The organism is Robertmurraya kyonggiensis (genome assembly GCF_005116465.1).
GTDB classification, from domain to species: Bacteria; Bacillota; Bacilli; order Bacillales; family Cytobacillaceae; genus Robertmurraya; species Robertmurraya kyonggiensis.
Genome location: NZ_SWBM01000001.1, coordinates 692,058 through 807,400, shown reverse-complemented (window position 1 = coordinate 807,400; position 115,343 = coordinate 692,058). Strand labels below are relative to the sequence as shown.

The 115,343-nt window shown below is 38.5% G+C and carries 111 protein-coding genes and 1 pseudogene (2 of these 112 cut by a window edge); all 112 read right to left on the bottom strand.

Going from position 1 to position 115,343, the window contains the following annotated elements:
• Nucleotides 1-170: the beginning of a recombinase RecA gene (recA, locus tag FA727_RS04010; RefSeq protein ID WP_136829425.1), read on the bottom strand. 871 nt of this gene lie to the left of the window's left edge; the window shows 170 of its 1,041 coding nt (coding positions 1-170); the start codon lies at nt 168-170; its stop codon lies beyond the left edge, outside the window.
• A gap of 246 nt (nt 171-416) precedes the next feature.
• The gene (locus FA727_RS04005) at nt 417-1,670 is read right to left on the bottom strand and encodes a competence/damage-inducible protein A (RefSeq protein WP_136829424.1); all 1,254 of its coding nucleotides are present in this window, start codon (nt 1,668-1,670) and stop codon (nt 417-419) included.
• 46 nt (nt 1,671-1,716) lie between these two features.
• Nucleotides 1,717-2,295, bottom strand: a complete 579-nt coding sequence (pgsA, locus tag FA727_RS04000) for a CDP-diacylglycerol--glycerol-3-phosphate 3-phosphatidyltransferase (RefSeq protein ID WP_136829423.1) — start codon at nt 2,293-2,295, stop codon at nt 1,717-1,719.
• Between the two features lie 63 nt (nt 2,296-2,358).
• Nucleotides 2,359-3,276 carry a helix-turn-helix domain-containing protein gene (locus FA727_RS03995; protein ID WP_136829422.1) on the bottom strand — a complete coding sequence of 306 codons (918 nt, stop codon included), beginning with the start codon at nt 3,274-3,276 and terminating at the stop codon, nt 2,359-2,361.
• A gap of 136 nt (nt 3,277-3,412) precedes the next feature.
• A complete protein-coding gene (locus FA727_RS03990; protein WP_136829421.1) occupies nt 3,413-4,204 on the bottom strand; it encodes a DUF3388 domain-containing protein in 792 nt (263 codons plus the stop codon).
• Nucleotides 4,205-4,462: 258 nt separating this feature from the next.
• The gene (locus FA727_RS03985) at nt 4,463-4,723 is read right to left on the bottom strand and encodes a DUF3243 domain-containing protein (RefSeq protein WP_136829420.1); all 261 of its coding nucleotides are present in this window, start codon (nt 4,721-4,723) and stop codon (nt 4,463-4,465) included.
• Between the two features lie 69 nt (nt 4,724-4,792).
• On the bottom strand, nt 4,793-5,515 hold the full coding sequence (ymfI, locus tag FA727_RS03980) for an elongation factor P 5-aminopentanone reductase (protein WP_136829419.1): 723 nt from the start codon (nt 5,513-5,515) through the stop codon (nt 4,793-4,795).
• 80 nt (nt 5,516-5,595) lie between these two features.
• Entirely contained in the window at nt 5,596-6,894 is a 1,299-nt protein-coding gene (gene yfmH, locus FA727_RS03975; protein ID WP_136829418.1) for an EF-P 5-aminopentanol modification-associated protein YfmH, read from the bottom strand.
• Nucleotides 6,894-8,174, bottom strand: coding sequence for an EF-P 5-aminopentanol modification-associated protein YfmF (gene yfmF, locus FA727_RS03970; RefSeq protein WP_136829417.1), 1,281 nt, complete (start codon nt 8,172-8,174; stop codon nt 6,894-6,896). Before yfmF ends, yfmH begins: the two co-directional genes overlap by 1 nt.
• A 193-nt stretch (nt 8,175-8,367) precedes the next feature.
• Entirely contained in the window at nt 8,368-9,327 is a 960-nt protein-coding gene (locus FA727_RS03965; protein WP_136829416.1) for an ABC transporter permease, read from the bottom strand.
• 1 nt (nt 9,328) lies between these two features.
• Complete coding sequence (locus FA727_RS03960) at nt 9,329-10,387, bottom strand: ABC transporter permease (protein WP_136829415.1); 1,059 nt, start codon at nt 10,385-10,387, stop codon at nt 9,329-9,331.
• Complete coding sequence (locus FA727_RS03955) at nt 10,387-11,913, bottom strand: ABC transporter ATP-binding protein (RefSeq protein WP_136829414.1); 1,527 nt, start codon at nt 11,911-11,913, stop codon at nt 10,387-10,389. Before FA727_RS03955 ends, FA727_RS03960 begins: the two co-directional genes overlap by 1 nt.
• Nucleotides 11,914-12,230: 317 nt before the next feature.
• Nucleotides 12,231-13,331 (bottom strand): BMP family lipoprotein, encoded by a 1,101-nt coding sequence (locus FA727_RS03950; RefSeq protein WP_136829413.1) that lies wholly within the window; start codon nt 13,329-13,331, stop codon nt 12,231-12,233.
• A 52-nt stretch (nt 13,332-13,383) separates the two neighbouring features.
• Nucleotides 13,384-14,109, bottom strand: a complete 726-nt coding sequence (locus FA727_RS03945; protein ID WP_136829412.1) for a GntR family transcriptional regulator — start codon at nt 14,107-14,109, stop codon at nt 13,384-13,386.
• A 439-nt stretch (nt 14,110-14,548) separates the two neighbouring features.
• The gene (locus FA727_RS03940) at nt 14,549-16,897 is read right to left on the bottom strand and encodes a DNA translocase FtsK (RefSeq protein WP_136829411.1); all 2,349 of its coding nucleotides are present in this window, start codon (nt 16,895-16,897) and stop codon (nt 14,549-14,551) included.
• A 232-nt stretch (nt 16,898-17,129) separates the two neighbouring features.
• Nucleotides 17,130-17,342 carry a YlzJ-like family protein gene (locus FA727_RS03935; RefSeq protein WP_136829410.1) on the bottom strand — a complete coding sequence of 71 codons (213 nt, stop codon included), beginning with the start codon at nt 17,340-17,342 and terminating at the stop codon, nt 17,130-17,132.
• Nucleotides 17,339-18,097 carry a ClpP family protease gene (locus FA727_RS03930; protein WP_136829409.1) on the bottom strand — a complete coding sequence of 253 codons (759 nt, stop codon included), beginning with the start codon at nt 18,095-18,097 and terminating at the stop codon, nt 17,339-17,341. The genes FA727_RS03935 and FA727_RS03930 overlap by 4 nt, the downstream gene beginning before the upstream one ends.
• A 188-nt stretch (nt 18,098-18,285) precedes the next feature.
• Nucleotides 18,286-20,004 carry a ribonuclease J gene (locus FA727_RS03925; protein WP_213084011.1) on the bottom strand — a complete coding sequence of 573 codons (1,719 nt, stop codon included), beginning with the start codon at nt 20,002-20,004 and terminating at the stop codon, nt 18,286-18,288.
• A gap of 117 nt (nt 20,005-20,121) precedes the next feature.
• Entirely contained in the window at nt 20,122-20,997 is an 876-nt protein-coding gene (dapA, locus tag FA727_RS03920) for a 4-hydroxy-tetrahydrodipicolinate synthase (RefSeq protein ID WP_136829407.1), read from the bottom strand.
• 75 nt (nt 20,998-21,072) lie between these two features.
• On the bottom strand, nt 21,073-22,320 hold the full coding sequence (gene dapG, locus FA727_RS03915) for an aspartate kinase (RefSeq protein WP_136829406.1): 1,248 nt from the start codon (nt 22,318-22,320) through the stop codon (nt 21,073-21,075).
• Nucleotides 22,321-22,376: 56 nt separating this feature from the next.
• Entirely contained in the window at nt 22,377-23,426 is a 1,050-nt protein-coding gene (asd, locus tag FA727_RS03910) for an aspartate-semialdehyde dehydrogenase (RefSeq protein ID WP_136829405.1), read from the bottom strand.
• Nucleotides 23,427-23,639: 213 nt separating this feature from the next.
• A complete protein-coding gene (locus tag FA727_RS03905; protein ID WP_136829404.1) occupies nt 23,640-24,242 on the bottom strand; it encodes a dipicolinate synthase subunit B in 603 nt (200 codons plus the stop codon).
• A 5-nt stretch (nt 24,243-24,247) separates the two neighbouring features.
• Nucleotides 24,248-25,141: a dipicolinic acid synthetase subunit A gene (gene dpaA, locus FA727_RS03900; RefSeq protein ID WP_136829403.1), complete on the bottom strand. Its 894-nt coding sequence runs from the start codon at nt 25,139-25,141 to the stop codon at nt 24,248-24,250.
• A gap of 251 nt (nt 25,142-25,392) precedes the next feature.
• Nucleotides 25,393-25,638, bottom strand: a complete 246-nt coding sequence (locus FA727_RS03895) for a YlmC/YmxH family sporulation protein (RefSeq protein WP_126406066.1) — start codon at nt 25,636-25,638, stop codon at nt 25,393-25,395.
• Nucleotides 25,639-25,740: 102 nt separating this feature from the next.
• Nucleotides 25,741-26,979, bottom strand: coding sequence for a M16 family metallopeptidase (locus FA727_RS03890; protein WP_136829402.1), 1,239 nt, complete (start codon nt 26,977-26,979; stop codon nt 25,741-25,743).
• 123 nt (nt 26,980-27,102) lie between these two features.
• Entirely contained in the window at nt 27,103-28,041 is a 939-nt protein-coding gene (locus tag FA727_RS03885) for a polysaccharide deacetylase family protein (protein ID WP_136829401.1), read from the bottom strand.
• 204 nt (nt 28,042-28,245) lie between these two features.
• Complete coding sequence (pnp, locus tag FA727_RS03880; protein ID WP_136829400.1) at nt 28,246-30,363, bottom strand: polyribonucleotide nucleotidyltransferase; 2,118 nt, start codon at nt 30,361-30,363, stop codon at nt 28,246-28,248.
• A 382-nt stretch (nt 30,364-30,745) separates the two neighbouring features.
• Nucleotides 30,746-31,015 (bottom strand): 30S ribosomal protein S15, encoded by a 270-nt coding sequence (gene rpsO / locus FA727_RS03875; protein WP_126406054.1) that lies wholly within the window; start codon nt 31,013-31,015, stop codon nt 30,746-30,748.
• Nucleotides 31,016-31,209: 194 nt separating this feature from the next.
• On the bottom strand, nt 31,210-32,175 hold the full coding sequence (gene ribF / locus FA727_RS03870; protein ID WP_136829399.1) for a bifunctional riboflavin kinase/FAD synthetase: 966 nt from the start codon (nt 32,173-32,175) through the stop codon (nt 31,210-31,212).
• Nucleotides 32,176-32,244: 69 nt separating this feature from the next.
• Nucleotides 32,245-33,168: a tRNA pseudouridine(55) synthase TruB gene (truB, locus tag FA727_RS03865; RefSeq protein WP_136829398.1), complete on the bottom strand. Its 924-nt coding sequence runs from the start codon at nt 33,166-33,168 to the stop codon at nt 32,245-32,247.
• A 413-nt stretch (nt 33,169-33,581) separates the two neighbouring features.
• Nucleotides 33,582-33,953, bottom strand: coding sequence for a 30S ribosome-binding factor RbfA (gene rbfA, locus FA727_RS03860; protein ID WP_136829397.1), 372 nt, complete (start codon nt 33,951-33,953; stop codon nt 33,582-33,584).
• A 109-nt stretch (nt 33,954-34,062) separates the two neighbouring features.
• Nucleotides 34,063-34,344 carry a DUF503 domain-containing protein gene (locus FA727_RS03855; RefSeq protein ID WP_136829396.1) on the bottom strand — a complete coding sequence of 94 codons (282 nt, stop codon included), beginning with the start codon at nt 34,342-34,344 and terminating at the stop codon, nt 34,063-34,065.
• Nucleotides 34,344-36,581 carry a translation initiation factor IF-2 gene (gene infB, locus FA727_RS03850; RefSeq protein ID WP_136829395.1) on the bottom strand — a complete coding sequence of 746 codons (2,238 nt, stop codon included), beginning with the start codon at nt 36,579-36,581 and terminating at the stop codon, nt 34,344-34,346. Before infB ends, FA727_RS03855 begins: the two co-directional genes overlap by 1 nt.
• 19 nt (nt 36,582-36,600) lie before the next feature.
• Nucleotides 36,601-36,903 (bottom strand): YlxQ family RNA-binding protein, encoded by a 303-nt coding sequence (locus FA727_RS03845; protein ID WP_126406038.1) that lies wholly within the window; start codon nt 36,901-36,903, stop codon nt 36,601-36,603.
• On the bottom strand, nt 36,903-37,184 hold the full coding sequence (gene rnpM / locus FA727_RS03840) for an RNase P modulator RnpM (RefSeq protein WP_136829394.1): 282 nt from the start codon (nt 37,182-37,184) through the stop codon (nt 36,903-36,905). Before rnpM ends, FA727_RS03845 begins: the two co-directional genes overlap by 1 nt.
• Before the next feature lie 17 nt (nt 37,185-37,201).
• A complete protein-coding gene (nusA, locus tag FA727_RS03835) occupies nt 37,202-38,350 on the bottom strand; it encodes a transcription termination factor NusA (protein ID WP_136829393.1) in 1,149 nt (382 codons plus the stop codon).
• 68 nt (nt 38,351-38,418) lie between these two features.
• Nucleotides 38,419-38,889, bottom strand: a complete 471-nt coding sequence (gene rimP / locus FA727_RS03830) for a ribosome maturation factor RimP (RefSeq protein WP_136829392.1) — start codon at nt 38,887-38,889, stop codon at nt 38,419-38,421.
• Between the two features lie 300 nt (nt 38,890-39,189).
• A complete protein-coding gene (locus FA727_RS03825) occupies nt 39,190-43,509 on the bottom strand; it encodes a PolC-type DNA polymerase III (protein ID WP_136829391.1) in 4,320 nt (1,439 codons plus the stop codon).
• A gap of 523 nt (nt 43,510-44,032) precedes the next feature.
• Nucleotides 44,033-45,736, bottom strand: a complete 1,704-nt coding sequence (locus FA727_RS03820) for a proline--tRNA ligase (protein ID WP_136829390.1) — start codon at nt 45,734-45,736, stop codon at nt 44,033-44,035.
• A gap of 79 nt (nt 45,737-45,815) precedes the next feature.
• Nucleotides 45,816-47,078: an RIP metalloprotease RseP gene (gene rseP, locus FA727_RS03815; protein WP_136829389.1), complete on the bottom strand. Its 1,263-nt coding sequence runs from the start codon at nt 47,076-47,078 to the stop codon at nt 45,816-45,818.
• Between the two features lie 14 nt (nt 47,079-47,092).
• A complete protein-coding gene (locus FA727_RS03810) occupies nt 47,093-48,238 on the bottom strand; it encodes a 1-deoxy-D-xylulose-5-phosphate reductoisomerase (RefSeq protein WP_136829388.1) in 1,146 nt (381 codons plus the stop codon).
• A 209-nt stretch (nt 48,239-48,447) separates the two neighbouring features.
• Nucleotides 48,448-49,227 carry a phosphatidate cytidylyltransferase gene (locus FA727_RS03805; RefSeq protein ID WP_136829387.1) on the bottom strand — a complete coding sequence of 260 codons (780 nt, stop codon included), beginning with the start codon at nt 49,225-49,227 and terminating at the stop codon, nt 48,448-48,450.
• Nucleotides 49,228-49,249: 22 nt separating this feature from the next.
• A complete protein-coding gene (gene uppS / locus FA727_RS03800; protein ID WP_136829386.1) occupies nt 49,250-50,026 on the bottom strand; it encodes an undecaprenyl pyrophosphate synthase in 777 nt (258 codons plus the stop codon).
• Between the two features lie 350 nt (nt 50,027-50,376).
• Nucleotides 50,377-50,934 carry a ribosome recycling factor gene (frr, locus tag FA727_RS03795; RefSeq protein ID WP_136829385.1) on the bottom strand — a complete coding sequence of 186 codons (558 nt, stop codon included), beginning with the start codon at nt 50,932-50,934 and terminating at the stop codon, nt 50,377-50,379.
• Nucleotides 50,934-51,659, bottom strand: a complete 726-nt coding sequence (gene pyrH, locus FA727_RS03790; protein ID WP_126406008.1) for a UMP kinase — start codon at nt 51,657-51,659, stop codon at nt 50,934-50,936. The genes frr and pyrH overlap by 1 nt, the downstream gene beginning before the upstream one ends.
• Nucleotides 51,660-51,837: 178 nt before the next feature.
• Nucleotides 51,838-52,719 carry a translation elongation factor Ts gene (gene tsf / locus FA727_RS03785; protein ID WP_136829384.1) on the bottom strand — a complete coding sequence of 294 codons (882 nt, stop codon included), beginning with the start codon at nt 52,717-52,719 and terminating at the stop codon, nt 51,838-51,840.
• 270 nt (nt 52,720-52,989) lie between these two features.
• Nucleotides 52,990-53,691: a 30S ribosomal protein S2 gene (gene rpsB / locus FA727_RS03780; RefSeq protein ID WP_136829383.1), complete on the bottom strand. Its 702-nt coding sequence runs from the start codon at nt 53,689-53,691 to the stop codon at nt 52,990-52,992.
• Between the two features lie 150 nt (nt 53,692-53,841).
• Nucleotides 53,842-54,417, bottom strand: coding sequence for a hypothetical protein (locus FA727_RS03775; RefSeq protein WP_136829382.1), 576 nt, complete (start codon nt 54,415-54,417; stop codon nt 53,842-53,844).
• 9 nt (nt 54,418-54,426) lie between these two features.
• A complete protein-coding gene (locus FA727_RS03770) occupies nt 54,427-54,729 on the bottom strand; it encodes a hypothetical protein (RefSeq protein ID WP_136829381.1) in 303 nt (100 codons plus the stop codon).
• A 77-nt stretch (nt 54,730-54,806) separates the two neighbouring features.
• The gene (locus tag FA727_RS03765) at nt 54,807-56,162 is read right to left on the bottom strand and encodes a flagellar assembly protein A (RefSeq protein WP_136829380.1); all 1,356 of its coding nucleotides are present in this window, start codon (nt 56,160-56,162) and stop codon (nt 54,807-54,809) included.
• Nucleotides 56,163-56,211: 49 nt separating this feature from the next.
• Nucleotides 56,212-56,976: a FliA/WhiG family RNA polymerase sigma factor gene (locus FA727_RS03760; protein WP_136829379.1), complete on the bottom strand. Its 765-nt coding sequence runs from the start codon at nt 56,974-56,976 to the stop codon at nt 56,212-56,214.
• A 414-nt stretch (nt 56,977-57,390) separates the two neighbouring features.
• A complete protein-coding gene (locus tag FA727_RS03755; protein WP_136829378.1) occupies nt 57,391-57,888 on the bottom strand; it encodes a chemotaxis protein CheD in 498 nt (165 codons plus the stop codon).
• On the bottom strand, nt 57,881-58,522 hold the full coding sequence (locus tag FA727_RS03750) for a chemotaxis protein CheC (protein WP_136829377.1): 642 nt from the start codon (nt 58,520-58,522) through the stop codon (nt 57,881-57,883). The genes FA727_RS03755 and FA727_RS03750 overlap by 8 nt, the downstream gene beginning before the upstream one ends.
• 4 nt (nt 58,523-58,526) lie before the next feature.
• Nucleotides 58,527-58,997 (bottom strand): chemotaxis protein CheW, encoded by a 471-nt coding sequence (locus FA727_RS03745; RefSeq protein ID WP_136831008.1) that lies wholly within the window; start codon nt 58,995-58,997, stop codon nt 58,527-58,529.
• Between the two features lie 33 nt (nt 58,998-59,030).
• Nucleotides 59,031-61,076: a chemotaxis protein CheA gene (locus FA727_RS03740; protein WP_136829376.1), complete on the bottom strand. Its 2,046-nt coding sequence runs from the start codon at nt 61,074-61,076 to the stop codon at nt 59,031-59,033.
• A gap of 77 nt (nt 61,077-61,153) precedes the next feature.
• Nucleotides 61,154-62,248, bottom strand: a complete 1,095-nt coding sequence (locus tag FA727_RS03735; RefSeq protein ID WP_136829375.1) for a protein-glutamate methylesterase/protein-glutamine glutaminase — start codon at nt 62,246-62,248, stop codon at nt 61,154-61,156.
• A gap of 11 nt (nt 62,249-62,259) precedes the next feature.
• Nucleotides 62,260-63,126, bottom strand: coding sequence for a MinD/ParA family protein (locus tag FA727_RS03730; protein WP_136829374.1), 867 nt, complete (start codon nt 63,124-63,126; stop codon nt 62,260-62,262).
• Nucleotides 63,123-64,292 carry a flagellar biosynthesis GTPase FlhF gene (gene flhF / locus FA727_RS03725; RefSeq protein ID WP_136829373.1) on the bottom strand — a complete coding sequence of 390 codons (1,170 nt, stop codon included), beginning with the start codon at nt 64,290-64,292 and terminating at the stop codon, nt 63,123-63,125. Before flhF ends, FA727_RS03730 begins: the two co-directional genes overlap by 4 nt.
• Nucleotides 64,289-66,328, bottom strand: a pseudogene (gene flhA / locus FA727_RS03720) (flagellar biosynthesis protein FlhA). The gene flhF and the pseudogene flhA overlap by 4 nt, the downstream one beginning before the upstream one ends.
• A gap of 93 nt (nt 66,329-66,421) precedes the next feature.
• On the bottom strand, nt 66,422-67,504 hold the full coding sequence (gene flhB, locus FA727_RS03715) for a flagellar biosynthesis protein FlhB (RefSeq protein ID WP_136829372.1): 1,083 nt from the start codon (nt 67,502-67,504) through the stop codon (nt 66,422-66,424).
• On the bottom strand, nt 67,505-68,281 hold the full coding sequence (gene fliR, locus FA727_RS03710) for a flagellar biosynthetic protein FliR (RefSeq protein ID WP_136829371.1): 777 nt from the start codon (nt 68,279-68,281) through the stop codon (nt 67,505-67,507).
• A 4-nt stretch (nt 68,282-68,285) separates the two neighbouring features.
• Nucleotides 68,286-68,555 (bottom strand): flagellar biosynthesis protein FliQ, encoded by a 270-nt coding sequence (fliQ, locus tag FA727_RS03705; RefSeq protein WP_136829370.1) that lies wholly within the window; start codon nt 68,553-68,555, stop codon nt 68,286-68,288.
• Nucleotides 68,556-68,569: 14 nt separating this feature from the next.
• Nucleotides 68,570-69,235, bottom strand: a complete 666-nt coding sequence (fliP, locus tag FA727_RS03700) for a flagellar type III secretion system pore protein FliP (RefSeq protein ID WP_136829369.1) — start codon at nt 69,233-69,235, stop codon at nt 68,570-68,572.
• A complete protein-coding gene (locus tag FA727_RS03695) occupies nt 69,232-69,906 on the bottom strand; it encodes a flagellar biosynthetic protein FliO (protein WP_246041678.1) in 675 nt (224 codons plus the stop codon). The genes fliP and FA727_RS03695 overlap by 4 nt, the downstream gene beginning before the upstream one ends.
• An 81-nt stretch (nt 69,907-69,987) precedes the next feature.
• Nucleotides 69,988-70,350: a response regulator gene (locus FA727_RS03690; RefSeq protein ID WP_136829368.1), complete on the bottom strand. Its 363-nt coding sequence runs from the start codon at nt 70,348-70,350 to the stop codon at nt 69,988-69,990.
• 19 nt (nt 70,351-70,369) lie between these two features.
• Nucleotides 70,370-71,635, bottom strand: a complete 1,266-nt coding sequence (fliY, locus tag FA727_RS03685; protein ID WP_136829367.1) for a flagellar motor switch phosphatase FliY — start codon at nt 71,633-71,635, stop codon at nt 70,370-70,372.
• Entirely contained in the window at nt 71,625-72,623 is a 999-nt protein-coding gene (gene fliM, locus FA727_RS03680; RefSeq protein WP_136829366.1) for a flagellar motor switch protein FliM, read from the bottom strand. Before fliM ends, fliY begins: the two co-directional genes overlap by 11 nt.
• A 45-nt stretch (nt 72,624-72,668) precedes the next feature.
• Nucleotides 72,669-73,097: a flagellar basal body-associated protein FliL gene (fliL, locus tag FA727_RS03675; protein WP_136829365.1), complete on the bottom strand. Its 429-nt coding sequence runs from the start codon at nt 73,095-73,097 to the stop codon at nt 72,669-72,671.
• Complete coding sequence (locus tag FA727_RS03670; protein WP_136829364.1) at nt 73,087-73,308, bottom strand: flagellar FlbD family protein; 222 nt, start codon at nt 73,306-73,308, stop codon at nt 73,087-73,089. Before FA727_RS03670 ends, fliL begins: the two co-directional genes overlap by 11 nt.
• 52 nt (nt 73,309-73,360) lie before the next feature.
• Nucleotides 73,361-74,242 (bottom strand): flagellar basal body rod protein FlgG, encoded by an 882-nt coding sequence (flgG, locus tag FA727_RS03665; RefSeq protein ID WP_136829363.1) that lies wholly within the window; start codon nt 74,240-74,242, stop codon nt 73,361-73,363.
• An 84-nt stretch (nt 74,243-74,326) separates the two neighbouring features.
• Nucleotides 74,327-74,713, bottom strand: coding sequence for a TIGR02530 family flagellar biosynthesis protein (locus FA727_RS03660; protein ID WP_136829362.1), 387 nt, complete (start codon nt 74,711-74,713; stop codon nt 74,327-74,329).
• A gap of 14 nt (nt 74,714-74,727) precedes the next feature.
• Nucleotides 74,728-75,378 (bottom strand): flagellar hook assembly protein FlgD, encoded by a 651-nt coding sequence (gene flgD, locus FA727_RS03655; RefSeq protein ID WP_136829361.1) that lies wholly within the window; start codon nt 75,376-75,378, stop codon nt 74,728-74,730.
• 12 nt (nt 75,379-75,390) lie between these two features.
• Nucleotides 75,391-76,719 carry a flagellar hook-length control protein FliK gene (locus FA727_RS03650; protein WP_136829360.1) on the bottom strand — a complete coding sequence of 443 codons (1,329 nt, stop codon included), beginning with the start codon at nt 76,717-76,719 and terminating at the stop codon, nt 75,391-75,393.
• 28 nt (nt 76,720-76,747) lie between these two features.
• The gene (locus FA727_RS03645; protein WP_136829359.1) at nt 76,748-77,341 is read right to left on the bottom strand and encodes a MotE family protein; all 594 of its coding nucleotides are present in this window, start codon (nt 77,339-77,341) and stop codon (nt 76,748-76,750) included.
• A gap of 9 nt (nt 77,342-77,350) precedes the next feature.
• Nucleotides 77,351-77,794 (bottom strand): flagellar export protein FliJ, encoded by a 444-nt coding sequence (fliJ, locus tag FA727_RS03640; RefSeq protein WP_136829358.1) that lies wholly within the window; start codon nt 77,792-77,794, stop codon nt 77,351-77,353.
• A 6-nt stretch (nt 77,795-77,800) separates the two neighbouring features.
• Nucleotides 77,801-79,117 (bottom strand): flagellar protein export ATPase FliI, encoded by a 1,317-nt coding sequence (gene fliI / locus FA727_RS03635; RefSeq protein ID WP_136829357.1) that lies wholly within the window; start codon nt 79,115-79,117, stop codon nt 77,801-77,803.
• A 1-nt stretch (nt 79,118) separates the two neighbouring features.
• Complete coding sequence (gene fliH, locus FA727_RS03630) at nt 79,119-79,892, bottom strand: flagellar assembly protein FliH (protein ID WP_246041676.1); 774 nt, start codon at nt 79,890-79,892, stop codon at nt 79,119-79,121.
• Nucleotides 79,876-80,892 carry a flagellar motor switch protein FliG gene (fliG, locus tag FA727_RS03625; RefSeq protein ID WP_136829355.1) on the bottom strand — a complete coding sequence of 339 codons (1,017 nt, stop codon included), beginning with the start codon at nt 80,890-80,892 and terminating at the stop codon, nt 79,876-79,878. Before fliG ends, fliH begins: the two co-directional genes overlap by 17 nt.
• Before the next feature lie 12 nt (nt 80,893-80,904).
• Nucleotides 80,905-82,497 (bottom strand): flagellar basal-body MS-ring/collar protein FliF, encoded by a 1,593-nt coding sequence (gene fliF, locus FA727_RS03620; protein ID WP_136829354.1) that lies wholly within the window; start codon nt 82,495-82,497, stop codon nt 80,905-80,907.
• Nucleotides 82,498-82,709: 212 nt separating this feature from the next.
• Nucleotides 82,710-83,018 carry a flagellar hook-basal body complex protein FliE gene (fliE, locus tag FA727_RS03615; RefSeq protein ID WP_136829353.1) on the bottom strand — a complete coding sequence of 103 codons (309 nt, stop codon included), beginning with the start codon at nt 83,016-83,018 and terminating at the stop codon, nt 82,710-82,712.
• Nucleotides 83,019-83,032: 14 nt separating this feature from the next.
• Complete coding sequence (gene flgC / locus FA727_RS03610) at nt 83,033-83,482, bottom strand: flagellar basal body rod protein FlgC (RefSeq protein ID WP_438646601.1); 450 nt, start codon at nt 83,480-83,482, stop codon at nt 83,033-83,035.
• Nucleotides 83,483-83,484: 2 nt separating this feature from the next.
• Nucleotides 83,485-83,880, bottom strand: coding sequence for a flagellar basal body rod protein FlgB (gene flgB / locus FA727_RS03605; protein ID WP_136829352.1), 396 nt, complete (start codon nt 83,878-83,880; stop codon nt 83,485-83,487).
• Between the two features lie 524 nt (nt 83,881-84,404).
• The gene (gene codY, locus FA727_RS03600; protein ID WP_136829351.1) at nt 84,405-85,184 is read right to left on the bottom strand and encodes a GTP-sensing pleiotropic transcriptional regulator CodY; all 780 of its coding nucleotides are present in this window, start codon (nt 85,182-85,184) and stop codon (nt 84,405-84,407) included.
• An 81-nt stretch (nt 85,185-85,265) separates the two neighbouring features.
• On the bottom strand, nt 85,266-86,672 hold the full coding sequence (gene hslU / locus FA727_RS03595) for an ATP-dependent protease ATPase subunit HslU (protein ID WP_136829350.1): 1,407 nt from the start codon (nt 86,670-86,672) through the stop codon (nt 85,266-85,268).
• A 13-nt stretch (nt 86,673-86,685) separates the two neighbouring features.
• Nucleotides 86,686-87,228 (bottom strand): ATP-dependent protease subunit HslV, encoded by a 543-nt coding sequence (gene hslV / locus FA727_RS03590; protein WP_136829349.1) that lies wholly within the window; start codon nt 87,226-87,228, stop codon nt 86,686-86,688.
• Nucleotides 87,229-87,253: 25 nt separating this feature from the next.
• Nucleotides 87,254-88,177: a tyrosine recombinase XerC gene (gene xerC, locus FA727_RS03585; protein ID WP_194138503.1), complete on the bottom strand. Its 924-nt coding sequence runs from the start codon at nt 88,175-88,177 to the stop codon at nt 87,254-87,256.
• A 324-nt stretch (nt 88,178-88,501) separates the two neighbouring features.
• Complete coding sequence (topA, locus tag FA727_RS03580; RefSeq protein ID WP_136829347.1) at nt 88,502-90,577, bottom strand: type I DNA topoisomerase; 2,076 nt, start codon at nt 90,575-90,577, stop codon at nt 88,502-88,504.
• Nucleotides 90,578-90,960: 383 nt separating this feature from the next.
• The gene (gene dprA / locus FA727_RS03575; RefSeq protein ID WP_136829346.1) at nt 90,961-91,827 is read right to left on the bottom strand and encodes a DNA-processing protein DprA; all 867 of its coding nucleotides are present in this window, start codon (nt 91,825-91,827) and stop codon (nt 90,961-90,963) included.
• A gap of 68 nt (nt 91,828-91,895) precedes the next feature.
• Nucleotides 91,896-92,798, bottom strand: a complete 903-nt coding sequence (gene sucD / locus FA727_RS03570) for a succinate--CoA ligase subunit alpha (protein ID WP_136829345.1) — start codon at nt 92,796-92,798, stop codon at nt 91,896-91,898.
• 88 nt (nt 92,799-92,886) lie between these two features.
• The gene (sucC, locus tag FA727_RS03565; protein WP_136829344.1) at nt 92,887-94,047 is read right to left on the bottom strand and encodes an ADP-forming succinate--CoA ligase subunit beta; all 1,161 of its coding nucleotides are present in this window, start codon (nt 94,045-94,047) and stop codon (nt 92,887-92,889) included.
• A 451-nt stretch (nt 94,048-94,498) separates the two neighbouring features.
• A complete protein-coding gene (locus FA727_RS03560; protein ID WP_136829343.1) occupies nt 94,499-94,789 on the bottom strand; it encodes an EscU/YscU/HrcU family type III secretion system export apparatus switch protein in 291 nt (96 codons plus the stop codon).
• Nucleotides 94,786-96,501 (bottom strand): TP0910 N-terminal domain-containing protein, encoded by a 1,716-nt coding sequence (locus FA727_RS03555; RefSeq protein ID WP_136829342.1) that lies wholly within the window; start codon nt 96,499-96,501, stop codon nt 94,786-94,788. The genes FA727_RS03560 and FA727_RS03555 overlap by 4 nt, the downstream gene beginning before the upstream one ends.
• A gap of 10 nt (nt 96,502-96,511) precedes the next feature.
• The gene (gene rnhB, locus FA727_RS03550) at nt 96,512-97,282 is read right to left on the bottom strand and encodes a ribonuclease HII (RefSeq protein ID WP_136829341.1); all 771 of its coding nucleotides are present in this window, start codon (nt 97,280-97,282) and stop codon (nt 96,512-96,514) included.
• Nucleotides 97,283-97,384: 102 nt separating this feature from the next.
• Entirely contained in the window at nt 97,385-98,248 is an 864-nt protein-coding gene (ylqF, locus tag FA727_RS03545) for a ribosome biogenesis GTPase YlqF (protein WP_136829340.1), read from the bottom strand.
• Between the two features lie 25 nt (nt 98,249-98,273).
• Entirely contained in the window at nt 98,274-98,825 is a 552-nt protein-coding gene (lepB, locus tag FA727_RS03540; protein ID WP_136829339.1) for a signal peptidase I, read from the bottom strand.
• 318 nt (nt 98,826-99,143) lie between these two features.
• Nucleotides 99,144-99,488, bottom strand: a complete 345-nt coding sequence (rplS, locus tag FA727_RS03535; protein WP_136831005.1) for a 50S ribosomal protein L19 — start codon at nt 99,486-99,488, stop codon at nt 99,144-99,146.
• 136 nt (nt 99,489-99,624) lie between these two features.
• Nucleotides 99,625-100,365 (bottom strand): tRNA (guanosine(37)-N1)-methyltransferase TrmD, encoded by a 741-nt coding sequence (gene trmD, locus FA727_RS03530; RefSeq protein WP_170209260.1) that lies wholly within the window; start codon nt 100,363-100,365, stop codon nt 99,625-99,627.
• A complete protein-coding gene (gene rimM, locus FA727_RS03525) occupies nt 100,365-100,883 on the bottom strand; it encodes a ribosome maturation factor RimM (protein WP_136829337.1) in 519 nt (172 codons plus the stop codon). Before rimM ends, trmD begins: the two co-directional genes overlap by 1 nt.
• Before the next feature lie 12 nt (nt 100,884-100,895).
• Nucleotides 100,896-101,282: a YlqD family protein gene (locus FA727_RS03520; protein ID WP_136829336.1), complete on the bottom strand. Its 387-nt coding sequence runs from the start codon at nt 101,280-101,282 to the stop codon at nt 100,896-100,898.
• A 135-nt stretch (nt 101,283-101,417) separates the two neighbouring features.
• Nucleotides 101,418-101,648: a KH domain-containing protein gene (locus tag FA727_RS03515; protein WP_136829335.1), complete on the bottom strand. Its 231-nt coding sequence runs from the start codon at nt 101,646-101,648 to the stop codon at nt 101,418-101,420.
• Nucleotides 101,649-101,656: 8 nt separating this feature from the next.
• Complete coding sequence (rpsP, locus tag FA727_RS03510; RefSeq protein ID WP_136829334.1) at nt 101,657-101,929, bottom strand: 30S ribosomal protein S16; 273 nt, start codon at nt 101,927-101,929, stop codon at nt 101,657-101,659.
• Between the two features lie 117 nt (nt 101,930-102,046).
• Nucleotides 102,047-103,414 carry a signal recognition particle protein gene (ffh, locus tag FA727_RS03505; RefSeq protein ID WP_136829333.1) on the bottom strand — a complete coding sequence of 456 codons (1,368 nt, stop codon included), beginning with the start codon at nt 103,412-103,414 and terminating at the stop codon, nt 102,047-102,049.
• 11 nt (nt 103,415-103,425) lie between these two features.
• Nucleotides 103,426-103,758, bottom strand: coding sequence for a putative DNA-binding protein (locus tag FA727_RS03500; RefSeq protein ID WP_136829332.1), 333 nt, complete (start codon nt 103,756-103,758; stop codon nt 103,426-103,428).
• A gap of 615 nt (nt 103,759-104,373) precedes the next feature.
• Nucleotides 104,374-105,366 carry a signal recognition particle-docking protein FtsY gene (ftsY, locus tag FA727_RS03495; RefSeq protein ID WP_136829331.1) on the bottom strand — a complete coding sequence of 331 codons (993 nt, stop codon included), beginning with the start codon at nt 105,364-105,366 and terminating at the stop codon, nt 104,374-104,376.
• Nucleotides 105,367-105,397: 31 nt separating this feature from the next.
• Complete coding sequence (gene smc / locus FA727_RS03490) at nt 105,398-108,964, bottom strand: chromosome segregation protein SMC (RefSeq protein WP_136829330.1); 3,567 nt, start codon at nt 108,962-108,964, stop codon at nt 105,398-105,400.
• A 52-nt stretch (nt 108,965-109,016) separates the two neighbouring features.
• Nucleotides 109,017-109,757, bottom strand: a complete 741-nt coding sequence (gene rnc, locus FA727_RS03485) for a ribonuclease III (protein WP_136829329.1) — start codon at nt 109,755-109,757, stop codon at nt 109,017-109,019.
• A 148-nt stretch (nt 109,758-109,905) separates the two neighbouring features.
• Nucleotides 109,906-110,139, bottom strand: a complete 234-nt coding sequence (gene acpP / locus FA727_RS03480; protein ID WP_126405879.1) for an acyl carrier protein — start codon at nt 110,137-110,139, stop codon at nt 109,906-109,908.
• Nucleotides 110,140-110,461: 322 nt separating this feature from the next.
• Nucleotides 110,462-111,205 (bottom strand): 3-oxoacyl-[acyl-carrier-protein] reductase, encoded by a 744-nt coding sequence (gene fabG / locus FA727_RS03475; protein ID WP_136829328.1) that lies wholly within the window; start codon nt 111,203-111,205, stop codon nt 110,462-110,464.
• The gene (gene fabD / locus FA727_RS03470; RefSeq protein WP_136829327.1) at nt 111,202-112,149 is read right to left on the bottom strand and encodes an ACP S-malonyltransferase; all 948 of its coding nucleotides are present in this window, start codon (nt 112,147-112,149) and stop codon (nt 111,202-111,204) included. The genes fabG and fabD overlap by 4 nt, the downstream gene beginning before the upstream one ends.
• Before the next feature lie 21 nt (nt 112,150-112,170).
• Entirely contained in the window at nt 112,171-113,160 is a 990-nt protein-coding gene (plsX, locus tag FA727_RS03465; RefSeq protein ID WP_136829326.1) for a phosphate acyltransferase PlsX, read from the bottom strand.
• A gap of 60 nt (nt 113,161-113,220) precedes the next feature.
• On the bottom strand, nt 113,221-113,784 hold the full coding sequence (gene fapR / locus FA727_RS03460; RefSeq protein WP_136829325.1) for a transcription factor FapR: 564 nt from the start codon (nt 113,782-113,784) through the stop codon (nt 113,221-113,223).
• A 95-nt stretch (nt 113,785-113,879) separates the two neighbouring features.
• Nucleotides 113,880-115,343 carry the 3' portion of an ATP-dependent DNA helicase RecG gene (recG, locus tag FA727_RS03455; RefSeq protein ID WP_136829324.1) on the bottom strand. It continues 588 nt past the right edge of the window, so only the last 1,464 of its 2,052 coding nucleotides appear in the window; the start codon falls outside the window, past its right edge; its stop codon occupies nt 113,880-113,882.

The window sequence follows — 115,343 nt, the reverse complement described above, 5'->3', positions numbered from 1 at the left end:
CCCTTTGGATATCCCCCAATGCCAAGTGCAGCGTCCAATGCTAAAGAACCACTTGGTGAAACTGCTATTTGACGATCAGTTTGCTCCCCAAGTTTCATGATTGAACCTTTACCAAATTGCTTTTCTATTTGTTTTAACGCCATTTCTAAGGCTGCTTTACGATCACTCACAATAAATTCCTCCTTATTAAATAACACATATATCATTATTTAGCTTTCTTCTCAAAAACCTATCTCTACTATACCTGTTTTAAATTCGTTTGTCGAGAGAAAAATCGAACATCCATTCGATTTTTTTCAACCGAATTTTACTGATAAATCTTTCATCCCATTAAGCAAAACGTTCAATTCGAACAGAATTCCTACGCAGAAAGAACTTTTCAAGTCATTATCAGAAAAGAAAAATCACAGAATACATTAAATCGCATTCTGTGAATCCTTTAAACTATTTAGTAATAGAGCACACCCGTGCTTCACTGTTCGTACTCTGATTCCCGCTCTTGTTCCTGCAAGTTGAAGCTGAACAGCTTGAGTCTCTCGACCAGCAATAGATAAACCGACGAATACCATACCCACTGGTTTTCCTTCCTGTTCGGTTGGTCCAGCAACGCCTGTAAAACTAATCCCAATATCAGCCTGCAGTAGATCTCTGACATTTTCTGCGAGTTCGATAGCTGTGGCGCTACTGACAGCACCCTTAGTTTCTAAAGTTTCCTGCTTCACATGTAGCACTCTGTTTTTTATTTCAGTAGCATAGCAGACAACGCCACCTTTAAACACGTCTCCTGCTCCAGAAATCGAAGTGATTTCCTGCTGAAACAATCCACCGGTTAGGCTCTCAGCACAAGCCAGAGTTAAATCTCGTTTTTGTAGATCATTAAAAAGTTCCTGCATGAGAGAGGTAGAATCATAGCCATAAAAATATTGTCCGACACGGTCAAGAATTTTCTTTTCCGTTGCCTTTATCAATTGATTGGCAAGCTCTTCCGTTTTTTCCTTTGCTGTCAATCGAAGTGTAACCTCGCCATCAGCAGCAAGTGGGGCAATCGTCGGATTTTGCTGTTCATCGATTAGGTCTTCAATTTCAGTTTCTAATAGTGATTCACCGATACCGAAGAAACGAAGGACACGAGAAACAATTTTATCTTGTGGTTGAAGAAAATTTAGGATCGCCGTCTCTCCATACACTGTATACATCGGCTGCATTTCTTTGGGTGGTCCAGGCAGCAACATATAGGACCGTTCTTTTTCTTGTAAAATCATTCCTGGAGCCATGCCATGATCGTTTGGAAGCACCCGTGAGCCTTCAAGTACTAGGGCTTGTTTGCGATTATTTTCTGTCATCACTCTTTTTGTTGTGATGAAAAACTGTTCAATTGACTTTAAAGCATCTTCATCATGAATAAGGCCTCTGCCTAAATGAGAAGCGATCGTTTCTTTCGTTAAGTCATCTTTTGTAGGACCTAGCCCACCGGTAAAAATAATGAAGTCCGCACGACCTTCTGCAACCTCTAATGCCTTCTTTAGTCGACTCGAATTGTCCCCAACAACCGTATGATAAAATACGTTCACTCCAATATTAGCGAGCTGTTTTGATAGAAATTGAGCATTCGTATTGGCAATTTGTCCAAGTAAAAGCTCTGAACCAACTGCAATAATTTCCGCATTCATCAAAAGACCCCTCATCTGAGAAAATTTAAGGAACTACCTTACTATATTATTTTGAGTTGATAAAGACATGCTTATTTTTATTGAAGTAATCCCAACCGGACCAAATCGTGAAAATCATTGCAACCCAAAGGGCAATATCTGCAAACGGGAGTGAAATCATCTCAAAGATTGTATTGTGTAAAAGTAAAGCAGAGATCGCAACAATTTGTGCCCATGTTTTAATCTTCCCTAGCATATTAGCGGCAACAATTTCCCCTTCTCCAGCTAGGATTGCACGAAGTCCAGTCACAGCAAACTCACGACTAATGATTAGAATAACAATCCAAGAAGCCGCCATTCCTAATTGAACAAGAACAATTAACGCAGCCGACACTAGCAACTTATCCGCTAGTGGGTCCAAAAACTTCCCTAGATTCGTAACCATATTGTATTTGCGGGCATAATAGCCATCTACCCAGTCCGTTGTGGAAGCAAAAATAAAAATGAGTGCTCCAACAAAATGAGTGACAGGTAAATTAACTCCTAAAAATCTCATCTCTCCCCATGAAAAAGGAACAATCATCACAATCAGAAAGAGAGGTATGAGTAGGATTCTTGATATCGTTATTTTATTTGGTAAATTCATTATTGACCCTCCATTGTCTATTGCTGTAAATAAAAAGCAGAAAAATAGTCACCGAATCGATGACTATTGTGCTACTTTGGTGAAACGAATTGTAATATCTTGAGTAACATGGTCAGTAGGTGCGGCTGCATACTCCAATTTTACGTCATTTACATAGATTTCCGTATTGACGGCATTCCCAATTTTAAGCACCGCTTCCGTTTCATTCGTATAATCTACTAAATGGCTTTCTTCAGCGCTTCCTTTTTTCAGCATTCCTTGGAACAAGGACTTGCCATTACTGTTCTTCATATTAACCCAAGTTTCACCTGTTGAAACAAGCTTAACTTCAAATTTCTCTGCATTCTTGAGTTCATATACAGTATTTTTTCCTTTAGATTCTACTACAGCAATATCCTGAGCTGGAATTTCCGGTTCTTCTTCAGTCGTACCTTCAGTACCAGTCTCGCCTTCTGTAGTTTCCTCATCAACTGTTTCATCATCAGCAGGCTTTTCTTCCACTACATCTTCTTTAACTAAATTTTCTTTTTGTTCATATGAGGTTTCTTCATTATTTTTGTCTACTGGAGAATTGGACTGTTCATCCGCATTTTTTGAATAAAAATACCAAATTACTGCTAATGCACCAATCACAAAAGCAACAACTAATACCTTTGGGAGAATATCAAAAAACTTCGAACTACTTCCCGAAATATTCTTACGTGTTTGGACACGAGATATCTTTTCCGGAAGGTCATCATTAAAAGTATTCGGTATCTCAGACTTATACTCTTCAAATAATGCATCTGGATCTAACCCAACAGCTTCTGCATAATGCTTAATGAATGCGCGGACATAAAAAGGCCCTGGCATCATATTATAGTTGCCGTCTTCAATCCCCTGCAGATATCTTTTTTGGATTTTCGTTGCCGTCTGTAATTCGTCTAAGCTCATCCCTTTCTCAAGGCGAGCTTCTTTTAATCGATTTCCTATTTCAGTCAATTTGAAACACCTTCCAACTGCGTAACTTTTCTAAACGCTATTTTCGTATATGTAATAAGCAATAATAATTGCCTGCTAAATATCTGATTCGTTATATTTTGATTTAAATGCAACAAAGCTTGAGCAAAGTGATTAATTAAAAATCAAATCCGCCAAAATCAGAATCTGAAAACATACCGTTTTTCTCAACAATTTCATATGTAATTTCCTGTTCAGGATTGTCTCGAAGCTCAATAATATAGTCGAAGTCCTCTAACGTATATTCTGTATTTTGCACAAAAATATCCGGATGCTCGACCACCTTTACTGCTGGTAAGCGCATAATTTCCCTTACTAGCTGCCAATGGCGCTCATTCGCTCTTCTGGTAGAGACAATACCATCAATTATGAACAGATTATCCTCGTTGTACTCATCTTCTATTAATTTATTGCGAATCGTTTGTTTTAATAAAGTTGAGGACACAAAAAGCCATCTTTTATTGGCACAAACACTAGCTGCAACCACAGATTCGGTTTTTCCTACGCGAGGCATTCCTCTTATTCCGATTAGCTTATGGCCTTCCTTTTTATACAATTCTGCCATAAAATCTACTAATAAGCCAAGTTCATCGCGCACAAATCTGAAAGTCTTTTTGTCGTCTGCATCTCTTTGTATGTATCGGCCGTGACGAACTGCTAATCGATCCCTTAACTTCGGCTCGCGAAGTTTGATCACTTTTATTGTATCCATTGTATTTAAAATAGACTCAAGTCGTACGATTTGATCATAGTTTTTCGCTAAAATTAATAAACCTCTCCGACCTTCATCTACTCCATTAATCGTCACAATATTAATAGATAACATCCCTAATAAAGAAGAAATGTCACCAAGGAGTCCTGGACGGTTCTTTTGTATTTCATATTCTAAGTACCATTCTTTCTTTTCCATGGAAAACCTCCTTAGAAGTGAAATAGGAGAATGTTAAAGGGACAAGGACTTATCCAATAAATCCAGTATAAAGTATTCTCCAATTTTTTCTCTTTTTCGACAAAATCGCCAAAAAAAAGCAAATTCATCTAGCTTCTATAATAAAGGATTTTCTATGAATAGGGAAGGAAAAATCAAAAGATAAGTCTACAATCCCAAATACATTGAAAACAACGTGTAAAAAAGAGAGGCACGGCCTCTCTTTCAAATTCTGCTATCCTATTTTTGCGCTCCGTTGTTTTGTACTAATTTCACCATTACATTCGCGATTGCATGCTGCTCTTCTGGACTAGCAACAGACCATAGATCAGCTAAAGTTCTTTCCTGCTCGTTTTTCGGATCGACTTGCTTTGCCAAGTAATCCCCTACTTGATAAGCAACATCATTAATGACCTGTTGATTTATTCCTTGGCTCTCAGCTTGATTTAAGCGATCTCCTAAAAAGTCTTTCCACTGGTTCCAGTTATCAAGTACAGACATGAAATAACCTCCTTAATTGTATTACAAGGTTATTTTGCATATCGGAATCTGAAATTATTCATCAAGTTTTTATATATACCATCCACCATTAACCGGAATGGTTTGCCCTGTAATATATGCAGCTTTTTCCGAAAGCAAAAAGGAAACAACGTCTGCTACACTTTCTGGTGCTCCCAATTTCCCCATTGGAATTTCCTCTTGCATATTTTTTACGTCTTCCTCCGTAAAGGATGTCATCATCGGTGTTTGGATTGCTCCAGGGGCTACAGCATTAACTCTAATCCCATTTAAGGCAACCTCTTTGCTCAAAGCCTTCACAAATGAGAGTTGGGCCCCTTTAACCGTAGAGTAGGCGACTTCACACGCGGCTCCGGTCTGTCCCCAAATCGAGGAAATGACAAGGACATTTCCACTCTTTTTCGATAATAACTTGGGAAGTAGCTCCTTCGTCATTAACAAAGGACTTGTTACATGCGTCGTGATTAACTTCTCTGCTTCTTCCTGAGGTAAATCTACGAGTAGTCCGTAGTGTCCCATGCCACTATTATGAATAATCGAATCGATGGAAAATATATTTTTTACTATTTGCTTATACCCATCTGAAATTGATAAATCGGCTTGAATCGGAATGAACTCTCCTTCGTATCGAGAGAGCTCCTCCAATAATTGGCTCATCGCTTCTTTATTTTGATGATAGTGTAAATAGAGCGAGTAGCCTTCCTCTGCTAGCTTTAATGAAATGGCTCTCCCAATTCCCCCACTTGCCCCAGTTATTAATGCATATTTTTTCATACTCTCCAGCTCCCATTAGAAAAAGCGTCACTTAGGACGCTTTAAAAGCATTTACCTACAATTCAATCTGACACTTCAAATTATGAAGCTTCTTTTTTCTTCGGTACAACCTGACAAACGGAAAAACGTTCTTCTGAAATAAATTCCTGTGCCACCTTCTTGACATCATCAATAGTGATTTTCTCAAGCATTGGAACGACATCAAAAAGGTCCATCTCATTAAACGCATAGCGAGTAAATTGGTTTGCGATGAATTCAGGTGAATTGACAGCACGGAGAAATCCACCGATTTTCTTCTTTTTGGTTCGCTCTAAGCTTTCCTCTGTTAGACCCTGTTCTTTTCCTTCAAAGAGCATTCCCTTTAAAGTTTCCACAAGTTTTTCAGGGTCGCTTGTATCTCCACCGATCATCGCAAAGCCAAATCCTTTTTCCTGCGTATAATCATAGGAAAAAGTATCGTCAATTAACCCTTCATTGTACAATTTATCATAATTACTTGTACTTTTACCAAATAACATATCCAGGAGAATATTTGTTGCTAATTCATTTTTTAGCATCTCTTCCCCACTTTGTTCTACATGTAGGGCCTTAATACCAAGCAAGCATTTAGACGTTTGCACATTCATTTCAAGCACTTTTTTTGCTTCGTTTGTTTCTGGAATTTCAGCGTCAAACTGGCGCTTAACCTCAGGCTGGTCCTCGAAAGGCTTTTTCGCTTGATTATCCTTTATTTGCTTCATGATCTGTTCAACATCTACTGGCCCAACAACGAATAGAAGCATATTACTCGGATGATAAAAAGTATGGTAACACTCATAAAGCATATCCTTTGTAATATGAGAAATCGATTCAATCGTGCCAGCAATATCAATCTTAACCGGATGATTTTTATAAAGGTTCTCAATTAAACCGAAGTACAGACGCCAATCAGGATTGTCATCATACATTGTAATTTCTTGACCGATAATGCCTTTTTCTTTTTCTACTGTTTTTTCCGTAAAATACGGTTCCTGAACAAAATCCATTAACGTCTCAAGATTTAATTCCACATCTGATGTACTTGAAAATAAGTAGGCTGTTCTTGTAAAGGAAGTAAAGGCGTTTGCTGATGCCCCTTGTCTGCTAAATTGTTGAAACACATCGCCATCTTCTTTTTCAAACAGCTTATGCTCTAAGAAATGGGCAATACCATCTGGAACTTTCACAAAGTCATCCTTGCCCAGAGGAACGAAATGGTTATCAACGGAACCATATTTTGTTGTAAAAGTAGCATACGTTTTGTTAAATCCTTTTTTCGGTAAAATGTAAACGTCTAGTCCATTCGATAACTTTTCATAATAAAGCTCTTCCTGCAATTGTTCGAAAGTAATTTTCTCCATTACTCCGCCACCTCCTGTCCTGTTAAAAAGTAAATGGTATCTAATTGAATTTTCTCCGCAACTTTTACAATCTCTTCTTTCGTTGCTTTATCCATTTGCTCGATCCAATAATCCAACGTAATATCTTGATGTGAAACGACATTGTGGTATAGAACCTCGACAATACCTCTAGCAGTATCAATCGTTTCTAGCAATTGATTTTTTATCACTGCTTTCGTTTGAGTGAGCTCCTGCTCGGTGAAGTCTCCGTTTTTCATCGCCGTCATTTGCTCTTCGATAATCGAAACCGCCTGATCATAGTTCTTGTGATCAATCCCGGACATAACCATCATTAATCCTTTATGACTTTCAAGGCGACTTGCTGCATAATAAGCAAGACTTGCTTTTTCACGAACATTGATAAATAGCTTCGAATGAGAAAATCCACCATAGATTCCGTTTAGCACTTGAAGAGCATAGTAATCCTCATCGCCGTAGACTACATTTGTTCTAAAACCAATATTCAACTTACCTTGTTTGACATCCTGCACTTCATTGATTTTCTTAACTTCTCGTTGATTGGTGTCTTGCTCCAATTCAACGGATATTGGTTGACGAGGCGAGAATTGTAATCTTTCATTAGCTATCGATGTAATCTCATCTTCTGTTACATCTCCAACAATATACAAATCGAGTTCGTCCTCTGAAAAAGCCTTCTCATAGTAAGAAAATAAGCTTTCAGGAGTGATGGCATCAACAGCATCCATTTCACCATGGACATGAAGCGCGTATCTTTCTCCTTTACACATTTCCTCCACTAGTCGAGAGTTTGAGTACTTCATTTTATCGTCATAAACAGACTGTATTCTTTGTTTTAAGGTACGCTTTTCTTTTTCGATTGTTTCTTTGTCAAATGCATTACCCGTAACATTTGGGTTAGTTAAAACTCCTGAGAGAAAATCGAATGCTTTTTTTAATAAAGGGGTATGGTCGGACAGGAACTTTTCATTGGCAATCTCAAGAGCAAAACTAATGACATGATATTCACCCTTTTTTGATAAATCCACATAAAAGCTCGCTCCATATAATTCATCTAAGTACGTTCTTAGTTCTGTAGAGGTTGGATAGGCTTTGGAATTACTTTGCAAAACATAGGGAAGCAGGGCCCGTAATGTGACATCCTCATTATTCAAAGGGGCCTTCATTTTCCAAACTAAAGTGTTCGTTTTGAATTTCTCGGTTTTAACGATATGAAGCTTATAGCCATTCATATCCTTAACAGTTTCCGATATCACTGCCATTTAGTCATCCTCCTTAGTATCTTATTATATGTATATCTATCTCTGGTCTTTAATATCATACCCATTAACAGTTCTTTCATAGAACATCACAAATGGATATTTCTACTATACCCTTCATGTATTTTCCATTTCAAGTTCCGCCATCTAAAAATAAAAACCCGACAATTAAATTGCCGGGTTCTTGATGTACTCTTTACCTAGTACCTTTAATATACGGAACACCTGAAGCCTTCGGAGCTTCTGCACGTCCAACAAAGCCAGTAAGAGCTAAGATTGTTAAAATGTAAGGAGCCATAATTAAGAATACAGACGGGATATCCTGAAGGAATGGAATTTGCGCACCTGTAATTCCTAATGATTGTGCAAAACCAAAGAATAGTGCCGCTGCCATTGCTCCAACTGGATGCCATTTTCCAAAGATCATAGCTGCAATTGCTAAGAATCCTTGTCCTGCAATTGTATGTCCTGTAAAGTTTCCTGAAATTGAAAGTGCGTATACTGCACCACCAACTCCAGCGAAGACACCTGATAAAATAACTGCAATATATCGTGTGCGGTTTACATTGATACCCATTGTATCAGCTGCAGCTGGATGTTCACCAACTGATCTTAGACGCAACCCAAATGGGGTTTTATAAATGATATACCAAACTACGAATGCCATTGCAATTGCGATATAAGAAGTATAAGGAATTCCCGAAAAGAAAATATCGCCAATAACCGGGATATCTGAAAGAATCGGGAAATCTACCTTGTCAATACGGAAATCAACAAAATCTGTTTGTCCTTTATTGAAAATCTTTTTGATTAAAAATAAAGTTAAACCAACCGCTAACATATTGATCGCTACTCCCGTAACTGTTTGGTCAGCTCTTAGCGAAATAACAGCCACACCATAGATAAGAGAGAATATTCCTGAAGCGATAGCTGCAATCAAAATAGCTAGCCATGGTGTAATTTCACCCATATTTCCTTCAAGTAATAACGTTGTCAAAACACCAGAAAATGCTCCAAAAACCATTAAACCTTCTACTCCAAGTCCAATAACACCAGACTTCTCACTAAAGACCGCTCCTAAAGCTGTAAAAATAAGGGGGGCAGCTGTATAGAGTGCAGCTGGAATAATAATCGATAAAATGTCAAGAAAACTCATCTTATTTCCCCTCCTTGCTGAATCGTGTAAGAATGTAACGAATTAAATAACTAGCTGCTACAAAGAAAATAATTAATGCGATGATTACGTCAACTAATTCTTGTGGAACATTTGCATTAAAGTTCATTTGTGGAGCTGCAGTTGTTAGCCCACCAAATAGCAAGGCAGCTAAAATGATTCCAAACGGATTGTTAGCACCAAGCAATGCAACAGCAATACCATCAAATCCTGTTCCTGTAAACGCAGACATTACTGTCATATTTTGAAACGTTCCTAAAGCTTCCATAGAACCTGCAATTCCTGCAAACGCACCAGAAATTGTCATAGAAAGCGCGATATTCTTCTGAACATTCATCCCAGCGTACATAGATGCATGTTGATTATAACCAACTGCTTTTAACTCATAACCTGTAGTAGTCTTTTCTAAAATAAACCACATAAATACAGCCACAATAACTGCAACGACAATCCCCCAATGCAGTCGAGAACCGTTTGTCATGTCTGCAAGGAATGTAGAAGCTAAAGAAGCCGACTCTTTAATTGGGAATGATTTTTCATTTCCCGCATACAGATAGCGTTTAATGATATCTGCTGTTGAATAAAGAGCGATATAGTTCATCATAATGGTTACAATAACCTCGTGAACTTTAAATCTCGCTTTCAGTAGGCCAGGGATCATACCCCAAATTCCTCCAGCAATTGCCGCCGCTAAAATTGACACAGGTACATGTATGATTGCAGGTAAATCAAGAGCATATCCAACATAAACAGCCGCTAACCAACCGACTAATAATTGACCTTCGACCCCAATGTTAAAAAGACCTGTTTTAAAAGCAAATCCTACCGCTAACCCAGCTAAAATAAGAGGTGAAGCAGCACGAATCATTTCACCGATTGATTTAGGATTCCCAAACATTCCATTGAAAAGTGCACCATATCCAGTCACTGGGTCATACCCAGAAACCAACATAATGATAGCTCCAACTAGTATCCCAAGGATAATAGAGAAGAGTGGAACAACAATATTAAATAATCTTTGATTTTTCAACAGCTTTTGCATTATGAAACACCTACACTTTCTTTCTTACCACCAGCCATGAGTAACCCTAATTCTTGTTCTGTTGTTTCCTTAGGGTCAACAATTGCGACAATTTTGCCTTCATAAATAACAGCAATTCTGTCACTCAGGTTCATAACTTCATCAAGCTCAAATGATACAAGTAGTACCGCTCTTCCTTTATCTCGTTCTTCTATTAGCTTAGAATGGATAAATTCAATCGCCCCTACATCCAAACCACGAGTCGGCTGGGAAGCAATTAAGAGACTAGGACTACGGTCCACTTCTCTAGCAATAATTCCTTTTTGCTGATTACCACCTGATAGAGCTCTCGCCGGAGTAAACTCAGAAGGTGTTCTGACATCATACTCTTCTATAAGGCTCTTTGCCTTCTCATAAATCTTATTGTAATTTAAGACTCCGGAATTTGAATATGGCTTTTGATAGTAGGTCTGTAACACCATATTTTCTCCAATTGTATAATCAAGAACTAAGCCATGCTTATGGCGGTCTTCAGGGATATGCCCCACACCAGTTTCCGTAATTTTACGTGTTGATAGATGAGCCGTCTCTTTGCCATTAATCTTAACACTTCCAGACTTAATCTTTCTAAGTCCAGTAATTCCTTCGATCAATTCGGTTTGACCGTTTCCATCAACACCAGCGATACCTAGAATTTCTCCAGCTTTCACTTCTAAATTAAGTTCCTCTACTACAGGAATATTTCTCGAATCAATCACTACTAAATCTTTCACTTCCAACACTACGTCTGTAGGCTGCGCTTCTTGTTTATCGACTTTAAAGTGAACCTCGCGGCCAACCATTAATGCAGCAAGTTGATCAGGATCTGTTTCTGAAACCTCAACAGTCCCAATTCCTTTACCTTTACGAATAACTGTACAGCGATCACATACTTCCATAATCTCTTTAAGCTTATGGGTAATTAAGATAATCGATTTTCCTTCTGCCACTAGCTTACCCATGATTTGAATAAGCTCCTTAATCTCCTGAGGAGTAAGAACGGCTGTTGGCTCATCAAAGATTAAAATCTCTGCACCACGGTATAGCGTTTTTAAAATTTCAACACGTTGTTGCATCCCAACAGAAATATCTTCAATTTTTGCATAAGGATCAACAGATAAACCGTATCTCTTTGAAAGCTCTTCCACTTTTTTAGCGGCATCTTTTATATTAATTTTTCCGCCTTTTGTAGGTTCGCTACCTAAGATAATGTTTTCAGTTACGGTGAAATTATGGACCAACATAAAATGCTGATGCACCATCCCAATTCCTAATCGGTTTGCCACATTTGGATCCGTAATTTTAACCGGTTGTCCTTTTACTTTGATTTCCCCTTTTTCTGGTTGGTATAACCCAAAAAGAACATTCATCAAAGTTGATTTTCCTGCACCATTTTCCCCAAGCAACGCATGAATTTCCCCTTTTTTAACTTGCAAAGTTATGTTATCGTTTGCAACGATTCCCGGAAATTCCTTGCGAATGTTGTTCATTTCGATTACGTATTCCACTTAAAAATCACTCCCCATTTTCGCAATGGAAAAATATTATTCTTTAGACCCTATAAACCACCATGAATGAGTCAAATTTTCCTTTTGCTTCAAGTTTAAAACGAATTTTACCTTTACAGTAAATCAAGTAAAAAATCGTTTTTTACATTTGATATATGACTTGTACATTCGTTTAAGTTGTTTATTGGTTCAGTTATCCTTCAGCCTACCAAAGTTGTCAAAGTAGCCTTTCTGAAGAATAAATGAGCCAATAAATATCCATTAATCCAAAAGATAAGGCTAGCGCATGTTTCACAACTAGCCTTATCTTTCACTTATTATAGAGAAGCTTCGAAAGCCTCAAATTCTTCATCTGTTTTAGGAACTTCGATTTCGCCACTTAGAATCTTTTGCTTGTAATCTTCTACTAAGTCAAGAGCTTCTTGGCTAACGTTTTCAGTAGTTGGTGCAATACCTACACCCTCTTCTTTAAGACCGAAAACAGTTTCTTTACCACCAGGGAAGTTTCCATCTTTTGCCATTTTTGAAATTTCATAAACAGCATTGTCTACACGCTTAACCATTGAAGTTAAAGTAACGTTTTCCGGCATACCTTCTTCATGTTGGTCACGGTCAACACCAATTACCCAAACCTCTTCGCCATTAGCTTTACGGTTTTTCGCTTCAGTGAATACACCATTACCTGTTCCACCTGCAGCATGATAGATTATATCAGCGCCACCAGTGTACATTGTTGAAGCAATGCTAGTTCCGTTTTCTGGTTTGTTAAAGTCACCAGCATATTGTGATACGATTTCGATAGTAGGGTCAACTGATTTAACACCAGCTTTGAATCCATTTTCAAACTTCTTGATTAGTGGAGAATCTACTCCGCCAACAAAGCCAACTTTTTTAGTTTTTGTAGTCTTTGCAGCAATTACTCCAACTAAGAAAGAACCAGTGTGCTCATCAAATGTTACGTTAGAAACGTTGTCTAACCAAACTGTTTCTCCGTCTGCATTTGCTAATAAGCTATCAATTAATGCGAAGTTTGTACCAGTATTTTGTTCAGCAGCTGTTTGCACAGCATCTTCAAGTAAGAAACCTGCTGCAAAAGTAACATCAAAGCCACCATCAGCAAATTGACCTAGGTTCGGAATATAATCTGCTTCTTTTTCAGATTGTAGGTAACGATACCCTTCCCCTTCAGTAAGACCAAATTCTTCACCAAACTTCTTTAAACCTTCCCAAGCAGATTGGTTAAATGATTTATCATCTACGCCACCAGTGTCTGTAACAAGTCCTACTTTAATGTTTGCTTCTTCTTTAGAAGCTCCATCTCCGCCGCCTTGCTCTTCTTCTTTGTTTCCACAAGCACCTAAAATTGTTCCTGCTGCAAGTACGAGTGATAAAGCTAATCCAAATTTACGCTTTTTCAAGGTTTGTACCCCCTATAAATTTGATTTAGTAGAAAAAATCGGACTATTCAATTCACACTCTTTTTCTAAGTACGTGAAAACTGAATTTATCAGCCCTGAAGTAATTGACCGAGTATAGAATGGGCTCGTCCATTTCATCAAAGTGCATTTGCTTTAATACAAGCAAAGCTGTTTCTGGTTCACATTCTAGTATGGGTGAAATTCTTTCGTGATATCCAACAGGTTCAATTTCTGCAACTGCGTATGTAATTTTTCTTTGTGCTGTATCGGCCAAAATATTGAACATGGATTCCTCTTCGTGGGAAAAGGTATCTGGAAGATAGGCCTTTGGAACTTTATCAACACAATAGACAACTGGTTCCCCATTTGCAGTTCGTACCCTTTCAATCACGACGATTTCATCATCAATGGAACATGAGAAACGACGAACATCCTCCTCGGTAGCAGCTTCAGTGTCTGAGCTAAAGAAAATGGTCCCTGGCTTCATTCCAGCTTGAACAATCATATTCGTTACACTATTAAGTTGTTCAATTCCGGAAGAAAATAAAGGTTTTGCGTTCACAAAAGTCCCTACTCCGTGACGTCGGATGATTATATTTTCTTCTTCAAGAATACGAAGTGCTTCTCTAAGCGTGGCCCTGCTTACTCCTAAAAGTTTCGCAAGGTCAAATTCCGAGGGAAGCTGTTCTCTCTCTTTGTAGATACCCTCTTCGATATCTTGCTTAATCCGATCAATCACTTGTAAGTATAAGTGTCTATTATCTGCCTTGATGGACATTTTTGCTTCCTCCAACCAGTTTTCTCCAAGACATCAGACCTCTGATGTATAATCAATCCTACTAATCGAAAATACTATACCATTTTTCTAGGTATAAATAAATAGAGAAAGACAAAGTTCTACAAAAAATACGTCAGATTTATTTACAGCTTACGATTAGAACGCTTCCAATGACCTAACATTTCCCATTATTACTAAAAAAATATAGTAAGGGATTCCAATAGTATAACCTAATTGAAACATCCCTGTTCCAGATATTGCTAGAACTATCAGAAAAGAGAGACGATAAATATAATCTTGTCTTTATGTAAATAGTTTTAACACTTCTTTATGTTAAACTCCCTTAACTAAGTAATTTTTTCTCAGTCTATATTATAAAAACCGTAGAGCTACTCTAAATCCTTTGAGTCTCTCTACGGTCTGGTTTAAATTTTTTTATTTATGAACTTGCTTCTTCTGATGGCTTATCGATTAATACAGCTCTTGGTTTACTGCCTTCATATGGCCCGACAACACCTCGAAGTTCCATTTCATCTATAAGTCTTGCAGCTCTTGTATAACCAATTCTAAACCTCCTTTGAAGCATGGAAACAGATGCAGTTTGCATTTCAACGATTAAGTCTACTGCCTCATTGTAAAGCTCGTCTTCAACCTCTGTTGTGGTCTCAGGGATTTCATCTGGAATCATTTCTTCCTGATACTGGGCCTTTTGTTGACCTATAACAAAGTTTACTGTCTCTTCTACCTCTTCATCAGATAAAAAGGCCCCTTGAACACGGATAGGCTTAGATGCACCTACTGGAAGGAATAACATATCTCCTCGACCAAGTAGCTTTTCCGCTCCACCCATATCCAGAATTGTTCTAGAATCCGTCTGAGAAGATACAGCAAATGCAATTCGTGAAGGTATATTTGCTTTTATGACACCAGTAATAACATCAACCGAAGGTCGTTGTGTCGCAATAATCAAGTGGATTCCGGCTGCACGAGCCATTTGTGCTAAACGTGTAATGGCATCCTCAACATCATTCGAAGCAACCATCATCAAATCAGCAAGCTCGTCCACAATCACTACAATATATGGTAATAATGGTTGTTTTGCTTCTGAGTCTGCATTATGGCGATTGATAAATTCATTGTACCCTTCTATGTTTCTTGTTCCGGTATGGGAAAAGAGCTCATAACGCCGCTCCATTTCACTAACGACCTTTTGCAGTGCTTGTGAAGCTTTTTTAGCATTTGTTACAACTGGTGCAAGTAGATGCGGAATACCATTATAAACATTCAATTCTACCATTTTCGGGTCAATCATCATTAACTTCACTTCATGCGGCTTTGCACGCATTAAAATACTCGTAATGATCCCGTTAATACACACACTCTTTCCACTACCAGTAGCACCGGCTACCAGCAAATGGGGCATCTTATTCAATTCTGCTAAAACTGCTTCACCAGTTATATCTCTACCTAAACCAATCAGTAATTTGGAATCAGGCTTGTCATTTTGTTTCGATTCAAGTACTTCTCTTAGAGATACCATCGCGACCTCTGAATTTGGTACCTCAATCCCGATTGCAGATTTCCCTGGGATCGGTGCTTCAATCCGTATATCTTTTGCCGCTAATGCTAATGCTAAATCATCACTTAGGCTGACAATTTTACTTACCTTAACCCCAACATCAGGATGAACTTCGTATTTTGTAACAGCCGGTCCCAAATGTACCTGTGTTACCCGAGCCTTTACACCAAAACTTTGAAAGGTTCTTTCGAGCTTCGCTGCATTCGCATGAATTAATTCATATTCACCACTTTGGTCGGTATGACGCGGAAGCTTAAGTAGTTTAATCGGAGGAAGCTTGTAGTCGACGTTTTCTACTTCTGTAAATGTAATTGGAGGTGCACTTTCCTCTTCTACTTCATGATGCTCCTCTTCTTTTTTACCCTTATTCTGAACATCAGTGGGTACCTCTTTTTCAATGCGATCATAGGCTTTTTCAGCAAAGCTTGAAATAATCGGTTCCGGCTTAGAAACAGATCTATCTCTATTTACATCAACAGGAATGATAGCCGCCGGTTCTTCTTTAATTTCTTTATTTTGTTCTCGCTCTTGTCGCTCGGCACGAATAGCTTCTTGTCTTTCTCTTCTTTTTTGCTTGGAATGCTGAACATCACCTAAGAAGGCTTTCCATTGGTTCTTTATAAAGCCTCCAACAAATACAAATGGCTTTCCAACGGCCTCTCCAAAGGTTTTTCCGGTTAAAAGAATTAGTCCAATAATGATGAGCACAATAGATATTATTTTTGTACCTGCTCCCTCAAATAAGAAGTAGAACATGGCGTACATAATTGCACCAATCAATCCGCCACCTAAATCAGTCGTACTCGTCTCCCCATTAACTTCCATCCAAAAGAGTTCCCATGACTTTTTAATAACACTTGGGTCGTCAAACTTTTCATTATTTAGTAGATTCTCAAATAAAGTTACATGACTTAAAAGTAAGAGTGCAGCAACTATTAAGTAAATACCTATAAGTCTTTGGTGGAAATAGTTTGGAATTTCTCTTCTCCAAATGAAATATCCCCCTATCAAAACGAGGGCAAGTAAAAACAACATGTACCATTCACCAGTGAAGAAACGGAAAAAGAGGACGAACGCACCACCAACAGCACCTAAGTTCGCAATGGATATGGCTGCTAGAGCAACTAATATGAGCCCGATTAGTTCAAATCGAACAGTCCGTTTAAACTGATTATTTTTCTTTGCTTTTCTTCTTTTTTTCTTTACCATTCAATCACCTTAATTTAGTTAATATCGTAGACATGTCAATCATATATCAAGTGAAAAAAGAACATTTGAATAGATATGTAGTTAGAAAATTGTTCATTTTTTCATTATCTTGGTACATCGTGAAATTGACTCTCTTGAAGTATGTAAAAACGAAAGCAGCCTAAGTGGCTGCTCTCATGTGGTTTAAATTTATTATATCATAAGCTCGTACTGCAGTTCTATTTGTTCTTTCTTAAGAAAGAGAAATCTTTGCACCTGGTTGAAATCTTACATCTAAGAAGTGTTCTGGGTTTGTACTCAATACTTGAATTACACGATAAGCCTGATTCTCATCTTGCTCAACAATTAACGATATACCATCATAGTTAACCGTTTTGCGCTTTGCGAACTCACTTTCTTCAATTGGATATACGAGTTCTAAAGGCATCGTCGTATATAAAATCATTGCACCATCCCCTCATTTTCCTCTTTATTCAAATCGATTAGTTCATTCAGTTTTTTCATCGCTTGGCCAATTCCGCCAACTTCGTCTATTAGACCGTATTTAACCGCATCATTTCCAATCACATTCGTTCCAATATCACGCGTTAAATTCCCTTTATCAAACATCAATTCCTTAAACTTCTCTTCAGAAATATTGGAATGCTTCGTCACAAAACTTACAACTCTTTCCTGCATTTTATCTAAATACTCAAAGGTCTGCGGGACTCCTATCACTAGTCCTGTTAATCGTATTGGATGAATTGTCATCGTTGCCGTCTCAGCAATAAAAGAGTAGTCACAGGAAACAGCTATTGGCACTCCAATAGAATGACCACCACCTAGAACAAGTGAAACGGATGGCTTTGATAAGGAAGCCAACATCTCAGAAATCGCCAGGCCTGCCTCCACATCTCCACCAACAGTATTCAAAATAATGAGGAGACCTTCGATTTTTGGATTTTGTTCAATGGCCACAATTTGAGGAATAATATGTTCGTATTTTGTTGTTTTGTTTTGTGGCGGTAGCTGCATATGGCCTTCAATTTGTCCAACGATTGTCAAACAATGGATTTTTGAATCCTGTGAGAGTTGCGGGACGTTGGTTTGACCTAGTTGTTGGATTTTTTCCATCAGAGGTGATGGCTTATCTTCTTTTGGCGCCTCCGGCTCTTGTCCACCATCACCTTCGGCATTTTTCCATCTATATTCATGATCCATTAAAATCTTCTCCCTTCTTCGCATGCTATCTCTATTATTCAACCCTCGATTACATTTCATACAGGTATTTCCATTCAAATTAAAAACGATACACATGTATCGTTTTAGAATCAGCCTATAAGTTCAAGTGTTTTATAGTTATTAACTTTTTACTACAAAATAAAACGACAACTAGTGTCGTTTTAGAATTAGACCTCCATAATAATTGGTAATATCATCGGTCTACGTTTTGTTTTTTCATATAAATACTGATTCAAGCCATCTCTCATATCTTGCTTAATACTAGTCCAATCAAAAAATTCCTTCTGTAGATTCTTTTCTACGATTCCTCGGACTAGTTTCACCGAATCTTCCATGAGTTCCTCTGACTCTCGGACGTAAACAAAACCACGTGAAATGATTTCAGGACCAGCAGAAACCTTCTTCGCTGCTTTATTCAAAGTAACAACGACAATCAAAATGCCATCCTGTGATAATAGCTTTCTGTCTCGCAGAACGATATTTCCTACATCTCCAACGCCATTTCCATCGACAAGCACATTACCTGCAGCTACCTTGCTTGAAACCTTAATTTGGTCGCCCATGAGTTCGACTACTTCTCCCTTGTCAATGACAGCAATCCGATCATCCGTAAAGCCAATTTCCTTAGCGATCTTGCTGTGAGCACGAAGCATTCTATATTCTCCATGAACAGGAATAAAGAATTTAGGATTCATTAAGTTGAGCATGAATTTCAGCTCTTCTTGACTTCCGTGGCTCGATGTATTCACTAAGCGTCTACCTGAGATGACATTTGCTCCAGCTCGACTTAACATATCAATCGTTTTAAAAACGAACACTTCTCTCCCGCGAAGAGGAGAAGCAGCAATTAATACCGTGTCCCCTTTTTGAATATTAACTTGCTTATGTTGGCCCTTCGCCATCTTTTGTAAGGCCTCAATTGGCTCTCCTTGCATGCCTGTCGCTAAAATGACAATTTCATCATCAGCATAGTCTCTTATTTCATTAATCGGGATAATGAGTTCGTGATGAACATACAAATAATCAAGTTCAATCGCAATATCAAAAACCTTTTGGAGGCTTTTTCCTACCACTGCAATCTTTTTACGGCTTTCATATGCAGCATCAAAAATATGCTGAATGCGATTTATATCCGAAGCAAAGGATGCTGCAATAATTCTTCCTCTTGCATTGTAAAAAGCGTCTTTCATTTCTCTTATAACAACTGCTTCTGATGGCGTATAACCCGGTTTTTCAGCGTCAGTACTATCAGACAACAGACATAAGACACCTTCTTCTCCTAATTGAGCCATCTTACCGATTTCAGGCTTGTAAAGTTCATTTGCAGTTTGGTCAAATTTAAAATCCCCTGTATACACGACTGCACCTTTTGAAGTACGGATAGCAATCCCAACAGAATCAGGGATACTATGATTCGTTTTAAAAAAGGTTACTCGCGCGTCATCAAACTCTAATATGGTATCAGAATTGATTTCGATAAACTCAGCTTTCCCTCTATACTCTTGTTCTTTTATAATCGCCTTTGCTAATGCAAGTGTTAGTTTCGTCCCATAAATCGGCACTTGAATTTGACGTAAAACATATGACAGTGCTCCAATATGATCCTCATGACCGTGCGTTAAAAATATTCCTTTGACCCGTTCCTTGTTTTGCGTTAAATAAGTGATATCAGGAATAACAATATCAATACCGAGCATTTCATTCTCAGGTAACATAAGACCAGCATCAAGGACAAAAATATCATTGTCCACTTCTACTATGTACATATTTTTCCCGATTTCTCCGACTCCCCCCAGAGCCACTACCTTGATGTTTTCATTCGTTCGTATGTTCAATTCATATTTCCTCCTACCTGTTGTTTTACGACCTGGATCAGTTAACCTCATTATACTTGAAAATAGAAATCCTTTCCAACAAAATTAAGCTGAAGGAACTTAAACAGTTCTAAAGAAGGTCCATTTAAATACAAAAACGGCTTGAAAAACTCAAGCCGTTTTTTATCATTATTTTTCTACATTGATTAAAGCAATTAAATCGTTTCTCTCTGTTTCTGTGAGAGGAACAAGAGGTAATCTTACAGATCCTACATTTAACCCTATTAATTGTAGAGCTGTTTTAACCGGAACTGGGTTCGGAGCTTTAAAAAGTCCTACCATTGTTGGCAATAACTCTTGATGCAGTTTAGCTGCACGCTTCGTGTCACCATTTAAAAATGCTTGAACCATTTCTTGCATTTCGTTCCCAATAATATGGGATGCAACGGAAATCACCCCTGCTCCTCCAATCGATAGAACTGGTAAAGCAAGACTATCGTCTCCGCTATATAAGTAAAAATCTTCATCTGTATTCGAAATAATGTTCGTCATCGCGCTCAAATCTCCACTGGCTTCCTTTACGGCTACAATGTTTGAGATCTTTGATAAACGAATGATCGTTTCTGGTGAAATATTTACAACAGAGCGGCTAGGGATGTTATACACCATTACAGGCAATGTCGTACTTTCCGCAATTGCTTTAAAATGCTGATAAAGTCCCTCTTGATTTGGCTTATTATAATATGGCCCAACCACCATAATCCCATCTACTCCAAGCTGCTCCGCCTTCTTAGTTAGCTCGATAGATGCATAGGTATTATTGCTGCCTGTACCTGCTATAACAGGAATACGCTTATCTACAACCTTAACAACATGTTGGAAAAGAGCAATCTTTTCTTCCTTTGTTAAAGTTGGTGATTCACCTGTTGTACCCGCAACTACTAATGATTCGGTACCATTTTCAATTAAATATTTGATTAATTGAGTCGTTTTTGCAAAATCGATATGCCCTTTATTATCAAAAGGGGTTACCATTGCCGTCGAAACTCTACCAAATAAAGCCATATTTACACTCCCTTGAGTACATTTAACCCTTTTTATAGGTAGCCTTTTCGGAACCAAAAAGACTACCCTCTCTCTTTAGTAATTATCCATCCGTTCATATTCGAAGGTGTCATTCTCAAGTTGAAAAGCGTCATGTAAGGCATTTACAGCCATTACAAGATCGTCTTCCTTCACCAATACCCAAATGGTCGTGTGACTATCTGCAGATTGTAGAATACGAATTCCTTTTTCCGATAATGCTGATACAATTTTCGCTGTAATTCCAGGGACACCTGCGATACCGGCTCCTACAACGGAAACTTTCGCACAATTTCTTTCCAATTCAGGTTCGTAGCCTAAGTCAGTTAGTATCTTTTCTGCTTTATCGCTCATCTCGTCTGTGACGGTATACACAACGCCATTAGGAGAAATATTGATAAAATCTACACTGATTTTTTCATTTGCCATCGACTTGAAAACTTCTGTTTGTAGATTGTATTGTCCTTTTTTAGCCAAAACCTTAATTTGCGTAACCGGAGCAAGATGGGCAATCCCTGTTACTGTACGTTCTCTAATATCACTACCATGATTGTTTCTACTTATCGATGTAACCAAAGTTCCTGGATTGTCCGTGTATGTTGAACGAATTCTAATCGGAATTTTTGATTGCATCGCAATTTCAACAGCCCGTGGATGAATCACCTTTGCTCCTTGATAGGCCAAGTTACAAACTTCGTTATATGTTACAACCGTTAATGGTCTGGCATTTTCTGCAATTCGTGGATCCGCCGTCATAATGCCCTCTACATCAGTAAAAATGTCGACCCATTCTGCTTGAAGCGCTGCACCTAATGCAGCTGCTGATGTGTCACTTCCACCTCTACCAATGGTCGTTGTATCGCCATTTTTGGTAGCACCTTGGAAACCAGCTACTACAACAACATCATATTCTTTTAATTCTTCAATGATACGGTCGCATTCCATTTTCATGATTTTTGCATTGGTATGGTCTGCACTTGTTCTAAATCCTGCCTGTGCTCCAGTAAGTGAAGTGGCATTTACTCCGTTTTCTAATAGCATATTTGTAAAAACAACGCTAGAAATAGCTTCACCAACAGAGAGCAATAAATCCTGTTCTCGCTTTGTTACTTTTGTTTTAGAGCCACCTATCAAGGATAAGAGAGTATCCGTTGCATATGGATCGCCACTTCGTCCCATGGCTGATACAACTACAACAACCTTGTATCCATCAGATAATGCTTTTTGAATATGCTTTCTCGCATATTCTCTAGCTCCTTCATCCTTTACAGATGTTCCTCCAAATTTTTGAACGATTATTTTCATCGTAACACCTCAATTATTAAGAAAACCTCATGATGTTTATATTCACATGAAGCAAATTATTTAACTAGTCCAATCTTTATTAAGCTTTCAGCAATTTGAACAGAGTTCCATGCTGCACCTTTTAGAAGGTTATCTGATACCACCCACATGTGGAATCCTTTTACTTCGTCTAAGTCTTGGCGAATTCTTCCGACAAATACATCATTTTTTCCAACGCAATCAGCTGGCATTGGATAGATTTGATTGTCTGGATCGTCTTGTAGGACTACACCCGGTGCATCCTTTAACAATGCTTTAATATCCGCTACTGTTGCTCCATCCTGTTCCACTTCGAAATATACAGATTCAGAGTGGCCAGTGGCAACCGGTAGACGTACACAAGTTGCTGCTACCTTTAATTCAGGTAAATGCATGATTTTCTTTGTTTCGTTTATCATTTTCATTTCTTCGAATGTATAACCATTCGCTTCAAACTTATCAATTTGCGGAATCGCATTAAATGCAATTTGATAATGTTTTTTGTCTGATTTTACTGGAAGAATTTTCGGTTCATAACTCTCTTCATTGATGATCGCTTTTGTTTGCTCGTACAGTTCTTCTACCGCTTGGGCACCAGAGCCTGAAACAGCTTGATAAGTGGACACAATCACCTTTTTTAGACCGTATTTTTCAAAAATCGGTTGTAGGGCTACTACCATTTGGATCGTCGAGCAATTTGGATTTGCAATAATTCCATTATGAAGATGAAGATCCCCTTCATTTACTTCTGGTACAACAAGTGGAGTATTCTCATCCATACGGAATGCACTCGTATTATCAACGCAAATCGCACCTCTTTTCACAGCTTCAGGCGCTAATTCCTTTGATACGTTTCCTCCAGCACTGAAAAGAGCGATGTCCACTCCTTCAAAGCTATCTGGAGTTGCTTCTTGGACAATATGCTCTTGTCCGTTAAAAAGGACTGCCTTTCCAGCTGAACGGGCTGAAGATAAAACAGTCAATTTAGAAATAGGGAAATTCCTATCTTCAAGCGTTTTGAGCATTTGCTGCCCTACTGCGCCTGTTGCTCCAACTACTGCTACATGAAATGCTTTTCTTTCTGCCATCAAATGTTTCCCCTTCCATACACTTCAATATCTTATAGTAAGTTTAACTCTAAGAGAGGGAGGGTTAATCAACCTTTTCCCTCTTCTTAGAAATAATTAAATAAAGTCGATTTCACAATGTGAAAAGTTAGATTAAATCTTCAAGCATCATGAAATTTATTCAATGATACCATCTATTTTATCATATTCATACTTTAAAGAAATAAATTTTTGCTACGATGTTAGATCTTTATACCTTTCTACTAGTACAGGCTGTAATTGTTCTCCATTTATCGCAGCTTCGATTGTTTCCGATACTAAAGTCATACGCGCTACTAAAGAATTGGGTTTATTGACAGGGTCATCTTGACCATAAGGAACAAAGTAAATATTCTTTGTGGCCATTAGCCTCATAAGGTTTACTCCGTTTAATCCAAGTGCGTCGTTTGTTGAAATGCCAAGGACAACTGGTTTCCGATTGCGTAAGGTAGCTTTGGCAGCCATTAGCACTGGACTGTCTGTCATTGCATTCGCAAACTTACTCATAGAATTTCCCGTTAATGGCGCAACTACCATACAATCTAGCGGGATTTTCGGTCCTAATGGCTCAGCTTTAACAATCGAATCAATGATTTTATTCCCTGTAATATCTTCGATCCTTTGTACCCAATCTTCCCCTTTTCCAAAGCGTGTATCTGTATTTTTAACAGTATAGGTGACAACAGGCAGAACTTCAGCCCCTGCATTGACTAGTTTTTCAATTTCAGGAAAAACCGCATCATAGGTACAATGGGAGCCTGTTAACCCAAACCCGATTCTTTTTCCGTTTAAGCTCATGTTGCTTACCCCTTTCGTGATTGTAAGTCCTCTTTTAAAACTCTTGAAAGAACGTTCGCCAATATCTGTCCAGCAGTCTTAGGTGCAACGATTCCAGGCAAGCTTGGTGCGAGCAAAGCCTTAATTCCCCTTTTTTCGGCATAGCGGAAATCGGTACCGCCTGGTTTAGAGGCTATATCGATAATTAAAGTATGGGAAGGCATTTTTGATATGACGGATGCTGTAACGATTAAATGTGGAATGGTATTTATACAAATATCAACGTCTTTTACATGTTCTTCGAGGTTTTTTAAATGAAAAGGAGTGAGCGACATTTCTGTTATTCTTGCGATATGTTCCGTTTTCCTTGCTCCCACCTTTACATGGGCACCTAAAGCATCAAATATTCTAGCCACCGTCATACCTACTCTCCCGAGACCGAGGACTAAGATGTTCGAACCATGAATGGTAAAATCAGTGTGCTGAATCGCCATCATGATGGTTCCTTCCACGGTTGGAATAGAGTTATAAATGGCTACATCATCTCTTTGAAACAGCTGAACGAGTCGGCGGTCTGTTTTTTGGGTGATTCCGTCTAGATACGCATTCGTTATTCCAGAATATATTGTGCAATGGGATGGTGTCTCAAGTAAGATTTCTTCTGTTAAATATACCTTTTCATTTGAAAAAATTGTTTCGACCTGACCTTCGAGACTTGTTCCTGCAACTGGTAATATAATCGCATCGATTGTGGCGAAATCTGTCTCATCGATTTTTTCTTTAACTGCACCAGAGAAAGCATGATCAAGTTGTTCAAATCCGATTAATGAGAGTTTTGCATCGAGTTCTGTTAGTCTACGGATAATTTCTAGCTGTCTTGCATCACCACCGATGACTGCTAAATGCAATCCTGTCAGCATAGAACATTCACCTTCTTTTTTAAAGAATCCTAAATAGGAATGAAACATTCATAATGTTTAGAGTGATTGCCTTTTTAGAGGCTCATTATGAATTGTTAGAAAATAGCATATTACGAACTACTCCAACATCATATGTTTGAAATTTGGGATCGGTGAGTTATCCGACTGAATCAGTCAAATTTGGATAGTGAATTAGGAAGTCCTTTTTCCCGACTCTCTTTTTTTAAATAAAAAAAGGACTGACTTTTAAGTCAATCCTCGTCGTCTGGAATGTCGATGATGATCATGTCATTTCCGATTTTTTTGATATGCCTCCATGGCACTCGAACTTCTCCACCTTGGCGCTTGAATCCAAACCATTTTAATGATGGAATAAGTAATGCTCTTATTTGACCGCTTCTTTCATCAATTTCTAAGTCTGTTTGGCCCAGAACCCCTAGCCGCTCGGCCTTCTTCACGTCGACAATTTCTTTGCCACTTAGTTCGCTTAGTCGCATTAGAAAAATCCCCTTTCAATTCCACTCTATATATATGTATCGAAGGATGAGAGATTTTAGAATAAGCTCAGCCGCAAAATAAAACACCCACTGGGCAGTTGATTAGACTAAATTTTTCGGTAAAGCTCCATCTGGACTAATTAAAGAAACAGAGAATTGGTCTGTAAAAATTTTATTGGCTAATTTGTCTACATTGTCTTTTGTGACTTCATCAATTTCTAGCACGATCTCATCAAGAGAACGATGACGTCTTAAGACTAATTCATTTTTTCCGTTACGACTCATACGACTATTTGTGCTTTCGAGGCTGAGCATTAAACTACCCTTGAGTTGTTCCTTACAATTGTTTAACTCCTTAGCTGTAATCCCTTCAGCTTTTAGCTTTGAGAGTGTTTCTTGGATGGTATCAAATAATTCATCCAATTGCTTTGCACCTGTGCCTCCATAAATCGTAACAATTCCACTATCTTGGTAAGAAGAATGATATGAGAATACGGAATATGCAAGCCCTTTTTGCTCACGTACATCTTGGAACAAGCGAGAACTCATACTTCCACCTAAAACGTTATTAAGGATAATCAAATTATAAATATCCTCATGGCCAACCTGAAGACCTTCGTAACCGATACATAAATGAGCCTGTTCCGTTTCTTTTTTACGAGCTAATCGATTCGTATGGAATGTTGGCTTCGATTCAACTTGTTCTTGTTTTCCGCCTTCATAGCTACCGAAATATTTCTCTACTTCAGCAATAAAAGTATCTGAGATGTTTCCAGCAATGGAGACAACGACATTCTCCGGCGTGTATGTATGATGCATATATTCCTTTAATTTTGCTCCACTAAATGTTTCGAGTGTCTCTTCTGTACCTAAGATTGGATAACCTAGAGCGTGATTTTCGTAGATTGCTTTGCTTAGTAAATCGTGAACAATATCGTCTGGAGTATCTTCATACATTTTAATCTCTTCACAGACAACCTTCTTTTCTTTTGCTAATTCTTCTTCAACAAAAGTAGAATTGAAAAACATATCAGCTAAAACATCTAACGCAAAACCAGCATGGGCATCGAGAACCTTCGCGTAATAACAAGTATATTCTTTTGAAGTGAAGGCATTTACTTGTCCCCCAATGCTATCAAAGGACTCCGCTATTTCACGTGCTGTTCTTGTTTTCGTTCCTTTAAAAAACATATGCTCAAGGAAATGAGAGATCCCATTATTTTCTGGTGTTTCATTACGCGAACCTGTCCCAATCCAAACTCCGATTGCAACAGAACGAACAGTAGGGATGTTTTCTAGTACGATTCTTACTCCGTTTTGACATGTATATTTCTTTATCACAATGACTCCTCCTGTTTCCAAAACACGATGCTAATATCGTTTCTATTTCTTTAGCTTGTCTTTTTAATCCCTTTTTTATCCAAGATAACCATTAATCCTAACTTATTAGGTTCTTGAACGAGATTATCTTTCTTCACTAATTAACTCCGATACAGTATCTAGTTCGAAATTTTTCCCCTTTATTTCTTTAATTAATTGGTCTAACGCTTTTTCTGTTGAGGCTGTTGGGTGCATTAATACGATGGCCCCAGGATGAACTTTAGTCACCACACGCTGAATAAGCACTTCAGGTGTTGGTTTTTGCCAATCGATTGTGTCTACACTCCACATAATGGTTCTTAAATCGTATTCAGCTGCAATCGAAACAACTTCATCACGCATACTCCCACTTGGGGGTGCAAGTAAGGTTGGTACTTTACCTGTAGTTGCTTTAATAACTTCATTTGTTTTAGATATTTCCTGCCTAAGCATTGCACCAGATAAACGTTTCATATCTGGATGAGTGTAAGAATGATTTCCTACTTCATGCCCTGCTGCTACAATTATTTTTGCTAGTTCTGGATTGTTTTTCACCCATCTTCCTTCTAAGAAGAACGTCGCACGCACATGATTCTTTTTCAAGGTAGCTAACATTGGCGATAAATACTCATTTCCCCAAGCAACATTAATGATTAAGCTTACCATTTGCTTCTCAGGGTTCCCCTTGTAAATCGGACTAGGAGGAAGATCTGTTAAATGAATGGAGGGCGAAACTTCAGTAAACACGAGTCTTTCCTCATTAAACTCCCCAGCCTTTTTCATTTTCTTATAGGAAGCATCTATGTCAATTTTCAATCCATTAATTCCAGGAATGGTCTTCCATACTCGGTCAATCTTGGCATCAATTGCGGGTTTTTCATATTCCTTTGCTTTGAGGCTAATTTCCTCATACAAAGGGTCGGCTTTTTTACTTGTTAAAACTGAATCACCCTTTAACTTTACCAAATACTGATCAGTAAGAGAATTATTGACGATTAATACCCCAAGTAAAATGATCATAGCAATATATGCAAACTTTTTCATTTTATTTGCCTCCTTCCATAACAAATTATGAAAGGTTAGGACAAGGTAGAACATTGAAATGCGGAGGCGGCTTGTTTAGCCCCGACAAGCGCTGGAGCTAGACATCTTCCTAGTAGTCGTACGTAATACACAAAAAAGCCAGGGCTTGCCCTGACTTTTTAAAAGTATAGGAGCACAAAAAATCTTTACGTGAGTGAATACTCCTTAATTCTGTGCTTGTTCGTTTTGTTCTCGTTGCTCTTTAAGAACGGCTTTGCGAGATAAGTTGACACGACCTTGCTTGTCAATTTCGGTTACTTTTACAAGAAGTTCATCACCTATAGCGACAACATCTTCAACTTTACCTACGCGCTCTTCTGCTAATTCTGAAATATGAACTAAGCCATCTTTGCCGTTAAAGATTTCTACAAATGCTCCGAATTTTTCAATTCGTTTTACTTTTCCTAAATACATTTGTCCTACTTCAACTTCACGAACGATGTCTTCAATAATCTTCTTCGCTTTTTGATTCATTTCCTCATCTGTAGAAGAAATAAAGACTGTTCCATCTTGCTCGATATCGATTTTTACATTTGTTTCTTCGATAATTTTATTGATTTGCTTACCGCTTGGTCCAATAACATCACGAATCTTATCTGGATTGATATGCATCGTTAAGATCTTTGGAGCATACTTAGAAAGCTCATTCTTAGGTGCAGAAAGTGTTGCAAGCATAGAATCAAGAATTTGCATACGTCCCTTTTTCGCTTGTAACAATGCTTCTTCAAGTATCTCACGAGATAGACCATCAATCTTGATATCCATTTGAAGTGCCGTAACACCTTTAGCAGTACCAGCTACTTTAAAGTCCATATCGCCTAAATGATCTTCCATACCTTGGATATCTGTTAGGACAGTATAGTGTTCTCCAGACTTCACAAGTCCCATCGCAATACCAGCTACTGGAGCCTTAATAGGTACCCCTGCATCCATCATCGCTAAAGTACTTGCACAAATACTTGCTTGAGAAGTAGAACCGTTTGATTCTAATACTTCTGATACAAGACGAATTGTATATGGGAAATCACTTTCCTCTGGAATAATCGGCTCTAAGGCACGTTCTCCAAGTGCACCGTGACCTATTTCACGACGACCTGGTCCTCTGATAGGGCCAGTTTCCCCGACACTGAAGCTAGGGAAATTATAGTGGTGCATAAAACGTTTCTCTTCTTCGATTCCTAATCCATCAAGAATTTGCACGTCACCTAGGGCACCTAATGTACAAATACTTAATGCTTGAGTTTGACCTCTCGTAAATAGACCTGAACCATGCGTACGAGGTAATAACCCAACTTCAGAAGATAACGGACGGATTTCATCAGGATTACGGCCATCTGGACGAACCTTATCTTCCGTAATAAGTCGACGAACTTCCCCTTTTACAAGTTTGTCCAAAATTTGTTTCACTTGCTTCAAAGTATCATCGTCTACTTCTTGCTCTTCATATTTTGCTACTACGCGATCTTTAACAGCCTTAATTGCATCTTCACGCGCATGCTTTTCCTGTACCTGAATCGCTTGAATCATGTCTTTTTCACATTCGTTACGAATTTCAGCCTCTAATTCTTCATCTAAAATATAAAGTACGACTTCCGTTTTTTCTTTGCCGACTTGAGCAACGATTTCTTCTTGGAAGGCAATTAGACGCTTAATTTCATCATGACCGAACATAATTGCTTCGAGCATTGTTTCCTCTGGTACTTCTTCAGCCCCAGCTTCAACCATGTTTATCGCATCTTTTGTACCTGCAACAACAAGGTGAATATCACTTTTTTCTGCTTCTTCCACGTTCGGATTGATGATGAACTTCCCATCAACACGTCCCACTGTTACTCCGGCAATTGGTCCTTCAAAAGGAATATCAGAGATAGATAATGCAAGTGATGAACCAAACATTGCAGCCATTTCGGATGAGCAATCTTGATCCACACTCATTACGATGCTGATAACTTGTACTTCGTTACGGAATCCCTCTGCAAAAAGTGGTCGAATCGGTCGGTCGATAAGACGACTTGCTAATATCGCCTTTTCACTTGGACGACCTTCCCTTTTAATAAATCCACCCGGAATTTTTCCGACTGCATATAGTCTTTCTTCATAATTCACAGTTAATGGGAAGAAATCTAATTTCTTCGGTTCTTTTGAAGCTGTTGCAGAACTTAGCACAGCAGTATCCCCATAGCGGACTAATACAGCACCGTTTGCTTGCTTAGCAAGCTGGCCCATTTCGACGGTTAAAGTACGACCAGCCCAATCTATAGAAAAGGTCTTCTTTTGTTCCATTCTTTTTTAACCCCTCTCTTACTAACTAACTATTTAATGTAATACATTATTTTTTATAATAAATTTCATCTAACTTTTTGCTAGAAGACAATTATATTCAAAAGTAAAATTTAGATGCTTCGTTTAGGTTTATAACCTAAGAATAGCGTACCTCTATAGTATGTACATCTTTTTTCAGACTTAAAATAAACGAGTATGTATTAATTTTCCAAGTTTTTCATGCTAACAAAAAAGCGGGAAGAATCCCGCTTTTCCTTGTCTAGCTTCAAAGCCTAGACCCTCGAGGTCACAAGCCAATCCACTCTGAAAGGTAAAGAGCACCTTTCTGAGCGGCTCGTCTTGTGCTTGTCGGGTCTAACAAGGCTCTTCCGCTTTTCATCTTTTAACGACGTAATCCAAGTCTTGTGATTAACTCACGGTAACGTTGAACATCTTTGTTACGAAGGTAAGTTAAAAGGTTACGACGTTTACCTACCATTTTCAAAAGACCGCGACGTGAGTGGTGGTCCTTCTTATGAGTACGTAAATGTTCATTTAAGTTGTTAATCTCTTCAGTAAGGACAGCGATTTGAACTTCTGGTGAACCAGTATCGTTCTCGTGTGTTTTGAACTCATTGATAAGTTCATTCTTACGTTCTTTAGTGATTGCCATCCGTTTCACCTCCTAATTCTTAAATCCCCGAATGCTTCAGCAAGCGTCGGTGACTCGACTTGCCAAGCAAAGGTTCATATTATGGCGTGAATGATTTAACAAATCAATTCACGTTTATTAGAATACAACTTTTTGCGACAAAATGCAAGTGGAAAGTGCCAAAGCGCAGGCGACTTGGTTACGGACTAGCAAGTTTAGACTACATCTTGCGTTCCAATTATTTTCTTAAAATATTCAATGGCATTTTCCTTGTCTCTTTCAATCTGTTGAACAAGCTCTTCAATGCCAGAGAACTTCTTTTCAGGTCGAATTCGATTATGCCATTCAATTACTACTTCTTGTCCGTAAATATCATCATTGAAGTTAAAAATATGGACTTCAATCGAAGGCTTTGGAGCTTGCTCTTCTTTAAAGGTTGGTTTATAGCCGAGATTACAAACCCCTTCATGCCATACTCCATTTACGAGAATCCTCACGGAGTAGACCCCAATTGGAGGAATAAAAAAAGCATCGTCAACATCTGTGTTCGCCGTTGGAAATCCAATCGTTCTACCTCTTTTATCTCCATGGATAACAATGCCAGATGTCGTATAATATCTCCCTAAATAAGCAGGAAGTTTTTCTAACTGTCCTTCTTTAATCAAGTGACGGATAAATGTAGAGCTAATCTTCTCGTTCTCTAAGGTAAGCTTCGGAATAACTGTAACTTCAAATTTCCCATGGGAATGAACTGGTAATGTTTCCATCGTTCCTTTTCCCATTTTCCCATATGAATAATCAAATCCAGCAACAACATGAACGACATTTAGTCCAATCAAATATTGTTCAACAAATTCCTCTGGTAAAAGACTGGCAAATTCTTTCGTGAAATGAACAACGAATAAATAATCGATATTTAATTCCTCTATTAATCTTGCCTTTTCTTTTATCGGAGTAATATACTCCACATGTTTTACATTCTTTTGCAAAACAACGGATGGGTGGGGATCGAAAGTCATTACTGCGCTCTTTACCCCTTTTTCTTCGGCAATCTCACGAACGGTATTGATTACCTTCTGATGTCCTAAATGTACTCCATCAAAGAAGCCTAAGCCAACCGCCATTGGCGAAAACTGTCCGGGCTCAATTTTGTATGGATGATGAATATGAATAACTTCCACGCGATTCTCACCTATTTCCTACAATACCGACTTTTTTACGAAATATATATAGCCAGCTTTTAAAGTTGGCTATGAGTTCTCTTGTATTTTCAATACTTTTGTTGGCTTCATTAGCCCTTCCTTAAGAGGATGTGCTTGATAGATCGCTAACGCTGTACCATCTGGCGTTTCAACCACAATTGGTCCCTTTTCATTAATAAATTCGTCAGGGATTGGTAAAGCTGCGCCATTTTTTACTTTCTCAATTAATTTATCACTAATTTCATATTTCGGCAAATAATATAAAGCCGATTCTATCGGTCTTAACACCCTCTCAATAGACCCTTCGGCTGTTAATTTTTCAACATCTTCTAAGGTAATACAATCCTCAAGAGTGATCTGTGCGGACTTGATTCTTGTTAGGTCGGACATATGGGCTGGATAGCCGAGTTCTTCACCGATCATAACAGCTAGCGTTCGGATATAAGTGCCTTTGCTACACGATACTCTGAAGCGAAAAGAAATCGTTTCACCTTCAAAGCATTGTCGCTCATCTAATAGTTCAATGTCATAAATGGTTACTTGTCTTGATGGACGTTCTATTTCGATTCCTTGGCGTGCGTACTCATATAATCTTTTCCCATTTACCTTTACAGCAGAGAACATTGGTGGGGTTTGGGTAATCTCCCCTGTTAAATTCGCTAAGCATGCGAGAATTTCGTCTCTTGAAAATTCCCGTTCAACTAACTTGCTTTTTACTACTTCTCCCCCAGCATCCTCTGTCGTCGTTGAAAAACCGATCGTGACTTCGCCTTCATAGGTTTTTCCCGCATCTGTTATGTATTCAGCAACCTTTGTGGCACGACCGAGACAAATTGGTAGAACACCATCCACTTCAGGGTCTAACGTGCCTGTATGTCCAATTCTTTTCATGCGAAGAATTTTTCTCAGCTTAAACACACAATCATGTGATGTCATTCCTCTTGGTTTGTATAGTGGTAAAATACCTTCCATATAAAAACCTCCGTTTTCTTTATCTTTCTTGTTGATACATAGTCTTCTCAACAGAAGCTCTGTTAAAGGTGGATGTCGAATTTATTACATTGAAAAATAGGGGGAAAAATTCCGGCTAAATCAAGAAATGCACCTATTTCTCTATAAATAGGCGGGAATTTTACGGTTAAACTATACATTTTTCATGATTTTAATGTTTTTTAGGTCAATTAGCAGAAAATTTCCGCTTATTTTACCTATTAACCATTAATTTTTCAAAATAAACGGAATTTCTCCGATTAAGTGGGTGCGTCTATCGGAAATTAAAAAATCAGCAATAGCCAATAACAGTTCCTCAACAAAAAAAGAGATAGACATCCTCGTCTATCCCTTCGTTTTGTGGTACCTGGTACTTATTGAAAAAGAACCCGAGCTTATTCTTGCTCGTCATTATCCTTAGAATGATTCTCTTCCTTAATTTGATATAGAAGGGAATCAATACGATTACCGTAATCTATTGATTCGTCAAATTCAAAAGTAATTTCAGGCGTTTTGCGCAAACGGATTCTTTGCCCGATCTCTGATCGGATGAATCCTTTCGCTTTCGCAAGACCTTTCAACGTGTTTTCTCGTTGTTCCTCATCACCTAACACAGAGATAAACACCGTTGCTTGCTGGAGATCTCCAGTAACCTGAACATCAGTAACGGTCACAAACCCGATCCGCGGGTCTTTAATCTTCCGTCCGATGATTTCGCCTAGCTCTTTCTTCATCTGTTCTCCAACACGATTAGATCTAAGGCCCATTATAGTCACCTCTAGTCTGATAGAAAGTGTAAGTGCGACTCCTTGAATCAAGCTGCAGCTTACACTTCATAAAAATAATTATTTTATAATGAGAACGAAAATTCTCAACCTATAACCACTCTATATCTGTTATGGTCCTTTCAATTTCAGGAAAGGAATCAATAAAATTTAGAGCGTTTTGCAGTTCTGTTTCAGTTGAAACTTGCGAAGAGGTTACGGCTACAATGGCAATCTTTGTTCTTTGCCAGACGTCTTGAAACTCTACTTCGGATACAGAAATATTGAATCTCTGCTTAAGTCGAGTCAAAACCCTTTGCAACACGGACCGCTTATCTTTTAGAGAATGTGCATCATAAATAATACACTCGCAAACCGCAAGGCCAACTATCATTAACGTTCCACTTCTTCCATAATATATGCTTCTACGATGTCGCCTTCTTTTACATCATTGAAGTTTTTAATTGTAATACCGCACTCATAACCTTGTGCAACTTCCTTTACGTCATCCTTGAAGCGTCTTAAAGCATCAATTTCTCCTTCAAAAATAACAATTCCGTCACGAATTAAGCGCACTCCGCTATGACGAGTAATTTTACCGTCAGTTACATATGAACCAGCGATTGTTCCAACTTTGGAAACCTTAAACGTTTGACGAACTTCAGCTTGACCAATAATCTTTTCTTGGAACTCAGGATCCAGCATCCCTTTCATCGCAGCTTCAATTTCTTCAATCGCTTTATAAATAATTCTGTGTAGACGAATATCTACATCTTCTGATTCAGCTGCACGCTTCGCATTATTATCAGGGCGAACGTTGAATCCAATCACTATTGCATTTGAAGCGGCTGCCAATGTGATGTCAGATTCATTAATCGCTCCAACACCAGTATGGATAATTTTTACGTTTACACCTTCCACTTCTAGCTTTTGGAATGCAGCTGCTACTGCCTCAACTGAACCTTGAACGTCAGCTTTTACAATAAGATTTAAATCTTTCATTTCACCTTGTTTAAGGTGGTCAAACAGATTATCAAGACTAATACGTGTCTTTTCACTTCTTTGTGCTTGAAGAGCTTGTGTAGCACGAGCTTCTCCAACCTGGCGAGCTGTCTTTTCATCTTCAAAGACAGCAAAGCGATCCCCAGCTTGAGGTACGTCATTTAAACCAGTAATCTCTACAGGTGTTGACGGACCAGCTTCTTTTACACGGCGACCAAGGTCATTGACCATTGCACGAACACGCCCAAATGTATTACCAACTACAATTGGATCTCCAACTTTTAATGTTCCATTTTGAACAAGAAGGGTCGCAACTGAGCCACGGCCTTTATCCAATTGAGCTTCAATAACAGTACCAATCGCTTTGCGATCTGGGTTTGCCTTATACTCTTCTACTTCACTCACAAGTAGAATCATTTCAAGTAAAGAGTCAATTCCTTCACCAGTTAAAGCAGAAAGAGGAACAAAGATTGTTTCTCCACCCCATGCTTCAGGGATTAAGCCATGTTCAGTTAATTCCTGCATTACACGGTCAGGGTTTGCAGCTTCTTTATCAATTTTGTTTACTGCAACAATAATTGGTACTTCAGCAGCTTTAGCATGGTTAATTGCTTCAACTGTTTGAGGCATTACACCATCGTCAGCAGCAACAACAAGAATGGTGATATCCGTGATTTTCGCTCCACGTGCACGCATAGTTGTAAACGCTGCGTGTCCAGGTGTATCAAGGAAAGTAATTTTCTTACCATTCTCTTCTACTTGGTAAGCACCGATATGCTGTGTAATCCCACCAGCTTCTCCAGCTGTCACTTTTGTATTACGAATAGAATCAAGCAATGTTGTTTTACCATGGTCAACGTGTCCCATGATCGTTACAACAGATGGTCTTTCTACTAATTCAGATTCCTCATCCGGAGTGAAATATACTTCTAAATCAGTAACGTCGACCTTGATTTCTTCTTCTACTTCAACTCCATATTCTGAAGCTATTAATTCAATCGCATCTTTATCAAGATCCTGATTAATCGTAGCCATTACGCCAAGTAAGAATAATTTTTTGATGATTTCAGAAGGCTCACGATGAAGTTTCTTTGCAAGCTCCGCAACTGTAAGAGAGTCACTAAAAGTGATTTTAGCAGGAAGCTCTTTTTCTTTTTTCTTAGGAGGCTGAGTGTTTACTTGCTGTTGCTGTTGATGCTTCCCTTTATTTTTTTGGTTCTTGTTATTTTTATTTTTAAAATTGTTGTTTGGTTGGTTTCCTTTGAACACTTTGTTTTCCTTTGATTGTGTTTCTTGTGCGACTTTTTTACCATCACGGTTTTTCGGAGCAGTCTTTACCTTCACTGTAGAAGGACCAACGTTTTTGTCTTCTTCCTCATCTGCGATGACTGCCTTTTTAGGCTGTTGCTCTACTTTTTTCTCAGGTGCTTTTTTCACTTGAGAATTTTCTTTTTGAGGTTGTTTTCCCTCTTTTTTGTTGTAAAGACGGTCTAGTTGCTGAATTGTATCATCTTCGATTGTTGTCATATGATTCGAAACCTCTATATTCATTTCTTTTAATTTTGTAATTACGTCTTTACTGGAAATATTATGTTTCTTCGCATATTCGTAAACTCGTATCTTACTCATTATTTCACCCCCGCAAGAATTAATCGAGCAATTGTTTCAGCTTATTTGCAAACCCTGCATCTAACACAGCCACAACGACACGGGCTTCTTTTCCTATCGATTGTCCAAGAGAGTCGCGACTCTCTACCATTCGGACTGGAACGGAATAGGATTTGCATTTATCCGTCACTTTTTTCGCAGTGTTAGCCGATGCGTCCGCAGATAGCAACACAAGCTTTGCCTTGCCGCTTCTGATTTCTTTAACGACGAGCTCTTCACCTGAAATAATTTTACGTGCTCGATTGGCTAAGCCAAGCAATGACATCCATTGATTTGATTTCATTAGGATAGTCGTTTCTCCTTATTTACTAACTCGAGTAACTCATCATAAATTGAATCGTCTATATCAACCTCAAGGTGATTTTTAAGAGTGTTTTTCTTTTTTGCTAAAAGAATTGCGTCCTTGTCTTTTGAAAGATAAGCACCTCGGCCGTTTTTCTTCCCCGTTAGGTCAATGGACACTTCACCCTCTTTCGAACGAACGATGCGAACGAGTTCTTTTTTTGGTCGCATTTCACCAGTAGCGACACATTTACGCAAAGGAACCTTTTTTCTAGTGTTCATTCATCCGTCACCTCTTTTTACTCGAGATTATCCTCATTTTCATACTCTAAGCTTAGATCTGTATCTAGCTCATCATTGTCATCTTCCTCATCAAACAAAAGAATTCCTTCTTCTCTTGGGAAAATGCCTGCTTCTCTTGCATCTGTCTCTGACTTGATGTCAATTTTCCATCCAGTTAACTTTGCCGCTAGACGAGCGTTCTGACCACGCTTTCCAATAGCTAAAGACAGTTGATAATCAGGAACAACAACTGTTGTCGCTTTCTCTTCCTCACTAACGATAACGTCTAACACCTTAGATGGGCTTAAAGCATTCGCTACAAAAACAACAGGATCATTTGACCACTTCACGATATCGATCTTTTCACCCTTAAGTTCATTAACAACAGCCTGAACTCTCGCTCCCTTTGGACCTACACAAGAACCAACTGGATCAACCTCTGGATTTTCAGAGTGCACAGAAATCTTCGAGCGATCCCCAGCTTCTCTTGAAACGGATTTGATTTCAACAGTACCGTCATAAATCTCAGGTACTTCAATTTCAAATAATCGTTTTAACAGACCAGGATGTGTACGAGATACAAAGATTTGTGGACCCTTCGTTGTTTTTTCTACCTTTGTAATGAACACTTTGATACGATCATGTGGTTTGTATCTTTCATTTGGCATTTGTTCATTTGCTGGTAAAATAGCTTCAATTTTCCCTAAGCTCACATAGATAAACTTAGAATCAACACGTTGAACGATACCAGTCATAATATCTTCTTCCCGATCAATAAACTCAGAATAGATAATACCACGTTCTGCTTCTCTGACACGTTGAGTAACTACTTGCTTAGCCGTTTGCGCCGCAATTCGACCGAAGTCTTTTGGTGTTACTTCAAGCTCTACTACATCTTCAATTTGATAGTTTGGATTGATATGACGAGCATCTTCAACAGAAATTTCCAAGCGCGGATCAAATACTTCATCCACTACTTCTTTACGAGCATAGACTTTCATTGTGCCTGTACCAAGGTTTAAGTCTATTCTCACATTTTGCGCTTGATTAAAGTTTCTACGATACGCGGATATTAATGCCGCTTCAATCGCCTCAATAATTACATCTCTTGAAATTCCTTTTTCTTTTTCAAGTATATCAAGAGCATCAAGCAATTCACTGCTCATTTGAATATATCCCCCTTTAGATCACTATAAACTGATTGTTTATGTTTTTTTGATTGAAGCACGAACTATTAAGAAAAAGTGACTGCAAGTCGCGCATTTGCGATTTTATCAAACGGAATTTGCACGGATTTTTTCCTAGTCTTGATTGTCATCTCAATCGTAATCTGACCGTCTGCGAATTCTTTTAAAACCCCTTCAAAGGTCTTTCCGCCATCGATTGGCTCATACGTTTTGATAAACACATTTTTTCCAATTGCCTTTTCATAATCCTTATCCTTTTTGAGAGGTCGTTCTGCACCTGGAGAAGATACCTCTAAAAAGTAGTTATATGGAATTGGGTCAAGTTCATCAAGCTTTTCACTAAGCTTTTCACTAACCATTCCACACTCTTCAATGTCAACACCATTTTCTTTATCAATGAACACACGAAGGAACCAATTTTTCCCTTCCTTTACATACTCAATATCTACTAATTCGAGATTAAGTTCATTAATAATGGGACTCACGATTTCTTCTACTACTTCAATTACTTTACTCATATATTCCCTCCTAACTTTATCTGTATAGAATTGCATAAAGAATGAAAAGGAAGAAGTTTATCTGATTACATACGGCCGGTTATGTATAAGCTTACGAGTAGTGATGATGCCGCAAAAGTTAAGCACTTAGAACATCATCACCTACCAAAATTTATCCTACACAACACGAAAGAGTGGGGTAGCCCCACTCTTGTAAACGAGAGTTATCGATAGTATTTCCAATAAAACTATACCATAACCAATATTTTTATGCAAATGAGAACGCATTATTTACTTGACAGTGACAGAATCATTCATCAATTAGAACAATGATAATTGATTCTGATCTGGCATTCCAGTTAAGCAACCATGATTATCTAAAAACTCCATAATCGTTTTAGAAACTTTTCCCCGTTGCTGTAAGTCCTCTTTTGAAAGAAATTCTCCGTCCTCTCTTGCTTTCACGATGTTAATCGCAGCATTAGTCCCAAGACCTGCAATTGAGTTGAACGGTGGAATTAATGAATTTCCATCAATAATAAATTCTGATGCACTTGAACGATATAAATCTACCTTACTAAAAGTAAATCCACGTTCGTTCATTTCCAAAGCTAGCTCTAGAACAGTTAAGAGGTTCTTTTCCTTTGTAGATGCTTCTAAGCCCTTTGCATTGATTTCTTCAATTTTTGCACGAATAGCTTGAGAGCCCTTAACCATAGCATCAATATCGAAATCTTCGGCGCGAACAGTGAAATATGCTGCGTAATAAAAGAGCGGATAATGCACTTTAAAATAAGCAATTCTCACTGCCATTAGAACGTAAGCAGCCGCGTGGGCTTTAGGGAACATGTACTTAATCTTCTTACATGAGTCGATATACCACTCTGGCACCTCGTTTTTGCGCATTTCCTCTTCCATCTCATCGGACAGTCCTTTACCTTTACGAACCGATTCCATAATTTTAAACGCAAATGATGGCTCGAGACCCTGATAAATTAAGTAAACCATGATATCATCACGACAACCGATTACTTCACTTAATGTACACGTACTGTTATGAATCAGCTCTTGCGCATTCCCCAACCAAACATCGGTACCATGGGATAGACCTGATATTTGAACAAGCTCTGAGAATGTTTTCGGCTTTGTATCCTCCAACATTTGACGAACAAAACGTGTGCCAAATTCAGGAATTCCTAGAGTACCTGTTTTACACATAATTTGTTCTTCTGTTACGCCAAGAACTTCCGGACCACTGAAAATTTTCATTACATCTTTATCGTCAGTCGGAATCGTCTTCGGGTCAATTCCACTTAAATCCTGGAGCATACGGATTACCGTCGGATCATCGTGTCCAAGAATATCAAGCTTCAATACGTTATCATGGATGGAATGGAAATCAAAATGAGTTGTTTTCCATTCAGAATTGCGGTCGTCAGCTGGAAATTGAATTGGCGTAAAGTCGTAAATATCCATATAATCAGGGACAACGATAATTCCCCCTGGATGCTGACCTGTTGTTCGTTTTACACCGGTACATCCAGTAGCTAGTCTCTCAATTTCGGCACCGCGCATCTGTAAATTGTTATCCTGTTGATAAGCTTTTACGTAACCAAAGGCCGTTTTATCGGCTACCGTACCAATCGTTCCTGCACGGTAAACATATTCCTCACCAAACAGTACCTTTGTATAGTTATGAGCACTTGGTTGATATTCCCCTGAGAAGTTCAAGTCGATATCGGGTACCTTATCCCCTTTAAAGCCAAGGAATGTTTCGAACGGGATATCATGTCCATCTTTTTTATACTTCGTACCGCAATTTGGACAGTCCTTATCTGGTAAGTCAAAACCTGAACCAACCGAACCATCATTGAAGAATTCAGAATGCTTACAGCTTGGGCACACATAATGTGGCGGTAGTGGATTCACTTCCGTAATTTCCGTCATCGTCGCAACTAACGACGAACCGACCGAACCACGGGAACCAACAAGATAGCCATCATCCAGTGATTTCTTTACGAGTTTATGTGAGATAAGATAGATAACGGCAAAACCATGCCCGATGATACTTTTCAGTTCTTTTTCTAGGCGCGCTTCAACGATTTCTGGTAGAGGCTCTCCATAGATTTTCTTTGCCATATCATAACTCATCGAACGCATCTCATCTTCTGCACCTTCAATTCTAGGTGTGTAGAGATCATCCTTAATTGGTTTGATGTTATCAATCATATCTGCAATTTTATTCGTATTCGTCACAACAATTTCCTTCGCTTTTTCCTTCCCAAGGAAAGAGAAAGCTTGCAGCATTTCATTCGTTGTTCTAAAATGCACATCTGGTAGATTATGACGGTTAAGCGGGTTTGCCCCACCTTGTGAATTAATTAAGATCTTTCTGTAAATCTTGTCATTTGGGTTTAAGTAATGAACATTTCCTGTTGCAACAACAGGAATCTCGAGCTTTTCTCCTAATTTAACAAGATTTTGAATAATATCTTCTAGCTTACTTTCATTTTGCACAAGCTCTAATTCAATTAAATGAGAGTAAACCTCTTTCGGATGCACCTCAATATAATCATAGAATCTTGCTGTTTCTTCTACTTCCTCAGGTGCTTTTTGCATCATACCTTCAAAAACTTCACCTTTATCACAAGCTGAACCGACAAGTATTCCTTCGCGATATTTTTGAAGGACTGACCTTGGAATACGTGGTACACGGTAAAAGTAATTGATGTGAGCAATGGAGATAAGCTTGAATAGATTTTTCAACCCTGCCTCAGTTTGCGCAAGTAAAGTGCAGTGATATGGACGTGCCCTTTGATAGGCATTCCCTTTACCCATGTTGTCGTTTAATTCATCATGATAGCTGATTCCTTTTTCAAGAGCTTCTTTTAACATAATGAGCAACAAATACCCTGTTGCCTCTGCATCATAAATGGCACGGTGATGCTGAGTTAATTCGACATTAAACTTTTTCGCCAATGTATTTAAGCGATGGTTTTTCATTTCAGGATATAGGAAACGAGCTAATTCTAATGTATCAATAACTGGATTAGTCGCTTTTTCTAAACCGCTTTTTTTATAACCGACATTTAAGAATCCCATATCAAATGATGCATTATGAGCAACCAATACTGCATCTTCAGCCCACTTGTGGAAGTCTCTTAATACTTCTTCCACCTCTGGTGCGTTTTGTACCATATCATCAGTAATTCCCGTTAAATCAATTGTAGTTGCAGACAATGGATGATGTGGATTAGCAAAGGCTTCAAATCGGTCGATAATATCCCCATCTTTAATTTTAACTGCTGCTAGCTCGATGATCGTGTCGTATACAGCTGATAATCCAGTGGTTTCCACGTCAAATACAACATACGTATCCTCAGCCAGAAGACGATGGGCATCATTATAAGCAATCGGCACTCCATCATCGACTAAATTAGCTTCAATTCCATAAAGAATTTTGATATCATTCTTTTTCCCAGCTCCAAACGCTTCAGGGAATGATTGAGCACCAGCATGGTCGGTAATCGCGATTGCTTTATGGCCCCATTTTTTTGCTTGGGCAACAAGACTACTAACAGGACTAACTGCATCCATTTGGCTCATTGGTGTGTGAAGATGGAGCTCTACACGCTTTTCGCCATCTTTTGCCGTATCTTGTCTTCCAATTGGTTTTATTTCATTTAAGTCATTCCCGATCATGACCAAATCACGGACAAATGTATCATTTTGAATACTACCACGAACTTTTAGCCACATTCCCTTTTGAACTCGTTCAAATTGAGCTGCATCCTCTTTATCACGAGAGAACATTTTTACCATGATTGAACTTGTATAATCGGTAATCTTAAAGGTTAAAAGGGTTCTACCACTTCGCAGTTCTTTCGTCTCTGCTGCGAATACATAACCTTCGATCGCAATGCGACGTTCTTCGTCAACAATATCAATTAGTTTACGGAAATCAGCATCGTCTTTGATCGTAAGTCCGATCTGTAGTGGACCAGATTGTACTTCAATCCCTGCTTCTTTTTCCGCTTCCTGTTTTTCCATTTCCATTAATGCTTGTAGACCGCGTTCTTGGTCTTCTCGTTGTTTCGCTTCTAAAAATTGTTCATATTGTTCATTTGAGGCCTGTTCATGGACTTCCGTGTCAATGACTACAGGAGGAAAACCAAGTTGTTGGTAAGAAGTCGAAATTATTTCTGCGTATTTCTTCTTAATTGCAATTCCTTCTAAATCGTTCGTCACCTTTATAACTACCTTGTTCCCTATAACGTTTGGAATCTGCTCATTGAGTAATTTTAATAAAGGTGGCGCCATTCCTTCAAGTTGCTGGATACAAATACTCCAGTAATCTAAAACTTGCTGTTCTGAAGCTTGTTGGTTTGTTACTTGAATGGAATAGGAGGTGCTAGCAATATGAGAGAAAGTTTTCTCGAGTTGCGAGGTAAAAAGCGTAAATACGTTTCTTGGTAAAATTTCTTCAAATTTGAAATGAAAATGCCATTTTCTTGCTTGCCTTTCAACCATGACCTTATCGATTTCTGCATTGGTAAAATGAGAAATTGTTTGGTCGTCTGTTAGTTGTAATTGCTGGAGCAAGTGCTGGAATGCTTCTTTTTTGTCAGAGGCACCGCTCATTCACTCTCTCTCCTCTCTATTGGTTCATCTATTTTTCTGTCGATTGTGTCGATTTGGTTTGTTTGTTTTTGAGTTGTTTCACGAAAGTAATTATACCATAAAGTTCGGTTTGTGAGATTTTTGTCGAATTAGAAAAAATAATTGCGAAAGGATACATTTTCTTAAAGTTATTTAACTCTTGCGAGTTGATTTCCGCTCCAGGCATTCGCTTTCCGCGGGCAGTCGCCGAGCCTCCTCGTCGCTGTCGCTCCTGTGGGGTCTCGGCTGATCTGCTACTCCCGCAGGAGTCTCATGCCTTCCGCTCCAATCAACTTTAAGTGCAATCAGATTAAGAATGCACACATACAATAAAATCTTAACTATAAACACTTTAGTTAGATATTTCTAAATGTCTATTACTTAAATTTCTATAAAATATCTCTAACAAAAACATACAGAATAATATCGACAAACTCTTATTTCTCTCTTGTGGAGAAACAACTTCCAACAAAAAGGGGCCTCAGTTTTGAGAGACCCTTTAACTTTATAGATTTGAAAGTAGTTGTTTTACTGTATCTAGTAGTTGGTCTTTGTGGATTTCGAGCATTTCTCCGGTTTTTCTTACTTTTAATTCTACTATACCTTCTACAGCTTTTTTTCCTACTGTAATACGAATTGGTAAACCGATTAGGTCTGAATCTGCGAACTTTACACCTGGTCTTTCTGCGCGATCATCGAACAGGACTTCAAAACGTTCTTGCTTAAAGAAGGAATATAATTCATTAGCTAGTTTTGCTTGTTCTTCATCCTTCATGTTAATGGCAATTAAATGCAACTCAAATGGTGCAATATTCGCTGGCCATACTAGACCTTTTTCATCATTAAATTGCTCAGCAACTGCCGCCATCGTTCTTGAAACACCAATGCCATAGCAACCCATGATCATCGGCTGAGCCTTACCATTTTCATCAAGGTAGGTTGCCCCCATAGCTTCACTGTAACGTGTACCTAATTTGAAGACATGGCCAACCTCTATTCCTTTTGCAAAGAGAATTTTTCCTTGTCCATCTGGAGAAGGATCTCCTTCTTGAATAAAACGAAGGTCCGCAAAACGACTTACTTTGATATCCCTTTGTGGATTCACATTTACATAATGATAGTTTTCTTCATTTGCTCCGCATACGCCATTCGCAATATATTGGACAGCAAAATCTGCAACAATTTCTACCTGTTCTACATTAATAGGTCCTAGTGAACCGATTGGACAGCCAAGTACCTCTGTGGTAACTTCAGGATCTGCAAGTTCCACGCTTCCCGCTTCAAAAAGATTCTTTAACTTAATATCGTTTACTTCATGGTCACCACGAGTAAGTACTAAAACATATTTTTCATCTACCTTGAAAAGTAATGATTTAATACATTTCGTTGAATCTACTTTCAGGAAAGAAGAAACTTCTTCAATCGTTCTTTGATTTTCAGTTAACACTTTTTCAAGTGTTTTTTCTTCCTCTTCAGCCTTCTCATAGTTAACGACAACTGGCGCCATTTCAATATTTGCTGCGTAATTAGACGTATCCGAATAGGCAATCGTATCCTCGCCTACATCTGATAAAACCATGAATTCATGAGTATCCTTCCCACCCATAGCTCCCGAGTCTGCAATTACGGCACGGAAATCTAAATTACAGCGCATGAACACATTGGTGTATGCTTGGAAAAGTAATTCATAAATCTCATCTAAGCTACTTTGTGAAGCATGAAAAGAATAAGCATCCTTCATAATAAACTCTCTTCCACGTAGTAATCCAAAACGTGGACGTTTTTCATCACGAAATTTCGTTTGGATTTGATAAAGAGTCAAAGGCAATTTTTTATACGATTTCACTTCATCTCGTACAAGACTAGTGATAACCTCTTCGTGTGTTGCCCCAAGAGAGAATTCACGACCATGACGGTCTTTTAACCGCATTAATTCTGGACCATATGTATACCAACGACCTGACTCTTGCCAAAGCTCTGCTGCCTGAAGTGCAGGCATTAAAAGTTCAACAGCACCTGTGTCATCCATTTCTTCACGAACAATTTGCTCAATATTATGTAGGACCCTTTTTCCAAGTGGTAGATAGCTGTATACACCACTTGCGTTTTGTCTTATAAAACCTGCTCTAAACAACAGTTGATGACTTTTTATTTCTGCATCTGATGGTACTTCACGAAGAGTTGGTATAAGCGTCATACTCTGTTTCATCTCAAAAAGCCTCTCCTCTAAATACATATATTTGTTTATATTAAATTGGCTACCTCTATAGAAGAGATAGCCAATAAACTTATAAGAAAAACCGTTGTATGTCATTCCAAGTAACAACAAGCATTAGGAGCATGAGTAGGGCGAAGCCGATGAAATGGACCATTCCTTCTTTTTGGCGGTCAACCGGCTTTCCTCTCAAACCTTCGACCGCGAAAAACATGAGTCTTCCTCCGTCTAAGGCTGGGATTGGTAGTAGGTTCATTATTCCTAAGTTGATGCTAAGTACTCCTGCCCATTTCATCAGGTTCATGATACCTGATTTGGCAACTGTATCGGTTGACTGATAGATTCCTACAGGACCTGAAAGTGCATCAATGGAAAACTGACCAGTTACGAGTTTCCCTACCATTGAGAAAATTTCTTTTGTCCATTTATAGACTTCCTCTGCACCGTAAACTACAGCTTTTAGCGGAGATTTTTCCATAGGACTGTATACTCCAATAATTCCGATCGTTTCTCCATCTTCCACTTCCTGCCTCTTCGGTGTTACAGGAATCGTCATTTCTTGTCCATTGCGCTCAAGATGAAATTCTAATTCTTTCTCCGGATTCTTTTGAATAACTTCGACAACATCGTTCCAGCTAGTTATTTCTGCTCCATCGATAGAATAAATAATATCCCCTTCTTGAAGCCCTGCTTCTCGAGCGCTTCCATCAGGTGTCAATTTACCCAACATTGGATCGGTCGTTGGAATTCCTTGAATCAAAGCAATAATAACAAAAACGACAAATGCTAGAATAAAGTTCATCATCGGTCCTGCAAATATCGCCATCGTTCTTTGACCGAGTGTTTTAGATGCAAATTGTCGATCGTATGGTGCAATTAAGCTATCTTTGCCATTCTCCACAAATACTGCAGTACGACTAATCTTGAAAGTTTGAAGAATTTCATCTTCACCCTCTACATATCCTTTGATAATTAAATCATGTTCAATATCTGCATACTCTACTTCAATAATACGTAGATCAGGATACTTTTCTTTGTTATTCAGAATGATTTTGCTTACTTCTTCATTACTATCAAACATCAAGCCGACCCGGTAACCTGGTTTAATTTCAACCATTTCCGGGTCTTCACCAGCCATACGAACATATCCCCCAATTGGAAGGAGACGAATCGTATAGACCGTATCATTTTTCGTAAAGGAAAAGAGCTTCGGTCCCATCCCGATCGCAAATTCACGACAAAGGATACCTGCTCGTTTTGCGAAAATTAAATGTCCTAATTCATGAAAAAAAACTAACGCTCCAAAAATAATAATAAAGGCTATTACTGTACTCAAAATATAACCACCTTTTATTGTAGAAGTGAGTTCACGTATGCTCTTGTCTCTAAATCAACCTCCTGAATAAGAGAAAGATTCGGATTCATAACTGGTTTATGAGAGCTTAATGATTTTTCAATGAAATCCTCTATTTGAAGGAAAGTAATCTTTCCATCTAAAAAGGCTTGCACCGCAGTTTCATTGGCTGCGTTCAAAACAGTTGGAAGTGTTCCTCCAATTTTTCCAGCTTCAAAAGCGAAATGGAGACAACGGAATCTTTCTATGTCCATCTTTGAAAAATGGAGCTGACCAATTTCGGCTAGATTAAGGCGATTAGCAGTCTTTAATGGCAACCTGTCTGGATATGTTAAGGCATATTGGATTGGGACTCTCATATCCGGTGTTCCTAATTGTGCAATCACACTACTATCGTGGAATTCAACCATGGAATGAATAATGCTTTCTTTGTGAAGTAGGACATCTATTTTTTCATATGGAATATCAAATAGCCAATGTGCTTCAATTACTTCTAAGCCTTTGTTCATCATTGACGCTGAATCAATTGTAATCTTTGCACCCATAGACCAATTTGGATGGTTTAAGGCCTGTTCTACAGTTACATTCTGCAATTCTTCTCTACTCTTGTCTCTAAAACTTCCACCTGAAGCTGTAATAATGAGTTTTTCTATGTTCTTTTCCTTTTCTCCCTGTAACGCTTGAAAAATTGCTGAATGTTCACTATCCACAGGAAGTAGTGGAACACCGTATTTTTTTGCTTCGTTCATGACCAAATGACCTGCAGTAACTAATGTTTCCTTATTGGCAATACAGATTGTTTTTCCATTCCGAATTGCTTCAAGTGTTGGATATAATCCTACACTACCGATAACTGCATTAAGCAAGATGGAAGCTTTCGGATATGTAGCAATTTCGACTAGACCTTCTGCACCGTAAGTAAACTTGATGTTAGGAAACTCATTTCTTAAACTATCAGCATCTTCCTTATTCACTACAGATACAATTTCAGGTTTATTTTCTACAATGATTTTTCTCGCAAGTGTAATATTACGTCCCACCGACATTGCCACTAGATGAAACTCGTTAGGATGTTCTTGGATAATATCTAACGTTTGTGTCCCGATGGAACCTGTTGCTCCTAATAAACTAATATATTTCACCAAATTCACTCCTGATAAGAAAAGCGCAAGGCGCCAGCCTATCGGCGACAAGCATAAGACGAGCCGTCGAGAAGGTTGTTCTTTAACCTTCTCGACGGATTGGCTTATGACCCAGGAAAAAGTGTATTATTTTTTTCACTCGAGCCGAGGGCGCCTGAAGCTGGACAATTCTCAAAGTTGAAATTTTAAAATGAAAGTAAGCCACTATTCTATAATAAATAAAAGAAGTTTAAAAGCGGCCATACAAATAAGAGACTGTCAAAACGGTCTAATATCCCACCGTGTCCTGGAAGTATGGTACCAGAATCTTTGACATTATAATGTCTTTTCAATGCAGATTCGACTAAATCGCCAAGCTGCCCAAATATTGATAAAACAATTGTTAAAATACCAAATTCAAGGAAAGTCGTAGGGATATCAGTAAAAATAACAAAAAGAATTGAGACAATAACGGCCCAGATGATACCGCCGAAGAAACCTTCAACTGTTTTGTTAGGACTAATTTCTGGCCATAGCTTTCTCTTTCCAAAAGCACGTCCCATAAAGTAAGCCCCAGAATCCGTTGCCCAAATCATGAACAATGAATAGATAATGTATTCAATTCCTGCTTCTCTCGTTTCAATAAAATAGAAGAAGCCTAAGCCCACATATACAATCGCGATTATAGAAAAGCCAACATCATCAAAGGTAAACTTATTTTTTGTGATCACTGTATAGCTTAGAAATAGTAAGACCGCTATAGCAGCAACCTCAATCTTTGTTAACGTAATATCTGGCCAAACCCCTTCCGGTAACAAGATTATCCATAATACAATTAATGAAATAATGCCCGGAAAGGAAAAAATCTTTAGATTTCTCATTTTTAACAATTCATACAATGCAACAGATGCCAATAAATAGGCTAGTAAAACAATTGGCAGTCCACCTAATATAACAATTGGTAGAAAAACGGCTGCTGCGATAACTGCTGTAATAATTCTTTGTTTCATTATTATATATTCAACACCTTCGTTATACTCCACCAAATCGTCTTTGGCGATTTTGATATACTTCTATTGCCTCCAATAGATGATCCTCATTGAAATCAGGCCAAAGCACATCCGTGAACCAAAACTCTGTGTATGCCAATTGCCAAAGCATAAAATTACTTAAGCGAATTTCTCCACTCGTTCTGATTAAGAGATCAGGGTCTGGAGTATTCTTTGTCATTAAATAAGTTGAAAAAGAATCCTCATTCAACATTTCTTCACTTATTATACCACGTTTGTAATCATCTAAGACACGTTTGACCCCATCGACAATCTCTGCTCTACTTCCATAGTTGAGGGCAAAATTTAATACTAATCCATCATTTCCTTTTGTTGCGTTCATTGCTCTTTCAATCGCCTTTAGAGTGTGGGATGGCAAGCTCTCTTTATAGCCCATCATCTCAACTCTAACATTCTCCTCGACCAACTCTGGCAAAAACGTCCCTAGAAATTCTTCAGGGAGCTTCATCAAGTAGTCAACCTCAGTTTTCGGACGCTTCCAGTTTTCTGTGGAAAAAGCATAAAGAGTGAGTCTCTTAATTCCAAGCTGATTAGCAAGCTTGGTCATTTTTCGCACCACTTTCATCCCTTCATGGTGACCAGCAATTCGAGGCAACGCCCGTTTCTTCGCCCATCTACCATTTCCGTCCATAATGATCGCTACGTGAGCTGGGATAGTCTGTTCTTTTATAACTTCTATCTTATCTCGGAGAACGGAAGAATTTTTCGTGTTCTTCCAAGGCTTCATTTTATCTAACATTATTTCTGCTCCTCCAAAGGATGATTTTTCTCTGCTCCTGGTATAGTCGGCACAATCTACATCTATTATTTTATGAGAAAAACAGATCCTTAAAGTCAATATATTCCACTATTTTACCTTTTCTGCATCTATCATACCAAAAATTATGGTTCTTTTCTCAAACTTTGTTGCTATTAGATCTAAAAATAAGGATTTATTGAGAAGAAAGCATGCAAATTAGGATAGAATAGATTTTTCTCTAAAAAAAAAAGATGTCTCTAATAAAATATGTACATGCCAACCCATTTAAGACACAGAAGCAAATAATAAAAGAAAAACCCCCTAAAGATTAGAGGGCCTGAGGAAGAACCTTATACTTCTAAAATTTCTTTTTCTTTATCTTTAGTAAGATTATCTACTTTTGCAATATATTCATCCGTAACCTTTTGAATATCATCTACATATCCACGAAGTGAATCTTCAGTGATTTCTCCGCTTTTCTCAAGTTTCTTAAGATCCTCGTTTCCATCACGACGAATATTACGGATTGCAACTTTTGCTTCTTCCGCTTCCTTCTTAACAACTTTCACAAGATCCTTACGGCGTTCTTCTGTTAATTGAGGAATCATTAAGCGAATCACGCTTCCATCATTCGTTGGTGTTAAACCAAGATCAGATTTCAAAATCGCTTTTTCGATTTCTCCTAATACAGATTTGTCATAAGGTTGAATCACTAGTAAACGAGCTTCTGGAACAGATACACCTGCTAATTGGTTCACAGGAGTTGGTGCTCCATAGTAGTCCACAGTAATTCTATCTAAAAGAGAAGCATTTGCACGTCCAGCACGGATACTTGCTAGCTCACGAGTATAAGCAGAAATCGCTTTTGTCATTCTGTCTTTCACATTGGCAATGACTTGTTTTGGCATTAATTTTTCCCCCTTACAATAGTTCCAATTGTTTCACCTAGAACAGCTCTTTTAATGTTTCCATTCTCCATGATTGAAAAAACAATGAGTGGGATATCATTATCCATACATAAAGACGATGCTGTTGAGTCCATAACGGCTAATCCTTCTTTTAACACATCTAAATAAGAAAGTTCATCGTATTTCTTCGCATTAGCATCAATTCTTGGGTCAGCAGAATACACTCCATCCACATTGTTCTTCGCCATGAGGATAACATCTGCTTCAATTTCTGCAGCACGTAACGCTGCAGTTGTATCTGTAGAGAAGTATGGATTTCCTGTTCCAGCAGCAAAAATGACAACTCTCTTTTTCTCAAGATGACGAATCGCTCTTCTACGGATGTATGGTTCAGCGACCTGTCTCATTTCGATAGATGTTTGAACGCGAGTTTCTACACCTTCTTGTTCAAGGCTATCCTGAAGAGCTAATGAGTTCATAACCGTTGCAAGCATGCCCATATAATCAGCATTTGCTCGATCCATTCCCATTTCTTCGCCAATCTTTCCACGCCAGATATTGCCACCACCAACCACAACGGCTACTTCAACACCTAATTCTGCTATATCTTTTACTTGATTTGCCACTGATTTAATTACGGTTGGATTAATTCCAAAACCTTTTTCTCCGGCTAAAGCTTCACCACTTAGCTTTAAGACAACTCGTTTGTATTTTGGACTGCTCATTGGAACCTCCATATGTATATTTCAATTTCCTTGAAGTCTATTGTATCCACGAAGTCGAACGCGACCTCCAAGGACAAAATTGTTTCTTTTTACTTTTGAAAAGAGGGAACACAATGTGTCCCCTACTTTTTAGATAAGAACGCTGTCTCAAGTTAGAGACAACTTATCTGACTGTCAATTATTTTTTAACTTGGCTCATAACTTCTTCAGCGAAGTTATCTTCACGCTTTTCAATACCTTCTCCTACTTCATAACGTACGAAGCTACGGATTTTTCCGCCTTTTGATTCAACAAATTGACGAACTTTTTGATCTGGGTTCTTAACGAATGTTTGGTCGTTAACACACACATCTTCAAAGTATTTTCCAAGGCGTCCTTCAACCATCTTCGCAACAATGTTTTCAGGCTTTCCTTCGTTTAATGCTTGTTGAGTAAGAACTTGACGCTCACGCTCTACTTCTTCAGCAGATACTTCGTCACGAGAAACAAACTTAGGGTTTAATGCAGCGATGTGCATAGAAACATCCTTAGCAGCATCTTCGTCAGTAGTACCTTCAAGAACACTTAATACACCAATGCGTCCACCCATGTGTAGGTAAGCACCGAATGCATCGTTATCAGTTTTAGTTTCAATTACAAAACGACGTAAAGTTAACTTTTCACCGATTTTAGCGATTGCAGCGTTAATATGAGCTTCAACAGTAGCACCGTTATCCATTGTTTGAGCAACAGCTTCTTCTACAGTTGCAGGCTTCTTAGCAAGTAAATGATCTGCTAATTCTTGTACAAGTGTTTGGAAACCTTCGTTTTTCGCAACAAAGTCAGTTTCAGAGTTAACTTCTAAGATTACAGCTTCGTTTCCGTTTACTTTTACAGTAGTAAGACCTTCTGCAGCAATACGGTCACCTTTTTTCGCAGCTGAAGCAATCCCTTTTTCACGTAAGAAGTCGATTGCTTTTTCCATATCACCATTTGTTTCTGTTAACGCCTTTTTACAGTCCATCATACCTGCGCCAGTTTTTTCACGCAGTTCTTTTACCATTTGAGCAGTAATTGCCATTTTAGTTAATCCTCCTTAGGTATATGTATCGTTATTTTTTGCAAGACTAGCGAAAGCTAATCTATGATTTGTAAATAATTCTCAAAAAAAGGTGATAAAGAAGGGTAAAGCCCTCTTATCACCTTCATTCAAGCAAATCTATAAGTTGTCTAGCTCCAGCGTCTAGCCCCTCGAGGTCACCAGTCAATCCGTCAAGAAGGTTAAAGAACAACCTCCATGTCGGCTCGCCTTGTGCTTGTCGGGTCTGACCAAGACGCTTCAGCTTTTTAATTATGCAGGTGTTACTTCTTCACCTTGCTTAGCTTCTAAAATAGCATCTGCCATTTTAGCTGTTAAAAGCTTAACTGCACGGATAGCATCATCGTTTGCAGGGATAACAACATCGATCTCATCTGGATCACAGTTAGTATCAACGATACCTACGATAGGGATGTTTAATTTGTGAGCTTCTGCAACAGCGATACGCTCTTTACGAGGATCAATGATGAATAAAGCATCTGGAAGTTGCTTCATATCTTTAATACCGCCTAAGAACTTCTCAAGACGCTCTTGCTCTTTTCTTAATTGAACTACTTCTTTCTTTGGAAGTACTTCAAAAGTACCGTCTTCAGACATTCTTTCGATATCTTTTAAACGTGCAATACGCTTTTGGATTGTTTCAAAGTTTGTTAATGTTCCACCTAACCAACGTTGGTTAACAAAGTACATTCCAGAACGTTCTGCTTCTTCTTTAACAGAATCCTGAGCTTGTTTCTTTGTACCTACGAAAAGAACTGTACCGCCATTAGCAGCTAATTCTTTTACCCAGTTATAAGCTTCTTCAACCTTTTTAACTGTTTTTTGTAGGTCGATGATGTAGATGCCGTTACGCTCTGTGAAGATATATTTCTTCATTTTTGGGTTCCAACGGCGAGTTTGGTGTCCGAAATGTACACCAGCTTCAAGCAATTGCTTCATAGAAATTACTGACATGTGTTTTTTCCTCCTAAATGGTTTTGTTTGCCTCCGCTCATATCATCTTTAGTCAAAAACTGTCTTACAGACAGCACCAATTGCCTAAATCCATGAACGTGTGTATTAACACCATTTGTTAATATAGCATATGTATGAATTCGAATCAAGTCATTCTTGATCATTTTGTCGTAATTTGAATAATAACTCTATTTCGGTTTTTCCTTTATTAAGTCTTCTTGCGATATCCTCGATTGATAACCCTTGCTTTTTTAGTAAAAGAGCCTGGTAATAGAACGATTGCGAATAGAGATCCGTAGAATTATTATCATTTTCTTGATTAACTGGCTCTTGTGGAGCAGGAGGTGTTTTATGTTCTAGTTCTTCTTCTTGATTAATTGTTTCATTGGAAGACGGTGTTTTTTTGTACGCTTGAACTGCTTGATAAACGTTGCCTTTTCTTGGTGATGTTCGTTCTAGTTTCACATCTTCCTTTTTCAGTGCTTCTCGAATAGGTTCATTAGATGTTGTTGGCTTGGCAGTCATCTCTCTAACCTTATTTATGAATCTTTCATTTTCTTCAGTCATTTCCATTAAATAAGAGGAAATAACCTCTTCCATTTCCTTAATGAGTTTTTCTTGCTTTTTTTCTACTTCTAGGAGTCTATTTTGTCGCAAATATAGAATTGCGATACAAAATAGGGCAACGACATTAAGAACGATACTAAATATTATTAAAATTGTCATACGATCCCTCTATCCACTGAAATCCACATGCGTACCTTTATAAGGGTGTTTTTCTTTTTTCTGATGGTGTTTCTCTTTCTTTTCACCATGTTCACCCGAGTGTTGATCCTGATTTCTTTCTTTTTGAAACCTAGCAATATCCTTTTGCTCCTGCTTCAAAACCGTCTGTTCTTTCTTTATATCTTCCTTTTTCACATTATCAGTGGCAAAGTCAGTTTGTAATTGACCTCGTTGTTGCATCTGCTCTTGTAATTTCTGCGCATCTAGTGTTCTTGGAAGTGCAACCTGCATTTCAATCGCTTTGAGGCTCATCTTCAACCACGTCCTTTTTTACATAATACTCAGTTAAGGTTCGCGAAAACTACTTCTCATTGATATATAGCAGGTCATCAAATTGGTTCGAAGACTATTTCACTATTTCTTATATAAAATCTAACATACGAGTGCGTTGTTTGAACTAATCTTGAATATTTTCCGAAATTCAAACTCGTGTTAGGATGAACTTTATCGTATACGAAAATACTGAAATTGCTTCGATCACTTTTCTCCAACTCTATTTCTTCTAACTGCCAGTGAATATTTCTCAACTGCTTCTCAAGCTGAGTTTTTGTTGCTCTTTGCTTAAGCAGAAGTTCTTTTTCTTGTTCGGTTACTTGTCCTTTTTGTTTAAGAGTAGCCAAAATCTTATTTTCAATCAGTTCAAGTTTTTTGACATTTTCAGAAATCTGTTCTGATTCCTCTTTGAGGCTTAATTCCTTTTTGTCAATTGATGGGTCATAACCAACTGCAAGACCAGTCTTTGTATAGAGATCGTTTCCAAGTTCCTTCACATAAATATCTTTTCCAGCGAGCAAAGTACCGCCGATAATATGACCGTTTTTGCAATAAATGGCTCCTTTGGCCTCAATACTACTATGCAAAGATGAAGTATGAATTATAACATCCTGTCCAGCTCTTATAGCTGCCTGGTTTAAAAAATTGGCCTGAATACTTCCACCTGCAACCACATTTCCACGATTCCCTCCAGCAATCCCACCAGAAATAAGAATATTTCCTCTTGCTACTAGCTGTGCCCCTTCTACGAGACCGTAGACCTTAATATCTCCACCTGCCACCACTTCATAGCCTGTTGGGACATTACCGCGGATAACGACATTTCCCACGAAATTGACATTACCTGTTTTTAAGTCTAGGTCTCCCCTCACTTCAAAAACAGGGTTAACCGTTATGGATTTGTGGGTAATACTTACTTGCCCATCAATTGTTGATATAAATTGACTTCCATTTTGAATCACATTTTTCCCCGGTTTAACCTTTAATGGTTTCCCGTCTCGGGCAGGAATTACCTTTCCAGTCACAGCAGTCCCATTAACACCAAATGTCTCTGTGACCGCTGAAGCCAGAACTTCACCCGTTTTTACTGACGGAATATCAAGAACCTCTCGGAAATTCACCTTTTCTTTCTGCTTTGTTTCTTCTTTCTTAAATTCAACAGTCAAATATGCATCTTCACCATGCTGGGGAGGAGTCCCTTCAGCAATTAAAAGTGGGTATTCGATATTCGTTGGATCAATTGCAATCTCTTGAAGTTTTGTTTGAATGATACCAAAAACAACTTGATGCTCCTTCAAAAAATTTTCTAGCTCACCTATTGAGATGGTTAAATCTTCATCGTGATGCTCGTGTAATTCAATATGAGCTTCCAATTGATTCTTCGAAATCTTTACTCGAAACGGAGTATCCATTTTGCCAACCCTCTTTCTAGTTATATCTATTTAGTTGTTAATCTGGATGCTAAACCATTTTGCTTAGTGATTGTCTCAATTTAAAAATTGCTTTTGAATGAATTTGTGAAATTCTTGAAGTAGACAAATCCATGACTTGTCCAATTTCGGTTAATGTTAATTCCTCTTGGTAAAACAAGCTAAGAACTAATTGCTCATTCTCATTAAGATGGGCAATCATTTCTGCCATTTCTTTGATGAGTTCGTCTTTAACGACTTTCTCTTCAGGAATCTCCGCCTTTGTATCCTTAATTGCGAAGGTTTGTCCATCTTTCTCTTCTTGCTCACTCGGATTCTCGTCAATCGATAATACACTGGCAAAGAAATGTTCGTTCATTGTCGTCACGACTTCTTCTTCAGTGAGATTTAATTCGCTCGCAATGTCCTTTGCCGTGACATTTCTCATCAGCTTTTGCTCGAGTTTCCCGATGGCAGCCTCTATTTTTTTCGCTTTATCTCTTGTGCTTCTCGATAACCAATCTTCTTTTCTTAAACCATCTATAATGGCTCCCCGTATTCTAAAGGAAGCATAAGTATCAAATTTTAAATCTCTCGAAGGGTCAAACTTTTCGAGAGCATCATACAGTCCAATTAATCCTAGACTATGGATATCATCTCTAGATACGTTTCGCGGAAGGCCAACAGACACCCTTTGAACATGATAGCTGACAAGGGGCATGTATTTTTTCACTAACAGATTTCCCGCTTCTTCATCTCTTGCAGAAATCCATTTTTCCCATATAATTTGTTCCTCAGCTGTCAACACAATTCCCATCGTAACCTCCTAGGACCATCGACAAGTTGGATGGTAAAATTCAATCTTAGGACATAATGAACTCTATTCTATTATATCAAATTAATGGTGAGCATATTAGATGTCTTCAAATTTGTTCACGACCAATATGAAATATTTTTGGCAATAATTGTTTTACAGAAAGGCTCTTTTCGCAAAAATTGTTGCATTTAGATAAATTGATTTAAATGATTAACAATATATCTTTTTAAGGACAGTAAATGCCAGCGAAAAGAGCCGTGCAAAAAAATGTGTCGCACTAAACCACTTGAAGGTGGCAGCGCCTTGTAGGTGGTGTAAATGTCGGCTTTAGGACATTTACGAAAAAAACAACAATCAATGAGAAAACAGCGTACAGAAAAAATCAGCCCTTTTTAAAAAGGACTGATTCCACCACTATAAATCTCTGACCCCTTTATTAACGGTACGAATATTAAGCAAGCATGTTTTTGGATCAAACTCGATCGTTCTTCCGCTACTGCCTCCAACATCCTCTGCAACTAAGCTAATTTTCAACATAGCAAGCTCTCTCTTAACTGCTTCGACATTTCGAGGACCAATCCGCATCATGTCGTTGCTACTCGTAAATTGAAACATTTGAGCACCGCCAGCAATTTTTGCTTTCATGGAATAGCTCCGTGCGCCTAAATCAATCATTCGGCTAACAAGCTCCTTCACAGCAGTATCAGCATATTTCGCTATGTTCAATATTCCACTTTTTGCTAGTGAGGAATCAGGTAACATTACATGAGCTAATCCTGCTAATTCCTTCGCCTGATCGTAAACGACCACTCCAACACAGGAACCAAGTCCAGAAGTTCGAATGAGATTAGGTGTCGTCACAATGTTCATATCAGCAATCCCGACTTTCACGATTTGAACAGTATCATTCATCTTCAGCTACTCCTAAAGCTTTAAAAATCGTCTCGAAGGAGTCTGGATCGGGCAAAAGAAAAAAATGCCCTTTTACACTTTCCGAAGAATGGGTGTCATCATCGTCTAAAGCAGTGTCAATTACAATTGCATAATCACTTACTTGAGATAGTTCAATTAAGCCAAAGCTAATAATTGCACCAACCATATCTATACTTAACGCCGGGACTGAAGGGTATAAATCCAAATTTGTAAAATCGGATAACGATGACAAATACGAACCAGATAAAATATTCCCTAATTCCTGCAAAGCAGACATTGCTAATTCATTATATGGTGGGTTTTCAAATGAAAAATGGACATCATCAATCATTTGTTTAATAAAGGTATTTGCCTGCTCTATAGAAAGAACAAAAAACATACTACCAGGTGCGTCTCCCTCAATCCTTAAAAAGACGCTTGCCACGATATTTTCAGGACCACCAGCCATGTCCATCATCTCATCAAAAGAGACCACTCTCACCTTTGGTACTCTCATGTCGATTTTTTTATTCAATAATGTGGAAAGAGAGGTGGCGGCATGGCCGGCACCGATATTTCCCACCTCTTTTAGCACATCTAGATGGACAGTAGAAAATTTATCGAGGAAACTCATCTATTTATCCTTCATTTCCGTAATTAGTTTTTAGATCATCACGTTGTAGAATTTTTTCAAGATCTAATAGAATAAGCAATCGCTTATCAAGCTTCGCAACACCATTGATGTATTCAGCTGCATCAACACCTACTACTTCAGGCTGTGGTTCAATCGCATCTGCTTTAATATCAATGACATCATTTGCAGTATCAACAATTAAGCCTACTTCCATATCATCAAATGACACAATGATGATTCTAGTGCTATCTGTGTATGCCACTTCCTCTATATCAAAACGAAGACGTAAATCAAGAATTGGCGTAACGACTCCTCTTAAGTTTAAGACACCTTTAATATAAGGATTTACACCAGGAACTCTCGTAATATGTTCAATCTTTTCGATGGAGTGTACTTTGTTAACAGGGATTGCATATTCTTTTTCTTTTAGTTGAAAAACAATGTATTTTAAGTCATCTGTTAAAGTCTCGGTCATTACAGTCACCTTCCTCTTCTCCTTTAAGATTCCTTATTTTATCAAGGCATTACAATCAACGATTAATGCTACTTGTCCATCACCAAGAATGGTTGCACCAGAAATCGCAAAAACATTTTGTAAATAGTTTCCAAGTGATTTAAGAACGACTTCTTGCTGACCAATAAAGGAGTCAACGACTAGTCCAGCCATCTTGTCACCTTTTCTGACGATGACAACAGAATAGAAATCATCTTCTTCGCCTTGTGAAGGAACCTCAAAGATATCCTTTAGGAATAAAAGTGGAACTACTTTTCCACGGAAATCAATCACTTTTTGATTGTGTGCGTTTAAAATTTCATTCTTTTTCACGATCGCTGTTTCGATAATCGATGAAAGCGGAACAGCGAATTTCTCTTTTGCAATTTCCACGAGCATGACAGAAATAATCGATAATGTAAGTGGTAATTGAATAGAGAAGGTTGAACCCTTTCCTTCTTTCGAATCGATTGAAATGGATCCTCCGAGTGACTCGATTGTGTTTTTCACGACATCGAGACCAACTCCACGACCAGATACATCAGAGATCTTATCAGCTGTAGAGAATCCAGAAGCGAAAATTAAATCGAATACTTCTTTATCCGATAAAGTCGCTGCTGTTTGTTCAGAAATGATTCCATTTTTAATTGCCTTTTCAAGTACCTTACGACGATTGATACCTGCTCCATCATCATCGATTTCAATAAATACGTGATTTCCACTATGGAATGCTTTAAGAACAACGGATCCCTCTTCGTTCTTTCCATTTGCTTTACGCACTTCTGGTGTTTCTAAGCCATGATCCAATGCATTTCGAATTAGATGAACAAGTGGGTCTCCAATTTCATCGATTACAGTACGATCTAATTCTGTCTCTGCGCCAATGATTTCAAGATTCACTTTCTTACCAAGATCTCGGGCAAGCTGACGTACCATTCTTGGGAATCTATTGAATACCGTTTCAACAGGTACCATTCTCATATTTAAAATAATATTTTGTAGGTCTCCTGTAATTCTCGACATTCTTTCAACAGTCTCATGAAGCTCTTGGTTTTTTAAGTCATTGGAAATCTGTTCTAATCTTCCACGGTCAATGACAAGCTCTTCAAACAGGTTTAATAATATATCTAGTCTTTCAATATTGACACGGATCGTTTTATTGTTTGGTTGTTTCGTTGTTGAACTAGTAGTTGTAACTTTCTTTTCCTCTTCTGAAGTCTCAACATTAGATGGCTTCGCAACTTCATCAACAATTACTTCTTCCACTACTTCCTCTTGATTACTTCTGTTCCCATCAAGAGAAATTGGGGCAATTTCAACCTTCTCAACTTCAGATACTTTCATGACCATTTTCTGCAAGTCTTCTTGAGATTCCTTAGAAACAATAGATACAGTAAATTCTTGATCAAATTGTTCTTCCTCTAATTGGTCTACAGATGGAGTTGATTTAATAACTTCTGCAACCTTCTCTAGCACTTCAAATACCATGTAGACTCTTGCAGCTTTTAATAGGCAATCTTCTCTTAAGCCGATCGTAATTTCAAACGCTTCGAAACCTTGTTCTTTAGATTGTTGTAGAACTGTATATTCAAATTCATCATAATTACTCTTTGCTTTTGCTGATACAGGTGCGGTAGCGGTAGCAGCCACTTCTAATTTAGCAGTTGCTTTAGAAGGGCTTTCACCCTTTTCAATTAATTTAAGTTTTTCGACTACTTCTTTTACATCTCTCTTACCATCTCCACCATCTGCAATCGAGAATACCATTGCTTCCAAATCATCGGTAGCTTGAAAAACAACATCTAATAGTTCAGGTGAAACTGATAGTTTATGATTGCGGATAGCATCTAGTACGTTTTCCATTTGGTGAGTCAAGCTTGCTAAATCCTCATAACCCATTGTTGCAGACATACCTTTTAATGTATGTGCAGAACGAAAAATATCGTTCACAATGTTCAAATCCTCTGGATTTTTTTCTAAGTCCAAAAGTCTTTCATTACAACTCTGTAGATGCTCTTTGCTTTCTTCTATAAAGACTTCTAAATATTGGTTCATTTCCATTTGTCTTACCCCCCTCGACTTGTAAAGAGGTTCAAAAAGTCCGAGAAAATACTTTTTCGTGACTTTTTGAACACACTCTATATATATCTCAAAATTGTTTCAGCAATTTTTTCTACATTTTGAACTTCGTCAACTAATTTTGTTGCTGCGGCTGCCTTAGGCATTCCGTAAACAATGGATGTCTCTTGAGATTCTGCAATAGCTGTGACTACCCCAGTTTTCTTTAATTCGATTAGTCCTTGTGAACCATCAGAACCCATTCCAGTCATAATCACTGCAATTTTCGAGTACGTTTTGATATCGCTAATCGATTCAAACATGACATCAACTGATGGTCTATGACCACCTCTTGGTGGAGTAACATCATCTAATTGGATTTTTAAGCTTGTCCCCATTTCCTTGACAGTTAAGTGGAACCCCCCCGGAGCAATATAGATTGTCCCTCTTTCAGCAATTTCTCCATCGACCGCTTCTTTTACAATACATTCTGAGAGAGAATTAAGTCTTTCTGCTAGGCTTTTTGTAAAGCCAGCCGGCATATGCTGCACGATAAATACTGGTACATCTATATTTTTTGGAAGTCTCGTTACAACTTGCTGCAATGCTCTAGGGCCACCAGTCGATGTTCCTATACAGATAAGCTTTTTTGAAATAGTTTTTTCACGGGTCCCAGATAATGGTCCCTTTCGTTCTATTTTACTACATTCCTCAGAAGGTGGAATAGTTCTTTTTACACAATCGTCGTTTGAATCCTTTGATAGCTGGGTTAAATTCGCCTTACTAGCAGAAATTACCTTTTGAATTAACTCTTCTTTTACTTTATAAAGATCTAGAGAAATTGCTCCAGATGGTTTTGCAATAAAATCAATAGCACCCAAAGCCATAGCTTGGATAGTATTTTCCGCACCTTGCTTTGTCGTACTAGAGAGCATTAATACTGGTACTGGGTGCTCATTCATTATCTTTTTGAGCGCTTCTATACCATTTAGTACTGGCATTTCCACGTCCATGGTGACAACATCCGGACTCAATGTCTTGATTTTTTTTAGGGCGTCTTCCCCATTTCTAGCTGTGCTTATTACTTCTATGGACGGATGCTCTGATAAAAAGTCTTGTATCAGTTTTCTCATGAATGCTGAATCATCGACAATAAGCACTTTAATTTTTTGCATGACGGGTAGCACTACCTTTCAAAGAGAAATTGCTTCAACTTTGAAACAAAATGAAAAGTTCTTGCTGGTTGAAGTTCTGTGAAATTATGTTTCTCATACATGTCGACAATTTGTATAAGGGCTTTCGACGCTGCCGATTTTTCATTTATAACAAATGGAACTTGCTTCTTTACCGCCGCCGGGATAGCTCGATCATCAGGAATCATTCCTAATGGCTTTACTTCTCTATCTAAAAATCTTCTAGCAACCATCTTTAGTCGGTTGAATGTTTGAACTCCATCCTCTTCAGAAAGTGCTCGATTCACAACGATTAAGAATGGGACTTGTTCATTTAGCATATGAATATGCTTTAACATCGAGTAAGCATCCGTTACAGATGTTGGTTCAGGTGTCGTTACTAAAATGATTTCATCGACCGATAGAATAAAGTGAAGAGACTCTTCTGTTACACCTGCACCCATATCAAAAATGACATATTCGTAATATTCGAAAAGCGCCGATAGTTCCTCTGTAAATTTATTCATTAATCGCTCTTCTACCTTAAAAAGACGACTGAGTCCTGTTCCCCCAGCAATATAGTGAAGGCCATTGGGTCCTTCTGTGACAATATCCTTTAAAGATTCTTGTTCATCAAAAAAATCAACGATGCTATATTGTGAACTATTTCCTAATAGAATGTCGATATTACCCATTCCTACATCCATATCAAATAGTAACACTTTATGACCCTTCTTAGATAAAGTAATGGCAAAGTTTAACGAAAAGTTCGATTTTCCTACTCCACCTTTTCCACTAACAACGGCTAATGTTTTGGCTATCATCGGTTTTTGTTCTTTTTGAAGTAACTTTTTTCTTAATGCCTCAGCTTGGTCTTTCATTTCGTTTCATCCCCAAGAATCAGATTGGTAATCACGTCTGCTGATGCTGCCACCTTATCGTCTGGGACATTTTGTCCATTAGTTAAATAAGCTGCTCCAATTCGATACTTGTCAATCATGTTGTACATCGCACCGTACGATGAAGTTTCGTCCATTTTTGTAAAAATGAATTGGTTAATTGCAATGCTTGAAAACTGTTTATAGATTTCTTCCATATCATTCTGTTTTGAAGTTAAAGAAAGTACAAGGAAGGTTTCCATGTCATTGTCATAATCAAGAATTTGCTTCAATTCTACCACGTATTGTTCGTTTCGAAAATTTCTCCCTGCAGTGTCAATTAGAACAACATCATAATCTTTAAAGGATTCGCAGGCTTTTCTAAAGTCATCGAGGTTATAACAAACCTCTAAAGGAATAGCCAATATTTTTGCATATATCTTTAACTGTTCGATCGCCGCAATTCGATATGTATCAGTCGTAATGAGAGCGACCTTTTTATGGAATTTAAGAATCGAATCCGCCGCTATTTTTGCTAAGGTAGTCGTCTTCCCAACACCAGTTGGACCAACTACGTTAACATATTTTTTCGCAAACGATATGTCTCCATATGGCAGACCAGAGATTCGTTCCTTCATCAAATCCTTGCACCACGCTTTTACCTCTTCCTCAGAGGATACAGCACCAACGGTATACCATTTTTCTAACAATACAGACATTAATTCTTCACGGATATATGGTTCAATTTCTTGCTTTTTGAGCTCACGACTTAGGTCATCCAAAGGTCCAGGGTAGGACATCCCACCTTGACCTGTTGCGCTCATGTTTTTCACCATTGCCTTCAACTCTGCTAACTCATTGAGTAAATCTCCAGATGGACGATCTAGTCTATTTTCTGGAGTGCTGATCACCTGAGGCTTAGCGATTGGAGGATTTTTCACAGGTTGAGAAATCGGAGCTAACTTCGGCTTCTCTTTCACCTTTGGCTCCATTTTCCCTACCTGATCCATAGCAGCAATCACTTCGATGTTCTTTTTTCTAAAAAAACCGAGAAAACCACCGGTATAGACGATTTTTGAATTTAAAATGACCGCGTCATTTCCTAATTCAGTACGAATTTGTTTCATCGCTTCTGGCATGGAGGATGCCACGTATTTTTTTACCTTCAATCTATGTTCACCACCCCTACGCTTTGTACTTCAACATTGGCCTCTAGCTCGTTATAGGACAAAATCGGAATTTGTGGAAAGTAACGCTCTGTTAATTGACGGATATACATTCTCACAGCCGGTGAACATAACACAATCGGTGTTTGTTCCATTAAAGAAAGCTGCTCAACTTGATTCGCAATCGATTCAAGGATAGTTTGTGACACACTTGGATCAATGGAAAGATAATTTCCGTGTTCCGTTGTTTGTACACCATCAGCAATGATTTTCTCCACTTTTCCAGAGACTGTGACAACCTTTAGGGTTTGTCCATTTGAGCTATATTGATTTGTAATCTGACGCGCTAACGCCTGACGGGTGTATTCAGTCAATAAGTCTGTATCAGAAGTCACTTTACCGAAGTCAGCCAAGGTTTCAAAAATAATAGGTAGATTTCGTATTGAAACATTTTCGCGTAAGAGCTTGCCAAGCACTTTCTGTACTTCTCCAACAGAAAGAGGATTTGGTGTAACTTCCTCTACTAAAATTGGATAACTTTCTTTCACATGGTCAATCAGTTGCTTTGTTTCTTGTCGACCGAGAAGCTCATAAGCATTCGCTTTTATGACCTCTGTGATGTGAGTGGATACAACGGAAGGTGGATCGACGACTGTATAGCCAAATATTTCAGCCTGCTCCTTCATTCCTTCGGTAATCCACTTAGCTGGCAGGCCAAAGGATGGCTCAACTGTATCAATTCCTTCGATCGAATCATCCTCAACTCCAGGGCTCATGGCTAGATAATGATCGAGTAGTAACTCTCCCCTTGCCATTTCATTCCCTTTGATTTTAAGTCGATATTCATTTGGTTGAAGCTGAATATTGTCTCGAATACGTACAACTGGAATGACGAGTCCAAGCTCAATCGCAAGCTGTCTTCTAATCATGACAATTCTGTCTAATAAATCCCCGCCTTGATTTGAGTCTGCTAAAGGAATTAATCCATAGCCAAATTCAAACTCAATTGGGTCAACATTTAGGAGACTAACGACGCTTTCAGGACTTTTCATTTCATCTGCCTGAGTTTGTTCATCTAGCTCTTCCAGTGGTTCTTTTTCTTCTACAGGAGTTCTGGACATTTTATATCCAGCAAAAATGAGTAAACCACCAACTGGTAATGTAATGACGATCCCAATTGGTGTTAATAAACCTAATACGATGATTGTTCCGCCTGTAACGTACATCATTTTTGGCTGAGCAAGAAGCTGTTTTGAAATATCCTGTGACAAGCTTCCATCTGATGCACCTGCTCTTGTTACGACAATACCTGTAGCAGTAGAGATTAATAAGGCTGGGATTTGGCTAACTAGCCCATCACCTACTGTTAACAATGAAAATCTTGTTGCAGCTTCTGCTAAAGGAAGTCCGAGCTGTACAGCACCTATGACAATCCCGAAGACAAGGTTTATGAGTGTAATGATGATACCAGCAATGGCGTCACCTTTAACGAATTTACTGGCACCATCCATAGAGCCATAGAAATCAGCTTCACTACTAACCTTCTCACGTCGTTTTCGGGCTTCCTGCTCTGAAATCATACCGGCATTTCAGTCCGCATCAATACTCATTTGTTTCCCTGGCATTGCATCTAATGTAAAACGTGCCGCTACTTCAGAAACACGTTCTGAACCTTTTGTAATAACGATGAAGTTTATGATTACCAAGATAAAGAATACAACTAATCCGACAACGATATTTCCACCGATTACGAAGGAGCCAAAGGTTTCTACTACTCCACCACCCTCTCCTGTAGAAAGGATCGCACGAGTTGTCGATACATTCAGTCCTAATCGAAACAACGTTACTAATAATAGAAGCGAGGGAAAGACTGAAAATTGTAGTGGTTCATTGATATTCATTGATATTAAAAGAATCAGTAATGCTATTGCGATATTTACGATAATAAGCAAGCTCAATAACCATGTTGGTAATGGGATTATGAGCATCGCCACTATTAAAATAACCGCAAGCAATACAGATAAATCTTTCGCTTTCATGATGTTCCCCCTATCAAGATTGCATCTCTACAACACAACCCCTAAAACTAAACCGGTCTTTAGAATATCCGGCAAATAATTAATCATGGTGATTTAGATTTTGTTCTTCGTGCGATAGACATACGCTAAAATTTCTGCTACCGCTTTGAAAAATTCCTCTGGGATGACATCCCCAATTTCCGCCTGGCTATACAAGGCACGCGCTAATGGTCGATTTTCCACCATTATGACTTCATTTTCCTTGGCGATAAGTTTTATCTTCTGTGCCATAAAATCAACACCCTTTGCTACAACAAAAGGGGCATCCAATTTATGCTCATCGTACTTTAACGCAATGGCATAATGGGTAGGGTTTGTAATGACGACGTCGGCATTCGGAATTTCTTGCATCATCCGCCTCATCGCCATTTCCCGTTGACGTTGTTTAATTTTAGATTTGATTAACGGGTCCCCTTCGATGTTCTTATGCTCATCTTTTATATCTTGTTTTGACATTCGAATATTTTTTTCGAAATCATATTTTTGATATAAATAATCGAGTACTGCTAAGAAAATGAGAAGCACACAAGCGATTAATCCCATTTGCACCGTTAAATTCGCGATCGTAGCAAGACTTGCACCAACCGACTTTTGCGCAAGAATTAGGATTTCTTCTTTCCGCATCCAAAGGACCGAAAACGTTGCAACACTTACTAGAACAATTTTTAATATCGATTTTAGTAACTCAATAATCGCCCTCATCGAAAAGATTCTTTTAAATCCTTTGATTGGGTCTAATTTTTCCAATTTAGGCTGAATTGACTCTGTTGAGAACAAAAATCCAAATTGCATATAATTGGCTATCACTCCGGCAAGCATAGCAACAACCATGATTGGAGCAAGTACAAAGACTAACTCTTCAAGAATATCGAGAAAAATCATTTGTACATTTTTTTCGGTGAGGTCCATGCCAATGTATTCCTGATAGGAATGACGAAATATATTCAATAAGGAAGTATAAAAATAATTACCGGCAAACATTAGGACGAGAAATACAGCAAGCAATACGATCGCTGTATTTATGTCCTGACTTTTGGCAACCTGTCCTTTTTTTCTACTATCTTGACGCTTTTTTGGTGTTGCCTTTTCTGTTTTCTCTCCAGCAAAAAATTGTAAATTTAATCTTACGAAATCCATTTATGAACCTCCAATTAGATCCATAAGGCCTCTCATTGTCACCAGCATTTGTTCAAAAACTTGCGAGACAACTCCCATCATTACCCCGATAACGGCAATAATGATGATGAAGCTTACGCCGATTTTTATTGGTAGCCCCACAACGAATACATTTAGTTGAGGTACTGTGCGAGCTACAATTCCTAAGGCCACATCGACTAAAAACAAACTTCCAACAACCGGAATAGACATTTGCAAGGCAATCATGAACATATAACTGAATGCTTTTAATACGAAGATTACAATTTCTTCATCACCAAAAGAAATCCACGGTTGATCAATCGGTATAAATTCATAGCTATGATAAACACCATCTAAAAGTAGATGATGACCATTTACACTAAGTAAGAAAAGTAAGCTAACCATATAAAAGTATTGACCGGTTAGAGGACTTTGAGCACCAGTTTGTGGGTCGATTACGTTTGCAATCGCGAAGCCCATTTGAAAATCAATGAATCCCCCAGCAATTTGAATGGCTGAAAGAATTAAGTAAGCAATAAAACCGACTAATAGGCCGACAAGAGCTTCTTTCATGATTAATAAAAAGTATGCACCGTTTATTTCAAGAACCGGTGCATCGATCGTATAGAACATAATCCAAGCAAGAAAGAAACCAAATCCTAGCTTATGCGTTGCCGGAATCGTTCGATACGAAAAGAAAGGCATCATCAAGAAAAAGGATGTTACTCGAACAAATATTAATAAAAACGCAGGAAATTCTGGAACCATATCTAGCATATATTCATCCCACAAACCTAGTTAAATTAGAGAATATCTCATTGGCATAGGAGAGCATATGACTCAGCATCCACTTTCCAAAGAAGACAATTCCTAATAAAACTGAAACAATTTTTGGAACAAACGCCAGTGTCTGCTCTTGGATTTGAGTGGTCGCCTGAAAAATACTAATAATCAATCCGACAACTAATGCCAGTACCAACAATGGGCCGCTGACCAATAGTACCACCCATATCCCTTGCTCTGCGATTGAGATTACACTTTCTGGAGTCATACATTTTCACCTGCTTAAAAGCTATCTAATAGGGATTTCACAACTAAATACCATCCGTCTACGAGGACAAAGAGCAAAATTTTAAATGGCAATGAAATCATAACTGGCGGTAACATCATCATCCCCATCGACATTAGGATACTAGCAACCACCATATCAATGACAAGAAACGGAATAAAGATCATGAAGCCAATTTGAAACGCCGTTTTAATTTCACTAATGGCGAAGGCCGGAACTAATGTCGTTAATGGAATGTCCGCAATGGACTCAGGACGTTCAGCCTTTGTATATTCTAAGAATAAAGCTAAATCCTTTTGCCTCGTATTTGCACTCATAAATTCCTTAAGCGGCATCGATGCCCGCTCATACGCTTCATCAAGCGTAATCTCCTCATTAAACAAGGGGGTTAACGCTTCTTTATTAACCTCCTGAAATGTAGGAGCCATAATGAAAAAAGTTAAAAATAAAGATAAGCCAATGATTACTTGGTTAGGTGGCATTTGCTGTGTGGCAAGCGCCGTTCTGACAAAGGAAAGAACGATAACAATTCTAGTGAAAGAAGTCATTAAAACCAAGATGCTCGGAGCTAAGGACATTACGGTCAGAAGCAACATTAGCTTCACAGATGTTGATACGTTAGCGGGGTCGCTTGTGTTAAAAAACTCCATAAACTCATTCATCTTTCGTCTGGCCCTTTCTTCTCCATTTCATCATATAACTTCTTACGTTCCTTTGAAATCTTATCTAATTGTGATTTCAGGAGGGAAGAAAATGAACTATTTTCTTTTTCCTTCTCGAATACATTTAGAGATTTTGTTCTTTGAAGAACCTTTGTCACAATATCGCTTGGGCTTATGAGCTGCTCCATTTTGTTGTTATAATCCTCGATGATTTGACGAACTTCTTCTTCGTCTTCAATTTCTTTTAACAGCTGAATATTTTCTCCTACACCGACCACAAGAACTCGTTCCCCAACTTTAATCATTTGCACAGAGCGGTTTGCACCAAGAGGCGCTCCTCCAATGTTTTGAATCAATTGAGAATCTTTATAGCCATGGCTTTTCTTATTGATATACTTCAGCAGAAAGTAAAGAAGTGCAATCACAAAGATCGTTGCAAAAATCATCTTTATGACATCCCAGGCTGTTATCCCCACAGTTGTATTTTCCTGAGCAGTGACATCATCTGTCTCTTTTTCAGGCGTTTGCTTTGTCTCGTTGTTTTTATCTGCTGGCTCCTCAAACAAATCCTTTACGCTATCTTCTGGTTCTGCATAGACTTTTATATCTGCGCAAATAAGGACAACAAATAAGAGTAGCATCACCTTGATGATTTTATGTATCTTTTGCAACTGGGTACACCTCTGACATAAGTATTTTTTCCTGTCATGCTTATAAGAAGGATTAGGCGGCTAAAAGCCGCCATTATAACCTTAACCTAATGTTTTTGAAATAGCTTCAATAACACGATCCGCTTGGAATGGTTTTACGATAAAATCTTTTGCCCCTGCTTGGATAGCATCAATAACCATTGCTTGCTTTCCCATAGCTGAACACATAATAACCTTCGCATTTGGATTAATTTTCTTAATTTCTTTTAATGCAGTAATCCCGTCCATCTCTGGCATCGTGATGTCCATTGTTACAAGGTCTGGGTTAGTTTCTTGATATTTTTCTACTGCTTGAGCTCCATCAGCTGCTTCACCAACAACCTCAAAACCATTTTTTGTTAAAATATCCTTAATCATCATTCGCATGAATGCAGCATCATCTACGATTAAAATTTTGTGTGCCATTAATGTCTTCCCCCAATATTTATCTAAGTTTATTTAGTCGATCACTTTGACTAATGATGTCAGTTACACGAACACCAAAGTTCTCGTCTATAACTACAACTTCTCCCTTAGCAATCAGACGGTTATTTACTAGAATATCCACTGGCTCACCTGCTAATTTATCTAGTTCAATAATGGAACCAGGTGAAAGCTCTAGGATTTCTTTAACTGATCTTTTTGTACGTCCAAGTTCAACCGTTACTTGAAGTGGAATATCAAGCAACATATTCAGATTTTTAGATTCTGATTCCTGTAGCGGGTACTGTTCAAAGCTTGAGAAAACAGCTGGTTGAACATTCGGTTGTGCCCCTTGAGTAAATTGGGAACCAAAATGCTGCGGTCCAGGCGCTTGGTAAACAGGTGCTTGTGAATTTTGTTGCCAATTTCCTTGGTTTACCGGTGCATCATATTGCGGCATTGAAGGTTGTTGTACTCCCATAGGCGCTGCCTGATTTGTAGGCACTGCCTGATTTGAAGGTGCGGCTTGTGCTTGTGGCTGCGGGCTTGGTTCTGCAACCATTGTATCCACAGCTGGAGCTGCCGAACTACTTGAATCCTTAGGGTCTAATAATTCTGCCACTAGATCCTTAGCGAATTCTAACGGAACAAGCTGCATGATGTTTGAATCAATTAGCGTTCCAACTTTAAGTCTGAACGAAACCTTAACAAGCATGTCTTCGCTCGGAATTTTTTCAGTTCCTGCCCCGTGTGGAACATCTAAAACATCAATCGTCGGTGGCGAGATATCCACCCTTTTACTAAAAATAGTAGACATCGATGTAGCTGAAGATCCCATCATTTGATTCATTGCTTCTTGAACTGCACTTAATTGGATTTCACCCATTAAATCAGCCGGGTTTAAACCATCTCCACCCAACATTAAGTCAGCAATAATCGCTGCATCCTCTTGCATAATGACAAGCAAGTTCGTGCCGGAAAAACCTTCAGTATATTTAACTTGGATGGCCACATATGGATGTGGAAATTCATCCTTTAACCTTTGTTTCGGTATGACAGAAACCGTTGGTGTTGTAATATCGACTTTTTGATTAAGCAAAGTAGAAAGAGCTGTTGCAGAGCTTCCAAATGAGATGTTTCCGATCTCTCCAAGAGCATCCTGTTCCATTGACGAGAGGTAATCTTCTACATTGATATCTTCTGCTTCATTCGTCTCTATTTCACTGTCATCTGTGCCTCTTAGTAGAGCATCGATTTCATCTTGAGAGAGCATATCACTACTCACCATCGTCGTCTCCCCCCTTCAATGTTTCAAGTACTTGTACAGCGACTTTTTTGTTTAATTTTCCTGGTTGTCCCACAAACTTAGGAACATCGCCAACTTTGATTGTTAATGGCTGTTCAATTAGTTGATTGAGTTCTATCACATCGCCAACATCAAGCATTAAGAAATCTTGAATGGAGATTTCAGAACCACCTAACTCAACAGCAACCGGAATATCCGCTTGTTTAAGACGCTTTTCCAATGCGGCAATTTCCAGAGGTTCTCTATCCTTCTTGTCTGTTTGCATCCAATAATGAACGGATAGCTTTGGAATAATTGGTTCTAGAACGACATGTGGGATACAAATATTGATCATCCCTGAAGTCTCACCAATTGTCGTATTTAATGAAATGACCACAACGGTTTCATTCGGTGAAACCATTTGTAAAAACTGAGGATTCACTTCAAAATCAGCTAGCATTGGGTCAATATCTACGACGTTTGCCCAGGCCTCCCGTAAATTTTCAAAGGAGCGCTCAAACGTGCTCGCCATGATTTTCGTTTCAATTTCCGTTAAGTTCTCTACTTTGTTGATACTAGAGCCCTTACCACCCATCATTCGATCCATCATCGCGTACGCAATGTTCGGATTGACTTCCATTAAAATTCTTCCATCCAACGGAGGTACATCATAAACATTTAAGATCGTCATTTTTGGAATCGAACGGATAAATTCTTCATATGGAATTTGGTCAGCAGATGCCACAGAAATTTGCACATATGTTCTTAATTGTGCTGAAAAAAATGTCGTCAGTAATCGGGCGAAATTTTCATGTATTCTTGTTAAGCTCCGGATCTGATCCTTTGAGAATCTTAACGCTCTCTTAAAATCGTACACCTTGACCTTTTTCTCAACTGTTTCTTTCTTGAGCTCATCTGCATCCATTTCTCCTGTGGAAATCGCAGATAACAAGGCATCAATTTCACTTTGCGATAAAACTTCTCCAGACATGAATCCTCACCTCCAGTACTTATAAATCTTATTGGTTTGGTAACATTATTGGAGGAGTGAACCTGTAATATAAACTTTCTCCACTTTACCTTCCTGCATCAATTCATTGATCTTATCCTTCAGTTCAGATTCAAGTTTAGTTTGCCCTTCACTGCCCTGAATTTGTTCACTTGTTTTCTCGGATAAGGAAAGAATGATGATGTTCTTTACTTGGAAGTCCCTTTTTTCTAATTCTTCCTTAGCTTTCTTACTATCTGTCTCTATTTTAAATGAGATTCGAATTAAATCATTTCCAGCTAAGTTTGTTGTGATTTCCGGAATATCGACAGAAGCTTCAATGACTTCATCGATTGTTGGTCCTTCAGCTTTTTCAGTACCTGTAACCTTCAACACAACGACAACTGCAACAGCACCTACAAGGGTTATCGCAATTAGGATGATTAACATTATCATAACAAGTTTATTATTTTTCATGCTCTGCCCCCTCCAACTGTTGAAGTCCGATTAGGTTAACAGTTTGATAGAATTTCGTAACTAACTGTACTACTTGGTCCTTTGATTCCTTGACCACGTATTTATTCCCGTTTGAAAGGGTAATCGTCGTATCCGGAAAAGACTCAATTGTTTCGATATAGATAGCATTAATAATAAATGACTTTCCATTTAATCTAGTAACATTAATCACGGTTATTTTCAGGACTGAAGACTCATCACTTCAGTCCTGTCCCTCCCTTAACCTATCGTTTTAAATTAACTAGCTCTTGCAGAATTTCATCAGATGTTGTGATAATACGAGTGTTTGCTTGGAAACCACGTTGCGCCACAATCATTTCAGTGAATTCTTCAGAAAGGTCTACGTTTGACATTTCTAGAGCACCAGCAACAACTGAACCTGCTCCGTCTTCTTTTGGTGCTGCATCTGTAGCTTGTCCTGAGTTTGCAGATGCTTTGAATAAGTTTTGACCAACTTTTTCAAGACCTTCATTATTATCAAACTTCGCAATAATCACTTGTCCTGCAAGTTTAATTTGTCCATCTTCTACATATTGGACTTCCCCTTTGTCAGAAATGCTATAGCTTTCAGCAGATGAAGGAATTTGCATTCTAGTGTATTTTGTATAATCGATAGTGTCTGGTGTAACATTTCCCGCTGCATCAGTTGTTCCTTCTGTTACTGCATATCCTTGAAGATATAATCCATCTGAGTTAACAAGGAAACCCTCTTCGTCTAAATAGAAGTTACCCGCTCTTGTAAAACTTTTATCTAACTCGTTAAATGGGACATCTCCAGCTCCTGGATTCGGTGCTACCACAAAATACCCGTCTCCAGAAATCGCTAGGTCAAGTCCACGACCTGTTGTTTGAAGACTTCCTTGCGTGTGGATTGTATCAATTGCAGCTAATGTTGAACCAAGTCCTACTTGCTTTGCATTCACCCCACCAAGAGTTGCTGATGGAGAGCTTGCTCCAGCTACTGTTTGAGAAATCATATCTTTAAAGTTCACGCGACCTTTTTTGAAACCGAAAGTATTTACGTTAGCAATATTATTTCCGATTACATCTAATTTTGTTTGGAAGTTTTTCATTCCGCTAATACCTGAGTACATTGAGCGTAACATATTAAGAACTTCTCCTTTCGTTATAAGCTGCTTCAATCAGTCCACAGCTTTTGGCCTCCTAATTAGGTCCAGCCATTCCATTTTTTATTCGAGAACAATCGTCCCGTTAATATTTGTGAAAATTTGTGAAGTTGCCTCTTGTCTATCCATAGCAGTAATAACCGTATTATTTTTGGCGCTCACAATCAGCGCTGCATCATCCAGAAGTACTAGAGAATCCTTTATTCCTAGTTTTTTCGCTTCTTGCACTTTACCTTCGATTTGCTCCCAACGATTCTCAGAAATATGAATTCCACGCTGCTCAAGCCTATCTTTGGCATGCTTACTCAAAACTAACTTATTATTTTCTTGTATCGCCTGTTGAAAATGAAAGGAAAAAGAATTTCCGTTTACTTGATTTGACTTCTTTTGTTGAAGTCTCTGGGTTGCAATCGGCTGAGATTGTATCGGCCTAAATGAAGACTTATCCATCCAACCAACCCTTTTTATTCGATTTTCGTCATTTGTTGAGAAGTAATGCTTGTCTGATTCTCATCATCTAATTGGAATAACGTTTTACCATCCTTGATAGAAACGGATTTTACTAATGCAGTTAACTCTTCCTGAGATGCATTCAGATAAGTAACCATTTTACCAATTAGCATACTCGCTTGAACTAAACTACTATCAGCTGAGCCTGTAGAAGATTCACTAACTCCAGAGATATTAGCTGGTTCTAAGATAGTTCCATCAGCAAGAATTAATTGAACTGAGCCATCCTTAAACTGAATCGATTCAACCTTACCCTTACCCTCAAGTACTTCTGGCAGTGCATTCGGATCTTCAGTAGAATAGTTTAGCTTGTGCCAATTTACTTCTTTACCAATAAATTGATTATAAGAAATCAATGAATTTGTATTTTGAGAGTCAACAAATTGTTGCATTGTAGTGCTCATATTCGTCATAGCCTCTAAAGAAGAAAACTGTGCCATTTGTGCGATAAACTCTCTATCTTCCATTGGACTCGTTGGGTCTTGGTTTTGTAATTGGACCATAAGGATTTTCAAGAAATCATCTTTTCCAAGCACATTCGAACCTGTAGTCTTTTGAGTTTGAGAGTTTGATAGATACAACGATGAATCAATTGTATTTGCCATGTATTTCACCTCCTACACTTCTGTATTTATAAGAGCTTCTTCTAAGGAAATATTGAAATTTTGCTCCTTCACATCTTCATTTCCATTTTGTTGCTCCTGACGTTCCTGTCCTTGCTGCTGGGATTGTTGCTGTTGCTCTCTCCCGAAATATCGATCCTGTTGTGGTAAAACAGATTGTGTAACCTCTAGTCGGTCCACTTGAATATTTTGCGAACCAAAAGCTTGTTTTAATCCATTTAAGTGAGATTCTAACGTTTCTTTCGCTAGCTGTGTCGTAGTCATAATCTTGGCCACGATTCCTGCATCTCTTTGGATTAACTCAATCCGCAAAGCACCTAAATTCTCGGGATTTAATCTAATTAGTAGCTTTTGTGTGCCAGCTCCATTAGAAAATTGACTTTTCGCTAAAACATTTTCAAATTGTTTAATTAAATCTGCCGTTGACGTTGGCTTCCCTGATTGGCTTAACGTTAAGGTTAATTGCTCTGCCTTTGAAACTTGTTGAAATTGAACCGCACCAGTGACCACTTCAACTTTTGCTTGTGCAGGTTTTTGTTCTGACTGAATTTCGCTAATTCCATTTGTTGTAGAAAGCTTGGCATTTATCTCTGCTGCTACAGGAGCAAAAGCCTTTTGTAAATATTCCATTTTCGCTGCTTGCTTAGTCGGATCCGCAATTGAACTTTTTGCTCCAGTCTCAACAAATTGTTCAAGCTTTGTCGTCAACTGCTGAAGCAAATCTTTCATCTTGCTTTGATCAAAACTGGTTCCCTTATCTGTGATTCCTTTTTCAAAAATCGTTCCGTTCTCTGAAGCCAATAAATCAACCAGCTTGATTGCTTTCACTAATTGAGCTGTGTCTCCATTAAATGCTTTTTTCAAATCTTCTAATGGGACAGACGCCATTTGGGTTAAAACAGCGAGTATATCTTCAATATTTGGTTCGGTTTCTACGTCTTCACTACTAGGTTGCGTTACAATCAGACCTAAAGTGTCTTTCAAGTTCTGAATGAAATCTCCTAAATCCACATCAGAACCGAGTGCTTCCTGAATAAAAGAGAGAAGTTCCTTTTGGTCAGTTGCTGACATCGATTGATTAAGAAGATTCATGCCACCTTCTACTTCAAAAATATCTTCTGATTTTAAGAATCCAAGTAGGTCTAGTAATTGTTCTTTTGTCATTTCGCCCGAACTTGTCTCAAGGTTACTAGCCTCACTTGTTTGTGTGCCAGTTAGCATCAACCCAAATAGTCCTTGAAAACCATTTTCTCCAGATGTCTGAGTACTTTCTTTTACTGGAGATGCAATTGTATTAATAAAACCCAATCCACCAATTTGCACATTTTCACCTCCTTTCAAGTACCAAGACTTATTCGTTTTCGTTCGTTAAAAGCTCCGTATATTTTGCTGCATTTGCTGGCTCTAAATTTTCCATTATCGAAGCTAGTTGCTCTGAATTAAGATTCGATAGAATTTTAAGCGCTTCTTGTTCACTCATATTTGTAATAATAGGAGCTGCTTTTTTAGCGGACATTGTTTCATAGGTCTCGACAATATCTTTAAAAGCTTTTTTGTTTTCCTCTTGAATGGCCATTAGCTCATCAATTTGCATTTGAAGCTGTTCCATTTCAAGTTTCCCACGCTCTACTTCCTTATCCTTGCCGTCAAGCTCAGTCTCTAGGTCAGCAATCTGTGCTTCTTTATCCTTTATTTGACCTTCAAGCTTAATCATTGTCGTTTCCAATTCTTCAATCGTCTTAGGAGTCGTTTCTTCGATGAGGTTTGAAAGAAAAGGAATCTTTTGACCATATTCCTTCGCCTTGTCAAAGACGTTTATTCCAGCAAACGAGAGAACAATAAGGACAATTAAAATGGCAAATAAAGTTGGGATAAGACCAGTGAATACAAACCATTGAAACCGACTAACTCTTTTTTCTTCTTTTTCTATCGCTGTATTTGCCACCTTTATCACCTAACTTCCCCAGTTCATATAATGCTGGATGGAAATGTCATCCATCTGCTTGCTTTCAGTCGCTTTTAAATTTTCCATAAAATGCGTGAAATCTTTTTCTCGTATCTTTTCGAACTTTTTCACTTCAATGTTTTTATCCATCAGTTTCTCTTGATATAGATTCATCCTATTTCGCGCATTGATAACCATTTTTTGATAGTGTTGAATCGTCTTTTCTAAGTTTCCAATAAATTGTTGATGATGACGTATTTGCAAAATCGGAAGTCCGCCTTGGAGTCCACTCGCCTGAAAATCCTCTAATTCTTCTTTCTTTTTCAATAATTCATAGAGTCTTTCCGCTACTTCTTCAAACTTTTTAACCGCATCCTGATAAACAGATTGAGCTTCTTCTTTTTCCCGTTCCTTCAAGGCTAAGACTCTTGCAAATTTATATTGGTAGCTCATCCTAGATTACTCACCTTTTCCCATTAGTCCGTACAATTGCTGCAGACCATCATTTAAGGATACTTTGGCACCTGTTTCCTGTTTTAAAAAGTCAATAATTTCAGGATATAAACGAATTGCCTCATCAATTTTTCTTGAAGAACCTTTTTTATATGCCCCGATATTGATTAAATCCTCAGAGTTTATATAAGTGCTTAACATTTCCCTAAGCTTCTCTGCAGATTTTCGATGCTCTTCAGGGACGATATGATTCATAATACGGCTCACACTTTTTAGAACATTCACTGCCGGATATTGGCCTTTGTTTGCCAAATCTCGATCAAGTACGAAATGTCCATCGAGAATTCCTCGGACAGTATCGGCAATAGGCTCGTTCATATCGTCTCCGTCTACTAATACTGTATAGAAAGAAGTAATTGAACCATGGATATTTGTTCCCGTACGTTCTAATAGCTTAGGTAGAATGGCGAACACGGATGGGGTATACCCTTTAGTTGTTGGGGGTTCCCCAATTGCAAGTCCCACTTCCCGCTGCGCCATCGCTACCCGTGTGACAGAGTCCATCATCATCATTACATTCAGACCCTTATCACGGAAGTATTCTGCTATTGCTGTTGCAGTAAAAGCACCTTTTATTCGCATGAGCGCCGGTTGGTCAGATGTTGCAACAACTACGATTGAACGAGCTAACCCTTCTGGACCTAAGTCCCTCTCTATAAACTCTCGCACCTCACGGCCACGTTCTCCAATGAGGGCAATGACGTTTAAATCTGCCGTTGTGTTTCTCGCAATCATTCCGAGCAATGTACTTTTACCAACACCACTTCCCGCAAATATCCCAACTCTCTGGCCATTTCCAACAGTAAGGAGACTATCAATCATCCTTACCCCCACTTCAATAGATTCATCAATTGGTGGTCTTGTAAGCGGATTTGGCGGCTGTTGTTCAGTTAACACAGGCGTTAATCCTTTTGGTAGCTGGGAGCCATCAAGAGGTTGTCCTAATGAATCAAAGACTCCTCCGATAAGTCCTGGACCTACCTTGATTTCCAAAGGTTTTAACGTAGCTTCCACCAAGCTACCAGGTGCAATATCATTAACAGTTGTATATGGCATTAAAATAATATTTTCATCTTTAAAGCCCACCACTTCAGCCTGAATTTTCCTCTTCTTTTTGTGGCCGACATGAATATAGCAAACATCTCCAATTGAGCTCTCAGGGCCTTGTGATTCAATCATAAGTCCTACGACTCTCTTTACCCTGCCGTAATGTTTAAATGTGTCTATATGGTCTATTTGCTCTAATAAGTCAGCTGCCTTCACTTTACTCACTCTCCAGCATTTCAAAAAGCTTCACTTTTATTTCTTCAAGCTGTTGGTCGACACTGGCATCGATTCTTCCATTGGCCGATTCGATGATACAGCTTTGCTCTGACAAATCTCCATCCGGATAAATATAAATCTCTGTTTCCTTCGGGAAAATTTTGCTCAAATCATCCTTTTGCGAAAGAATATATTCGTAATGCATTGGATGAATGTGGAGCTGTACTTCTCGGTACTCTCTCGCTTCTTTTAACGCACGTTTTACTACCGTTATAAAATGCTCCGAATTCCCATCAAGATGGGTTCCAAGAATTTTTTTCGCTACTTTCAATCCGAGGTCAAGTATGGTTTGATCTGAATCCTCAATTTTCTTACGATAATCTAGTTTCGAAGAATCAACTGTTTGTTTCGCTTGTTCGATTAATTGAAGCATTTCTGTATACCCTTGTTCTCGACCTTCGTCTAGCCCTGCCTCATATCCACTTTGTTTGGCTTGATTCGCTAGTTGGATGACTTCTTGCTCCCAAGCCATCTTCTCTTCTGCTAAATTCTGCTCAAGTGATTCCTTATAGTGCCTCGCCTCGTTTACGATTGCCGCTGCTTCATCTCTTGCTTGTGCTAAAATCGAGTCTCTTTCTGCAAATACTCTATGGTTAACGATTTCTTCAACATTATTTTCTGTTTCAACATGAAAGCTTTTAATGGAGATGACTTTATTCTCTTGGTTTTCAAGATTTGACCATCTTGATTTGATAAGCCTAGACAATAATATCATCTCCTCCGCCACGAGCGACTACAATTTCACCAGCTTCTTCTAGACGACGGACAATGGCCACAATTCTTGATTGTGCCTCTTCAACATCACGCAATCGAACAGGTCCCATATATTCCATCTCGTCTCTCATGGTTTCAACCATACGTTTAGACATATTGTTGAAAACAATTTCTTTAACCTCATCACTTGATACTTTAAGTGAAAGCATAAGGTCTTCGTTTTCACAATCACGGATAACACGTTGAATTGCACGGCTATCCAGTGTGACGATGTCTTCAAATACAAACATTCTCTTCTTTATTTCTTCTGCTAATTCTGGATCCTGAATTTCAAGTGCATCTAAGATCGTTCTTTCAGTCGATCTATCTACACCATTAAGCACTTCGACAACAGCTTCCACTCCGCCAGTTTGCGTGTAGTCCTGTGTAACAGTAGAAGATAGCTTTCTTTCTAAAATCTGTTCGATTTCGTTAATGATTTCAGGAGAAGTACTATCCATTACCGCGATTCTTCTTGCAACATCCGCCTGCATTTCTTGAGGCAACTCAGATAATATCTGTCCTGCTTGTGAAGAATCTAAATAAGACAAGATAAGTGCGATTGTTTGCGGATGCTCATTTTGAATAAAGTTTAAAATTTGAGCTGGGTCTGCCTTCCTAGCAAAATCAAATGGACGAACCTGAAGCGCTGATGTAAGTCTGTTGATAATAACAGCTGCTTGATCGCTACCTAATGCTTTTTCCAGTACGGTTTTGGCATAGCCAATACCGCCCTGAGAAATATAATCCTGAGCCAAGGCGATATTGTGGAACTCCTCCAAAATTTCCTCCTTGGAATGAGAATCAACCTTCTTTACACCAGAAATCTCCAATGTTAGTTTTTCAATTTCCTCTTCACTTAAGTGCTTATATACAGACGCAGACACATCAGGTCCGAGTGAAATAAGAAGAATGGCAGCTTTTTGTTTTCCTGTTAATTCTTTCTGCTCTCTTTTAACCAACTTTCAATCCTCCTAGTCTTCTGCAATCCACGTCCTTAATAACTTAGCAAAGTCTTCTGGACTATCCTTTGCCATTTTTTCAAGCTGTTTACGTCTTAGGCTACTTTCTGTTTCTTGTTCTTCATTCACATCTGGTACTTCAAGAAGGGCCGCACTTGCTTCCTCCATCGCCAATAATTCTTGATCACGTTTTTTGCGAGCTCGCATGAATAAGAAGATTAATAGGATAATTACTAATACTAATACGCCACCTAACACATATACCCACCAAGGTAAGCTTGTGCTTGTTTGATTACTAAACTGTGGTTTTCCGTTGAACGGTTGAACAGAAACAACAATTTTATCCTGGATAGCCTCATCTGTTAATTCACCTTCGACAGCATCCTTATTAATTGTCGTTCTAACAATTGTTGCTAGCATCTCTGTAATGTCATCTACTCTCTCTTGTGGAAGAGAAGTTTCATCATCAGCTACTGGCGGTTCAACCATTACTTGAATTCCTAAATCTCGAATCTTATATGGACTCTCAATTATTTCTTTACGAATCTTATTTACTTCATTATTAATGGTTTCTTCTATTTTCTCGTAATCGCCATTTCCATTGGATCCTGCAGCATAACCAGTTAAAGCATCGTCTGAATCTTCACCTTGAGGTACACCCTCAGCTGCAGCTCCCTCACCAGTGAAAGTTTCTGTGATTTTCTGAGCACTGATTGCGATACCTTCCATGTTTTCTTCATCAACTGGCGTCACTAAGTTTTCTTCTCTGTTTTCTTGTTTAAAATCGATATCGGCAGTAACGGAAACGACTACTTTATCCTGTCCCATCAAAGTTCCAAGCATACTTTGAACTTGACGCTGAACATCTCTTTCGATCTCTTTTTTAATATTATTTTGAGCGGTGAAAATATCTCCAGAAGAATTTTCTCCATTTTTTAGATCAAAATACTCAAAATATTGGTTTGTAATGACGATATTATCAGTAGGTAAGTTTGGCACGCTTTTTGAAACAAGATTATAAAGTGCATTAATTTGTTTCTCTTCGAATTGATAGCCTGGCTCTGTATTTAAGACAATAGACGCAGAGGCTTGTTCATCTGCATCAGAAACAAAAATCCCTTGTGACGGAAGGTTAATCATCACCTTCGCATCTTTAACACCTTGAATACCCTTAATTAGGTTCGCAAGTTCTGTTTGCATCGCATCAAGCTTCATGACATTAAACTCATTGTCGGTCATCCCAAGGCCGGCATTTTGACTAAAAAACGAGTAGTCAATTCCACCAGACTTCGGCAATCCCTCTGCTGCGAGTTCTACAATCAAACTATCCGCCTGCTCACTAGGTACGCTAATCGTTGTACCACCTTCTGTTATTTCGTATTTGACTCCTTTACTATCAAGGCTTTCCTTAATTGTTCCTACTTCAGAAAGGGACAAGTCCTTGTATAGGGGAACCATTTTCGTTCTCGTTGCAAAAAATGTTGAGAGCGAGATAACGATTACCAATAACAGAATTGAACCGATAATGAGCGCTTTTTGTTTTTTAGAACGGCCATTCCAGTATTCTTTTATTTTTTCTATATATTTTTGAAACGAAACTGTCATCCTTATCCCCCGGCTATTCTGTCTAATTGATGGAAAAAGCAGAGCTTTTCAACAACAATGTTGTTCATCAACAACTAAGTTGTTTACCAACAACTCAACTGAGTTGATTTCACAATGTTAGAAGAACTGTTAAAAACGAACATGAGATACATAATTGAAGATTGTTCGTTTTTTAACAAATGATAAACCATTATGAAATTAATCAAACTATATTAAACTTGCATTCTCATAACTTCTTGGTACGCTTCAATAACCTTATTACGAATTTCCATTGTAGCTGAAAGTGTAATGCTCGCCTTTTGGCTTGCTACCATTACTTGGTGCAAATCAACATCTTCACCACGCGCTAATTTCTCAGTCATTACATCAGATTCAATCTGTGCTTCATTAACTTTTTCAATTGATTCCTTAAGTACGGACGCAAAACTCTTTTGTGCTTCGAATGGTGTAGTAGATGAAGCTTGTGAAGTCTGATTCGTTTGAAACACCTTTGAAACACTTGGAAACGAAATATTATTCATTTAGGTTAAGCTCCTTATTTTCCTATTTCTAATGCTTTCATGAGCATACTTTTTGAGGCATTTAAAGCTGTAACGTTGGCTTCATAAGACCTTGTCGCACTAATTAAATCAACCATTTCTCTTAAAGGGTCAACGTTTGGCATCTGTACATAGCCATTCTCGTCAGCATCTGGGTGTTCAGGGTCATATACTTCTTTAAAAGGTGTTTCATCTTCGACAATCTGTGACACTTTTACACCATTTCCAACTTCACCTTTATTCATCGCAACATTTAAGAATGAAGAAAAACCACCTTCGTTCGCTTTAAGTACGACAGATTTACGTTTGTATGGTACCCACTCTCCGTCTACCAATTCCGCTCTTGTGGAGTCCACATTTGCCATGTTTGATGAGATAACATCCATTCTTAATCTCTGTGAAGTCAATGCTGATGCAGAAGTATTAATACTATGGAAAATAGACACTGTTATTTCCCTCCTTTAATGACAGATTGAAGCGTTGAAAACTTCCCATTTATTCTCTCAATTAGCGCATTGTAATAAATCTGATTTGTTGCCATATCGGCCATCTCTTTATCGAGGTCCACGTTATTACCATTATTATTGTAGGAACTGCTATTGTTTGTTGTAACGGATATTCCAGAAGATGCTTGTCCATTAAAGTCAATATGCCTCGCATCTGTTCGTCTAGCTGTCATAGAAGAATCAACCGCGTTCTGTAACGTTGATTTGAAGCTTACTTCTTTTGATTTATAATTTGGTGTATCTACGTTGGAAATATTTTGAGATATCGCCTTTTGTTTTGCAGAAGAATAATTCAAAGCATTCTCAAGAGTTGAAATCGTATTTGAAAACAGCTTCAATTCCTCACCCCCGTTATTATATCAATACAATTGTAATGAATTTGTAGAAGATTGTAATATTTCGATGAAAAATGTAATACATAATTCATTGTAATGAATAAGAAATGATATGTCTATGCAATATTCGTTAAAAAAAATGGGATATAGGACCTGTTTTCACTAATTTTACTCAAATTTATCCAATGTCAATATGACTATTGCTGTATTACAGACCCAATAGTTATCTCAGAAAAACGCAGAATCCTGTCGAAATACCACAGGAAAATCTTCTCACTTTTACTAATATCTTTGAGTTTATGGCAGAAACATGTAAAAAAAGCTGAAATCAAGACGTCGTTGAAAAACGATTTTTGATTTCAGCTTTTTCATTTCGATTATCATTATATAATCCAAGTTTATCTTTTGCACAGTGAGTAAAAAAAGGACAATTATGCAATTAATGGTTTTAAAGTTTGTTACATGAAAGTAACTATATTTTAACAATAAAAAAGAAGATGCAAGTTGTACGCATCCTCTTTGTCATATTAGTTATTTCTTAATTTATCTAATTCCATTAAGAACTTGTCGTTAAGTACTTTAATGTATGTTCCCTTCATTCCTAAAGAACGAGATTCAATAACACCAGCACTTTCAAGCTTACGTAGTGCGTTTACGATTACAGAACGAGTAATTCCAACTCTGTCAGCAATTTTTGAAGCAACTAATAGACCTTCATGTCCATTTAACTCTTCAAAAATATGTTCAATTGCTTCAAGCTCACTGTAAGATAATGAACTGATTGCCATTTGTACAACAGCTTTACTACGAGCTTCTTCTTCGATTTCTTCTGCTTTTTCACGAAGAATTTCCATACCTACTACAGTAGCACCGTATTCTCCAAGAATAAGGTCATCATCATGGAATTGCTCTTGAAGTCTAGCTAAAATAAGGGTACCAAGTCTTTCTCCACCACCGATGATAGGAACGATAGTTGTAAGACCGTTTTGGAACAGTTCCTTATTTTCAACTGGGAAAGCAGTATATTCACTTTCGATATCAAGGTTTTGAGATGTTTCTTTGATATTGAAAAGATTATTCGTATACTCTTCAGGGAACTGACGATCCTCAAGCATTTTAATCATACGATCATTTTCAATCTTTTGATTTACCGCAAACCCTAAAAGCTTACCTCTTCTGCTTACGATGAAGATATTTGCTTCAATAACTTCACTTAGTGTTTCTGACATTTCTTTGAAATTTACTGGTTTACCTGCTGCCTTTTGTAGTAATGCGTTAATTTTTCTAGTTTTTGATAATAAATCCATTGTTCTTCCTCCTAAAAACCATTCAAATATAAAAAATCTTTTTCTACTTATTTCTTTTACAATTATAAAGAGAGCACTCGTTTATAAAATAAACTGGCTTAAATCCTTGTTTTTCGAAATTGCTCCTAGCTTCTCTTCAACGTACTGAGGTGTAATCGCGACTTTTTCCATCGTAATATCCGGAGCTTCAAAGGATAAATCCTCTAAAAGCTTTTCTAGGATTGTATGAAGACGTCTCGCACCAATATTATCCGTATTTTGATTCACTTCAAAAGCAACTTCTGCTATCTTACGAATAGCATCGTCAGAAAATTCAATTTGTATACCTTCTGTTTCTAATAAAGCTTGATATTGTTTGATAAGTGCATTATCAGGCTCAATCAGAATTTTAAAGAAGTCATCCACTGTGAGCTTCGTCAGTTCCACACGAATCGGAAAACGCCCTTGCAGCTCTGGAATTAAATCTGATGGCTTGGCGATATGAAACGCACCAGCTGCCATAAATAAAATATGGTCGGTTTTCACAGAACCGTATTTAGTGACAACCGTAGACCCTTCAACAACAGGGAGAATGTCTCTTTGAACACCCTCTCTAGAGACATCGGCAGAGGATCCACCGTGATTTTTACTTGCAATCTTATCGATTTCATCGATGAATATAATACCTGATTGTTCTGCACGAAAGACAGCTTCTTGCGTAACCTCATCCATGTCAATCAGCTTTTGAGCCTCTTCGTTTGTTAACACGAGTCTTGCTTCTTTAACAGTGAGTTTGCGCTTCTTTCGTTTTTTCGGCATTAGGCCGCTTAGAGCGTCCTGCATATTCATCCCCATTTGTTCCATGCCCGAGCCTTGTAGCATATCAAACATAGAAGGCTGTTGCTCTTCGACCTCAACAGAAACGATTTCATTCTCTAAATCGCCCATTGCCAGTTTTTCTCTTACGATTTTACGTTTTTCTTGTAAGTTATACTCTTCAGCAGAGTTCGTGTCTGGCTCCTGTTGATTAGCACCTCCACCAAACAACATTTCAAGAGGATTTTTGTAGTTTGTCGCCTTCTTTGCAGATGGTGCTAGTAGTTCAACTAGGCGCCTGTTTGCATTTTCTTCTGCACGCTCTTTTACACTTTGCATTTTTTCTTCTTTAATAAGACGTACAGAAGTTTCCACAAGATCTCGCACCATTGACTCAACATCACGACCTACATAGCCAACTTCGGTAAACTTCGTTGCCTCCACCTTGACAAACGGAGCATTGACCAACTTCGCCATCCGTCTAGCAATTTCGGTTTTCCCTACTCCCGTTGGACCAATCATTAAAATGTTTTTTGGATTAATCTCATCACGAAGCTTTTCATCCAATAGACTGCGACGATAACGATTTCTTAGAGCCACTGCAACTGCTTTCTTAGCGTCCTTTTGACCAATTATGTACTGATCTAAACGTTCTACAATTTGCCTTGGAGTTAAATTAGTCCCTTTTGCCATTTCGCATTCCTCCTTATAGCTCTTCTACGACAATATTATGGTTTGTATAAACACATATTTCCGCAGCAATTTCAAGGGCTGCCTGAGCAATTTCCTTTGCTGATAAATGGTCGCCTGCATATCGTTTTAGTGATCTTCCAGCAGAAAGTGCATAATTTCCACCAGATCCAATCGCTAGAACTCCATCATCAGGCTCAATTACTTCGCCAGTCCCTGATACTAAGAGGATGCTTTCTTTATTCATGACAATGAGCATTGCTTCTAATTGTCGCAACATTTTGTCGCCTCTCCATTGCTTCGCAAGCTCAACAGCTGCTCTTTGAAGGTTTCCATTGAATTCCTCCAACTTTCCTTCGAACATTTCAAAAAGTGTGAAAGCATCAGCAACCGAACCTGCAAAACCTGCAAGTACTTTACCATTAAACAACTTTCTTACCTTTCTAGCTGTGTGCTTCATCACTACCGCATTACCAAATGTAACTTGACCATCTCCCGCCATTGCACAATTCCCGTTATGTTGAACTGCGAATATGGTTGTGGCATGAAATTGATTCATACATTTTCCTCCTTTAATAGAGACATTACGCTCTCGGATGATGAGCCATATAAGTCTTTTTCAAATAGTCGTTTGTGACATGTGTATAAATTTGCGTTGATGATAAATTTGCATGTCCTAACAATTCTTGAACCGTCCTCATATCCGCCCCATTATTCAAAAGGTGGGTAGCGAAGGAATGTCTAAGCTTGTGAGGGTGAATTTGTCCATTCAAAGATGACTTGTCTATGATGCTATTAAGAACTGTACGTAGACCTCTTGGTGTTAAAGGTCCACCTCTAAAATTTACAAGTAAATAATCATGCTCTTTTTTATTTTTCGTTAGAATTTCTCTTCGTCCATATGATATGTATCTTTCTATTGCTTCATGAGCAAAACTACCAAAAGGTACATAACGGTCTTTTCTCCCTTTCCCATGCACCAATAATGTGGACAAATCCATATCGATGTCTTGGAGACGAATTGAGCAACTCTCACTGACACGAATACCTGTCGCATAGAGCAATTCAAGTATCGCCCTATTTCTTTGTCCCATTGGATCAGTTTCATCACATGCTTCAAAAAGCGCTATCAGTTCTTCCTCATAAAAGAATTCTGGTAATCTCTTTTCAATCTTTGGAATAGAAACTTGTGCAAAAGGATTATGTACTACAAGCATTTCACGTACTAAAAATTTATAAAAGCTGCGCAAACTAGAAATCTTACGAGCAACAGACTTTCTTGCGAGTTTTTGTTCAAAAAGCTTTGTTAAATACAATCGAACGTCCTGGTATTCCACTTCGTCCCATTTTGCAATAGTTTGTTCAGACATGAACAAACTAAATTCTAGAAGATCCCCTTGATAATATTCAACTGTATAAGGAGAGTAGTTCTTTTCTATTTGCAAAAACTGTAAAAACAACTTCATGCAATCACGGTTATCTGTCACTAATTTCACCTCACAGGGCATAGCTATTCAATAATAGCACAAACATTCTTGACACGCAAGAAAATTTACAAATTTTTCACAAAGTTCTGAATTGTTTGTATTACGCTTCAAAAATACAAATTTAATAAAACAGCTGAACACTTGTGAAAATCATACCCGACTACTTATTAAATACCATTTACATATAACTTGCAAGATGATATTGTCATTCTTTTTGAATTCCTTACGACAACTCGAAAATTCGACTATTCGTTTTATTATACGAATTAAGAATTATAAAAGTTTCAAATACCAGCAAATGTTTTAAGAGCGCACACAAAAGAGTGAGCAGTTTGCTCACCCTTCTTAGCTTTGTGGCTCCTCTTTATAGTCACAATTTACGCACTGAACTTGAATTCCCTTTTTAAGCTTCTTCTCAACAAGAAGACTTTCACATTTAGGACAGCTCCGTGGTAAAGGTTTATCCCAAGAAATAAAGTCACATTCTGGGAATTGATCACAGCCGTAAAAAATCCGACGCTTTTTACTCTTGCGTTCGATAATATTTCCTTTTTCACACTTCGGACATTTCACACCGATATCTTTCACAATTGGTTTTGTATTTCGGCAATCAGGAAAGTTGCTGCAAGCCATGAATTTTCCGTATCTTCCCATTTTAAAGACCATCGGATGTCCACATTGCTCACAATCTTCTCCAGCCGGCTCATCTTTGATTTCCACTTCAGCCATTTCCTGCTCGGCCTTTTTTAAACGCTTCTCAAAATCCTTGTAAAAATCATCAATAATATTTACCCATTTTGTTTTTCCATCTTCCACATTATCAAGATCCTGCTCCATTTTCGCAGTAAACTCAACATCGATGATTTCCGGAAAAAACTCCATGACCAATTCAAGGACGATTTCACCAAGTTCAGTTGGAACAAAACGTTTATTATCTAATGCCACATAACCACGTTTCTGAATCGTATCTAGCGTCGGCGCAAAGGTAGAAGGTCTTCCTATTCCTAATTCCTCTAAAGTACGAACAAGTCGTGCTTCAGTGTATCGAGGAGGCGGCTGCGTAAAGTGTTGCTTTGGCTCAATATCTTTTTTGAACACTTCGTCGCCTTCTTTTAAGTCAGGAAGCATATTGTTCTTTTCTTCAGTTTGGTCGTCCGTTCCTTCTACATACACCTTCATAAAACCAGGAAACTTGACTTTCGAACCCGTTGCACGGAAAACAACTTCCCCATTTTGCAAATCAACACTCATCGTATCCATAACAGCAGGAGCCATTTGACTAGCTACGAACCGTTCCCAAATCAAACGATATAGACGTAATTGATCACGTGAGAGAAAATCCTTCATGCTTGTTGGTTCACGAAGCGTACTCGTTGGTCGAATTGCTTCATGGGCATCCTGTGCATTTGAATTTTTCTTCTCTTTTCTTTTTTCAGTTGGTAAATATTGTTCTCCATAAGTAGATTCAATATATCCAGCAGCTTCAGTTTGAGCCACTTCTGATATTCTCGTTGAATCCGTTCTCATGTATGTAATTAAACCGACGGTGCCTTCTTTACCTAAGTCGATACCTTCGTACAGCTGCTGCGCTAGCATCATTGTCTTTTTAGCACGGAAATTTAGTTTTCGCGCTGCTTCCTGTTGCAGTGAAGAAGTTGTAAAAGGTGCAGCCGCATTTCTTTTTCTTTCCTTTTTCGTTACAGCGGTAACCTTATACTTATTCCCATTTAACTGCTTCATTATGTTTTGTACTTCAGCTTCAGATGTTAATTCAATTTTTTTATTGTTAACACCATAAAAGCTTCCTTCAAAGCTTTCCGTTCCTTTTAAGAACTCCGCATCAATTGACCAGTATTCTTCAGGTACAAATTCTTGGATTTCTTTTTCACGTTCTATAATTAGACGAACAGCAACCGATTGTACACGTCCTGCACTTAAGCCCTTTTTAACTTTCTTCCATAATAATGGGCTAATGTTGTAACCTACAAGACGGTCAAGAATTCTTCTCGCCTGTTGGGCATCAACTAAATCCATATTAATTGGCCGAGGATGTTTGAAAGATTCTTTAATCGCATCCTTCGTTATTTCATTAAATACAACACGGCAATCAGATTGAATGTCTATATCTAAACTATGAGCTAAATGCCAAGCTATTGCTTCCCCTTCACGATCCGGGTCGGCCGCGAGATAGATTTTCTTCGCTTTTTTCGCAGCAGTTTTTAATTCTTTTAAAACCGGACCCTTGCCTCGGATCGTAATATACTTGGGTTCATAATTATGTTCCACATCTACACCCGTTTGACTTTTTGGCAAGTCACGGATATGTCCCATGGATGCTTTCACTTTATATTTTTTTCCTAAATACTTCTCAATCGTTTTGGCCTTCGCAGGTGACTCAACGATTACAAGAAAATCTGACATCAATTGTCCTCCTCAAGAGGGTTTATTATATTTATTAAGGGATTCGAAATAGTTCATTCATTTTCCCCATAATTATCAACATTTCCCCTAAAAATCATACCGGGTAATTTTTTAAATATTCATTATTATTAAATATGCAATTTTCACAACTGTCAAGGATAGCAATCTTTCACCTCTACACAATTGAACAAAAATGATGTTCCCATTCAATGCTTTAAGGCCCTCTCACAGATGTACCAATCACCATATTCAGAACAAAAATGCGGCATTTGTCAATTATAAATACTTAATCCTTCACCTGTTGCAAAATGTATACTAGATTTAAGATAATTTCAACCTTTTTTCCAAAAATTTATTTTTTTTGACGAATTTTTTTTGAATTTTTAACAGGAATAGAATAATTCTTCTATTATATCTTCTGCATTTAGAACCAATTTTGAGCCTTGTTGAATTAGTTCGTTCGTTCCCACAGAATTGTCGCTAAAAATACTACCCGGAAGAGCAAATACCTCCCTACCCTCATGAACAGCATAATTTGCGGTAATAAGTGAACCGCTTTTTTGTTTTGCTTCGACGATAAAGGTTCCACTTGCCATCCCACTAATAATACGATTTCGCATTGGGAAATGCCATCTAGAAGGTGTTGTATTCGGTGGATATTCAGAAATAACCAGTTGATGCCTCATCATACGCAAAGCCAAATCTTTATTCGTTTTAGGATAGATATGATAAAACCCTCCAGCAATTACTGCAATTGTTTCACCACCAAGCTCTATTGCCTTCTGGTGCGCAATCGTATCAATACCTGTCGCTAGTCCACTAACGAAAAGAACATTTTTTTCAATTAATTTGGGAAAAATTGCATCTATCGCTTTTTTTCCGTAGTCTGTGGCTGCTCTTGAACCAACAACTGCTAGTTTAACATCTCTTTTTAAAAATTCAATTTTCCCTTTTCCATATAATACCCAAGGCGGTTCATACGTTTCTTTTAAGGCTGGCGGATATTCGTCGTCAAAGAAAGTAATCATATGGATATTGTTTAAGTGATAGTGATGGATTTGTTCTTGAATGGAAGGAGAATGAAGGTCTTCAAGGAACTTTTCTTTTAGAGGGGGTTGTAAGGTAGGGATCTTCTTTTCATCAAATAAAGTTGTTAACTGTGGGTCTAACTTCAAGAGCTGATAAATGGTCTTCCAGCTAATACCTTTGCAATGGTGCAAAGAGACAAGCCGTCTTTTAAATTCATCCATTATAGTTTCCTCCTACAATTAAATATAAGTCAGCCCCTCCGATTACGAAGGGACTAACCATACATTAATTAATGTGTTTTACATTTATCATAAAGTCCTTTTTCTTTAAGAACTTTAATTAATGTTTCACCCATGACAGATGGTGTGTCTGCTACAGCAATTCCACACTCGTTCATAACGCGAATTTTTTCATCAGCAGTACCTTTACCACCAGAGATAATCGCACCAGCGTGACCCATGCGCTTTCCTGGAGGTGCTGTACGTCCACCGATAAAGCCTACTACAGGCTTAGTCATGTTCGCTTTTACCCATTCAGCAGCTTCTTCCTCTGCTGTACCACCGATCTCACCAATCATAATAACTGCGTAAGTTTCAGGGTCTTCATTGAAGGCTTTCAAAACATCGATGAAGTTTGTTCCGTTAACTGGGTCTCCCCCAATACCTACAGCTGTTGTTTGACCGATACCAGCTTGAGTTAATTGATGAACCGCTTCGTATGTTAATGTACCAGAACGGGACACAACACCAACATGGCCCTTTGTATGAATGTATCCAGGCATGATCCCGATTTTACATTCGTCAGCCGTAATCACTCCAGGACAGTTTGGTCCTACTAAACGAGTTTTCTTGCCTTCCATATAGCGTTTAACCTTAACCATATCTAGTACTGGGATATGCTCTGTAATACAGATTGCAAGGTCTAACTCTGCATCCACAGCTTCAAGAATAGCATCAGCAGCAAATGGAGCTGGTACATAGATGACAGATGCAGTTGCACCTGTAGCTGCTACCGCTTCTTTTACCGTATTAAATACAGGTACACCTTCTACCTCCATGCCACCTTTACCAGGAGTCGTTCCTCCAACAATTTGAGTCCCATAATCTAGCATTTGTTTTGTATGAAAAAGGGCAGTAGAGCCTGTAATCCCTTGTACAATTACTTTCGTATCTTTATTAATAAATACACTCACGAGATCTTTCTCCTTTCTGATTTGCGTTTCTCAAGATCTAGATAAAAAGTTGCCCGCTCGACTTACAGAAGTCGTAATTAGCTGAACCTTATCCAACTAATGAAACAATTTTTTGTGCGCCATCTGCCATTGAATCAGCAGCAATGATATCAATATCGGATTCAGCAAGAATTTTCTTACCGATTTCAACATTAGTACCCTCTAAACGTACAACTAATGGCACGCTTAATCCTACTTGCTTCGCTGCTTCTACAACACCTGTAGCAATGACGTCACATTTCATGATTCCGCCAAAGATATTAACAAAAATACCTTTCACGTTCTTATCAGAAAGGATGATTTTGAATGCTTCAGTTACTTTCTCAGCAGTGGCACCGCCACCAACATCAAGGAAGTTAGCCGGGTCCCCACCGTAATGCTTAACGATGTCCATTGTAGCCATCGCAAGACCAGCACCATTAACCATACAACCAATGTTGCCATCTAAAGAAATATAACTTAAATCGTACTTAGATGCTTCGATTTCCTTCGGATCCTCTTCTTCAAGATCACGATAGGCTAATACATCTTTTTGACGATAAAGTGCATTGGAATCAAAATTTAATTTAGCATCTAATGCCATAACATCCCCATCACCTGTTACAACAAGTGGGTTAATTTCAGCAATAGAGCAGTCTTTTTCAATATATGCTTGATATAGACCCATCATAAATTTGACTGCTTTATTTACTAATTCCTTTGGAATATTAATATTAAAAGCAATTCTGCGAGCCTGGAACGGTTGTAAACCTACAACAGGATCAATTTCCTCTTTGAAAATTTTCTCCGGTGTTTTTTCAGCAACTTCTTCAATCTCAGTTCCGCCTTCTTCCGAAGCCATCAGAACAACGCGAGATGTTGCACGATCAAGTACCAATCCTACATAATATTCTTTCTTAATATCGCAGCCTTCTTCAATTAATAAGCGTTTTACTTCTTTCCCCTCTGGACCTGTTTGGTGAGTAACAAGTGTTTTTCCTAAAATTTCACTAGCGTATGTTCGAACCTCGTCTAGGCTCTTCGCAACTTTTACACCACCAGCTTTTCCACGTCCCCCAGCATGAATTTGTGCTTTAACAACACAAACTGCAGTGCCTAATTCCTTTGCTGCTTCAACAGCTTCTTCAACGGTGAAAGCCACTTTTCCGTTAGGAACGGATACCCCAAATGACTTCAGGATTTCCTTACCTTGGTACTCGTGAATATTCATTTCCCATCCTCCTTATTGATGTAAAAGGGTTTCATAATACATATAATTCTACTACTTTATGTAAGCAAATAGAAACAAACTCCTTTTACTCTTGCTTGATAAATAATAGACTGCGCTTTCATTTTATAATTCTAAAAATAAGTTGTCTACCATTATGCCAAAAATTATAATATTCTTTTATTTTTGTATAATAAGAAAAGTGTAAGTGCCATCGGAACAATCAAAGGACAGATTGTTCCTGCGAAGATTATTCTAAGGAGCTTTCCTTAGTGCTCATCGCCGTACAAACTGGAGGGGCATGTTCTTTCGATATAGGAAACTTGAATTGCGTAAGCAATTCATAGTTGACTTATCGTAGGTAGTAAAAATGCACTTCAATTTTTACCTGGTGACCCGGAGTTTGCGCACGCGTAGGCGTTGGAGCTAGACATAAAAAAAATTGGTAGATTCGTTATTTCCTACTACCAACTTCTTTATTTGTCCTATAAATAAAAGCAAATACTTCTGCCACAGCTTGATATAATTCCTCAGGAATCGTTTCATTGATGTTCAGCTTTCCCAATAACTCAACTAATGAGGCATCTTCTTGAATAGGAACTTCATGGGCTGCAGCTTGTTCAAGAATATTGTCTGCTACAAGACCCTTCCCTTTAGCTAACACTTTTGGTGCCTCATCTTTTGTAGAGTCGTATCTTAATGCAATCGCTTCTTTTCGTACCTGCTTCTCTTCATGCTCTCTCATATCTTAATATCCACTCCACTGTATGAACTAGATTGATAGATTTGATTGGGGATCTTTTTCTGCTGCTTCTCCCTTTGTTCATTCGTCGAAAGAAAATGAATATCACTAAGCTTAAAGCCTTGTTTTTCAAGATTATCCTTTAAGTTCTCGATAAAGGGCTGGGATATGAATTTTATATCTTTTACATCATTAATAATGGAAATATTCATGATCTTATTTTGGATTTGCATATCTACAATAACCTCATGCATGTGTTCCAAATCAAGATAGAAAAGAACCCGGCAATAATTCGGATCAATCTGACCATTTTCCTTCTTACGTCCATTCCATTGCACCGTTAATTCCGTTGTTTTATTCCAAAAGGTTAATGGAATTTGCATCACATATTGTTGAACAAGCCCCGAATCCTGCGATAAAAGCTGTATCCCAGTAATTTTGTTCAAGAGCTGTTCTGCCGCCTCTTTAACAGAAGGCTGAACGTCGTCACCTATTACTTGAAGTAACATCGCTTTTAAAGCATCTTGCTTCGGGAGTTCCTGCAGAAATTCATCCTTAAACCCTAAACCAAAGCTATGTTCATAATTGAGTCCCAGTTTGCTAACAAGGTTTTTGAACTGATCTAATACGGTTTTGCCATCTTCCCAATTCACCTGTCCTGCTTGCACTTCACCAATAACTTTACCAAGGAGAGTTGATTCTTGCTCATTAAACACCTTCGAGTCATTACGAGCCTGTTCGTGAACAAAAGAAGAGACTTTAGCAATGCCTTCTGGCTTGTTCAATAACAATGTATGTGAATCTTTACCATTTTCTACTTCAGTTGAAATGGCATGCTTAACTAGAACTTCTTGATTGTTTTGCAAGGCATGCGTTAATCTATCGCTAGCGTTTTGTGATAATGTTGAGTTTGGATTTTGCAGTAGCCGTCCACCTATCTCCAGTAACAATTGCCCTTCAGGTTTCCTCTCAACAATAGAAAGCTTTTGAAGTATACTTAGCGCAGATTGTGAATCTTTATCTCCATTTGGGTTCAACCAAATTCGCATCAGATCACTAATGATTTTCTGGCTTGTTTTCTCCTGTCCCGTCATGATGAACTGATTTAGCACGGAGATTAGCTGTTGGCCTTTTTTTGTTACTGTTCCCTCACTCAGGCGTGTTTGAAGGGTCTCCATGAGGTTGTGTATCGGTTCATTCTTGACATTTGACAGTACGCCCGCAAAAATATCTTTCGTCATCGGGAGATTTTTCGTCACCATTTCCTTTAAAGCCGCTAATCCATCATTAAGATCATTGTTGCCTTCTAGTAAACCTACAGCTCCTTGAATCGAAGCTTTGGTAATCGGGAGCTGTTCCTTTAGAAAAAAGTTAACCGTCTCTTGGTTTTCTTTTGTGAGTGGAAGATTAAATTGTTTTAATAATGTCGAAGCTACAGGAGCTTGAGAATGGCTACCAGTATCAGCCATATGCAACACTTTTAAGTGGACCTTCCCTTCCCCTGGTTGTACCTGAAACCAATATCTCGCTTCCGCCGACAAAGGAACTTCAAGCTTCGCAATCAGCTTTTGATTTCCTATTTGAATCTCTGCTGTTTGCTGTGGAAATAGCTTCAAGACTTTCCCATGAAAAATTTGCCCCGGTTGAAAGCTTCGATTTGTATTTTGAGGGTTCATATTCTGCTTTTGTAGTGAGTGTATGAAGCTTGCTAACATTCGTATCCTCTCATTTCAGCATGCTTTTTATCGGTTCAAAGCTTTTTCTATGATATGGAGAAATGCCATGTTCCTCGAGTCCTAACAAGTGGTCTTTCGTACCATAGCCCATATTTTTTGAAAAATGATAGTATGGATATTCCTGATCAATTTCCTTCATCATACGGTCTCTTGTAACCTTGGCAATAACTGATGCAGCAGCAATCGAAATACTTTTTCCATCACCTTTTATAATCGACTCAGTTGGAAATGGTGTTTGTAATGGCATTGCATCAATTAATAAGAAATCAGGCTTTACGGACAATTGTTGGATGGCTGAAAGCATTGCTTTTTTCGTAGCCTCGTAAATATTTATCGAATCAATTTCCTCTGCTTCAATAATGCCAATTCCAATAGAAACAGCTTGCTCTTTTATATATTCGTAAAATTCCTCACGTTTCCCTTCAGATAGCTTCTTAGAGTCATCGAGACCAAATAACTTAAAGTCCTCTGGCAGGATGACACAAGCCGCAACAACGGGTCCTGCAAGCGGTCCTCGGCCAACTTCATCAATTCCTCCGATAAATCGATAGCCTTGCTTACGGAGGTCTCTCTCATAACTTGACATAGAGAGAAACTTTTCTTCAACTTGTTGCTGTTGCTTATAGCGATTATGCCATTTGTTTAGCAACTGCTGGGCGCCTTTACGGCTATCTAATCTAACCTCTTCTAAAAAAGGATTATCAGAGAATTGAATCGATTTAAGTCTTTCTTCTATTTCTTTTATTGTGTATGTACTCAAGTTGAACTGCCTCACTCTCTTAAAACTACTTAGTTAATGTATCGGTTACTTTTGAAAAAAGTAAAGACCTTCCTCATTGAGCTAAGAAGGTCTTTTCTATTATTATTCGTTCGTTTCTGTCTCATTTGGTTTTTCAAATGACAATGGACCGAATTGTTCGGAACGGATATCACGAATGACAAGTTCAGTCACTTTATCATAATTGATTTCTCCACCGCTCATGAGGGCGCCTCGTCGTTTGCCAATTTCATTAAATAACTCAACAACGTCTTCAGGAATTACTTCGAGGCTATAGCGTTCCTTTAAACGATGTGGATATTCCCTCTCCAAAAAGCGTAAACCGTAAATACAGACGTCTTGGAGGTTTAGGATGGTATCTTTAATCGCTCCTGTTAAAGCAAGCTTTGAACCAACCTCTTGGTCCTCAAATTTGGGCCAAAGAATTCCTGGTGTATCTAATAATTCAAGTTCTTTTCCGACCTTAATCCATTGCTGCGCTTTTGTCACACCAGGTGTATTACCTGTTTTAGCAATATTCTTTTTAGCCAACCGATTGATTAATGTTGATTTCCCAACATTCGGTATCCCTACAATCATTGCTCTGATTGCTCTTGGTTTAACTCCTTTTGCTTCCATTCGATCGAATTTTTCTTTTAGAATCGATTTTGCAGCAATAACGATATCCTTCATTCCAGCACCAGCGTGTGAATTGATCGCCAAAGACTTAATCCCTTGCTCATCAAAAAAGCGAATCCATTCCTTTGTTACTTCCTTATCAGCCATATCCGCTTTATTCAGAAGTACCAAACGTGGTTTATGCTGAATGATCTCATCGATCATTGGATTTCGGGAGGAATATGGTATTCTTGCATCCACCAATTCGAAAATAATATCAACTAGCTTCAGCTTTTCTGTTACTTGTCGGCGAGCTTTCGCCATATGTCCAGGAAACCATTGTATCGTCATGACTACACCCCCTTTTACTATGTTGTTAATCAACGATGCCTATATCCTCAAGAGGCCAGTAAATCATACTGGTATTCCCTAATACTTTTTCCATTGGTATGGTTCCGATATGACGACTATCCTTGCTATAGCGTCTATTATCCCCCATTACAAACAAATGACCCTCAGGTACAGTTTCTTGCCCTGTAAGCTCTTCAAGTGTAAAAGGCTCCGTTAATGGTCCATCGATCACTTGATTCTTGAACTCATCTAAGTATGACTCCTCTATTGCCTCTCCATTCACATAAAGCGTATCGTTCCGATATTCAATCTTATCACCAGGAAGTCCGATGATTCTCTTTATATAATCTTTATTTTCCGGTGCATGAAAGACGATTATATCAAATCGTTCTGGTTCACCTATTTTATAGCTAAATTTATTCACAATCATACGATCCTGATCATGCAAAGTTGGCATCATGGATTCTCCATCTACCACAATTGGTGCAAATAAGAAAAACCGTATGACAACTGCTAACAGAACAGCTATTATTAGTGCCTTTGTCCATTCCCAAAGCTCATTTTTTTTCTTCGCCACTTATCAATCCCCACCATTTCATATGTACAGTTAAATTAATCTATAATGGCACGCTTTATATTACAAACTTACTCATTTACAATAATTATGACAATTCCCGATATAAAAGTAAACTATCATAGCTTTCACGTATGAAGTAAGAACGAATGAGACTTAGTATAATCGTATGTATTCTTTCTAACAACAGCCTCAAGTCATAAGGAGTATCTATGAATATTTTACCAATGACGAGTCCCCAATATCACAAAAAAGGAGCTTGTTGTAAAAATCTTATCAGATTCTTACGTACACAAGCCCCTTTTGAGTTTTAAGCTTTTATTATCGAATTTCTTTGATACGAGCTTTTTTACCACGTAGGTTACGTAGGTAGTAAAGTTTAGCACGGCGAACTTTACCGCGTCGAATAACTTCAAGCTTCGCAATTTTTGGTGTGTGAACTGGGAAAGTACGCTCAACGCCTACTCCGTAAGAAACTTTACGTACTGTAAAAGTTTCGCTAATTCCACCACCACGACGCTTAATTACAACACCTTCGAAAAGCTGGATACGCTCACGAGTTCCCTCGATAACTTTTACGTGTACACGTACTGTATCACCAGGACGGAAAGCAGGTAGATCCGAACGAAGTTGTTCTTTTGTAATTTCTTCAATTAATTGTTGCATCGTTTTCAACTCCTTCCAACAGACGCTCTTGCAGGACTTTAGCCTATAAATGCAGCGGAACATCGTTATAAGACGTAAACTATAGTAGTCTAAGTCACAAAAATTATCATACCATAATACTCAAGTCACATCAAGGCTATTTCTTCTGATTTTCAAATTCTCTTAGCCATTTTTTTTGGTCACTTGTAAGTTCTATATTCTCGAGAAGATCCGGTCTGCGCTCATATGTCCGTTTAAGAGATTCCTTCTCTCTCCACTCATCTATTAACCGATGATTTCCTGATGTTAAAACATCTGGAACCTTCATTCCACGGAAATCAGCTGGTCTTGTATAATGGGGGTGTTCAAGAAATCCTGTGCTAAAAGAGTCTCTTTGATGAGATTCTTCATTGCCTAGAACCTCTGGCAAGAGTCTCACAACACTATCAATAACAACCATCGCTCCTAGCTCCCCACCAGTCAGCACATAATCCCCAATCGATAATTCATCGGTCACTACATGATCTCTGATTCTCTCATCATAGCCTTCATAATGGCCACAAATGAAGATTAAATGTTCTTCCTTAGCCAATTCTTCCGCGATTTTCTGATTATGTGTTTTCCCTTGAGGACATAAGAGAATAACGCGAGGTTTCGTACTTTGTGCTTGTTCCTTTAGATGGTCAACCGCATCAAAGATAGGCTGAGGTTTAAGCACCATCCCTGCCCCTCCACCATACGGGTAATCATCAACGGTCTTATGCTTGTTATCAGCAAACTCACGAAAATTAACGATATGATAGTCAACAGCTTTTTGTTCCGCTGCTTTTTTTAAAATTGAGCTTCCTAGAACCCCTTCGAACATTTCCGGAAAAAGGGTTAAGACATCAATTTTCATCATGATAGTAACCCTTCCATCGGCTCAATAATAATGGTTTGTTCCTTTATATCTACTTTTTTAACAATTTGCTCGATATACGGAATTAAAATATCTTTTCCACCCTTGCCTTTAATGACCCAAACATCATTGGCACCAGGCGTTAAAATTTCGCGTACCTTTCCAATCTCTTCGCCATCTGTGGTAAATACGTGACAGCCAATAATTTCGTGGAAATAGAATTCATCTTCCTCAAGCTCTGTAAGCTGGTCCTCACGAATCTTGAGTATTCCACCTTTCATTTTCTCTACCTCGTTGACATTTCCATAGCCTTCAAAGGTTAAAAGATTGAAATTTTTATGTACCCGATGAGATTCAACCGTTAATTCTATTGGCTCTTTTGCATCAGGCATGAATAAGTACAGCTTATTCCCTTTCGTATACCGTTCCTCAGCAAAGTCCGTCTTGGAAATGACACGAACTTCTCCTCTAATCCCATGGGTATTTACGATTTTTCCTACATTAAACCATTTTTCCAACAATCATCACCTCTAGCGAATTTCAGCAACGATGCCATCCTTTATGATAATCGTTTTACTCGTCACGATATCTTCCCAAACGTCGCCTACATTTATTTCAACTATACCTTGTATTTCTTTTTCTTTTAGTTCGCTTCCTAATGGTAGCATATGTAATTGTTCTATTTGAAACTCGAGAAGCTTTAATTTTTCCCTTCGAGTATGTATTTCTTTTTCAAATTGCTTTTTTAGATTTTCAGCTTGGTATTTTTTTGTTTTTTCAAGTTTTTTTAATTCGAACATCAGCTGTTCGCATTCCTTCTTAAGTTGCAGACGATTGTCTTCGTATTTTTGGAGCAGCTGTTCTTTACTTTTTTCCGTAAGTACCTGTTTGACCACGACACTTTGTAGAATATTCAAGCTCAGCGCCTCCTCTGCGCTTTTTTTAGTTATTCCTCAGGCTTATTTAATACCCTTTTGTAAACCGAGAAAATAGTTAAAAAAAAGAAGGGTTTCCCCTCCTTTTTTGTGTCTCTCGTAATAATACGGTGAGCCTTACTCAACAATTTCTAAAAAGACTTTCTTCTGTTGTGTAGATCCTGCTGCATAGACAACAGTTCGAATAGCTTTAGCGACGCGCCCTTGCTTACCGATCACTTTACCCATATCGCTTTTATTCACGTTAAGTTTATAAGTAATGCGGTCAGATTCCTCGGTGACATTCACATGAACATCCTCTGGGAAATCTACAAGAGGCTTAACAATTGTTTCAATAAGCTCTTTCATATCGACTATTACTTGCTGAACTTAGCGTTATGGAATTTTTCCATAATGCCTTGTTTAGAGAATAAGTTACGAACTGTGTCAGATGGTTTTGCACCGTCTTGTAACCACTTAAGAGCTAACTCTTCGTTGATATCAACGATAGCTGGCTCAGCTACTGGGTTATAAGTTCCAACTGTTTCAATAAAACGTCCATCACGAGGAGAACGAGAATCAGCTACTACAATACGATAAAAAGGAGATTTTTTTGCTCCCATACGTTTTAAACGAATTTTTACTGCCATGTTTAATAGCACCTCCGAATAGTTTCACACAAGATAGAATAATAACAGATTGTTAAATAGTTTGTAAAGTGTTTTTTCTTGTCAGTTAAAATTTTTTAGGTTTTATCAGCAAATTTCTTATTGAAAAGGGTTAAATGGTAGGTTGAAACCACCTTTTTTCTTCCCTTTTTTCTTAGCTTTTTGCTGCATTCCTGACATTTGCTTCATCATTTTTTTCATGTCTTCAAATTGCTTGAGGAGACGATTTACCTCCGGTACAGAAGTTCCACTTCCCTTTGCAATTCTTTTACGACGATTCGATGTAATGATTTCTGGATGGATTTTCTCCTCTTTCGTCATCGATTGAATAATCGCTTCGACATGAGAAATTTGCTTTTCATCAATTTGAAGATTGTTTAGACCCTTCATCTTATTCGCACCAGGCATCATTTTCAGAAGATCTTCGAGTGGCCCCATGTTGCGAACCTGCCCTAGCGAATCAAGGAAATCATCAAGAGTAAATGAATTGGACTTCATTTTCTGCTCTATTTCCCTCGCTTTTTCTTCATCAATATTCGACTGTGCTTTTTCGATTAAGGTCAGAACGTCTCCCATTCCGAGAATACGTGAAGCCATGCGTTCTGGATGGAAGGATTCCAATGCATCTAATTTCTCACCAAGACCTACAAATTTAATAGGTGTGTTGGTTACAGAACGAATCGATAGTGCTGCTCCCCCACGAGTATCCCCGTCAAGCTTTGTCAATACGACACCAGTTAAGCCCAGTTGTTCGTTGAAGCTCTGGGCTACATTGACAGCGTCTTGACCAGTCATTGCATCAACAACAAGGAAAATCTCGTTCGGGTTCGATAGTTCTTTAATGTCTTTTAGTTCACCCATTAGAGCTTCGTCCACATGCAAGCGACCAGCGGTATCAATAAGGACATAATCATTATGGTCTTCTTTTGCCTTGGCAATAGCTTGCTTTGCGATTTCTACAGGACTCACTTGGTCTCCTAAGGAGAATACAGGCATATTAAGCTGTTTTCCAAGTGTTTCAAGCTGTTTAATCGCAGCAGGACGATAGATATCTGCAGCAACTAGCATTGGATTTCGATTGTATTTCTTGCGTAGTAGGTTTGCTAGCTTTCCAGTTGTTGTGGTTTTACCAGCACCCTGTAATCCGACCATCATAATGACAGTTGGAGGTCGGTTGCTGACAGCAATTTTACTTTCCTCGCCACCCATCAAGTTTGTTAATTCTTCTTTTACAACCTTGATGACTTGTTGACCAGGTGTTAAGCTTTTTAAAACCTCTTGTCCAACGGCACGATCACTAACTTTTTTAACAAATTCTTTTACAACCTTGAAGTTAACGTCCGCTTCTAAAAGGGCAAGACGAACTTCACGCATCATTTCTTTTACATCCGCTTCGTTAACCTTACCTTTTCCACGGATCTTTTGCATCGTATTTTGCAGTCGGTCGGCTAATCCTTCAAATGCCATCTTGCCGCCTCCTAATCCAATTTCTCAAGCTCTGCTACTGCTTCTAATAATGCCTGTTTCGAAGGAGATTCAGTCTTTAAAGCATTTGTTATTTCATTCAAGAGCCTATTTCGCTTTTGAAATTTATCAAATAAACATAGCTTTTCTTCATACTCCTCGAGCATGGCTTCAGTACGCTTAATATTGTCGTACACCGCCTGCCTACTTACCCCGTATTCATCGGCAATTTCTCCAAGAGAAAAATCATCTAAGTAGTATAGAGACATATAGCTCTGCTGTTTTGGTGTTAACAAGGATTGATAAAAATCGTATAAATAATTGATACGAGTTGTCTTTTCAAGCACAGCTCATCCCTCCTTGTTAAGTGAAAAGCCTTTACATAGTCAGTGTACACGCATCCATAAGCGATGTCAAGATTTTATCTTTACTCTATATCGTGTTCATGAAGGAGGAACTTTTCTTTAGAATGGACTGAGCTCCTTATAAAAACAGCCTTCACGCAGAGCAATACTCTCGTAGGAGCAATTATGGATGATGATCGTGAATCCTGTTGGTGAAATTGCTCTTGATTGACAACTCTCATTGCTTTTCTGCCTATCCTGTCAATGAAACTGCTCTTGATTGACAACTCTCACTCATTTTCTGCTTATCCTGTCAATGAAACTGCTTTTGATTGACAACTCTCACTGTTTTTCTGCCTATCCTGTCAATGAAACTGCTCTTGATTGACAACTCTCATTGCTTTTCTGCTTATCCTGTCAATGAAACTGCTCTTGATTGACAACTCTCACTCATTTTCTGCCTATCCTGTCAATGAAACTGCTCTTGATTGACAACTCTCACTTCTTTTCTGCTTTTCCTGTCAATGAAACTGCTCTTGAACGGTATTTTCCGCTAATCCTGTATCCTAGAAGCCCACAAAAATACCCGGCACACAATGTGTACCGGGCAAAGATAACTCAATCTAACTCTTCATTTTCAACCAAATCAGCAAATAAGCCGTAAACGTATTGCTCTGCATTAAATTCCTGGAGGTCGTCCATCTTTTCACCAAGACCGACAAACTTCACTGGAATTCCTAACTCATTGCGGATCGCAAGCACGATACCACCCTTTGCCGTACCATCAAGCTTCGTTAATACAATACCACTTACATTTGTAGCTTCCTTGAACGTTTTCGCTTGAATCAAGGCATTTTGCCCTGTCGTTGCATCAAGGACAAGAAGTACCTCATGAGGAGCGCCAGGAACTTCACGCTCAATTACACGCTTCACCTTTTCAAGTTCCTTCATCAAGTTAACCTTATTTTGTAGACGTCCTGCTGTATCACAAATCAAAATATCAGCATTTCTTGATTTCGCAGCCTGAATCGCATCAAACATAACAGCAGCTGGATCTGAACCCGCTCCTTGCTTAATGACATCAACACCAACACGCTCGCCCCATACTTCAAGCTGTTCAATCGCACCGGCTCGGAACGTATCACCTGCAGCAAGGACAACTTTTTTCCCTTCTGACTTAAACTTATGGGCAAGCTTCCCAATCGTTGTTGTCTTTCCAACGCCGTTTACACCAACAAATAATAGAACCGTTAATCCCTCAGCTTGAATATTTAGCTCTGTAGACGCTTCATCGGCACCCTCATAGATTTCCACAAGTTTTTCCGAAATGACACTTTGAACCTCAGCTGGGTCTTGTATGTTCTTACGCTTCACTTCCATTTTCAGCTCTTCAATTAAATCCATAACCGTTTCAAAGCCGACATCCGCCTGAATCAAGATTTCTTCAAGCTCTTCGAAAAAGTCTTCGTCGACCTTACGATAACGTGCGACTAAGTCATTTACTTTACCTGAAAAATTATCACGCGTTTTCGTCAGTCCATCTTTGAACTTTTCTGTAACCACATCTGTTTGCTGTGTAATTTTTTCTTTTAGCTTCTTAAAAAAACTCATACGCTTCCCTTCCTTTTTCAGCGATCAACTTTTAAGATTCTACTAGCTCTTTTGTTTCTTCAAGTCTAACAGAAACTAATTTGGACACACCTGATTCCTGCATCGTTACCCCGTACAGGACATCTGCACCTTCCATCGTTCCCTTACGGTGAGTAATAACAATGAACTGTGTTTCATCACTATATCGTTTTAAATATTGACTAAAACGATGTACATTGGCATCATCAAGAGCAGCTTCCACTTCATCCAAAATACAGAATGGTACAGGTCGTACTTTTAGAATCGAGAAGAGTAAGGCTATTGCCGTTAAAGCACGTTCTCCACCGGATAATAAGCCAAGATTCTGCAATTTCTTCCCTGGTGGCTGGGCAACAATTTCTACGCCTGTATTTAAAAGATCCTCTGGGTCAGTTAACCTTAGATCAGCTCGTCCTCCACCAAATAATGATTGAAATACAGATTCGAAATGAGACCGAATTCCATAGAAAGTTTGTTCAAATCTCTTTTTCATTTCCTCATCCATCTCATCAATAACCTGGAACAAAGTATCCTTCGCTTCTTGAAGGTCATTTTTTTGTTCTAAAAGAAATTCGTAGCGCTCAGAAACACGCTCATATTCTTCAATCGCTCCTAAGTTGACCGTTCCTAGCTCTTCAATGGACAGCTTAATTAATTTTACTTTCTTCCTTGCTTCGTCAGCAGGAATCGTTAATGGATACTCATCCTTTGCCCCTTCATACGAAAGCAAATATTCCTCACGTAAACGTGTTAAACGATTTTCTAAATCGACATCTAAACGAGTCAGCTTCACTTCTTCGTCTGTTAAAATTCCGATAAGGCCTTTATGCTGACGTTTAAGTTCTCGCACTTCAAGTTCAGCATCCTCAACTTGACCGTGGAGCGCTAATCTTTCTTCACGACGAGAGGCAATAAGCTTTGTCGTTTCATTTTTATCTTGAAGCTTTTGCAAAGCCGCCTCTTCTAAATATTCTGCACCAGAGCTACTATCTGTCATTTCTGAAGATAGTAAATCCAGGTCTTCCTTAACAGAATCATAGTTTTGGCTAACCTCATCTAACTCAAATTTTGTTTTCGCGAGATTTTCACGAGCATTACGAGCCTGCTCATTTTTAGCCGCCAGCTTCACCTTTAACTCACCAATTTCTTCTGTGACCGTTTCCTTAGAAGAAATTTGTGTATTTTTTTGTTCAGTAAGGAGAGAAATTTCCCCATCAAGAGAAAGCTTTGTTTCTTCTGATTCCTCAAGTAAACGAGTTAATTCTACTTTCCTCGCAGAGAGCCTTTCTTTTTCTTCTCCATATTGCGAGATATTCGAATCATAAAGAGCAAGCTTTTCATTCATGTTCTTTTCTTCAAATTCAACCTCACGCAGGTCCCCTTTGATCGATTGCTCCTCGATTCGAAGCTCTTCGCCTTTTTTACGAAGATCATCTAGAAGAGTTTGCTGATCTTGAATGCTTGCTTTCGACTCCTTAACCTGCTCTTCTTTAATGGCAGTTTGCCTTTCCATTTCAGCAAGCTTTTCCTTTAAGTCTTCCAATTCTCCTTTTCTACTTAAAAGGGAAGTGGACTGCTTCTTAACGGCACCACCGGTCATCGAACCGCCAGCATTGACGACATCCCCGTCTAACGTGACAAATCGACTGCGATATTGGAGGATCTTGGCCATTTCATTGGCACCTTTTAGATCCCCAGTTATGACAACATTTCCAAGGAGGTTTGTAATCACACTGCTGTATTTTTCTTCTGTTCCAATTAGCTCTGAAGCAACACCTACAAAAGCAGGATGTCCCTGAATCAGTTGGAGTTGCTGTGAAGAAAGAGATTTCCCTTTAATGACGCTCATTGGTAAAAATGTTGCCCGACCAAAGGAATTTTTCTTCAAGTATTGAATCGCATTTCGTCCACTTTCCTCTGTAGTCACGACAACATGCTGCGCCGCTCCACCTAAAGCAGTTTCAATTGCAACTTCATACTCCTTTGGAACCTGAATAAGCTCCGCGATCGCCCCTTCAATACCAGACAACGCGTGCTCACGAGCCTTCAGTACTTCCTTAACCCCTTGAAAGAAGCCAGAATAATCATCTTCCATCTCTTCAAGCATATCTTTTCTTGACTTCGCCTTTTGTAAAAACTGATAGGCTTGATATAGAGTAGATTCCTGCTTGTCATATTGATTGCGAAGGTTCTCAAGTTTTGTTTGTTCATTTCGGAAAATATGAACCTGTTCTTCTAGCTCTTTTTGCACGACAGACAGCTTGGACATAATCGCGGCTCTTTTTTCCTCAATAACACGACGGTCTTCTAAATACTTCTGGTTATCTTCATCAAGCCTTTTGCTTCGTTGCTGCTGTTGGCCGATTTGGGAATCAATATTTTGAAGTTCATTTTTATAAGTTGCTTGCTGGTTTAAAATCTCAATATAATCACTTTTTAGTGATTCGATTTTTTCTTCAATATTTTCGCTGAAAAGCTTTAATTGATTTTGTTTTTCCGAAAGAATTTTCTGAAGCTCACTCGCTTCTTTTTCCAAAGCATTAGCAGTTTCTTCTTGCTCATCTTTTTCCTTTGTAAGTTCAGCTAGCTTCGCTGATAATGAGGCAATTGACTTTTCTAGCTGCTCTTTATTTTGCTTCGCATTTTTCTTTCGTTCTTTTAAAACTTCTTTCTTCCCTTCAAGCTTTTCTAGCTCCTCGGATGCATGAAGAAGTACCGTTTGCAAATCGTTTATCGATTCATCAATTGCTGCAATTTGCTCTCTCATCTCGACAACTTTTGCTTCTTTTGTTTGTAAAGTAGCAGAAAGTTCCATCTCGACATGCTTATTTTGCTCAAGCTGCTTTGAAAGCTGTTCCCATTTTCCATGCAATTCTTCGATTTCATAGACTGTTAGAGCAACTTCAATTTTCTCCAACTCTTCTTTTTGCTGAAGATAATCTTTTGCAATCGATGCTTGAATTTTTAATGGCTCAACTTGCCCTTCAAGCTCATGTACAATATCGTTTACACGATTTAAGTTTTCTTGGGTTTCTGTCAGCTTACCTTCAGCTTTCTTTTTACGCGTCTTATATTTGAGAACCCCGGCAGCCTCTTCAAAAATCGTTCTTCTTTCTTCAGCCTTACTATTTAGAATTTCTTCAACTCTCCCTTGGCTGATGATCGAAAAAGCTTCGCGACCTAGTCCCGAGTCCATGAATAAATCAATAATATCTTTTAAACGACAGCTCTGTTTATTAATAAAAAATTCACTGTCCCCAGAACGATAGACTCTTCTAGTTACACTGACTTCGTTATAATCAATTGGCAAAAATTGATCTTCATTTTCAAGTGTTAACGTCACTTCTGCAAAATTTAGTGGCTTTCTCGAGTCGCTTCCTGCAAAAATAATATCTTCCATTTTTGCTCCACGGAGGGATTTAGCTGATTGTTCACCAAGCACCCAGCGGATTGCATCGGTAATATTACTTTTCCCACTTCCGTTCGGGCCGACAACTGCTGTAACACCCGTAACAAAGTCAACCCCAATGCGCTCGGCGAATGATTTAAAGCCTACTACATCCAAACGTTTCAGATGCACGTTTGTATCCCCCTCTTCATTTCATCTCTACTGTTAAAACATGTATTAAAAATTATATATGTGCCTTTAATTTTTCCAAAGCCATTTGGGCAGCATGCTGTTCTGCCTCTTTCTTCGATTTTCCTGTTCCAACGCCAACTTCTGTCCCGTTTAGGGAGACTTGAGAGATGAATTCACGATTATGCGCAGGGCCTTTTTCTTGTAAAACTTTATATTCAATAACCCCTGAGCCATCTCGTTGAACATGCTCCTGTAGCTGGCTTTTGAAATCCATCACATGAGAAAAAGCACCTGCATCAATTTTAGGAAAAACGACTTTCTCTAGAAATTGTACGACCGTTTCAATTCCTTTATCTAAAAATAAAGCTCCAATAAACGCTTCGAAAACATCTGCTAACAATGCTGGTCTAGTTCTTCCACCAGTCATCTCTTCACCTTTACCTAAAAGTACGTATTCACCAAAGGTTAATTCATTGGCAAATGCCACAAGAGAAGGTTCACAAACAACAGCAGCTCTTAGCTTAGTCAGTTCCCCTTCAGTCATCGTTGGATATTTTTTATATAAAAATTGAGAAACGGTTAATTCTAGTACAGCATCTCCTAAAAATTCGAGCCTTTCGTTATCATCATAAGGCTTCTTGCGATGCTCATTCACATATGATGAATGAGTAAAAGCTTGTATAAGCAATTTCTCGTTCGAAAATGGTACACCTATTTTATCTTGAAATTCTTTAAATTGTCTATCTCTATTACGAAATGTGCGTTTTTCTCTTTCGTTCCCACTCTTACGCATGTCTAATCCACCTTGCTATTTTTTTACATTCCATTTCCTAAGTGTACTTATATTTGCATTAAAAGGCAAAGATATATTTTAAGAAAATGGGTCATTTTTACAGAAGAAAGCCCCGCTATGAAAACGGAGCTTTTTAGGAATCTAACGATTATGAATTGGCGTTTATGTAATTAACTGCGTCGCCAACTGTTGTAATTTTTTCTGCATCATCGTCAGAAATTTCAATATCGAATTCATCTTCTAATTCCATTACTAGTTCAACTACGTCTAGGGAATCAGCTCCTAGGTCTTCTTTGAAAGTTGCTTCAAGTTTAACTTGAGATTCTTCAACACCGAGGCGGTCAACGATGATCTTCGTTACACGTTCTAATACGTCTGCCATGCTTGTTCACCTCCCCTCAAGCCATTATAGTTATTTTGGTTTAATTAATCAATCTCATTTTTAACTATTTACATCGTGAAATTGAATAAAATAGCAAACAACTTTTTCGTAATAAAAGTGAGAATTTAACGTCATCTGCGGATGCGGGATCTATCAGTGCTTGTCGCCGATGGACGAGCGCTCTCCGCTTTTCTATCTGTCCAGCTCCGAGCGCTATCAGCTCGAGGTCGCTTCAGGTCAGTGACCGAAGTCAAAGTGCAGACTTCATCCCCTGCCCTTCCAGCGCTTGTCGCCGATGATCAAGCGCTCTCCGCTTTTCTGATCACATCACCATTCCGCCGTCTACATGTAGGGTTTGGCCTGTCATGTAGCGACTGTCTTCGGATGCTAGGAATACAACTACCTTTGCAATGTCCTCTGGATCGCCTAGACGAGCAAGTGGAATTTGCTTCAGCATTTCCCCTTTAATTTCTTCAGTAAGCTTATCAGTCATGTCGGTTGTAATAAAGCCAGGTGCCACCGCGTTCACGGTAATACCACGTGAAGCAAATTCTTTTGCTGTTGTTTTCGTTAACCCGATCACCCCAGCCTTTGCAGCTACATAATTAGCTTGACCAGCGTTTCCACTTACGCCAACAATTGATGAAATATTAATGATTCGACCGCTTCTTTGCTTCATCATTTGACGAGTTACTGCTTTCGTGCATAGGAAAACGCCTTTTAGGTTCGTGTCAATGACCGCATCCCAATCGTCTTCCTTCATACGCATAAGTAAAGTATCACGAGTGATACCAGCATTATTCACTAAAATATCAAGTCTTCCAAATTGCTCGATCACTTTATTCACCATTTCGGTAACAGATCCGCCATCGGCAACATTGGCTTGAATCGCAATCGCATCGCGACCAAGTGCTTTGATTTCATTCACAACCTCATTCGCTAAACTTTCACTACCAGCATAGTTAACAGCTACGTTCGCACCTTGTCTTGCTAGCTCCAGAGCAATCTCTCTACCAATTCCACGCGATGCACCAGTAACTAAAGCACTTTTTCCCTCTAGTTTCATCGTAGCTCCTCCTTTAATGCTTCATGAACAGCTGTAAAAGTCTCTTCATCAGAAATATTGAACACTTTAGCTGAACGGTCGATTTTTTTCACTAACCCAGACAACACTTTACCTGGTCCAATCTCGATGAAGGTATCTACACCTAACTCCATCATTTTCTTAACTGAATCTTCCCACTGAACAGGAGAATATAACTGCTGAATAAGCTTTTCCTTAATCTCAACTGGAGCGCTCATCTCAGTCGCAGTTACATTTGCGATAACAGGAATTTTTGCTTCTTTAATCTCGATTTCATCAAGGACTCCTTGAAGCTTAGTGGAAGCAGGCTTCATCAAGCTTGAATGGAATGGTCCGCTGACTTCTAAAGGTAACACACGTTTTGCCCCAGCTTCTTTTGCCTTAACACCTGCAAGCTCAACACCTTTACGTGAACCTGAAATGACGATTTGTCCTGGACAGTTAATATTCGCTAACTGTACGGGATTTCCTTCGTTTGCGATTTCCTCTGTTACTTTCGCTAGCTCGTCCCGACCTAAGCCTAATACAGCCGCCATTGTACCTTCACGATTCGGAACAGCTTCCTCCATGAATTCTCCTCTTTTTCGGACCGCATATACCGCATCCTCAAAAGATAAAGCACCCGCAGCAACAAGTGCAGTATATTCACCCAGGCTATGTCCTGCTACATAATCAGCTTCAATATTTGCTTGTTTAAAATATTGTAAAATCGCAATACTAGTCACGAGTAACGCTGGCTGAGCGTTCGTTGTTAAAGTAAGTTCCTCCATTGGGCCTTCAAAAATCGTTTTTGATAGAGGGATTCCGAGTTTAGCATCTGCCTTATCAAAAAGTGCACGTACTGAGTCTTCCTTATCAAAAAGTGATTTACCCATTCCCACAGTTTGTGAGCCTTGACCTGGAAATAAAAAAGCCATTTTTCCCATTAAAAGTCTCCTTTTCAATCATTAATCTTGTGTTTTTTCTACTGCTTCTCTAATCGTCTTGGTCACTTCCTTTTCGACCATTTCGCGAGCTTGGCGAATGGCACTAAACACTGAATTAGCATCGGAAGAACCATGAGCCTTTATAACTGGAGCCTTTAATCCAAAAAGGCCAGCTCCACCATATTCAGAGTAATCCATTTTAGCCTTTAGACCTTTTAAGTCGGGCATAATAACAGCGGCAGCTAACTTTGTCTTCAAGTTGCTAGACAGAGCTGTCTTCAACATTTTAAAAACAGACATGGCAGTTCCTTCAATTGTTTTCAACACCATATTGCCGGTGAATCCATCTGTAACCACGACATCAGCAACACCGTCTAATAAATCTCTTGCTTCAACATTTCCAACAAAATTCAGATTAGCGTCTTGTAAAAGAGTAAAGGTTTGTTTAACAAGTTCATTCCCCTTTTTCTCTTCAGTACCGATATTGAGCAATCCAACACGGGGATTTGTAACACCTCTTACTTTTTCACAGTAAATGGAGCCCATAATCGCATTTTGAAATAGATGCTCTGGTTTAGCATCTACATTCGCACCAACATCTAGTAAAAGGAATCCTTCACCACCAATAGTTGGTAGAGTAGGAGATAAAGCAGGTCGATCAATTCCATCGATCCTACCGACAACAAATAATCCCGCTGCCATTAAAGCTCCTGTGTTTCCTGCAGAAATACATCCATCTGCTTCACCATCAGTCACAAGCTGTGCAGCTAATACCATAGAAGCTTTCTTTTTTCTTCTAACTGCTCGTACAGGCTCGTCTGTACCAAGAATGACTTCATCTGTATGCACAATCGAGATTCGCTCATCATTTGATAGATGTTCTTTAATTTGTGTTTCATTACCTACTAAAATAATATGTAGATCTTTAAATGTCGCAACGGCTTTCATCGCCCCTAAAACGATTTCCTTTGGCGCATTATCTCCGCCCATTGCATCGATTGCTAATTTCATCTATGTCACATTCCTTAAATATCAAAATTTAATCCACCATGTATGTGAATTATCTTACGCTCACGCATGTGAACGATACATTTCAAAATCACCCTTAAAAACAATTTCACTGTTTACAAAGCTCGTTACTTCAACAAGAGTACGTCCCTTTTCTTCATCAATACTGATGACCTTTGCCTTTGCGACAACTCTTTCACCTTCAAGAACGGAGCGAGTAAAGCGAATATTCGCTTTTGCTGTCAAAGCAAGCTCATCATTGATCACAGCAACCGCCAGTGAGTTGGCTTGCGCGAATAGATGATGTCCCCTTGCAATTTGATTTCGTTTGAAAACATGTTCTTTTTTGATATCTAAAATGGAAATCGCTGAATTATCTAAATCCATATCTATGATTTCACCGATTACTTCTTCTAAAGGTAAGGAACGAACCTCATCCTCGAAGTTTTTCTCAGCGACGTTTTTGATTCTCTCTCTTAACTCAGGTATGGATAGTTCTAAACGATCCAATCGAATAGTTTGAACACTAACTGTAAATTTATCAGCAAGCTCTTCGTCAGTGATAAAAGGATTTTCCTTTATCGTTTCTGTTAACAACGCTTGCCGCTCTCTTTTATTCCTCTTCATGCATGACACCGTCCAAGCTATTAAGACTAGGTACTAATAGTAGTATATGATTTAAAAAAGCAGATTGCAAGAAATAATTCGACATCTCGCCTTACTTAATCTAGTTTTTCCCCTTGTAACACTCCCGATTCTTGGAGAGACTCTCGTAAATGTTCATATTCAGGAGATTCCCAAAAGAACGCTGATTGTATAAGTTCAGTTGCATCATTTCGCGCAGTTTCCAAAGCGCGATAATCATGAACCATATCAGCCACCTTAAATTCTGGTACACCACTTTGTTTTTTTCCAAAAAAGTCTCCTGGACCCCTTAATTCCAGATCTTTTTCACTGAGTACAAAGCCATCATTTGTTTCTGTCATAATTTGCATCCGCTCTTTCCCGACCTCTGATTTCGGATCAGCAAGTAAAATACAATAGGATTGTTCACTGCCTCTTCCGACACGTCCTCGGAGCTGGTGGAGCTGAGATAATCCGAATCGTTCTGCATCATAAATCACCATCATGGTTGCATTTGGAACATTGACCCCTACTTCCACAACAGTGGTCGAAACAAGAACTTGAATTTCATTTTTACTGAAAGCTTTCATCACAGAGTCTTTTTCATCTGCTCCTAGTCGACCGTGCATTAACCCCACCTCATAGCGACCATGAAAATAGGATTGTAAGGAAGCATGGACATCTATTGCATTTTGAAAATCTAGCTTTTCAGATTCCTCGATTAACGGACAAATCACATAAGCTTGTCTCCCTTTTGACAGCTCTTTTTCCATAAAGGATAGAATGCGTTCAAGCATCTCTTTCTTCGCCCAATAGGTTTCGATTATTTTTCTACCAGCAGGCATTTCATCAATAATCGATACATCCATTTCTCCAAAGACTGTAATAGCCAGTGTCCTCGGAATAGGCGTTGCCGTCATAAAGAGGACATCAGGATTCTCCCCTTTTTCCCTGAGAATCTTACGCTGTCCTACACCAAAACGATGCTGTTCGTCTGTTATCACTAATCCTAACTTATGAAAATGAACTTCGTCTTGGATTAACGCATGGGTCCCAATTAAAACATTGATTTCCCCCGCCTGGAGCTGCTCTAATATTTCTTTTCTACGTTTTCCTTTGACAGAGCTAGTCAGTAACTCACATTTCAGCCCGAATGGCTCTAGGAGATTTTTTAAAGATTCTGCGTGCTGTTCCGCTAAGATCTCGGTAGGAACCATTAAGGCACCTTGAAAGCTAGCTGTATGACTAGCAAATAGAGCAATCGCCGCCACAACCGTTTTACCAGAGCCAACATCCCCCTGGAGTAGGCGACTCATACGATAATTTGATTTCATATCCGCCAAAATCTCATTAACCACACGTTTTTGCGCATTAGTTAACGGGAAAGGAAGACTGTCTAAAAAGGTCTGCAATTTTTCCAAATCATATTTTTGATTGAGCCCTTGGGAATGTTCACGTTCAAATTTTCTTAGCGCTTGCATTTTTAATTGAAAATATAAGAACTCTTCATAAACAAACCTACGACGCGCCTGTTTCAAGTCTTGATCATTTTGCGGAAAATG

What these genes read in the sequence shown, in the direction of transcription:
- dapG (WP_136829406.1), bottom strand. Translation starts at nt 22,320, where the DNA reads ATGAAAATAATCGTTCAAAAATTTGGAGGAACATCTGTAAAGGATGAA.
- infB (WP_136829395.1), bottom strand. Translation starts at nt 36,581, where the DNA reads ATGAGTAAGATACGAGTTTACGAATATGCGAAGAAACATAATATTTCC.
- ymfI (WP_136829419.1), bottom strand. Translation starts at nt 5,515, where the DNA reads ATGAAAAAATATGCATTAATAACTGGGGCAAGTGGGGGAATTGGGAGA.
- flgG (WP_136829363.1), bottom strand. Translation starts at nt 74,242, where the DNA reads ATGTTACGCTCAATGTACTCAGGTATTAGCGGAATGAAAAACTTCCAA.
- asd (WP_136829405.1), bottom strand. Translation starts at nt 23,426, where the DNA reads ATGGCAGAAAGAAAAGCATTTCATGTAGCAGTAGTTGGAGCAACAGGC.
- FA727_RS03895 (WP_126406066.1), bottom strand. Translation starts at nt 25,638, where the DNA reads ATGCGACTAAGCGAACTAAGTGGCAAAGAAATTGTCGACGTGAAGAAG.
- FA727_RS03760 (WP_136829379.1), bottom strand. Translation starts at nt 56,976, where the DNA reads ATGGGAATTGTGTTGACAGCTGAGGAACAAATTATATGGGAAAAATGG.
- flhB (WP_136829372.1), bottom strand. Translation starts at nt 67,504, where the DNA reads ATGGATTTCGTAAGATTAAATTTACAATTTTTTGCTGGAGAGAAAACA.
- uppS (WP_136829386.1), bottom strand. Translation starts at nt 50,026, where the DNA reads ATGTTAGATAAAATGAAGCCTTGGAAGAACACGAAAAATTCTTCCGTT.
- FA727_RS03775 (WP_136829382.1), bottom strand. Translation starts at nt 54,417, where the DNA reads ATGACAATTTTAATAATATTTAGTATCGTTCTTAATGTCGTTGCCCTA.
- fabG (WP_136829328.1), bottom strand. Translation starts at nt 111,205, where the DNA reads ATGAAACTAGAGGGAAAAAGTGCTTTAGTTACTGGTGCATCGCGTGGA.
- fliE (WP_136829353.1), bottom strand. Translation starts at nt 83,018, where the DNA reads ATGAATAATATTTCGTTTCCAAGTGTTTCAAAGGTGTTTCAAACGAAT.
- tsf (WP_136829384.1), bottom strand. Translation starts at nt 52,719, where the DNA reads ATGGCAATTACTGCTCAAATGGTAAAAGAACTGCGTGAAAAAACTGGC.
- pgsA (WP_136829423.1), bottom strand. Translation starts at nt 2,295, where the DNA reads ATGAATTTACCAAATAAAATAACGATATCAAGAATCCTACTCATACCT.
- dpaA (WP_136829403.1), bottom strand. Translation starts at nt 25,141, where the DNA reads ATGCTGACAGGATTGCATTTAGCAGTCATCGGTGGTGATGCAAGACAG.
- flgD (WP_136829361.1), bottom strand. Translation starts at nt 75,378, where the DNA reads ATGGCAAATACAATTGATTCATCGTTGTATCTATCAAACTCTCAAACT.
- FA727_RS03935 (WP_136829410.1), bottom strand. Translation starts at nt 17,342, where the DNA reads ATGATTTTATATACGACGATGCCTTTAGAACTCGTATATCCAATTGAA.
- rpsO (WP_126406054.1), bottom strand. Translation starts at nt 31,015, where the DNA reads ATGGCAATCACTAAAGAACGTAAGAATGAACTTATCAATGAGTTCAAA.
- fliP (WP_136829369.1), bottom strand. Translation starts at nt 69,235, where the DNA reads ATGAATGAGTTTATGGAGTTTTTTAACACAAGCGACCCCGCTAACGTA.
- fapR (WP_136829325.1), bottom strand. Translation starts at nt 113,784, where the DNA reads ATGAAGAGGAATAAAAGAGAGCGGCAAGCGTTGTTAACAGAAACGATA.
- sucC (WP_136829344.1), bottom strand. Translation starts at nt 94,047, where the DNA reads ATGAATATTCACGAGTACCAAGGTAAGGAAATCCTGAAGTCATTTGGG.
- hslU (WP_136829350.1), bottom strand. Translation starts at nt 86,672, where the DNA reads ATGGCAAAAGGGACTAATTTAACTCCAAGGCAAATTGTAGAACGTTTA.
- FA727_RS03750 (WP_136829377.1), bottom strand. Translation starts at nt 58,522, where the DNA reads ATGAGTTTCCTCGATAAATTTTCTACTGTCCATCTAGATGTGCTAAAA.
- rnpM (WP_136829394.1), bottom strand. Translation starts at nt 37,184, where the DNA reads ATGAACACTAGAAAAAAGGTTCCTTTGCGTAAATGTGTCGCTACTGGT.
- yfmF (WP_136829417.1), bottom strand. Translation starts at nt 8,174, where the DNA reads ATGGCAGTGATATCGGAAACTGTTAAGGATATGAATGGCTATAAGCTT.
- FA727_RS03930 (WP_136829409.1), bottom strand. Translation starts at nt 18,097, where the DNA reads ATGGATCATGAATATAGATGGAAAAATGCCGAAGGTGATGGTGGACAA.
- FA727_RS03885 (WP_136829401.1), bottom strand. Translation starts at nt 28,041, where the DNA reads ATGAAAAAGTTTGCATATATTGCTATGATCATTTTACTTGGGGTATTA.
- FA727_RS03855 (WP_136829396.1), bottom strand. Translation starts at nt 34,344, where the DNA reads ATGATAGTTGGCCTTGCGGTTTGCGAGTGTATTATTTATGATGCACAT.
- FA727_RS03825 (WP_136829391.1), bottom strand. Translation starts at nt 43,509, where the DNA reads ATGAGCGGTGCCTCTGACAAAAAAGAAGCATTCCAGCACTTGCTCCAG.
- FA727_RS03745 (WP_136831008.1), bottom strand. Translation starts at nt 58,997, where the DNA reads ATGACCGAGACTTTAACAGATGACTTAAAATACATTGTTTTTCAACTA.
- fabD (WP_136829327.1), bottom strand. Translation starts at nt 112,149, where the DNA reads ATGGGAAAAATGGCTTTTTTATTTCCAGGTCAAGGCTCACAAACTGTG.
- FA727_RS03805 (WP_136829387.1), bottom strand. Translation starts at nt 49,227, where the DNA reads ATGAAACAAAGAATTATTACAGCAGTTATCGCAGCAGCCGTTTTTCTA.
- FA727_RS03515 (WP_136829335.1), bottom strand. Translation starts at nt 101,648, where the DNA reads ATGAAAGAGCTTATTGAAACAATTGTTAAGCCTCTTGTAGATTTCCCA.
- FA727_RS03965 (WP_136829416.1), bottom strand. Translation starts at nt 9,327, where the DNA reads ATGAGTTTTCTTGACATTTTATCGATTATTATTCCAGCTGCACTCTAT.
- FA727_RS03660 (WP_136829362.1), bottom strand. Translation starts at nt 74,713, where the DNA reads ATGGATAAGTCTTCATTTAGGCCGATACAATCTCAGCCGATTGCAACC.
- dapA (WP_136829407.1), bottom strand. Translation starts at nt 20,997, where the DNA reads ATGGCTTTATTTGGTAGAGTTTCGACGGCAATGGTAACCCCTTTTGAT.
- FA727_RS03905 (WP_136829404.1), bottom strand. Translation starts at nt 24,242, where the DNA reads ATGAGCTTAAACGGAAAAAGAATCGGGTTTGGGTTAACAGGCTCCCAT.
- fliM (WP_136829366.1), bottom strand. Translation starts at nt 72,623, where the DNA reads ATGTCTGGAGAAGTTTTATCGCAAAGTGAAATTGATGCCTTGTTATCT.
- FA727_RS03690 (WP_136829368.1), bottom strand. Translation starts at nt 70,350, where the DNA reads ATGGCACACAAAATTTTAATCGTAGATGATGCTGCATTCATGCGAATG.
- FA727_RS03820 (WP_136829390.1), bottom strand. Translation starts at nt 45,736, where the DNA reads ATGAAACAGAGTATGACGCTTATACCAACTCTTCGTGAAGTACCATCA.
- rplS (WP_136831005.1), bottom strand. Translation starts at nt 99,488, where the DNA reads ATGCAACAATTAATTGAAGAAATTACAAAAGAACAACTTCGTTCGGAT.
- fliQ (WP_136829370.1), bottom strand. Translation starts at nt 68,555, where the DNA reads ATGACTCCAGAAAGTGTAATCTCAATCGCAGAGCAAGGGATATGGGTG.
- FA727_RS03845 (WP_126406038.1), bottom strand. Translation starts at nt 36,903, where the DNA reads ATGAAATCAAATCAATGGATGTCATTGCTTGGCTTAGCCAATCGAGCA.
- ftsY (WP_136829331.1), bottom strand. Translation starts at nt 105,366, where the DNA reads ATGAGTTTTTTTAAGAAGCTAAAAGAAAAAATTACACAGCAAACAGAT.
- dprA (WP_136829346.1), bottom strand. Translation starts at nt 91,827, where the DNA reads ATGGATGAATTTAAAAGACGGCTTGTCTCTTTGCACCATTGCAAAGGT.
- pnp (WP_136829400.1), bottom strand. Translation starts at nt 30,363, where the DNA reads ATGGAACAAAAGAAGACCTTTTCTATAGATTGGGCTGGTCGTACTTTA.
- nusA (WP_136829393.1), bottom strand. Translation starts at nt 38,350, where the DNA reads ATGAGCAGTGAATTGCTTGATGCTCTTGATATACTTGAAAAAGAAAAA.
- FA727_RS03560 (WP_136829343.1), bottom strand. Translation starts at nt 94,789, where the DNA reads ATGAGAGAGCATGAAGAGAAGCAGGTACGAAAAGAAGCGATTGCATTA.
- FA727_RS03765 (WP_136829380.1), bottom strand. Translation starts at nt 56,162, where the DNA reads ATGGATACTCCGTTTCGAGTAAAGATTTCGAAGAATCAATTGGAAGCT.
- FA727_RS03945 (WP_136829412.1), bottom strand. Translation starts at nt 14,109, where the DNA reads ATGTCCATCAAGGCAGATAATAGACACTTATACTTACAAGTGATTGAT.
- ffh (WP_136829333.1), bottom strand. Translation starts at nt 103,414, where the DNA reads ATGGCATTTGAAGGATTAGCCGACCGACTGCAAAATACGATGCAAAAG.
- frr (WP_136829385.1), bottom strand. Translation starts at nt 50,934, where the DNA reads ATGCCAAAACAAGTCATTGCCAATGTGAAAGACAGAATGACAAAAGCG.
- FA727_RS03940 (WP_136829411.1), bottom strand. Translation starts at nt 16,897, where the DNA reads ATGGTAAAGAAAAAAAGAAGAAAAGCAAAGAAAAATAATCAGTTTAAA.
- pyrH (WP_126406008.1), bottom strand. Translation starts at nt 51,659, where the DNA reads ATGAGCAGTCCAAAATACAAACGAGTTGTCTTAAAGCTAAGTGGTGAA.
- fliR (WP_136829371.1), bottom strand. Translation starts at nt 68,281, where the DNA reads ATGCTAGATATGGTTCCAGAATTTCCTGCGTTTTTATTAATATTTGTT.
- FA727_RS03730 (WP_136829374.1), bottom strand. Translation starts at nt 63,126, where the DNA reads ATGAAAGACCAAGCTGAGGCATTAAGAAAAAAGTTACTTCAAAAAGAA.
- fliL (WP_136829365.1), bottom strand. Translation starts at nt 73,097, where the DNA reads ATGAAAAATAATAAACTTGTTATGATAATGTTAATCATCCTAATTGCG.
- plsX (WP_136829326.1), bottom strand. Translation starts at nt 113,160, where the DNA reads ATGAAATTAGCAATCGATGCAATGGGCGGAGATAATGCGCCAAAGGAA.
- FA727_RS04005 (WP_136829424.1), bottom strand. Translation starts at nt 1,670, where the DNA reads ATGAATGCGGAAATTATTGCAGTTGGTTCAGAGCTTTTACTTGGACAA.
- acpP (WP_126405879.1), bottom strand. Translation starts at nt 110,139, where the DNA reads ATGGCAGACGTATTAGAACGTGTAACGAAGATCATCGTTGACCGCCTC.
- rimP (WP_136829392.1), bottom strand. Translation starts at nt 38,889, where the DNA reads ATGAGTAAAGTAATTGAAGTAGTAGAAGAAATCGTGAGTCCCATTATT.
- yfmH (WP_136829418.1), bottom strand. Translation starts at nt 6,894, where the DNA reads ATGGAGAAAATTACTTTCGAACAATTGCAGGAAGAGCTTTATTATGAA.
- FA727_RS03735 (WP_136829375.1), bottom strand. Translation starts at nt 62,248, where the DNA reads ATGCAAAAAATTAAAGTGCTTATTGTCGATGATTCAGCATTCATGAGA.
- xerC (WP_194138503.1), bottom strand. Translation starts at nt 88,177, where the DNA reads ATGCCCTGTGAGGTGAAATTAGTGACAGATAACCGTGATTGCATGAAG.
- trmD (WP_170209260.1), bottom strand. Translation starts at nt 100,365, where the DNA reads ATGAAAATTGATGTCTTAACCCTTTTTCCGGAAATGTTCGAAGGGGTT.
- fliJ (WP_136829358.1), bottom strand. Translation starts at nt 77,794, where the DNA reads ATGAGCTACCAATATAAATTTGCAAGAGTCTTAGCCTTGAAGGAACGG.
- FA727_RS03990 (WP_136829421.1), bottom strand. Translation starts at nt 4,204, where the DNA reads ATGGAAAAGAAAGAATGGTACTTAGAATATGAAATACAAAAGAACCGT.
- hslV (WP_136829349.1), bottom strand. Translation starts at nt 87,228, where the DNA reads ATGAATCAATTTCATGCCACAACCATATTCGCAGTTCAACATAACGGG.
- FA727_RS03770 (WP_136829381.1), bottom strand. Translation starts at nt 54,729, where the DNA reads ATGAGCCTCAAAGCGATTGAAATGCAGGTTGCACTTCCAAGAACACTA.
- FA727_RS03925 (WP_213084011.1), bottom strand. Translation starts at nt 20,004, where the DNA reads ATGAGGTTAACTGATCCAGGTCGTAAAACAACAGGTAGGAGGAAATAT.
- codY (WP_136829351.1), bottom strand. Translation starts at nt 85,184, where the DNA reads ATGGATTTATTATCAAAAACTAGAAAAATTAACGCATTACTACAAAAG.
- topA (WP_136829347.1), bottom strand. Translation starts at nt 90,577, where the DNA reads ATGTCAGATTTTCTTGTAATCGTTGAGTCACCTGCGAAGGCCAAAACG.
- rnc (WP_136829329.1), bottom strand. Translation starts at nt 109,757, where the DNA reads ATGCGTAAGAGTGGGAACGAAAGAGAAAAACGCACATTTCGTAATAGA.
- FA727_RS03755 (WP_136829378.1), bottom strand. Translation starts at nt 57,888, where the DNA reads ATGAATGATACTGTTCAAATCGTGAAAGTCGGGATTGCTGATATGAAC.
- FA727_RS03985 (WP_136829420.1), bottom strand. Translation starts at nt 4,723, where the DNA reads ATGTCTGTACTTGATAACTGGAACCAGTGGAAAGACTTTTTAGGAGAT.
- FA727_RS03740 (WP_136829376.1), bottom strand. Translation starts at nt 61,076, where the DNA reads ATGGAAATGAACCAATATTTAGAAGTCTTTATAGAAGAAAGCAAAGAG.
- truB (WP_136829398.1), bottom strand. Translation starts at nt 33,168, where the DNA reads ATGGAAGGTATTTTACCACTATACAAACCAAGAGGAATGACATCACAT.
- fliF (WP_136829354.1), bottom strand. Translation starts at nt 82,497, where the DNA reads ATGACAGTTTCGTTTCAAAAATATATAGAAAAAATAAAAGAATACTGG.
- rpsB (WP_136829383.1), bottom strand. Translation starts at nt 53,691, where the DNA reads ATGTCAGTAATTTCTATGAAGCAATTGCTTGAAGCTGGTGTACATTTC.
- fliY (WP_136829367.1), bottom strand. Translation starts at nt 71,635, where the DNA reads ATGGTGAGTAGTGATATGCTCTCTCAAGATGAAATCGATGCTCTACTA.
- rbfA (WP_136829397.1), bottom strand. Translation starts at nt 33,953, where the DNA reads ATGGGCCTTAGATCTAATCGTGTTGGAGAACAGATGAAGAAAGAGCTA.
- FA727_RS03555 (WP_136829342.1), bottom strand. Translation starts at nt 96,501, where the DNA reads ATGTTAGCAAGCTTCATACACTCACTACAAAAGCAGAATATGAACCCT.
- FA727_RS03960 (WP_136829415.1), bottom strand. Translation starts at nt 10,387, where the DNA reads ATGCAAAAGCTGTTGAAAAATCAAAGATTATTTAATATTGTTGTTCCA.
- rpsP (WP_136829334.1), bottom strand. Translation starts at nt 101,929, where the DNA reads ATGGCAGTAAAAATTCGTTTAAAACGTATGGGAGCAAAAAAATCTCCT.
- ylqF (WP_136829340.1), bottom strand. Translation starts at nt 98,248, where the DNA reads ATGACGATACAATGGTTTCCTGGACATATGGCGAAAGCTCGCCGACAA.
- fliH (WP_246041676.1), bottom strand. Translation starts at nt 79,892, where the DNA reads ATGATATTATTGTCTAGGCTTATCAAATCAAGATGGTCAAATCTTGAA.